Source organism: Vogesella facilis (assembly GCF_042648525.1).
Classification (GTDB): domain Bacteria; phylum Pseudomonadota; class Gammaproteobacteria; order Burkholderiales; family Chromobacteriaceae; genus Vogesella; species Vogesella facilis.
The window spans coordinates 74608-184925 of sequence record NZ_JBHRXN010000030.1; the positions used below are offsets into that span (position 1 = coordinate 74608).

Annotated in this window: 107 protein-coding genes and 6 tRNA genes (1 of these 113 running past the window's edge); 34 read left to right on the top strand and 79 right to left on the bottom strand. The window is 66.6% G+C overall.

All coding sequences use genetic code 11. The annotated features are described in order from the left end of the window. The 6 genes from ACFOLG_RS10100 to rsmD form a co-directional block, all read right to left on the bottom strand. Window positions 1–591, bottom strand: a 591-nt coding sequence (locus ACFOLG_RS10100; RefSeq protein WP_386091337.1) for a GTP-binding protein, incomplete at its 3' end; no start/stop codon positions are given. Between the two features lie 42 nt (window positions 592–633). Beyond that, window positions 634–708 (bottom strand) — tRNA-Thr (locus ACFOLG_RS10105). Window positions 709–720: 12 nt separating this feature from the next. Continuing rightward, window positions 721–794 (bottom strand) — tRNA-Gly (locus ACFOLG_RS10110). Between the two features lie 48 nt (window positions 795–842). After that, a tRNA-Tyr gene (locus ACFOLG_RS10115) sits at window positions 843–927 on the bottom strand. 130 nt (window positions 928–1057) lie between these two features. After that, window positions 1058–1309, bottom strand: a complete 252-nt coding sequence (locus ACFOLG_RS10120) for a YfhL family 4Fe-4S dicluster ferredoxin (protein ID WP_386091359.1) — start codon at window positions 1307–1309, stop codon at window positions 1058–1060. A gap of 77 nt (window positions 1310–1386) precedes the next feature. Beyond that, a complete protein-coding gene (gene rsmD / locus ACFOLG_RS10125) occupies window positions 1387–1938 on the bottom strand; it encodes a 16S rRNA (guanine(966)-N(2))-methyltransferase RsmD (RefSeq protein ID WP_386091361.1) in 552 nt (183 codons plus the stop codon). A gap of 179 nt (window positions 1939–2117) precedes the next feature. Between rsmD and ftsY the strand changes: the two genes are divergently transcribed. The 4 genes from ftsY (at window position 2118) to rpoH (ending at window position 5715) form a co-directional block, all read left to right on the top strand. Next, window positions 2118–3149, top strand: coding sequence for a signal recognition particle-docking protein FtsY (gene ftsY / locus ACFOLG_RS10130; RefSeq protein ID WP_386091363.1), 1032 nt, complete (start codon window positions 2118–2120; stop codon window positions 3147–3149). A gap of 33 nt (window positions 3150–3182) precedes the next feature. After that, window positions 3183–3836, top strand: a complete 654-nt coding sequence (gene ftsE / locus ACFOLG_RS10135) for a cell division ATP-binding protein FtsE (protein WP_386091365.1) — start codon at window positions 3183–3185, stop codon at window positions 3834–3836. Continuing rightward, window positions 3833–4744 (top strand): permease-like cell division protein FtsX, encoded by a 912-nt coding sequence (ftsX, locus tag ACFOLG_RS10140; RefSeq protein ID WP_386091367.1) that lies wholly within the window; start codon window positions 3833–3835, stop codon window positions 4742–4744. Before ftsE ends, ftsX begins: the two co-directional genes overlap by 4 nt. A gap of 110 nt (window positions 4745–4854) precedes the next feature. Continuing rightward, window positions 4855–5715, top strand: coding sequence for an RNA polymerase sigma factor RpoH (rpoH, locus tag ACFOLG_RS10145; RefSeq protein WP_386091369.1), 861 nt, complete (start codon window positions 4855–4857; stop codon window positions 5713–5715). 71 nt (window positions 5716–5786) lie between these two features. On the opposite strand, the gene ACFOLG_RS10150 is transcribed toward rpoH, so the two are convergent. The 5 genes from ACFOLG_RS10150 to cutA form a co-directional block, all read right to left on the bottom strand. Then, window positions 5787–7541, bottom strand: a complete 1755-nt coding sequence (locus ACFOLG_RS10150; RefSeq protein WP_386091371.1) for a PglL family O-oligosaccharyltransferase — start codon at window positions 7539–7541, stop codon at window positions 5787–5789. A gap of 169 nt (window positions 7542–7710) precedes the next feature. Further along, window positions 7711–7786: transfer RNA gene (locus ACFOLG_RS10155), tRNA-Lys, on the bottom strand. A 15-nt stretch (window positions 7787–7801) separates the two neighbouring features. Then, window positions 7802–7877: transfer RNA gene (locus ACFOLG_RS10160), tRNA-Lys, on the bottom strand. Window positions 7878–7893: 16 nt separating this feature from the next. Then, window positions 7894–7969: transfer RNA gene (locus ACFOLG_RS10165), tRNA-Lys, on the bottom strand. Window positions 7970–8080: 111 nt separating this feature from the next. Beyond that, the gene (gene cutA / locus ACFOLG_RS10170) at window positions 8081–8398 is read right to left on the bottom strand and encodes a divalent-cation tolerance protein CutA (protein ID WP_386091373.1); all 318 of its coding nucleotides are present in this window, start codon (window positions 8396–8398) and stop codon (window positions 8081–8083) included. Window positions 8399–8413: 15 nt separating this feature from the next. Between cutA and ACFOLG_RS10175 the strand changes: the two genes are divergently transcribed. Next, on the top strand, window positions 8414–8863 hold the full coding sequence (locus ACFOLG_RS10175; protein WP_386091375.1) for an FxsA family protein: 450 nt from the start codon (window positions 8414–8416) through the stop codon (window positions 8861–8863). Here the strand turns inward: ACFOLG_RS10175 and ACFOLG_RS10180 are convergent. Beyond that, complete coding sequence (locus ACFOLG_RS10180; protein WP_386091377.1) at window positions 8841–9140, bottom strand: DUF167 domain-containing protein; 300 nt, start codon at window positions 9138–9140, stop codon at window positions 8841–8843. The two genes, ACFOLG_RS10175 and ACFOLG_RS10180, sit on opposite strands and share 23 nt — an antisense overlap. A gap of 82 nt (window positions 9141–9222) precedes the next feature. Between ACFOLG_RS10180 and ACFOLG_RS10185 the strand changes: the two genes are divergently transcribed. The 5 genes from ACFOLG_RS10185 (at window position 9223) to ACFOLG_RS10205 (ending at window position 11836) form a co-directional block, all read left to right on the top strand. Beyond that, window positions 9223–9687, top strand: a complete 465-nt coding sequence (locus ACFOLG_RS10185; RefSeq protein ID WP_386091379.1) for a Dps family protein — start codon at window positions 9223–9225, stop codon at window positions 9685–9687. A gap of 99 nt (window positions 9688–9786) precedes the next feature. Continuing rightward, the gene (locus ACFOLG_RS10190; protein ID WP_386091381.1) at window positions 9787–10434 is read left to right on the top strand and encodes an energy transducer TonB; all 648 of its coding nucleotides are present in this window, start codon (window positions 9787–9789) and stop codon (window positions 10432–10434) included. Between the two features lie 13 nt (window positions 10435–10447). Then, a complete protein-coding gene (locus tag ACFOLG_RS10195; RefSeq protein WP_386091383.1) occupies window positions 10448–10816 on the top strand; it encodes a VacJ in 369 nt (122 codons plus the stop codon). An 83-nt stretch (window positions 10817–10899) separates the two neighbouring features. Beyond that, entirely contained in the window at window positions 10900–11310 is a 411-nt protein-coding gene (locus ACFOLG_RS10200; RefSeq protein WP_386091385.1) for an acyl-CoA thioesterase, read from the top strand. A gap of 40 nt (window positions 11311–11350) precedes the next feature. Beyond that, window positions 11351–11836: a TlpA family protein disulfide reductase gene (locus ACFOLG_RS10205; RefSeq protein WP_386091387.1), complete on the top strand. Its 486-nt coding sequence runs from the start codon at window positions 11351–11353 to the stop codon at window positions 11834–11836. Window positions 11837–11894: 58 nt separating this feature from the next. Here ACFOLG_RS10205 and ACFOLG_RS10210 read toward each other — a convergent pair whose 3' ends face one another. The 8 genes from ACFOLG_RS10210 to def form a co-directional block, all read right to left on the bottom strand. Next, window positions 11895–12656, bottom strand: coding sequence for a HesA/MoeB/ThiF family protein (locus ACFOLG_RS10210; protein ID WP_386091389.1), 762 nt, complete (start codon window positions 12654–12656; stop codon window positions 11895–11897). Between the two features lie 209 nt (window positions 12657–12865). Next, on the bottom strand, window positions 12866–14134 hold the full coding sequence (locus tag ACFOLG_RS10215) for a sigma-54-dependent transcriptional regulator (RefSeq protein ID WP_349587330.1): 1269 nt from the start codon (window positions 14132–14134) through the stop codon (window positions 12866–12868). Then, complete coding sequence (locus tag ACFOLG_RS10220) at window positions 14134–16245, bottom strand: sensor histidine kinase (protein ID WP_386091391.1); 2112 nt, start codon at window positions 16243–16245, stop codon at window positions 14134–14136. Before ACFOLG_RS10220 ends, ACFOLG_RS10215 begins: the two co-directional genes overlap by 1 nt. Next, window positions 16245–16847: a DUF4390 domain-containing protein gene (locus ACFOLG_RS10225; protein ID WP_386091393.1), complete on the bottom strand. Its 603-nt coding sequence runs from the start codon at window positions 16845–16847 to the stop codon at window positions 16245–16247. The genes ACFOLG_RS10220 and ACFOLG_RS10225 overlap by 1 nt, the downstream gene beginning before the upstream one ends. Beyond that, on the bottom strand, window positions 16807–18057 hold the full coding sequence (gene rsmB / locus ACFOLG_RS10230) for a 16S rRNA (cytosine(967)-C(5))-methyltransferase RsmB (RefSeq protein WP_386091395.1): 1251 nt from the start codon (window positions 18055–18057) through the stop codon (window positions 16807–16809). Before rsmB ends, ACFOLG_RS10225 begins: the two co-directional genes overlap by 41 nt. Window positions 18058–18139: 82 nt before the next feature. Continuing rightward, on the bottom strand, window positions 18140–18994 hold the full coding sequence (gene htpX / locus ACFOLG_RS10235; protein WP_386091397.1) for a zinc metalloprotease HtpX: 855 nt from the start codon (window positions 18992–18994) through the stop codon (window positions 18140–18142). A 57-nt stretch (window positions 18995–19051) separates the two neighbouring features. Then, window positions 19052–19972, bottom strand: a complete 921-nt coding sequence (gene fmt / locus ACFOLG_RS10240) for a methionyl-tRNA formyltransferase (RefSeq protein ID WP_386091399.1) — start codon at window positions 19970–19972, stop codon at window positions 19052–19054. A 73-nt stretch (window positions 19973–20045) separates the two neighbouring features. Then, entirely contained in the window at window positions 20046–20549 is a 504-nt protein-coding gene (gene def / locus ACFOLG_RS10245; RefSeq protein ID WP_386091401.1) for a peptide deformylase, read from the bottom strand. A 110-nt stretch (window positions 20550–20659) separates the two neighbouring features. On the opposite strand from def, the gene ACFOLG_RS10250 reads away from it, so the two are divergent. The 5 genes from ACFOLG_RS10250 to ACFOLG_RS10270 all read left to right on the top strand — a co-directional run bounded on the left by ACFOLG_RS10250 (window position 20660) and on the right by ACFOLG_RS10270 (window position 26340). Then, window positions 20660–21682 (top strand): LysM peptidoglycan-binding domain-containing protein, encoded by a 1023-nt coding sequence (locus ACFOLG_RS10250; protein ID WP_386091402.1) that lies wholly within the window; start codon window positions 20660–20662, stop codon window positions 21680–21682. Beyond that, window positions 21679–22785, top strand: coding sequence for a DNA-processing protein DprA (dprA, locus tag ACFOLG_RS10255; RefSeq protein WP_386091404.1), 1107 nt, complete (start codon window positions 21679–21681; stop codon window positions 22783–22785). The genes ACFOLG_RS10250 and dprA overlap by 4 nt, the downstream gene beginning before the upstream one ends. 17 nt (window positions 22786–22802) lie before the next feature. Further along, the gene (locus tag ACFOLG_RS10260; RefSeq protein WP_386091406.1) at window positions 22803–23261 is read left to right on the top strand and encodes a DUF494 family protein; all 459 of its coding nucleotides are present in this window, start codon (window positions 22803–22805) and stop codon (window positions 23259–23261) included. 133 nt (window positions 23262–23394) lie between these two features. Beyond that, a complete protein-coding gene (topA, locus tag ACFOLG_RS10265) occupies window positions 23395–25692 on the top strand; it encodes a type I DNA topoisomerase (RefSeq protein ID WP_386091408.1) in 2298 nt (765 codons plus the stop codon). A 267-nt stretch (window positions 25693–25959) separates the two neighbouring features. Then, the gene (locus tag ACFOLG_RS10270; RefSeq protein WP_386091410.1) at window positions 25960–26340 is read left to right on the top strand and encodes a hypothetical protein; all 381 of its coding nucleotides are present in this window, start codon (window positions 25960–25962) and stop codon (window positions 26338–26340) included. Here ACFOLG_RS10270 and ACFOLG_RS10275 read toward each other — a convergent pair. From ACFOLG_RS10275 to ACFOLG_RS10295, 5 genes are all read right to left on the bottom strand, one after another. Continuing rightward, a complete protein-coding gene (locus ACFOLG_RS10275; RefSeq protein ID WP_386091411.1) occupies window positions 26337–26720 on the bottom strand; it encodes a diacylglycerol kinase in 384 nt (127 codons plus the stop codon). The two genes, ACFOLG_RS10270 and ACFOLG_RS10275, sit on opposite strands and share 4 nt — an antisense overlap. Continuing rightward, the gene (locus ACFOLG_RS10280) at window positions 26717–27733 is read right to left on the bottom strand and encodes an FAD:protein FMN transferase (RefSeq protein WP_386091413.1); all 1017 of its coding nucleotides are present in this window, start codon (window positions 27731–27733) and stop codon (window positions 26717–26719) included. Before ACFOLG_RS10280 ends, ACFOLG_RS10275 begins: the two co-directional genes overlap by 4 nt. 173 nt (window positions 27734–27906) lie before the next feature. Continuing rightward, window positions 27907–28863, bottom strand: a complete 957-nt coding sequence (gene gshB / locus ACFOLG_RS10285; protein WP_386091415.1) for a glutathione synthase — start codon at window positions 28861–28863, stop codon at window positions 27907–27909. Window positions 28864–28941: 78 nt separating this feature from the next. Beyond that, complete coding sequence (gshA, locus tag ACFOLG_RS10290) at window positions 28942–30222, bottom strand: glutamate--cysteine ligase (protein ID WP_386091417.1); 1281 nt, start codon at window positions 30220–30222, stop codon at window positions 28942–28944. A 276-nt stretch (window positions 30223–30498) separates the two neighbouring features. Continuing rightward, a complete protein-coding gene (locus ACFOLG_RS10295; protein WP_386091419.1) occupies window positions 30499–31443 on the bottom strand; it encodes a carbohydrate kinase family protein in 945 nt (314 codons plus the stop codon). A gap of 123 nt (window positions 31444–31566) precedes the next feature. Here ACFOLG_RS10295 and ACFOLG_RS10300 point away from each other — a divergent pair, with 123 nt between their 5' ends. Then, on the top strand, window positions 31567–32046 hold the full coding sequence (locus tag ACFOLG_RS10300) for a TlpA disulfide reductase family protein (RefSeq protein WP_386091421.1): 480 nt from the start codon (window positions 31567–31569) through the stop codon (window positions 32044–32046). Window positions 32047–32067: 21 nt separating this feature from the next. Here ACFOLG_RS10300 and ACFOLG_RS10305 read toward each other — a convergent pair whose 3' ends face one another. Next, the gene (locus ACFOLG_RS10305; RefSeq protein WP_386091423.1) at window positions 32068–34857 is read right to left on the bottom strand and encodes a putative bifunctional diguanylate cyclase/phosphodiesterase; all 2790 of its coding nucleotides are present in this window, start codon (window positions 34855–34857) and stop codon (window positions 32068–32070) included. Window positions 34858–35253: 396 nt separating this feature from the next. Beyond that, window positions 35254–37275 (bottom strand): oxidoreductase, encoded by a 2022-nt coding sequence (locus tag ACFOLG_RS10310; protein WP_386091425.1) that lies wholly within the window; start codon window positions 37273–37275, stop codon window positions 35254–35256. A 209-nt stretch (window positions 37276–37484) separates the two neighbouring features. On the opposite strand from ACFOLG_RS10310, the gene ACFOLG_RS10315 reads away from it, so the two are divergent. Further along, a complete protein-coding gene (locus tag ACFOLG_RS10315; RefSeq protein ID WP_386091427.1) occupies window positions 37485–38042 on the top strand; it encodes a carbonic anhydrase in 558 nt (185 codons plus the stop codon). A 64-nt stretch (window positions 38043–38106) separates the two neighbouring features. Here the strand turns inward: ACFOLG_RS10315 and ACFOLG_RS10320 are convergent, their stop codons facing one another. The 19 genes from ACFOLG_RS10320 to ACFOLG_RS10410 all read right to left on the bottom strand — a co-directional run bounded on the left by ACFOLG_RS10320 (window position 38107) and on the right by ACFOLG_RS10410 (window position 56920). Continuing rightward, window positions 38107–39021 carry an alpha/beta hydrolase gene (locus tag ACFOLG_RS10320; protein WP_386091429.1) on the bottom strand — a complete coding sequence of 305 codons (915 nt, stop codon included), beginning with the start codon at window positions 39019–39021 and terminating at the stop codon, window positions 38107–38109. Between the two features lie 124 nt (window positions 39022–39145). Beyond that, complete coding sequence (locus tag ACFOLG_RS10325) at window positions 39146–39727, bottom strand: GNAT family N-acetyltransferase (RefSeq protein ID WP_386091431.1); 582 nt, start codon at window positions 39725–39727, stop codon at window positions 39146–39148. A gap of 162 nt (window positions 39728–39889) precedes the next feature. Next, a complete protein-coding gene (locus tag ACFOLG_RS10330) occupies window positions 39890–40768 on the bottom strand; it encodes a phosphoribosylaminoimidazolesuccinocarboxamide synthase (protein WP_386091433.1) in 879 nt (292 codons plus the stop codon). Beyond that, the gene (locus ACFOLG_RS10335) at window positions 40765–41436 is read right to left on the bottom strand and encodes a hypothetical protein (RefSeq protein ID WP_386091435.1); all 672 of its coding nucleotides are present in this window, start codon (window positions 41434–41436) and stop codon (window positions 40765–40767) included. Before ACFOLG_RS10335 ends, ACFOLG_RS10330 begins: the two co-directional genes overlap by 4 nt. Continuing rightward, window positions 41433–42563, bottom strand: coding sequence for a 5-(carboxyamino)imidazole ribonucleotide synthase (locus ACFOLG_RS10340; protein ID WP_386091436.1), 1131 nt, complete (start codon window positions 42561–42563; stop codon window positions 41433–41435). The genes ACFOLG_RS10335 and ACFOLG_RS10340 overlap by 4 nt, the downstream gene beginning before the upstream one ends. Beyond that, window positions 42563–43051: a 5-(carboxyamino)imidazole ribonucleotide mutase gene (gene purE / locus ACFOLG_RS10345; protein WP_386091438.1), complete on the bottom strand. Its 489-nt coding sequence runs from the start codon at window positions 43049–43051 to the stop codon at window positions 42563–42565. The genes ACFOLG_RS10340 and purE overlap by 1 nt, the downstream gene beginning before the upstream one ends. 138 nt (window positions 43052–43189) lie before the next feature. Beyond that, window positions 43190–43936 (bottom strand): YbgF trimerization domain-containing protein, encoded by a 747-nt coding sequence (locus ACFOLG_RS10350; RefSeq protein WP_386091440.1) that lies wholly within the window; start codon window positions 43934–43936, stop codon window positions 43190–43192. 77 nt (window positions 43937–44013) lie between these two features. Further along, a complete protein-coding gene (locus tag ACFOLG_RS10355; protein WP_386091442.1) occupies window positions 44014–44547 on the bottom strand; it encodes an OmpA family protein in 534 nt (177 codons plus the stop codon). Between the two features lie 102 nt (window positions 44548–44649). Beyond that, window positions 44650–45921, bottom strand: a complete 1272-nt coding sequence (gene tolB, locus ACFOLG_RS10360) for a Tol-Pal system beta propeller repeat protein TolB (protein ID WP_386091444.1) — start codon at window positions 45919–45921, stop codon at window positions 44650–44652. Window positions 45922–45924: 3 nt separating this feature from the next. Then, window positions 45925–46728 (bottom strand): energy transducer TonB, encoded by an 804-nt coding sequence (locus tag ACFOLG_RS10365; RefSeq protein WP_386091446.1) that lies wholly within the window; start codon window positions 46726–46728, stop codon window positions 45925–45927. Beyond that, the gene (locus ACFOLG_RS10370; RefSeq protein WP_386091448.1) at window positions 46728–47135 is read right to left on the bottom strand and encodes an ExbD/TolR family protein; all 408 of its coding nucleotides are present in this window, start codon (window positions 47133–47135) and stop codon (window positions 46728–46730) included. Before ACFOLG_RS10370 ends, ACFOLG_RS10365 begins: the two co-directional genes overlap by 1 nt. A gap of 99 nt (window positions 47136–47234) precedes the next feature. Further along, complete coding sequence (locus ACFOLG_RS10375; protein ID WP_386091450.1) at window positions 47235–47900, bottom strand: class I SAM-dependent methyltransferase; 666 nt, start codon at window positions 47898–47900, stop codon at window positions 47235–47237. A 61-nt stretch (window positions 47901–47961) separates the two neighbouring features. After that, window positions 47962–48141 carry a DUF3460 family protein gene (locus ACFOLG_RS10380; protein ID WP_386091452.1) on the bottom strand — a complete coding sequence of 60 codons (180 nt, stop codon included), beginning with the start codon at window positions 48139–48141 and terminating at the stop codon, window positions 47962–47964. Window positions 48142–48209: 68 nt separating this feature from the next. Further along, the gene (locus tag ACFOLG_RS10385) at window positions 48210–49103 is read right to left on the bottom strand and encodes a hypothetical protein (RefSeq protein WP_386091454.1); all 894 of its coding nucleotides are present in this window, start codon (window positions 49101–49103) and stop codon (window positions 48210–48212) included. Beyond that, on the bottom strand, window positions 49100–50806 hold the full coding sequence (locus ACFOLG_RS10390; RefSeq protein WP_386091455.1) for a response regulator: 1707 nt from the start codon (window positions 50804–50806) through the stop codon (window positions 49100–49102). The genes ACFOLG_RS10385 and ACFOLG_RS10390 overlap by 4 nt, the downstream gene beginning before the upstream one ends. Before the next feature lie 31 nt (window positions 50807–50837). After that, window positions 50838–52991, bottom strand: coding sequence for a UvrD-helicase domain-containing protein (locus tag ACFOLG_RS10395; RefSeq protein WP_386091457.1), 2154 nt, complete (start codon window positions 52989–52991; stop codon window positions 50838–50840). Window positions 52992–53074: 83 nt separating this feature from the next. Beyond that, window positions 53075–53641, bottom strand: a complete 567-nt coding sequence (locus tag ACFOLG_RS10400; protein WP_386091459.1) for a cysteine hydrolase family protein — start codon at window positions 53639–53641, stop codon at window positions 53075–53077. Window positions 53642–53806: 165 nt separating this feature from the next. Beyond that, complete coding sequence (locus ACFOLG_RS10405) at window positions 53807–55885, bottom strand: acyltransferase family protein (protein ID WP_386091460.1); 2079 nt, start codon at window positions 55883–55885, stop codon at window positions 53807–53809. A gap of 192 nt (window positions 55886–56077) precedes the next feature. Next, window positions 56078–56920, bottom strand: a complete 843-nt coding sequence (locus ACFOLG_RS10410; protein ID WP_386091462.1) for an isopenicillin N synthase family dioxygenase — start codon at window positions 56918–56920, stop codon at window positions 56078–56080. Here ACFOLG_RS10410 and ACFOLG_RS10415 point away from each other — a divergent pair. Continuing rightward, a complete protein-coding gene (locus ACFOLG_RS10415; RefSeq protein ID WP_386091464.1) occupies window positions 56919–57263 on the top strand; it encodes a hypothetical protein in 345 nt (114 codons plus the stop codon). The two genes, ACFOLG_RS10410 and ACFOLG_RS10415, sit on opposite strands and share 2 nt — an antisense overlap. Window positions 57264–57277: 14 nt before the next feature. Here the strand turns inward: ACFOLG_RS10415 and cysE are convergent, their stop codons facing one another. From cysE to ACFOLG_RS10435, 4 genes are all read right to left on the bottom strand, one after another. Beyond that, window positions 57278–58060 carry a serine O-acetyltransferase gene (gene cysE, locus ACFOLG_RS10420; protein ID WP_386091466.1) on the bottom strand — a complete coding sequence of 261 codons (783 nt, stop codon included), beginning with the start codon at window positions 58058–58060 and terminating at the stop codon, window positions 57278–57280. Between the two features lie 138 nt (window positions 58061–58198). Beyond that, entirely contained in the window at window positions 58199–59695 is a 1497-nt protein-coding gene (gene rng / locus ACFOLG_RS10425) for a ribonuclease G (protein WP_386091468.1), read from the bottom strand. A gap of 24 nt (window positions 59696–59719) precedes the next feature. Further along, window positions 59720–60316, bottom strand: a complete 597-nt coding sequence (locus tag ACFOLG_RS10430) for a Maf family protein (protein ID WP_386091470.1) — start codon at window positions 60314–60316, stop codon at window positions 59720–59722. Window positions 60317–60443: 127 nt separating this feature from the next. After that, window positions 60444–61226 (bottom strand): 3-hydroxybutyrate dehydrogenase, encoded by a 783-nt coding sequence (locus tag ACFOLG_RS10435; protein WP_386091472.1) that lies wholly within the window; start codon window positions 61224–61226, stop codon window positions 60444–60446. Window positions 61227–61401: 175 nt separating this feature from the next. Here ACFOLG_RS10435 and ACFOLG_RS10440 point away from each other — a divergent pair, with 175 nt between their 5' ends. Both ACFOLG_RS10440 and ACFOLG_RS10445 read left to right on the top strand, forming a co-directional pair. Beyond that, entirely contained in the window at window positions 61402–63036 is a 1635-nt protein-coding gene (locus tag ACFOLG_RS10440; RefSeq protein WP_386091474.1) for a methyl-accepting chemotaxis protein, read from the top strand. Between the two features lie 42 nt (window positions 63037–63078). Beyond that, on the top strand, window positions 63079–63816 hold the full coding sequence (locus ACFOLG_RS10445; protein WP_386091476.1) for a substrate-binding periplasmic protein: 738 nt from the start codon (window positions 63079–63081) through the stop codon (window positions 63814–63816). Between the two features lie 49 nt (window positions 63817–63865). Here the strand turns inward: ACFOLG_RS10445 and ACFOLG_RS10450 are convergent, their stop codons facing one another. Continuing rightward, window positions 63866–64645 carry a tRNA threonylcarbamoyladenosine dehydratase gene (locus ACFOLG_RS10450; RefSeq protein WP_386091478.1) on the bottom strand — a complete coding sequence of 260 codons (780 nt, stop codon included), beginning with the start codon at window positions 64643–64645 and terminating at the stop codon, window positions 63866–63868. 191 nt (window positions 64646–64836) lie between these two features. Here ACFOLG_RS10450 and ACFOLG_RS10455 point away from each other — a divergent pair, with 191 nt between their 5' ends. The 5 genes from ACFOLG_RS10455 to ACFOLG_RS10475 all read left to right on the top strand — a co-directional run bounded on the left by ACFOLG_RS10455 (window position 64837) and on the right by ACFOLG_RS10475 (window position 68582). After that, complete coding sequence (locus tag ACFOLG_RS10455; protein WP_386091480.1) at window positions 64837–65445, top strand: hypothetical protein; 609 nt, start codon at window positions 64837–64839, stop codon at window positions 65443–65445. Next, a complete protein-coding gene (locus ACFOLG_RS10460; RefSeq protein ID WP_386091482.1) occupies window positions 65442–66200 on the top strand; it encodes an MBL fold metallo-hydrolase in 759 nt (252 codons plus the stop codon). Before ACFOLG_RS10455 ends, ACFOLG_RS10460 begins: the two co-directional genes overlap by 4 nt. A 97-nt stretch (window positions 66201–66297) precedes the next feature. Then, on the top strand, window positions 66298–66522 hold the full coding sequence (locus ACFOLG_RS10465; RefSeq protein WP_386091484.1) for a hypothetical protein: 225 nt from the start codon (window positions 66298–66300) through the stop codon (window positions 66520–66522). 276 nt (window positions 66523–66798) lie between these two features. Next, window positions 66799–67827: a low-specificity L-threonine aldolase gene (ltaE, locus tag ACFOLG_RS10470; RefSeq protein WP_386091486.1), complete on the top strand. Its 1029-nt coding sequence runs from the start codon at window positions 66799–66801 to the stop codon at window positions 67825–67827. After that, window positions 67824–68582, top strand: a complete 759-nt coding sequence (locus ACFOLG_RS10475) for a sulfite exporter TauE/SafE family protein (protein WP_386091488.1) — start codon at window positions 67824–67826, stop codon at window positions 68580–68582. The genes ltaE and ACFOLG_RS10475 overlap by 4 nt, the downstream gene beginning before the upstream one ends. Here the strand turns inward: ACFOLG_RS10475 and ACFOLG_RS10480 are convergent. Beyond that, window positions 68579–69010, bottom strand: a complete 432-nt coding sequence (locus tag ACFOLG_RS10480) for a carboxymuconolactone decarboxylase family protein (protein WP_386091490.1) — start codon at window positions 69008–69010, stop codon at window positions 68579–68581. The genes ACFOLG_RS10475 and ACFOLG_RS10480 overlap by 4 nt on opposite strands. A 290-nt stretch (window positions 69011–69300) precedes the next feature. Here ACFOLG_RS10480 and ACFOLG_RS10485 point away from each other — a divergent pair, with 290 nt between their 5' ends. Then, complete coding sequence (locus tag ACFOLG_RS10485) at window positions 69301–70212, top strand: LysR family transcriptional regulator (RefSeq protein ID WP_386091492.1); 912 nt, start codon at window positions 69301–69303, stop codon at window positions 70210–70212. 28 nt (window positions 70213–70240) lie between these two features. Here ACFOLG_RS10485 and ACFOLG_RS10490 read toward each other — a convergent pair whose 3' ends face one another. Then, window positions 70241–70735, bottom strand: a complete 495-nt coding sequence (locus ACFOLG_RS10490) for an Ivy family c-type lysozyme inhibitor (RefSeq protein WP_386091494.1) — start codon at window positions 70733–70735, stop codon at window positions 70241–70243. A 153-nt stretch (window positions 70736–70888) separates the two neighbouring features. Here ACFOLG_RS10490 and ACFOLG_RS10495 point away from each other — a divergent pair, with 153 nt between their 5' ends. The 3 genes from ACFOLG_RS10495 (at window position 70889) to ACFOLG_RS10505 (ending at window position 75584) form a co-directional block, all read left to right on the top strand. Then, entirely contained in the window at window positions 70889–72943 is a 2055-nt protein-coding gene (locus tag ACFOLG_RS10495) for a prolyl oligopeptidase family serine peptidase (protein WP_386091496.1), read from the top strand. Between the two features lie 255 nt (window positions 72944–73198). After that, a complete protein-coding gene (locus ACFOLG_RS10500) occupies window positions 73199–75079 on the top strand; it encodes an MFS transporter (RefSeq protein WP_386091498.1) in 1881 nt (626 codons plus the stop codon). Between the two features lie 124 nt (window positions 75080–75203). Continuing rightward, the gene (locus ACFOLG_RS10505; protein WP_386091499.1) at window positions 75204–75584 is read left to right on the top strand and encodes a cupin domain-containing protein; all 381 of its coding nucleotides are present in this window, start codon (window positions 75204–75206) and stop codon (window positions 75582–75584) included. Between the two features lie 220 nt (window positions 75585–75804). On the opposite strand, the gene ACFOLG_RS10510 is transcribed toward ACFOLG_RS10505, so the two are convergent. Both ACFOLG_RS10510 and ACFOLG_RS10515 read right to left on the bottom strand, forming a co-directional pair. Further along, window positions 75805–76518 (bottom strand): S4 domain-containing protein, encoded by a 714-nt coding sequence (locus tag ACFOLG_RS10510; RefSeq protein ID WP_386091500.1) that lies wholly within the window; start codon window positions 76516–76518, stop codon window positions 75805–75807. A gap of 33 nt (window positions 76519–76551) precedes the next feature. Next, window positions 76552–77181, bottom strand: a complete 630-nt coding sequence (locus ACFOLG_RS10515) for a YceH family protein (protein ID WP_386091501.1) — start codon at window positions 77179–77181, stop codon at window positions 76552–76554. Window positions 77182–77292: 111 nt separating this feature from the next. Here ACFOLG_RS10515 and ACFOLG_RS10520 point away from each other — a divergent pair, with 111 nt between their 5' ends. Beyond that, a complete protein-coding gene (locus ACFOLG_RS10520) occupies window positions 77293–78042 on the top strand; it encodes a TlyA family RNA methyltransferase (protein ID WP_386091502.1) in 750 nt (249 codons plus the stop codon). A 69-nt stretch (window positions 78043–78111) separates the two neighbouring features. On the opposite strand, the gene ACFOLG_RS10525 is transcribed toward ACFOLG_RS10520, so the two are convergent. From ACFOLG_RS10525 to ACFOLG_RS10535, 3 genes are all read right to left on the bottom strand, one after another. Next, a complete protein-coding gene (locus ACFOLG_RS10525; protein WP_386091504.1) occupies window positions 78112–78600 on the bottom strand; it encodes a universal stress protein in 489 nt (162 codons plus the stop codon). 182 nt (window positions 78601–78782) lie between these two features. Continuing rightward, on the bottom strand, window positions 78783–79622 hold the full coding sequence (locus ACFOLG_RS10530) for a class III extradiol dioxygenase family protein (protein WP_386091506.1): 840 nt from the start codon (window positions 79620–79622) through the stop codon (window positions 78783–78785). Between the two features lie 2 nt (window positions 79623–79624). Continuing rightward, window positions 79625–79975, bottom strand: a complete 351-nt coding sequence (locus tag ACFOLG_RS10535; protein WP_386091508.1) for a protocatechuate 4,5-dioxygenase subunit alpha — start codon at window positions 79973–79975, stop codon at window positions 79625–79627. Window positions 79976–80061: 86 nt separating this feature from the next. Here ACFOLG_RS10535 and ACFOLG_RS10540 point away from each other — a divergent pair, with 86 nt between their 5' ends. Then, complete coding sequence (locus ACFOLG_RS10540) at window positions 80062–80979, top strand: LysR family transcriptional regulator (RefSeq protein ID WP_386091510.1); 918 nt, start codon at window positions 80062–80064, stop codon at window positions 80977–80979. Window positions 80980–81426: 447 nt separating this feature from the next. On the opposite strand, the gene ACFOLG_RS10545 is transcribed toward ACFOLG_RS10540, so the two are convergent. The 14 genes from ACFOLG_RS10545 to ACFOLG_RS10610 all read right to left on the bottom strand — a co-directional run bounded on the left by ACFOLG_RS10545 (window position 81427) and on the right by ACFOLG_RS10610 (window position 97108). Then, on the bottom strand, window positions 81427–82764 hold the full coding sequence (locus ACFOLG_RS10545; protein ID WP_386091512.1) for an MFS transporter: 1338 nt from the start codon (window positions 82762–82764) through the stop codon (window positions 81427–81429). A gap of 350 nt (window positions 82765–83114) precedes the next feature. Then, complete coding sequence (locus ACFOLG_RS10550) at window positions 83115–84059, bottom strand: AEC family transporter (RefSeq protein WP_386091513.1); 945 nt, start codon at window positions 84057–84059, stop codon at window positions 83115–83117. A gap of 19 nt (window positions 84060–84078) precedes the next feature. Continuing rightward, window positions 84079–85080 (bottom strand): aldo/keto reductase, encoded by a 1002-nt coding sequence (locus tag ACFOLG_RS10555; protein WP_386091514.1) that lies wholly within the window; start codon window positions 85078–85080, stop codon window positions 84079–84081. Between the two features lie 15 nt (window positions 85081–85095). Then, window positions 85096–86058 (bottom strand): Gfo/Idh/MocA family oxidoreductase, encoded by a 963-nt coding sequence (locus ACFOLG_RS10560; protein ID WP_386091516.1) that lies wholly within the window; start codon window positions 86056–86058, stop codon window positions 85096–85098. A gap of 30 nt (window positions 86059–86088) precedes the next feature. After that, on the bottom strand, window positions 86089–86958 hold the full coding sequence (locus ACFOLG_RS10565; RefSeq protein ID WP_386091517.1) for a class III extradiol dioxygenase subunit beta: 870 nt from the start codon (window positions 86956–86958) through the stop codon (window positions 86089–86091). Beyond that, the gene (gene ligA / locus ACFOLG_RS10570) at window positions 86958–87410 is read right to left on the bottom strand and encodes a protocatechuate 4,5-dioxygenase subunit alpha (RefSeq protein ID WP_386091519.1); all 453 of its coding nucleotides are present in this window, start codon (window positions 87408–87410) and stop codon (window positions 86958–86960) included. The genes ACFOLG_RS10565 and ligA overlap by 1 nt, the downstream gene beginning before the upstream one ends. Before the next feature lie 3 nt (window positions 87411–87413). Continuing rightward, window positions 87414–88334 (bottom strand): amidohydrolase family protein, encoded by a 921-nt coding sequence (locus ACFOLG_RS10575; protein ID WP_386091521.1) that lies wholly within the window; start codon window positions 88332–88334, stop codon window positions 87414–87416. A gap of 60 nt (window positions 88335–88394) precedes the next feature. After that, the gene (gene ligK, locus ACFOLG_RS10580; RefSeq protein WP_386091523.1) at window positions 88395–89078 is read right to left on the bottom strand and encodes a 4-carboxy-4-hydroxy-2-oxoadipate aldolase/oxaloacetate decarboxylase; all 684 of its coding nucleotides are present in this window, start codon (window positions 89076–89078) and stop codon (window positions 88395–88397) included. A gap of 22 nt (window positions 89079–89100) precedes the next feature. Next, complete coding sequence (locus ACFOLG_RS10585; RefSeq protein WP_386091525.1) at window positions 89101–90126, bottom strand: amidohydrolase family protein; 1026 nt, start codon at window positions 90124–90126, stop codon at window positions 89101–89103. An 88-nt stretch (window positions 90127–90214) separates the two neighbouring features. After that, window positions 90215–91570: an MFS transporter gene (locus tag ACFOLG_RS10590; RefSeq protein WP_386091527.1), complete on the bottom strand. Its 1356-nt coding sequence runs from the start codon at window positions 91568–91570 to the stop codon at window positions 90215–90217. Window positions 91571–91720: 150 nt separating this feature from the next. Further along, the gene (locus tag ACFOLG_RS10595) at window positions 91721–92827 is read right to left on the bottom strand and encodes a 4-oxalomesaconate tautomerase (protein ID WP_386091529.1); all 1107 of its coding nucleotides are present in this window, start codon (window positions 92825–92827) and stop codon (window positions 91721–91723) included. A 208-nt stretch (window positions 92828–93035) separates the two neighbouring features. Beyond that, window positions 93036–94391, bottom strand: coding sequence for a glutamine synthetase family protein (locus tag ACFOLG_RS10600; RefSeq protein WP_386091531.1), 1356 nt, complete (start codon window positions 94389–94391; stop codon window positions 93036–93038). A 168-nt stretch (window positions 94392–94559) separates the two neighbouring features. After that, window positions 94560–95771: a GGDEF domain-containing protein gene (locus ACFOLG_RS10605; RefSeq protein WP_386091533.1), complete on the bottom strand. Its 1212-nt coding sequence runs from the start codon at window positions 95769–95771 to the stop codon at window positions 94560–94562. Between the two features lie 77 nt (window positions 95772–95848). Beyond that, entirely contained in the window at window positions 95849–97108 is a 1260-nt protein-coding gene (locus ACFOLG_RS10610; RefSeq protein WP_386091535.1) for a glutamate-5-semialdehyde dehydrogenase, read from the bottom strand. A gap of 213 nt (window positions 97109–97321) precedes the next feature. Between ACFOLG_RS10610 and ACFOLG_RS10615 the strand changes: the two genes are divergently transcribed. Next, window positions 97322–99289, top strand: coding sequence for a propionate--CoA ligase (locus ACFOLG_RS10615; protein ID WP_386091537.1), 1968 nt, complete (start codon window positions 97322–97324; stop codon window positions 99287–99289). A 147-nt stretch (window positions 99290–99436) separates the two neighbouring features. Here ACFOLG_RS10615 and ACFOLG_RS10620 read toward each other — a convergent pair whose 3' ends face one another. Both ACFOLG_RS10620 and ACFOLG_RS10625 read right to left on the bottom strand, forming a co-directional pair. Further along, window positions 99437–100720: a DUF3422 family protein gene (locus ACFOLG_RS10620; protein ID WP_386091539.1), complete on the bottom strand. Its 1284-nt coding sequence runs from the start codon at window positions 100718–100720 to the stop codon at window positions 99437–99439. 182 nt (window positions 100721–100902) lie between these two features. After that, the gene (locus ACFOLG_RS10625) at window positions 100903–101328 is read right to left on the bottom strand and encodes a DciA family protein (protein ID WP_386091541.1); all 426 of its coding nucleotides are present in this window, start codon (window positions 101326–101328) and stop codon (window positions 100903–100905) included. Between the two features lie 207 nt (window positions 101329–101535). Between ACFOLG_RS10625 and secA the strand changes: the two genes are divergently transcribed. Continuing rightward, window positions 101536–104244 (top strand): preprotein translocase subunit SecA, encoded by a 2709-nt coding sequence (secA, locus tag ACFOLG_RS10630; protein WP_386091543.1) that lies wholly within the window; start codon window positions 101536–101538, stop codon window positions 104242–104244. Window positions 104245–104312: 68 nt separating this feature from the next. Further along, window positions 104313–105131 (top strand): CPBP family intramembrane glutamic endopeptidase, encoded by an 819-nt coding sequence (locus ACFOLG_RS10635; RefSeq protein WP_386091545.1) that lies wholly within the window; start codon window positions 104313–104315, stop codon window positions 105129–105131. Window positions 105132–105350: 219 nt separating this feature from the next. On the opposite strand, the gene oppF is transcribed toward ACFOLG_RS10635, so the two are convergent. From oppF to ACFOLG_RS10660, 5 genes are all read right to left on the bottom strand, one after another. Further along, entirely contained in the window at window positions 105351–106337 is a 987-nt protein-coding gene (oppF, locus tag ACFOLG_RS10640; protein ID WP_386091547.1) for a murein tripeptide/oligopeptide ABC transporter ATP binding protein OppF, read from the bottom strand. Continuing rightward, on the bottom strand, window positions 106330–107328 hold the full coding sequence (locus tag ACFOLG_RS10645; protein ID WP_386091549.1) for an oligopeptide/dipeptide ABC transporter ATP-binding protein: 999 nt from the start codon (window positions 107326–107328) through the stop codon (window positions 106330–106332). Before ACFOLG_RS10645 ends, oppF begins: the two co-directional genes overlap by 8 nt. 10 nt (window positions 107329–107338) lie before the next feature. Continuing rightward, window positions 107339–108253, bottom strand: a complete 915-nt coding sequence (locus ACFOLG_RS10650) for an ABC transporter permease subunit (RefSeq protein WP_386091551.1) — start codon at window positions 108251–108253, stop codon at window positions 107339–107341. A 20-nt stretch (window positions 108254–108273) separates the two neighbouring features. Further along, window positions 108274–109194: an oligopeptide ABC transporter permease OppB gene (oppB, locus tag ACFOLG_RS10655; protein WP_386091553.1), complete on the bottom strand. Its 921-nt coding sequence runs from the start codon at window positions 109192–109194 to the stop codon at window positions 108274–108276. Window positions 109195–109396: 202 nt separating this feature from the next. After that, window positions 109397–110318, bottom strand: partial view of a peptide ABC transporter substrate-binding protein gene (locus tag ACFOLG_RS10660; protein WP_386091554.1) — the 3' portion only. The gene runs 683 nt beyond the window's last position; the window shows 922 of its 1605 coding nt (coding positions 684–1605); its start codon lies off the right edge, out of view — the gene reads right to left on this strand; the stop codon is at window positions 109397–109399.

The following is a 110318-nucleotide window of genomic DNA, read 5'->3' on the forward strand; positions in this document are numbered from 1 at the left end:
TGCGTCAGCCAGACGGAAGATCGCCGGCTCGCCGTATTCGGACTGGTCGCCTTCCAGCGCCAGACGGGCGGAACCGGTAACGATCGGGGTGTCGTCGCCCGGGAAATCGTAGGAAGACAGCAGGTCGCGCACTTCCATTTCCACCAGTTCCAGCAGCTCAGCGTCGTCCACCAGGTCGGCCTTATTCAGGAACACGATGATGTACGGAACGCCAACCTGACGGGACAGCAGAATGTGTTCGCGGGTTTGCGGCATCGGACCGTCAGCGGCCGAGCACACCAGAATCGCGCCGTCCATCTGGGCAGCACCGGTAATCATGTTCTTCACGTAGTCAGCGTGACCCGGGCAGTCAACGTGAGCGTAGTGACGAGCCTCGGTTTCGTATTCAACGTGTGCGGTATTAATGGTAATACCACGAGCCTTTTCTTCCGGCGCGCTGTCGATCTGGGAGTAGTCTTTAGCTTCGCCACCGAACTTCTTGGACAGAATGGTGGTGATAGCAGCGGTCAGAGTGGTTTTACCATGGTCAACGTGACCGATGGTGCCGACGTTTACGTGCGGCTTGGTCCGCGCGAACTTTTCTTTTGCCATGGCAAAAATTCCCTGAATGCGAGTTAAAGTCTAAGTAATACTTGGTGCCCATGGGCAGAATTGAACTGCCGACCTCTCCCTTACCAAGGGAGTGCTCTACCCCTGAGCTACATGGGCCAAACTAAATCCTGGAGCGGGTGAAGGGAATCGAACCCTCGTCGTAAGCTTGGAAGGCTTCTGCTCTACCATTGAGCTACACCCGCCTACGATCCGGACGACCATTTCGTTTGCCGCCAAGACTCAATAGCAACTGGTGGGGGGAGAAGGATTCGAACCTTCGAAGGCTGAGCCGTCAGATTTACAGTCTGATCCCTTTGACCGCTCGGGAATCCCCCCGTCGAAGAAGCCCGAATAGTATAGACACCCCACTAGCCCGTCAACACCCAAACAGTCTTTTTTTTGCATTTTGCAAGCAAACGGCCCTGCCAGAGACAGGGCCGTGTTGCAAATCAGGCACTTAAGCGACTCAGGCTTTGCCGCTGATACGCAGATATTTCTGATGCAGCTGATCCTGACTCTCTTCATGCGACGGATCCAGCGGAATGCAATCCACCGGACAGACCTGCTGGCATTGCGGCTCATCGTAGTGGCCCACGCACTGGGTGCACAGATCCGGGTCGATCACATAGATTTCTTCGCCCTGCGAGATCGCATTGTTCGGGCATTCCGGTTCACAGACGTCGCAGTTAATGCACTCGTCGGTAATCATCAAAGCCATAGTAATTTCCTCAAGTATTCCACACAATGAATTCTGTCACCCGGCCCGAACACAAGCAAGTTCCGGCCGTTATATCCTTATATGCTGCTTTCTTGTGCCAGCAGATAGCCGTGCACCAGCCCGGCACGGATCGAGCGCAGCACTTCCCAACCGGCAAACTCTCGCGCCGCCGCCGTTTCGACATAAACGCGGCCGCCTGCGGCCAACCTTGCTGGCAGCAGCGGCAGTACCTGCGCCAAGAGCGCGCTGGCGTAAGGTGGATCGACGAAGATCACGTCGAACTGCCCCTGCCCCGCCGACAGGTAGGCCGACGCATCCTGATTCAGCACCTGGATCTGTGTCGCACCAAGCAGCTGGACATTGCGGTGCAGGGTGTCCGCCACCGCGCGCACCTTCTCCACCAGTACCACCTCCTTGGCGCCACGCGACGCAGCCTCGAAGCCCAGCGCACCACTACCGGCAAACAAGTCCAGACAACGCAGCCCGTCCAGCTCCTGGCCCAGCCAGTTGAACAGTGTCTCCCGCACCCGGTCAGGGGTTGGCCGCAAGCCCTCGACAGCCGGCACCTCCAGCAAGCGGCGACGGTACTGCCCACCGATGATGCGAACCTTGTTGCGCTGCTGCGTCATGTATCCTCCTGAATTTCAAGGGCGGGATTCTACCCCGAGTCTGGCGTCGGCGTCTGTTATTGCACACATGCACGAGCACAACGGCAATTGCCTATATAAGGAATACTGTCGGCCGTCGCTCTTCCGCGCTGATTTGACGTTACAATCGCACTTTCTCTAGCCGCCTTTATTCTCAAAGCATGTTTAGCTTCTTCAAGAAAAAGACCGACACTCCCGTTGCGCCCGCTCCCGAGAGCAGCGAAGCGACATCCGCCAGCCCCGTCAGCGCCGCGCCAATCGAATCCAGCCCCGCCACCGTTGCCAAACCCAGCTGGACCGAGCGCCTGAAGGCCGGCCTGTCCAAAACCCGTGACAAGCTGGGCAAGCAGCTGGCCGGGCTGTTTGGCGGCGGCAAGATCGACGAAGAGTTGTACGAAGAGCTGGAAACCGTGCTGCTAACCGCCGACATGGGGGTGGATGCCACCGTGCACCTGCTGAAGGACGTGCGCGAACGCGTCACCCTGAAAGGCCTCAGCGACGCCAGCGAACTCAAGGGCGCACTGAAGGACTCGCTGTCGGCGCTGATCGGCCCGCTGCAGCAGCCGCTGGACGTGTCCACCAAGAAGCCGTTCGTGATCATGATGGTGGGCGTCAACGGCGCCGGTAAAACCACCTCCATCGGCAAGCTGGCGAAATACTTCCAGAGCCAGGGCAAGAGCGTGCTGCTGGCCGCCGGCGACACCTTCCGCGCCGCCGCCCGCGAGCAGCTGATGGCCTGGGGCGAGCGCAACAACGTGACGGTGATCGCGCAGCAGAGCGGCGATGCCGCCGCGGTGTGCTTCGACGCCATCCAGGCCGCCACCGCGCGCGGCATCGATATCGTGCTGGCTGACACCGCCGGCCGCCTGCCCACCCAGCTGCACCTGATGGAAGAAATCAAGAAGGTGAAGCGGGTGATCCAGAAAGCGATTCCCGACGGTCCGCACGAGGTAATGCTGGTGCTGGACGCCAATATCGGCCAGAACGCCATCAACCAGGTCATCGCCTTCGACGACGCGCTGGGCCTCACCGGCCTGGTGCTCACCAAGCTGGACGGCACAGCCAAGGGCGGCGTGATCGCCGCCATCGCCAAGCAGCGCCCGGTGCCACTGCGCTTCATTGGCGTCGGCGAGAGCATCGACGACCTGCGCCCGTTCGATAGCGACGACTACATCGACGCGCTGTTCGACTGAGCCTGCGGCCAACCTTTCCCCTGAGGATGCGACATGATCCAGTTTGATCAGGTGACCAAGCGCTACCCCGGCGGCCACGACGCGCTGCGCAACCTGTCATTCACCATCGACAGCGGCGAGATGGTGTTTCTCGCCGGCCACTCCGGCGCCGGCAAGAGCACCCTGCTGAAGCTGATCTCCGGCATCGAGCGTGCCACCAGCGGCAGCGTGCTGGTGAACAACCAGAACCTGAGCCGGCTGCGCGCCAGCCAGCTGCCCTACGTGCGCCAGCACATCGGCATCGTATTCCAGGACCACAAGATCCTGTTCGACCGCAATGTGTTCGACAACGTGATGCTGCCGCTGGACATCATCGGCTTCGACCGCCGCGATGCCGCGCGCCGCGTGCGGGCCGCGCTGGACAAGGTCGGCCTGGCCGGCAAGGAGAAGGTGATGCCGGTACGGCTGTCCGGCGGCGAACAGCAGCGGCTGTGCATCGCGCGCGCCGTGGTGCACCGGCCCAGCATCCTGTTGGCCGACGAGCCGTCGGCCAACCTTGACCGCGCCTACGCGCTGGACATCATGGAGCTGTTCAAGTCCTTCCACCAGGTGGGCGTTACCGTGCTGATCTCCGCGCACGACGAGACCCTGATGGAAGACTACGGCCGCCGCATCATCCGCCTGCGGGAAGGACAATTCGCCTCATGAAGCATTTCTTCTACCTGCACTGGCAGGATGCCAGACAAGCGCTGCGCAAGATGCTGCGCCAGCCGGTGGGCAGCCTGCTGAGCCTGCTGATGCTGGCGGTAGCGATGTCGCTACCGGTCAGCCTGTACCTGGGCGCCGGCAGCCTGCAGCACTGGGTGGGCAAACTCACCGCCTCGCCGCAGATCACCCTGTTCATGGAGCTGTCCGCCGAGCAGGCCGATATCGCCGCGGTGCAATCCAGCCTGTCGTCCCATCCCACCGTAGCCAATTTCCGCTACGTTGGCCGCGACCAGGCGCTACGCGAACTGGAGCAGCGCAGTGGCCTTGCCGGCATCAGCGAGGGGCTGGACGGCAACCCGCTGCCGGACGCCTTCATTGTCACCCCCAAGCCGGACACCGCGCCGGACGCGCTGGACATGCTGCAAAAGGAATTGTCCGGCCTGCCGATGGTGGAGCAATCGCAGTTCGATGCCGCCTGGGCGCGCCGCCTGCACGGCCTGCTGGATATCGCGGTGAAGCTGGCCTGGTTCCTCGCCGCCAGCTTCGGCATCGCACTGGTGCTGATCACCCACAACACCATCCGCATGCAGATTCTGGCGCGACAGGAGGAGATCGAAGTGGCCAAGCTGATCGGCGCCACCGACAGCTTCATCCGCCGCCCCTTCCTGTACCACGCGTTCTGGCTGGGCCTGCTCAGCGCGCTGCTGTGCTGGGGGCTGAGCAGCCTGTTCGTGGCGCAGGCAGCGCCGGCGCTGAACGAATTTGCACGGCTGTACGGTGAGAACATCAACCTGGCCGGGCTGAGTGGCGTCGAGTTGGCCGCACTGGCCGGCGGCAGCATCCTGCTGTGCCTGTTCGGTGCGCGACTGGCGGCGGATCATCATCTGCGCAAGGTGCGCGCGCACTGATGCTATCGGCCACATAAAAAAATACCATCAAACGGGAACCGGGCCCGATCTGGCACTCTCATAAGCTGAGTGCTAACATCGGTTCAGGTTTTCTTGAGGACAAGCCATTTATGACTGCAATCGCCTTGCCTGTACTCTCCTCCAACGGCAGCCTGGAGCAGTACATCCAGACCGTTAACAGCATCCCGATGCTGACACCGGAAGAAGAGTTCGAGCTTGCCACCCGCCAGCACCAACAAGGTGACCTGGACGCGGCCAAGCGGCTGGTGCTATCGCATCTGCGCGTGGTGGTTTCCATCGCCCGCGGCTATTCCGGCTACGGCCTGCAGCAGGCCGACCTGATCCAGGAAGGTAATATCGGCCTGATGAAGGCGGTAAAGCGCTTCGAACCCAATCGCGGCGTACGCCTGTTCTCCTTTGCCGTACACTGGATCAAGGCCGAGATTCACGAGTTCATCCTGCGCAACTGGCGCCTGGTGCGCATTGCCACCACCAAGCCGCAGCGCAAGCTGTTCTTCAACCTGCGCAGCATGCGCCAGAGCCTGTCGGCGCTATCGGAACACGAAGCGCATGCCATCGCGCAGGAGCTTGGCGTCAAGCCGGAAGAAGTGCGTGAAATGGAAACGCGCATGAGCGGCCAGGACATCGCGCTGCTGGCCGATGATGGCGATGATGAGGGCTTTGCCCCCATCGACTGGCTGGCCGATTCGCACGACGAGCCAACGCGCGCGCTGGAACGCCGTTCGCTGGATCTGCTGCAAAGCGAGGGCCTGGAGCAGGCGCTCAGCACGCTGGACCCGCGCAGTCGCCGCATCATCGAGGCGCGCTGGCTGGCGGACGACAGCGGCGCCACGCTGCACGAGTTGGCCGCAGAGTTCGGCGTCTCCGCCGAGCGCATCCGCCAGATCGAGGCCAAGGCACTGGGCAAGATGAAAACCGCGCTGAGCAGCGGCCAGGTCATCGACGCCTGAGCGCCCCCTCCTCGAAAAAAAGCCACCGAACGGTGGCTTTTTTCTTGCTGGCACTGCGGCCAAGCGGCGCATTAACGATATTGCGCCGGCAAGGCGGCGACCGCCTGCTGTGCAATCTGCCGCAGCTCGCGCCACGCCGGCTCATCCTCGTCCAGATCATCCAGAAAATCCGGCGCATAGGTGGGAAACGAGGCCAGCGCGGTACGCAGCGTGCTGGCCGCCCTGACTTGCTCGCCCGCCAGCGCCTCCATCTTCGCCTTGCGCAGCAGCACGTCCGGGTAGGGGCGGTAGGCCGCCATCAGGTCCAGCCATTTGCGCTGGTTCGGCGTCGCCGCGGCCGTGGGCTGGATCACGTCATCCAGCAGGCCCAGCGCATGCGCGGCAAACATCGGCTCGCTGCGGATGATCTGCTCCAGCCGCTGCTGCTTTTTCTGACTGGTCGGATAGTACAGCCCCTGCAGCTCGATATAGCGCCAGCTGCCATACAGCGCCAGCGCCAGCATGAGCAGCGCCACGCCGCGCGCCAGCAACGGCAGCAGCGCCGGTGCCGCCCGGCCGGACGCCGGCGCCAGGCTCGCCATCATCACCAGCACCGCCGGGAAGTACAGATACCACAGCGGGTACTCCAGCATGCTGTGGATCAGGGTAACGCTCATTACCGCCACCGGCACCAGCTGCGAGGCGTCGACCCGGCGCGACAGATACGGCCACACCGCCCACGCGAAGCCGAGCAGCGCCGCCGCGGTGCCGAGCAAGCCCATTTCTGCCAGCAGCTGGAACACCAGGTTGTGCGCATTGGCAAACAGGCCGCTGTTCACCCCGGCATTGGCAAACTGCGGCAGCATCTGCAGCCGCACGCTCTGCGCGGCATACTGGCTCCAGCCCACGCCGTAGAGCGGTGCCTCCCGAAACACCAGCCAGGCCTTGCCCCACTCCGCGAGCCGGCGCGCGCCCATGCCATCGACGTTGCTGCTGAGCCGCTCCACCCCGCTGGCCACCACCTGGCCATGCAGCAGCGGCGCCAGCAGGCGCTCGCCCAGCGGCAGCACAAACTGCATCGCGATGATGGCGACCACCGCCAGCCACAGCGCCTGCCACATGCGGCGCGATGTCGCGCTGCGCACGCGCCAGTGCCACCACGGCGCCAGCAGCGCCAGCGCCACGGTATACAGCAGCACCGTGCGCGAGCCGGCAAAGGCAATCGACAGCGCCAGCCACAGCACCGCGGCGGCCAACCAGCGCCGCGACCACTGCTCGCTCGCCGCCAGCCAGCAGGCGGCAATCACGCCCCAGGTCAGGTAATGCGCGTACTGGTTGCGCTGGCCGATGTGGCCGAAAATATTGGTGGTGGGATGGGCGCCGTCATAGAACAACACCCCGCCCATCAGCTGCGCCAGGCCGGTCAGCTGCGCCAGACCGATCAGCGACTGCGCCAGCGCCCCCAGCAGCAGCGATTTGCACAGCAGCGCAATAACCGCATCATTGCCGGCTGCCGCGCGCCACTGTGCCGTCATCCAGCCCAGCAGTGCCAGGGCGACAAACGCCAGCGCCGTCGCCTGGTTGAGCCCCGGAAACAGCACCGGCAGCAGCAATGGCTGCGCCGCCCAGACGCCGGCCAGCAGTAGCATCCACAATGTGGTGCGCGGCAGCTCGGCGCCGCGCTGCCACGGCAGGCAGTAGCAGGCCAGCACCGTCAGGAATACCACACTGATCTCGCCCCACCATTGTGGCAGCGGCAGGAAATGAAAGCGGGACAGGAAGGGCAGCGAGGCAACTGCGGCCAACATCAGGGCCGCCAGCGACTGGCGACGTTGGGCGAACATCATGGATAGCGTGTGGACAGGCAAGGAAAGCGGCAAGTCTAGCCCAGCGCCGAAGCGCTGTAAAAATGCGTTTGTAACGCCGGGTCCGGCCGGCAAGCGGCTGGCCACACGAAAGCCAGCGCTGCAAAACAAACAGCCCGATCGCGATGACCGGGCTGTGTGCAGAATACGGTGGTGGGTCGTGCGGGGCTCGAACCTGCGACAAACGGATTAAAAGTCCGCTGCTCTACCAACTGAGCTAACGACCCTACCTGAGGGCTGCGTGGTGGGTCGTGCGGGATTCGAACCTGCGACCAACGGATTAAAAGTCCGCTGCTCTACCAGCTGAGCTAACGACCCTACGCAATTCTCTGGGTGGTGGGTCGTGCGGGATTCGAACCTGCGACCAACGGATTAAAAGTCCGCTGCTCTACCAGCTGAGCTAACGACCCCCAAGAGAGTTCGCAACTATACGGATGCCGATTTGTTCCGTCAAGCGCTTTTACAAAACAATGCAGAAAAACGCTTATGTGGAACGTTTACCCGAACAGGATGCCCCACACTCAGGGCGTCACCGAAGCCATCACCCATTGCTGGTAAGCCATGGCACCCGCCGCCAGTGGCAGCGCGATAATTTCCGGCACATCATACGGGTGCAGCTCTTGGATTCTTCGCTCCAGGGCTGCATATACTGTGTCGGTAGTCTTGAGCAACAGCGGCACCTCGCGTGCGCGCTCCACCTGCCCCTGCCAACGGTACACCGACTCGCACTCGGGCAGGATGTTGGCACAGGCGGCCAGTCGCTCGGCAACCAGCGTTTCGGCCAGCCGGCTTGCCAGCATGGCATCCGGCACATTGCACACAACCAGTAACACTTTCATGCGGATATCCGTTTCATGCGTGGATTATTGATTTTATTGCTGCTTTACCCGTTTTTCGAAATGTACTCACTGTTTCTGCTGGCCGACAAGATTGGCGGTGGCTGGACCTTGCTGTGGGTCATCGCCAGCTTCTTCCTCGGCAGCCTGTTGATGCGCGGCAGCAAGCTGGGCGGCCTGCTGACGGTCGCCGCCACCCTGCGCGAAGGCAAGGTGGGGCTGTTTTCGCTGCTGTGGCCGCTGCGCATCATGATTGCCGGCCTGCTGCTGGCGATTCCCGGCCTGGTCAGCGACCTGTTCGCCTTGCTGCTGCTGTTGCCCTGGCCCAGCCCCAAGCTGGCCGAGCTCAACTTGGGCGAGCGCTTCCGCCCCGGCCCGGCGGCCGGCGGCGAGCAGGGCGAAGACATCATCGAAGGGGAATACGAACGCGTCGACCCGCGCACGCCTAGCGACCGCCACCTGCACTAGCCGGCAGCAAGCGGGCCAGCACCGCGCCGGCGTCCACGCCGCTGACCGCCACGATCTTGTGGCGGTTGCGCTCGCCGGACAGCAGGCTCACGGCACGGCGCGGCACCGCCAGATAATCGGCCAGCCACTGCAGCAGCGCGGCGTTGGCCTTGCCTTCCACCGGCGGTGCGGCCAACCTGATCTTGAGCGCGTCACCATGCTCTCCCGCCAGCTCGCTCTTGCGTGCCCCGGGCTGCACATGCAGGGTCAGCCGCACGCCGGCGGGGTGTTCCGTCAACCAGGGTTTCATTGGTGCCCTTTTGTCCGCAAAGGGGCAATTGTAGAACGTAACGCAGTCTCGATCAGACAGGAGCAACACTATGGATATCGGCATTTCCGCCCAGGACCGCGCCCGCATCGCAGAAGGCTTGTCCCGCTTGCTGGCCGACAGCTACACCCTCTACCTGAAGACCCACTTCTTCCACTGGAACGTCACCGGGCCGATGTTCCAGACCCTGCACCTGATGTTCGAAACCCAGTACAACGAGCTGGCGCTGGCCGTGGACCAGATCGCCGAGCGCATCCGCGCGCTGGATCACATCGCCCCCGGCAGCTACGGCGACTACGCGCGGCTGACCTCGATCGGCGAGAGCAAGGGCGTGCCCAAGGCACAGGACATGATCCGCGAGCTGGTGCAGGGCCATGAAACCGTGTGCCGCACCGCGCGTTCGCTGTTTCCGCTGGCGGACGCCGCCAGCGACGAGCCGACCGCCGACCTGCTGACCCAGCGTCTGCAAGTGCATGAAAAAACAGCCTGGATGCTGCGCAGCCTGCTGGAAAACTAAGCGCTGTTACGGGCGTGCTACACTGTTGGCATGCCCGCTCCAAACCGTTTCGGCCCGCCGCCCGCCACGGTGGACCCTTCACTCTTCAAGGTCGCGATCATGGTATCGCTGGCCTTGCACCTGCTGTTGCTGCTGGCACTGAGCGGCTGGTTGCCCGGCAGCAGCACGCCGGCGGTCAACCTGCCGATCTCCTCGCTGCAAGTCACCCTGCTGCCCACTCCGCCCGGCCAGACACCGCAACGCGCACAGCTGCTGGCCCAGCACGATAGCCAGGGCAGCCTGCAGGCCACGCAAGCCGCCACGCCCGCAGCCCAGCCCGAACAGCAGCCACCGCTACCGTCACCCATTGCCAACGCCCGGCTGCTGACCGCGCCGCCCGCCAGTGCGCAACGCCCGCAGGCCAGACTGAGCACCGCCGCGGTCGGCGTCAGCTGGGCCAACTACGTGGAGGACTGGCGCCACCGGGTCGAGGACATCGGCAATCGCAATTACCCGGCGGAGGCACGGCAACAGAACCTGTTCGGCAGCCTGGAGCTGCTGGTGACCATCCGCGCCGATGGCGCGCTGCTGGATGTGCGCGTGCTGCGCAGCTCCGGCACCGCAGTGCTGGACCAGGCCGCCCTGCGCATCGTGCGCCAAGCCGCGCCCTACCCGCCGTTCCCGTCCACGTTGGCCGCAGAGTACGGCTCGCTGCAAGTCGTGAGAAAATGGACCTTTACCACCGCCAACCAGCTGGCTGGCAGCTGAACAAGGAATTGCCATGTACGAAGTCAACCGCAGTGTCGCCGTCCTGAAACCACGCCAGGCCTTTCTGGATTGGCTGCTGCAGCTGCCGGGCAATCTGGAGGGCAGCCTGCAGCTGGCGGAACTGCGCCGCGACTGTAACGCACTGCTGATTCCCGCCGCCGACGACTACGCCAGCGCCCAGGACTTCGTCCACCACCACTACCGCACCCTGTTCGGCGCCGAACTGGCCGACTGGTGCGACGATGATGCCTTCTGGCCAGAGCTGTCGCCGCAGCTGTTCCTGCAGTGGTTCGACGTGGAAATCCACTCGGTACTGACCGACCTGGTGGACTTCCCGCTGGAGCGCGAACCGTTCGTGCCGTTCGACCTGGACCAGGACTAAGGCGCCAGCCGCTGTTTTCGCCACCGGCCGCCCGAGCGGCCGGGGCCCGCCGGCAACGCACCGGCCTTTCCACGAGGAGAACCATGCCACACCATACCAAGATCAAGGTCCGCGGCTATCACCTGGACCTGTACAGCCATGTCAACAACGCGCGCTACCTGGAGTTCCTGGAAGAGGCCCGCTGGACCTTTTTCGAGGATTGCGCCGACCTGCCCGCCTTCCTCGCCTCCGGCATCGCACTGATCGTGGTCAACATCAATATTGACTACCGTCATCCGGCGACCATGAACGATGAACTGCTGATCGAAACTTCGGTAAAATCGGTGGGCAATCGCAGCAGCGTGATTCACCAGTGCGTCAAGCTGGCGGCCAGCGGCAAGATCGCGGCGGAAGCCGACGTCACCCTGGTGGCCTACGACGGCCGCCAGCAGAAGGCCATCCCCCTCGACGGCGAACTGCGGGAACTTCTGAACACGCTGCAGCACCAAGCCTGATCGCCGCCGCACGCCGTTGCGGCCAACCCGGATGTGTAACATGAAGCTCAACAAAGCCCTGACCGTTGCCCTGCTTGCCGCCAGCACCCTGCTGAGCGGCTGCTTCACCGACGGCGCACCGGCGGTGCAATACACCAGCCTTTCCGGCCAGCAGGCCAGCACCGACAGCCTGAAAGGCAAGGTGGTACTGGTGAACTTCTGGGCCACCAGCTGCAGCGGCTGCATGGCCGAGATGCCCAAGCTGGTTGCCACCCAGCAGAAATACGCGCCGCAGGGCTTCCAGACCGTGGCGGTGGCGATGAGCTACGATCCGCCCAACTACGTGCAGGCCTACGTCAACGACAAGAAACTGCCGTTCTTCGTGGCGCTGGACAGCCAGGGCAGCATCGCCAAGTCCTTCGGCGACATCCAGCTGACGCCGACCTCCATCCTGATCGACAAGCAGGGCAACATCATCAAGCGCTTCGTCGGCGAGCCGGACTTCGCCGAGCTGCACCAGCTGATCGAACAGAATCTCAAGGCCTGACGCCAGCACACAAAAAAGCCGCTTTCCAAGGAAAGCGGCTTTTTTCATGCTTGCCGACTCATGGGCGACTGGCGCACACCGGACAATCCGGATCGCGCGGTACCGTCAGCTGACGGAAGCTGCCATCCAGCGCGTCATACAGCGTCAGCTGGCCCAAGGTTGGCCGCAAGCCGGCCAGCAACTTGAGCGCCTCCACTGCCTGCAGGCTGCCGATCACCCCCACCAGCGGCGCCAGCACGCCAAAAGTGGCGCACGGGCCGTCGCTGGCCTCGCCCTCGTCTGGGAACAGGCAGTGATAGCACGGCGAGGCGGCATCGCGCGTGTCATACACCGCCAGCTGGCCGGAGAAGCGCACCGCGGCACCGGACACCAGCGGCACGCCGGCGGCGACGCAGGCGCGGTTGATGGCGTGGCGGGTGGCAAAGTTGTCGGAGCAATCCAGCACCAGGTCGTGCGCCGCCACCTCTGCGGCCAACGTGTCGCCCTGCAGCCGCTCGGCCAGCAGCCGCAGCTGCACATCCGGGTTGATCGCCGCCAGCCGCGTCGCCGCCGATGCCACCTTGGGCTGCCCCAGTGTGCTCATGTCGTGGATCACCTGGCGCTGCAGATTGGTCAGCTCCACCGTATCGTCGTCCACCAGCGTCAGCTGGCCGATGCCGGCGCTGGCCAGGTACAGCAAGGCCGGCGCACCCAGGCCGCCGGCGCCCACCACCAGCACGCGCGCCGCCAGCAGGCGCTCCTGGCCGGCAACGTCGATTTCCGGCAGCAGGATGTGCCGGCTGTAGCGCAGCAGCGCCGCGTCGTCGAGTTCTTTGTTCATGATGCCAAACGGCCGCCATGAGCGGCCGGAGAATGTTGACAAAGCCCTTTCGCGCAGCGAAAGGGCTTTGTTTTATAAACAGGAGGGCTGCCGAGGCAAGCGCTTAGCTGGAGCAACCCGGCTTGGCCGGATTCGGTAGCGTGTAAACGAAAAACTCGTCTGCAGCCTGACGGCCGCCAAGGCAGCCGTCCCGTAAGGTGTTGCGCCGCTTATTCCTCGGCGGTCTTGCGACTGAATTTCACGCCCAGCTGCTTGAGCTTGCGGTACAGGTGGGTACGTTCCAGCCCCACTTTCTGCGCCACGCGGCTCATATTGCCGTTTTCCAGCACGATGTGGTACTCGAAGTAACGGCGCTCCAGCTGCTCGCGCAGTTCGCGCAGCGGCAGGTTGAAATCGAAGCCGGTTTCTTCCACTGGTTTTTCGTGGCGGAACTGCGCCAGCACCTTGTTCACTTCCACCACGTCGATTTCTTCCGCCTCGGTGGTCAGCCCCAGGCTCTTGATGATGCTGCGCAGCTGCTCCAGGTTACCCGGCCAGTCGTACTGGCGCATGGCGTTGAGCGCGGCGGTGGTGAGCTTGCGCGTCGGGATCTGCTTGGACTCCACCAGCTCGTGCAGAATCTGCTCGGCGATGAAGATGATGTCCTCGGCGTGCTCGCGCAACGGCGGAATCGGCACGATGACGCTGGACAGCGCGGTGAGCATGCGGTTGTCGCACTCCGGGTCCACCAGCAGCTCCTGCAGCGGGCGGCTGCAGGAACACACCAGCCGCACGTTGAAACGATCAAGCTTGGACAGCAGGAACAGCAGGCCCTGCTGGGTGCGACGGTTGTACTGGCCGATGTCCGGCAGGAACAGCACGCCGTTGTTGGCCTTCTGCAGCAGCTCCAGCGGCGCGTCCGCCAGCTGCTCCAGCTTAGCCGGCATCACCCACGGCATATTGCCGTGGTGGAAGAAGCGCGCCACCAGCTCGAACCCCACACCGGGCTCGCCGGTGAGCAATACCGGCGATTTCACCTTGGAAACGCGGTCCAGCTGCCGCTTCAGCTCCTGAATCGGTGCGCTCTTGCCGAGCTTGTCCAGGTTCAGCGAGGTGTTGGCCTGCATGTCGCCATACTTGAGCGCGCGCTGCACGGTAGTCAGCAGCTTTTGCAGCGCGATCGGCTTTTCCAGGAAATCGAAAGCGCCGATGCGGGTGGCCTCGACTGCGGTGTCGATGCTGGCATGGCCGGACATCATCACCACCGGCATGTTCAGCTGCCCGGACTTGGCCCACTCCTTGAGCAGGGTCACGCCGTCGCAGTCCGGCATCCAGATATCCAGCAACACCAGTGCCGGCCGGGTCTGGCCGCGCAACTGGCGGGCCACTTCGGCATTTTCGGCAAGCGCTACGGTAAAGCCTTCGTCCTGCAGGATCTCCGAGAGCAATTCCCGGATACCGATTTCGTCATCAACAATCAGAATGTCGCTGCTTCGCATTAAGCCTCCAGCATTGGCAGGGTGAGAAGGATCCGCGCGCCGCCGCTGTCTCCATTGGCCAGTTGAACCTGACCGTGGTGCTCCTCCACTATCTTTTTCACCACCGCAAGGCCCAGCCCGGTGCCCTTGGCCTTACTGGTTACGTAAGGCTCAAAGGCGCGGTGCAGTATGTCTGCACTGAACCCTGCGCCGTTGTCCTGTACACAGACGAGCGCGTTCCTTCCTTCTAGTCGGCTGCTAATGTGAATCATCGGGATGTCAGCGTCAAGGACTGCATCTTGTGCATTCTGCAGAAGGTTGTGCAGCACCTGGCGCAGCAGCGCCGCATCGCCCATCAGCGGCAGCGGCTCGGCACACAGTTCCGCCCGCAGCGCCGGATTGCTTTCGTACAGCGTCAATACCTCGCGAATCAAGGTGTTGAGTTCCAGCGGGCCAAGCTTGGTACGTGGTGCGCGCGCATAGTCGCGGAAGGCATCCACCATGCCTTTCAGCGCGGTAACCTGCTTGATGATGGTGTCGGTGGCGCGGCGCAGCATGTCGGCATCGGCGCCTTCCAGCTTGTCCGCCAGCTTCATCGCCAGCCGTTCGGCCGACAGCTGGATCGGCGTCAGCGGGTTGCGGATCTCGTGCGCCAGGCGCTTGGCCACCTCGCCCCAAGCCGCGTCACGCTGCGCGCGCCCCAGCTCGGTGATGTCGTCGAACACCACCACGTAGCCGGTGCCGGAACGCTCCGGCAGCACCGCGCCGCGCACCACCAGCTGGCGCTGACCGTTGCCGCCGCTGTAATCGATCTGCTGCTGCCAGTCGTGCGGGTTAACGTTGGCCGCTTCACGCAGGATGGTATCCACCAGCGGCGTCAGCTCCGGGCGCAGCACCGGCCAGACCTGCAGTTCCTCGCTGGCCAGCGCCTCGAAGTTCACGCCGAGAATGCGGCCGGCACTGGTGTTGGCCGCGCGCAGGTTCCAGTTGCTGTCGAAGGCCACCACCCCGGCCGACAGGTTGGCCAAGATGCTCTCCAGGTACAGCTTGCCCGCTTCCAGCAGGCGGCGGTTCTCGTCGGCGGCGTAGCGCGCCTCCTCCAGCTGCTGCGTCATGCGGTTGAACATGGTGGTAAGAATGCCCAGCTCGTCCTTGCGGTACACCGGGTGACGCTTGGAGTAATCGCCCTGCGCCACGGCGCGCGTGCCGGCGGCCAGCTCGGACAGCGGCGCCGACAGCCGCTCGGAGATGAACAGCGCAAACGCCAGCGCCGCGGTGAGCGCCAGCAGGAACACCAGCGCCAGCGTCAGCATGTAGAAGGTTTTCAGCCCGTCGCGCGCCAGCACCAGCTGGCGGTAGTCGGTGCGCGCCTCCTCGATCAGCTCGGCATCGCGCGCGATCTGCGCCGGCGCCGGCTGGATGATCTGTACCACCAGCGCCTCGTCGGTGACGAAGCTGCGGTACGGCAGCAGCACCTTGAGCAGCAGGCCACTGCGGGCGTCGTTGTCGATGCTCTCATGCAGTTTGCGGCTCTGCAGCGAGCGCAGCAGCTCGTAGTCCGGCGCGCGCGGCAGGTAGCGCAGCTCGTCCGGGCCGGCAAAGCTCACCAGCTTGCCCTGCCGGGTGTAGACGGCGATCTCCTCCACCCCCAGCTGTTCGCGCAGGCGCGCCAGCCGGCTGGTGAGCTCGCGCTCGCTCTGGTCGGCGATGTCGTTGGACACCACCCGCGCCTTGCGCGACAGGTCGGTCAGCACGTAGCCCAGCGCATTGCGTCCCAGCTCCAGGCCGCGGTCGAGCGCGGTCTCCACCTGCACGTTGAACCAGCTCTCGATACTGCGGGTCAGGAACTGCGCCGACACGGTGAACACCAGCATGCCCGGCAGCAGCGCCACCACGGTGAACATCACCACCATCTTCTGCGTCAGCTTGGCGCCGAACTCGCGGCTCTTCACCCGCCGCCGCAGGCGCAGCACCTGCCGCACCACCACGCCGATCAGGCCGGCCAGGCCCAGCGCATTGAGGCCGAACACCCACCAGTAGTATTCGGCCAGCTTGGAAGTGTTGCCGGTGGAGATCGCCAGCAGATACATCAGCACCACGCCCAGCGCGGCGGCTATCGCCGGATAACGCATCAGCTCCCCCCCTCGACCGTCACCGACGTCCACGCCGATTCCAGCGACCAGTCGCTGGCGCCCAGCGCATTGAGCTGGAACGGCCGTGGCAGCTGGCCGATATCCAGTTCCAGTTGCACGCGGCCGCGCAGCAGCCGGCGATCGCTTTCATCCCAGTCCGACACGTCCAGCACCCGCCAGCCGGCGATGCTGCCCACCGCCGCCAGCGCCTCGGCCAGCGAGTTGTAATTATTGGCCAGGCTGCCGATCGCCACCCGGTAGCGGTTGGTCAGCCGGTAATACATCAGCTTGAAGTTGATGCTGGCGGTCGGTTCGAAAAAGTGCTTGAAGCGCAGCCAGTAGGCACTGCTGCGTGGGTGGGTCAGCTCGAAGGTGAGGCGAAAAGTCAGCGGAATGCCCTGCTGCACCGCATCCTGCAGGGCATTGGGCAGCACGATCTGGTAGCGGGTGGAAATGGCCAGCGCGTGCTCCTCCACCTCGGCACGCGCGCGCAGCGCGGTAATGCCCTCCGCCGCCTGCGCCGCAAGCGGCAACAGGCAGGCGGCCAGCACCAGCAGCAGGCTAAGAACGTTTCGCCAACAGCGCGTAATAGAAGCCGTCATGTTCCGGGGTAGGCAGCAATTGTTCGTCTTGTAATAGCTGGGCGTCAGGATGACGCGTCAGGAAGGCATCCACCTGCTGGCGATTTTCCTCCGGCATGATGGAACAGGTTGCATACAGCATTTTGCCACCGGCGGCCAGCAGCGGCCACAGCGCGTCGCTGAGCGCGCCCTGCTGCTGCCCCAGCGCGGCGAAGTCGGTCGGGCGGCGCAGCCACTTGATGTCCGGATGGCGGCGCACCACGCCGCTGGCCGAGCACGGCACGTCGGCGAGGATACGGTCGAACGGCTGTCCGTCCCACCACTTGGCCGGCTGTGCGGCATCGGCGGCGACCACGTTGGCCGCAAGCCCCAGCCGCGCCAGGTTTTCCTCCACCCGCTGCAGGCGGCCGGCGTCGATGTCCAGCGCGGTCAGCGCGATGTCGGCCAGCTCCAGCAGGTGGCCGCTCTTACCGCCCGGCGCGGCGCAGGCATCCAGCACCCGCATGCCCGGCTGCACGTCCAGCCAGCGCGCCGCCTGCTGCGCTCCCCAGTCCTGCACCGACACCCGGCCGTCGGCGAAGCCCGGCAGCTCGCGCACATTGCACGGCGTCTCCAGCAGCACGGCATGGCCGTCCAGCGCACGCGCCGCCATGTCCTTGCCGGCCAGCTCGGCCACATAGCCGGCGGCGTCGCCGTGGCGGGCATTCACCCGCAGCGTCATCGGCGGGTGGCGGTTGCTCTCGTCGAGGATGTCCGCCCACTGCGCCGGGTAGGCGGCGCGCAGGCGCTGCAGCCACCAGCGCGGGTGGTTGTAGCGCGCCTCATTGTCGCGCAGTGCGGCGGCCAGCAGTTCGTCGCGCTGGCGCAGCGCGTTGCGCAGCACGCCGTTGACCAGACCCTTGAACTTGCCGCGCGCCACCGCCGCGGCGGCATTCACCGCCTGGTCCACCACCGCGTAGTCGGCGGCGCGGGTGTGCAGCAGCTGGTACAGCGCCACCAGCAGCAGGCGCTCGATCTCCGCCGCCGGCAGCGGCCGCGGCACCAGCTGGCGCAGCACGAAACGCAGCTGGCCCAGCCGGCGCAGGCTGCCGTAGGCGATGTCCTGCAGCGCGCCGCGCTCGGCGGCGGAGAGTTCCTGGTTGCGCTGGACGGTGGCCAGCGCCTCGGTCAGGGTGCGGCCCTGCTCGACGCGCTCGAGCACGCCGGCGGCCAGTTCCTGGATACGGTGCATATTTAGGTGTTCCAACAAGAAAACCGGCCACCGTCCGCAAACGGGACGGTGGCCGTGATTCGACAGGGCGGATGATACCGGTTCAGCGCATGCCGCGCGCGATCTCCTGCAGCCGCGCGATGCGCTCCTCGGTGTGCGGATGGGTGCGGAACAGGCCGCTGATGCCGCCGCCGGACAGCGGGTTGATGATCATCATCTGCGCGGTTTCCGGGTGCGCCTCGGCGGCGTACATCGGCCGCCCTTGCGCGTAGTACTCGATCTTCTGCAGCGCGGCCGCCAGTGCCAGCGGGTCGCCGCTGATCTCGGCGCCGCCGCGGTCGGCCTCGAACTCGCGAGCGCGCGAGATCGCCATCTGGATCAGGCTGGCGGCCAGCGGCGCCAGGATCGCCACCGCGATGCCGGCGATCGGGTTCACCGGCCGGCCGTCTTCGTCGCGGCCACCGAAGAACATGGCAAAGTTGGCCAGCGCGGAAATGGCGCCGGCCATGGTGGCGCTGATGGTGGAAATCAGCGTGTCGCGGTGCTGCACGTGCGCCAGCTCGTGCGCCATCACCCCGCGCAGCTCCTGGTAGCTGAGCATGCGCATGATGCCGGTGGTGGCGGCCACGGCGGCGTTTTCCGGGTTGCGGCCGGTGGCGAAGGCGTTCGGCTGCTCCTCGTGGATCACGTACACCCGCGGCATCGGCAGGCCGGCGCGCTGCGCCAGCTCGGCCACCATGCCGTACAGCTCCGGTGCGCTGTGGCCATCCACCTCCTGGGCGTTGTACATACGCAACACCATCTTGTCGGAGTTCCAGTAGGCGAACACGTTCATCGCACCGCCGAACAGCAGCGCCAGCAGCATGCCGCTCTTGCCGCCGATCATGCCGCCGATCATGGCGAACAGCGCCACGATGGCCGCCATCAATACCGTGGTCTTCAACCAGTTAAAGCCCATAGCCAGTTTCCCTTTTCAGTCAACGCTACCCAGCAGATGCGGGCAGGTTTTGGAGCCTCAAGCCCCCAGCACGGTTCCCGTCAGGTTGCTGCGGCCGGCGGCGAACTCGCGTGCAGCCAACCTTTTGCCGCCGGCGGCCTGCAACTCGGTAATGCGCACCAGGCCGTGGCCGCTGCCCACCACCACGCCGTCGGCATCGGCACGCAGCACCTCGCCCGGCGCGCCGTGGCCGTCGATGGCCTCGGCCTGCCACAGCTTGAGTGCCTCGCCGGCCAGCAGGGTGTGTGCGCCCGGCGCCGGGTTGTAGGCGCGGATGGCGCGGGCGATGGCGGCGGCCGGCTGCGTCCAGTCGACGCGCGCCTCCTCCTTGCTGAGCTTGGCGGCGTAGGTGACGCCGGCTTCCGGCTGCGGCTCCGGCACACAGGCGTCCAGCCGCGCCAGCGTGGCGACGATGGCCTCGGCGCCCAGCAGCGCCAGCTTGTCGTGCAGCGTGGTGGCGCTATCGTTGGCCGCAATCGGCAGCGCATGGATGGACAGCATGTCGCCGGTGTCGAGGCCGACATCCATCTGCATGATGGTGATGCCGGTTTCGGCGTCGCCGGCCAGGATGGCGCGCTGGATCGGCGCCGCTCCGCGCCAGCGCGGCAGCAGCGAGGCGTGGATGTTGAGACAGCCGCGCGCCGGCATCTCCAGCACCGCCTTGGGCAGCAGCAGGCCGTAGGCGGCCACCACCATCACCTCGGCGCCCACCTCGGCCACCAGCGCCTGCGCCTCCGGCGTCTTCAGCGTCAGCGGCTGCTCCACGCGCAGGCCGTGCTGCAGCGCCAGCTCCTTCACCGGGCTGGGCTTGAGCTTCATGCCGCGCCCGGCCGGGCGGTCCGGCTGGGTCAGCACCAGCGCAATGTCGTGGCCGGCGGCGAGCAGCGCCTGCAGCGCCTGGGCGGCGAATACCGGGGTACCGGCAAAAATCAGCTTCATCGGGAATCCTCAAATGCGGCGGGGCACGACTGGCGTGCCCCGCGTCCAGCTACGGCCAACGTTGGCCGCACGCTTACATGGTGTGCTTTTCGCGCTTTTTCAGCTTGGTCTTGATGCGCGCCTGCTTCAGCTCCGACAGGTATTCCACGAACACCTTGCCGTCGAGGTGATCCACCTCGTGCTGCAGGCAGATCGCCAGCAGGCCGCCGGTATCCAGCTCGAACGGTTTACCGTCGCGCCCCAGCGCGCGCACTTTCACGTGCTCGGCACGGGTCACCTTGTCGTAGATGCCGGGCACCGACAGGCAGCCCTCCTCGTACACCGTCTCGCCGTCCTTCTGCAGGAATTCCGGGTTGATGAACACGTAGGGCGCCGATTTGTCTTCGGAAATGTCGATCACGATCAGCCGCTGGTGAAAGTCCACCTGGGTCGCCGCCAGGCCGATGCCGTGCGCCTCGTACATGGTTTCGAACATGTCGTCGATCTGCTGTTGCAGCGCCGCATCGAAAACTTCCACCGGCTTGGCTACTTTGTGCAAGCGCGGATCGGGATAATGAAGGATATTGAGTAATGCCATAATCAAAGCCGTTTCAGTTGAGGATGCCGACGCGGGTGTCAATAATGTTGGCAGCATCCGGTGAATTGCGTTTTCCGTCCAGTGCCGGCTACAGATGGGGTCACTTTCAGATGTTAAAACCTATTATATCTCTTGTCCTGGCCCTTGGCCTGTCCGCTCCGGCCCTGGCCGATACCCTGCAATTGCGCGAAGACGCCCCGCAGCGCTACGTGGTGAAAAAGGGCGACACGCTGTGGGACATCTCCGGCAAGTACCTGAAATCGCCATGGAAATGGCCGCAGCTGTGGCGCATGAACCGCGAGCAGATCAAGAACCCTCACTGGATCTACCCCGGCGACGTGCTGTACCTGGATTACGAGAACGGCCAGCCGATACTGCGCATCGGCAGCAACCGCACGGTGAAGCTGTCGCCGCAGGTGCGCAGCACGCCGCTGGACGAGGCCATCAGCATGATTCCGGCCAAGGCGATCGAGCCGTTCCTCAAGCGCCCGCTGCTGGTGGATGACACCGCCGACTACGAGCGTGCGCCGCGCCTGGTGGCCACCCAGGAAAACCGCGTGATCCTGTCCACGCTGGACCCGGCCTACGCCACCGGCCTGACTTCCGCCGGCACCTGGCAGGCGTACCGGCTGGGCCGCCCGGTGGTGGACCCGGACAGCAAGGAGCTGCTGGGCCACGAGGTGATCTACGGCGGTGACCTGCTGGTGCGCAAACTCGATGCGGTCAGCAGCCTTCAGGTGGGCAAGGTCAACGAGGAGATCCTGGTCGGCGACCGCCTGGCGAAGAAGGCCGAGCATGAAGACCTGCAGTACATCCCGCACGAACCGCCGGCCGAGCTGCAGGGCAAGATCGTGCAGAGTGTCAGCGGCGTCAACGAGATCGGCCAGCTGTACAGTGTGGTGATCAACCGCGGCCGCCGTGAAGGCGTCGAGATCGGCCACGTGTTTGGCATCTACCGCGCGCCCAAGCTCATCAGCGTGGAAAACAACGGCCAGAAACAGCAGTTGGCCATGCCGTCCGAACAGCTGGGCGACCTGATCGTCTACCGCGTGTTCCAGAAGGCCTCCTACGCGCTGGTGCTGCGCAGCAGCCAGTCGGTGATGGTGGGCGACCGCATCGCCGCGCCGCAATGAGCGACCGCCTGCGCGCCTGGGCCACGCTGGCATTCTCGCCCGGCGTCGGCCCGCAACGCTTCCTGCAGCTGATCCAGCGCTTCGGCAGTGCCGAGGCCGCGCTGGCGGCGCGTCCGGCGCAACTGGAGGGCATCTTGGAGCGCGAGGTCGCCGAGCAGCTGGGCGGCGAGCTGGCGCAGCAAAGTGCCGCAGCGGCGCTGGCCTGGGGCGCCGCCGAGGGCTGCCACCTGCTCACGCTGCAGGATGACGACTACCCGTGCCAGCTGGCCGAGGCCGGCGCCGCGCCGCCGCTGCTGTTTGCCCGCGGCCGGCGCGAACTGTTGGCCGCACCGATGCTGGCCATCGTCGGCAGCCGCAACTCCACGCCGCAGGGCGACGACAACGCCCGCAGCTTCGCCCGCAACCTGGCGGCCAACGGCTACAGCATCGTCAGCGGCCTGGCCGACGGCATCGACGCCGCCGCACACGAGGGCGCGCTGAGCCAGGCCGCCAGCACCGTGGCGGTAATCGGCACCGGCATCGACCGCGTCTACCCGGCGCGCAACCGCGAACTGGCGCACCGCATCGCCGAGCAAGGGCTGATCCTGTCCGAGTTTCCGCTGGGCGCGCCGCCGGCGGCGCAGAACTTCCCGCGCCGCAACCGCATCATCGCCGGCCTGGCGCGCGGCTGCCTGGTCGTGGAAGCCACGCTGCAAAGCGGCTCGCTGATCACCGCGCGGCTGGCACTGGAAGCCGGGCGCGAGGTGATGGCGATTCCCGGCTCCATCCACAATCCGCAGGCGCGCGGCTGCCATCGCCTGCTGAAAGACGGCGCCCGGCTGGTGGAAACCGTGGACGATGTGCTGGATGAAGTCGGCCGTTTGCCGCTGCGCAGCGCCCCGGTCAGCGCCAGCCCGCCCGCCGCTGACGATGCCGCACCGCCGCCGCTGCTGCTGGCGATGGGCTTCGATCCGGTGGATGCCGACACCTTGGCCGCCCGCCTCGGGTTGACGCCGGGGGAGGTTTACGCGATGCTGCTCGAGCTTGAAATACAGGGTCATGTTGACAGCATGCACGGTGGCCGCTACCAGCGCCGCCGCGATGCCGCCAGCACGGCCTGCTAACCGGTTGATTCCCCTGAATGTTTGACGTACTCGCCTACCTGCTTGAAGAATTCAGCGACCCCGATGCCTGCCCCGCGCATGACGATCTGGGCCGCCAGTTGGCGGCTGCCGGTTTCGAAACCGACGAGATCAGCAACGCGCTGGAATGGCTGGATGGCCTGAACAGCCTCAACGACGGCGCCTACCAGGGCGCCAACGACAGCAACGGCCTGCGCGTGTACCACGACGAGGAAATCGCCCGTCTGCCCACCGAGATCCGCGGCCTGATCATGTTCTTGGAAGACAACGGCGCGCTGTCACCGGCGCAACGGGAAATGCTGATCGACCGCCTGCTGGCGATGCCGGATGACGAAATCTCGCTGCCCACCGCCAAACTGGCGGCGCTGATGGTGCTGTGGGCGCAGCGTGCCGAGCTGCCGGTACTGGTGGGCGAGGATCTGCTCACCGCACTGCATGGCGAGCCCACCATGCAGTAAGCGCTACGGCCAGCCGCAGCTTGGCCGCAACGCAGGCACCGACAAGAGCGCCAAACTTGCGCTCTTGTTTTGTTTGATGAATACACAATATTGTCGTCCTGAAACTCAGGATTTCTGCTGAAACGACCCGCCCATGCCCACTAGCCTGCTGATTGTCGAATCGCCGTCAAAAGCGAAAACACTGAAAAAATACCTGGGAGCCGAGTTTGAAGTCCTCGCCTCCTACGGCCACGTGCGCGACCTGGTGCCGAAGAATGGCGCGGTGGACCCGGAAAAAGACTTCGCCATGAAGTACCAGCTGATCGCGCGTAACAGCAAGCACGTCGACGCCATCGTCGACGCGGTGGGCAAGGTAGACCACGTCTACCTGGCAACTGACCCGGACCGCGAAGGCGAGGCGATTTCCTGGCACCTGGTGGAAATCCTCAACAAGAAAAAACTGCTGAAGGACAAAACCGCGCAGCGTGTGGTGTTCCACGAGATCACCAAGAACGCGGTGCTGGACGCCATCGCCCACCCGCGCGACATTTCGCAGGAGCTGGTGGATGCGCAGCAGGCACGCCGCGCGCTGGACTACCTGGTGGGCTTCAACCTGTCGCCGCTGCTGTGGAAGAAGATCCGCCGCGGCCTGTCCGCCGGCCGCGTGCAGAGCCCGGCGCTGCGCCTGATCTGCGAGCGCGAGCACGAGATCAAGGCCTTCGTGTCGCAGGAATACTGGACCGTGCACCTGGACAGCCACAAGAGCCGCACCAAGTTCAGCGCCAAGCTCAACGAGTTCGCCGGCAAGAAGCTGGAGCAGTTCGACATTCCCGATGACGCCGAGCAGGCGCGCCTGCTGGCCGCGCTGCAGGGCCACAGCGCCCAGGTTGGCCGCATCGAGAAGAAAAAGAAGACCCGCAACCCGGCGGCGCCGTTCACCACCTCCACTCTGCAACAGGAGGCGGTGCGCAAGCTGGGCATGACCACCGACCGCACCATGCGTACCGCGCAGCAGCTGTACGAAGGTATCGACATCGGCCAGGGCACCGTCGGCCTGATCACCTATATGCGTACCGACTCGGTGGCGCTGGCCAATGAGGCGGTGGAAGAAATCCGCGGCTACATCACCGAGCGTTTCGACGGCGAGCACCTGCCGAAGAACCCGGTGACCTACAAGAACAAATCCAAGAACGCGCAGGAAGCGCACGAGGCGATCCGCCCGACCTCCATCCTGCGCACGCCGGAATCGGTAAAGGCCTTCCTCACCGCCGACCAGTTCAAGCTGTACGAGATGGTGTGGAAACGCACCCTGGCCTGCCAGATGGCGCCGGCCAAGTTCGACACCACCAGCATCGACATCCACGTCGGCGAAGGCGTGTTCCGCGCCAGCGGCCAGGTACTGGTGTTCGGCGGCTTCCTGTCGGTGTACGAGGAAGACGTCGACGACGCCGAGGACGAGGAGAACGCCAAGCTGCCGTTGCTGGAAGAAGGCGAAACCCTGCCGGTGGACAAGCTGTACAGCGAGCAGCACTTCACCCAGCCGCCGCCGCGCTTCTCCGAAGCCAGCCTGGTAAAAGCGCTGGAAGAGTACGGCATCGGCCGCCCGTCCACCTACGCCAGCATCATCTCCACGCTGAAGGATCGCGAGTACGTGATCCTGGACAAGAAGCGCTTCTTCCCCACCGACACCGGCGACATCGTCAACAAGTTCCTTACCGAACACTTCGCCCAGTACGTGGACTACAACTTCACCGCCAAGCTGGAAAACCAGCTGGACGAGATCGCCAGCGGCCAGCGCCAGTGGGTGCCGGTGATGGACAGCTTCTGGAAGGGCTTCCACAAGCAGATCACCGAGAAGGAAGGCATCAGCCGCGCCGAGGTCACCACCGAGAGCCTGGACGAGGCCTGCCCGAAATGCGGCCAGCCGCTGTCGATCAAGTTCGGCAAGCGCGGCCGCTTCATCGCCTGCACCGGCTACCCGGACTGCGACTACACCCGCAACGTGGGCGAAACCGCCGAGCAGGCGGCGGCGGAAGCCGAGGCGCCGACGGTGATCGAAGGCCGCAGCTGCCCGGATTGCGGCGGCGAACTGCACATCAAGAAGGGCCGCTATGGCAAGTTCATCGGCTGTGCCAACTACCCCAAGTGCAAGCACATCGAGCCGCTGGAAAAGCCGCGCGACACCGGCGTCACCTGCCCGCAGTGCAAGGCCGGCAGCCTGATCGAGCGCAAGAGCCGCTACGGCAAGCTGTTCTACAGCTGCAACACCTACCCCAAGTGCACCTACGCCACCTGGAACCCGCCGATCGCCGAGACCTGCCCGAAATGCCAATGGCCGGTGCTGACCATCAAGGTCACCAAGCGCCGCGGCACCGAGAAGGTGTGCCCGCAGAAGGAATGCGGCTACGCCGAGCAGATCGCGCCGCCGGAGGGCAAGCCGGCCGACGCCTGATGCGGCCAACGTTGGCCGCAAAAAAACCGCCTCCCGGGGCGGTTTTTTCATGCGGAAACGCACGTTTTTTCCGGCTGGCATCCGCCACGACAAGGGCTATGATTCAGCCAAGGGGGTACGTCGGAGATCGCAAGGTTGCACTGCAGACGGAGCGATGATCGCGCTCCATTCCCGACGCGCCCCTGCCTGATTGACAGCACGCCGCCGCCAGGCGGCGTTTCTCATTGCCCCCGTCGATGACGGGATGGGCCAGCGGGACGCGACGCCATGCCTAACAGTCAATTCTTCTTTACCGGAGCCAGCGTTCTCAGCCTGATCTTTGCGCTGGATGGCGCCTGGCCGATGCTGGCGTTCTCGCTGCTGGTGATGTTTACCGGCATCTGGCGCGCCGACCGCGAGCAGATCAACGAGCTGGCCCCCAGCACGCTGGCGATGTTCATCAGCCGCCAGGAGCTGCCGTTGCTGCCGCTGGAGCGCTTTCGCGGCCAGGAGCTGCTGCGCTACGAGGCCGGCTACCCGGTGTACCGCGTGCTGCGTGCCGGCGACGGCGAGTGGGAGCTGGCCGGACACGACGGCGAAATCAGCAGCGAGCGCGACATGATCCGGGTGGTACCCGGCCTGCTGTACCGCCGCCGCAGCAACCACTAGCCGAACAACACCAGCCCCCACATCGCCGCCAGGTTGAGCAGGCCCAGCAGCTGCGCGGCGCTGCCCATGTCCTTGGCGCGCTTGGCCAGCGGGTGGCGCGCCAGCGAGGTGTGGTCCACTGCCGCCTCGATGGCGGAATTCAGCAACTCGATCACCAGCGTGGCCAGCGAGGCCGCCACCAGGATGGCCTTGCCCACGCCGCTGGTCGGCGCCGCGAAGATCGCCAGCGGGATCAGCAGCACTGCCAGCAGGCTGAGCTGGCGGAAAGCGTCTTCGTGCCGCAAGGCGGCGCGCAGGCCGTCCAGCGAGTAGCCGAAGGCGTTGATCAGCCGGGTCAGCCCGGTCTTGCCCTTGAACGGGCTTTCCTGCGAGGGGGTCATGGCGCTCCTGTCACATGTAAGCTATCGGGTGGCTGCTGCCACTGCAGCCGCTGGCGCAGCGCCGGCGTCACCCACACCGCGCCCTGCGCATCCACCAGCAGCCAGCCGGCCAGCGCGAAGCGCCGCGCCAGCTTGGCCGCCTGCTCTGCGCCGGCAAAATACAGCGGCTTGCTGGCCACATCGGATAACAGGCCGGCATCGCGGCCAGGCATCGCCAGCACCGACACGGATTGTACGCGACAGTCGGCATTGCCATCGCGCGGATCGATCAGGTGGCAGTAGCGGCGGCCACCCAGTTCGAAATAGCGCTGGTAGTCGCCGGAGGTGCCCAGCGCCTCGCCGTCGTGTAGCGCCAGGCTGAGCATGGCCGCGGCGTGGCGCGGGTGGCGGATGCCCACCCGCCACGGCGTACCGTCCGGCTTGCGGCCCAGCGCCATGATGTTGCCGCCGATATTCAACAGTGCCGAGCTGATGCCAGCCTTAAGCAGGCTGCGCCGGGCGCGATCCAGCGCCCAGCCCTTGGCCATGCCGCCGAAGTCCAGCTGCAGCGCCGGCTTGCGGCCAAGCGGCTGCCCGTGCTGCCAGCGGATATCCGCCAGCCGCGGCCGCGCCGCCACCAGTGCGGCCAGGGTGCCAGGGACCGGCAGGCGTGCGGCGTAGCTGTCGGCATGAAAGCCCCAGGCCGCCACCAGCGCGCCGATACCCGGCGAAAACAGTCCGTCCGACAGCGCCTCCAGCCGCTGCCCCTGCCGCAGCAGCTCGGCCAGTTCCGGCGATGGTGTAAACGGCTGGCCGCTGGCCAGCGCGCGGTTGGCCGCCGCCACCTCGCTGTCCGGCGCCCAGGCGTGCAGCTGGCGGTGTAGGCGGTCGAGATCGGCCAGTACGCTGCCGGCGGCGCGTGCGGCCAACGTTGGCTCGTCCGCATACAGGGTCAGCTCCACGCGGGTGCCGAACACATAGCTTTCCTGGCGGTAGGGTTCCGCGGCACGGCCGCAGCCGGCCAGCAGCGGCACGCCAACCACCGCCGCCCAGCCCAGCCACCGCGCCGCAGCAACGGGCCACCGCGGCCAACGGCTGGCCGTGGCGGTTGTGTCGCTGTCATGACAAAGCCCTTTCGCATCACGAAAGGGCTTTGTCGACCATCGCCGGGCGGCAGCCGCCGCCCGGTGCCAGCAGGGCAACAACATCACGCCGGCTTGTGCTCCACCGCGCGCTCCAGCGCGTCGACGAACAGGGCGGCGACGTTGATGCCGGTCTGATCCATGATCTCGCGGAAGCAGGTGGGGCTGGTGACGTTGACCTCGGTGAGGTAGTTGCCGATCACGTCCAGCCCGGCCAGCAGGATGCCGCGGCGCTTCAGCTCCGGCGCCAGCGCCTGCGCGATCTCGCGGTCGCGCTCGGACAATGGCCGCGCTTCGCCGCGGCCGCCGGCGGCCAGGTTGCCGCGCGTCTCGCCGCCCTGCGGAATGCGCGCCAGGCAGTATTCCACCGGCTCGCCGTCGATCAGCAGCACGCGCTTGTCGCCGTTGCGGATCTCTGGGATGTAGCGCTGCGCCATCACCGTGCGCGTGCCGTAGTGGCTGACGGTTTCGATGATGACGTTGAGGTTGGGGTCGTCCGGGTTGACGCGGAAAATGCCGCTGCCGCCCATGCCATCCAGCGGCTTGAGGATGGCGTCCTGGTGCTGGCGCACGAAGCGCTTGAGGCGGTCCGGGCGCGAGGTGACCATGGTCGGCGCGATCTGCTCCGGGAAGTTGAGGATCGCCAGCTTCTCGTTGAAGTCGCGCAGCGCCTGGCCGCGGTTGAACACCCGCGCGCCCTGCGCCTCGGCCAGCGTCAGCAGCTGGGTGGCGTACAGGTACTCCAGGTCGAACGGCGGGTCCTTGCGCATCACGATGGCGGAGAAGTTCTGCAGCGCCTGCGCCTGCAGATTGCCCTTGCGGAACCAGTCCTTGCCCTTGCTGCCGGTCAGGTGCACCGGCACCGCCTCGGCCAGGATGCGCTCGCCCTCCACGTACAGGTCGCTGGCCTCGCAGAACCAGATGCCGTGGCTGCGCTTGGCCGCCTCCTCCATCATGGCGTAGGTGGTGTCCTTGTGCAGTTTGAAGTGTTCCAGCGGGTCGGCAATGAACAGGATGTGCATGACGTGTTGTCCTCAGGGTTGGCCGCAGGCTTGGCTCACAATCGGCGGCGCGCGCAGGCGCGCCGATCGTGAACGCGCTCAGGCGTCGGGGTCGGTGGCTTCCAGTTCCAGCGATGCTGCCAGCAACGCCAGGCGCGAGATGACACCATAGGCATAGAAACGGTTCGGCGGCGCGTCCGGGCTGGCCTGGCGGTCCGGCAGGCAGGGTTTCTCGAACGACAGCGGCACGAAGTGCATGCCCGGCGCGTTGAGGTTCTCGTCCACGCCGCGGCCGGTGTGCACGCGGTAGAAGCCGCCGATCACGTAGCGGTCCATCATGTAGATCACCGGCTCGGCCACCGCCTCGTTGATCGATTCGAAGGTGTACACGCCCTCCTGCACGATCACCTCGGACACTTCCAGCCCTTCCTTCACCACCGACATCTTGTTGCGCGCCTTGCGGTTGAGGCCGATCACCTCGTCCGGCGATTTCACGCTCATCACGCCCATGCCATAGGTGCCGGCGTCGGCCTTCACGATCACGTAGGGCTCGTGGTCGATGCCGTACTCGCGGTACTTGGCGCGGGTGCGCGCCAGCACGCTTTCCACCTTGGCGGCCAACTCGTCCTCACCCTGGCGGGAATGGAAATCCAGGCCGGTGGCGGTGCTGTAGTACGGGTTGATCAGCCACGGGTCGATGGAAATCAGCGCGGCAAAATCGGCCGCCACCTTGTCGTAGGCGGCGAAGTGGTTGCTCTTGCGCCGCACCGCCCAGCCACCGTGCAGCGGCGGCATCAGGTTCTGCTCCAGGTTCTGCAGGATGGCCGGGATGCCGGCGGACAGGTCGTTGTTCAGCAGCACGATGCAGGGGCTGAAGCCGTCGGCCAGCACCACGCGGTTGCCGCGGCGCTCCAGCGGCTCCAGGGTGATCACCGCGCCGTTGGCGGCGGTAAGCTGGGTCGGGGCGGTGATTTCCGGGTTCAGCGAGCCCAGCCGCACTTTCAGCCCGGCCTGCTCGAAGATGTGCACCAGCGCCGCCACGTTCTGCAGATAGAAGCTGTTGCGGGTGTGGTTTTCCGGGATCAGCAGAATATTGCGCGCTTCCGGGCACACGCGATCGACCGCACTCTGCGCCGCCTGCACCGCCAGCGGCAGGAACTCCGGGTTCAGGTTGTTGTGGCCGCCCGGAAACAGGTTCATGTCCACCGGCGCCAGCTTGAAGCCGCTGTTGCGCAGATCCACCGAGCCGTAGAACGGCACGGCATGGTTGTGCCACTGGCTGCGGAACCAGTGTTCGATATGCGGCTGCGCGGCCAGGATGCGGCTTTCCAGTTCGCGTAGCGGGCCGGTCAGCGCGGTGGTGAGATGCGGTACGGTCATGTTGCCCTTTCTGCCGAGGGAATGCGGAATCTATCCATGGTGGGGCCGTGCACGGCCAGATTCAAGCCTGCCAACAGCATGGAAATAGAAAAGCGTGTTCAGTAACAGGTTAGCAAACCATGCCGGCGGCCACCGCACTCGCCGTCAGGCGACCGGCAGCCCCACCGCGCCGACCTGAGCGCGGCGCGCGCCCGTAATGCAAACACCCGGCCGTGGCCGGGTGTGGACATCTGCGCACGGCGCGCTGGCGGCAGCCAGGCCGCCCAAGCCGGCGGCTTACAGCGGCCAGGCCTCGCCGTAGGCCTGCTGGTACAGGCTGCGCAGCTTGTCCCAGTCGAAATGGTGGTTCTGGCAGCCGTGGGTGGACACCTTGATGGCGCCGATGACGTTGGCAAGCCGGCCGGTGACCTTCCAGTCCAGCCCGTACTTGATGCCGTACAGCAGGCCGGCGCGGAAGGCGTCGCCGCAGCCCATCGGATCCACCGGCTTGATCGGCATCTGCACGCGCGGGATCAGGTGGATGCTGTCGCCGACGTAGATCTCGGCGCCCTTGGAGCCGCGCGTCACCACCAGCGCCTTCACCAGCTGGCGCAGGTCGTCTATCGACAGCCCGGCGCGTTCGCGCATCAGCTCGCTCTCGTAGTCGTTGATCGCCACGTAGTCGGCCAGCGCCACGATCTCGTGCAGTTCGTCGCGCGACAGCAGCGGCAGCTCCTGGCCCGGATCGAAGATGAACGGGATGCCGGCGGCGTGCAGCTCGCGCGAGTGCTGCAGGAAGGCCTGGTGGCCGCCCGGCGACAGGATCGCCAGCTCGATAGCATCCGGGATATCGGCAATGTGGTTGTCGGTGGCAAAATCCATCGCCCCCGGGTGGAAGGCCATCAGCTGATTGCCGTCCTTGTCGGAGATGCCGAAGCACTGCGAGGTGTACTGGCCACGGATGGTGCGGATGAAGCGGTCGTCCACGCTGTTGCGCTTCAGGTGCTGGCGGTAGGGTTCGAAATCCTCGCCCACCACGCCCATCACCATGGGCTTTTCGCCCAGCAGGCTCAGACTGTAGGCAATATTGCCGGCCATGCCACCAAATTCGCGGCGCATCGACGGCGCCAGGAAGGTGGTGGAAATCTTGTGCAGCTGATCCGGCAGGATCTGGCTGTCAAAACGGCCTTTAAAAGAAAACAGGGTATCGTAGGCAAGCGCCCCGCAAACCAGAATCGACATGACTCGCGCACAAACTAAAAGGCAATCGACAAGTCTATCATGAAGCACGGATGACAGTCAGCCGCGAACGGCGGCTAACTGCTAGATAACTAACGGCTTTATCGGCATTACTTCGGAATAATCATGACCCTCTCTTTTCGCCGCGCCGCCTGCCTGCTGGCGCTGCTGCTGCCGCTGCCGGCCACCGCCGGCAGCACCCTGGCCAGCATCCCGTTGAACACGCCGGACGGCAAGCCGGCGCAGTTCGCCCGCCTGCAAGGCAAGATCACCGTGGTGAATTTCTGGGCCACCTGGTGCGCGCCGTGCCGCATCGAAATGCCGCTGCTGTCGGCTGAGGCGAAAAGGTTGGCCGCACGCGGCGTGCGCTTCGTCGGTATTGCGCTGGACCAGCCGGCACAGGTGCAGGGCTATCTGAAACAGACGCCGGTCAGCTACCCGATCGTGCTGGCCGACGGCGACGGCATCGAGCTGATGCGCACGCTCGGCAACCAGGCCGGCGGCCTGCCGTTTACCGTGATCCTCAACGAGCAGGGCCAGCCGGTGAAACGCATCCTCGGTCTGCTGGACGAGAAGTCGCTGCAGCTGGCGCTGCCGCTGCGCTAGCCGGCGCCGCGCCGGAGAGCGCTACAGGTCGAAATGCTCGTTGTGGCGGCTGGGCACGCTGTGGCCGGGCAGCAGGCTGCGCACGCTGCCGGTCAGCGCGTCGCGCAGCCGCAGCAGCTCCGGCACGTTGGCCGCCACCTCGGCGGCATCGCCCTGCTGCAGCGCCTGCCACAGGGTGAAGCTGTGGCTGCCGATGGCCTGCAGCTGCTCGCCCAGCGCGCGATAGTGTGGATGATGGCCATAGCCGCGCTGGCCTTCTTCCAGATACCAGCAGGCAAAGTCGGCGTAGCTGGCGGCATCCCAGTCGCCCGGGCCGCCGGCGCCGGCGGCCAACTCCAGCAGGCGCCCCAGCGTAGCGCGGTAGGCCAGCTCCAGGCGGAACAGCGCGATGTCCGGCTGCGACCAGCGCTGGCGCCCGGCGTACTCCCATGCCGGATTGCCCTGCCACTTGCGCACCCAGTCAAAGAAGCTGTCCGCCGGCATCGGCCGCGCGATGCCGTAGCCCTGCGCCACCTCGCAGCCCAGATACAGCAGCAGCTTGCCGTGCTCCTCGGTTTCCACCCCCTCGGCCACCAGGTGGCGGTTGAAGGCGCCGGACAGGCCGATGATGCCCTGCACGATGGCCAGGTCGTCGGTGTCCTCGTGCATATTGCGGATGAAGGACTGGTCGATCTTCAGCTTGTCCGCCGGCAGCCGCTTCAGGTACAGCAGCGAGGAGTAGCCGGTGCCGAAGTCGTCCAGCGCGAAACGCACGCCCAGCGCCTGGCATTCGCGCATCAGGCTGATCACCCGCTCCAGGTCGGATAACGCGGTACTTTCCAGCACCTCGATCTCCAGCATGTCGCGCGGTACCTCCGGGTAGTCCTGCAGGATCAGCGCCATGCGGCTGGCAAAGTCCGGCTGCTGCAGATGGAAGGCGGAGATATTGACGCTGACGCTCTGCAACAGGCCGCGCGCGCGCCAGTGCTGCATCTGCGCCAGCGCGGTGTGCAGCACCCATTCGCCCAGCGGGATATCCAGCTCGCTGTCCTCGATGTCGGCCAGGAACGCGCCCGGCGCCAGCACGCCGTGCTGCGGGTGGTGCCAGCGCAGCAAGGCTTCCGCCCCCACCACCTGCCCGCTGCGCATGTTCACCTTGGGCTGGTAGTACAGCTGCAACTCGTTGTGCGCCAGCGCCAGCTGCAGCCGGTCCTGGCTTTCCTTGCGGTTGCGGCGGCGGCGGTCGTGCTCGGCATCGAAGATGCGGTAGCCGTTGCGCCCCTGCTCCTTGGCCTGGTACATCGCCTGATCGGCGTGGCGCAGCAGGGTGTCCGGGTCGTCCTCGTCCTGCGGATACAGCGCCACGCCGATGCTGGCCGAGATGTGCACTTGGATGCCGGACAGGTCGTACGGCTGCGCCACGATGTCCAGCAGCCGCTGCAGGCTGCGGTGGCAGGCGGCCACGTCCGGCAGCTCGGTCAGCACCAGCGTGAACTCGTCGCCGCCCAGCCGCGCCACGGTATCGCTGCCGCGCAGCGCGTCGCGCAGCCGGCCGGCGACCTGGATCAGCAGCTGGTCGCCATGCTCGTGGCCAAAGCGGTCGTTGACGCGCTTGAAGCCATCCAGATCCATGAAGCAGATCGCCTGGTACAGGCCGCTGACCCGCGCCTGGGCAAACGCTTGCTGCATGCGCTCGGCCAGCAACACGCGGTTGGGCAACTGGGTCAGCGGGTCGTGGTGTGCCATGCGGTCCAGCCGCTGCTCCTGCTCCTTCAGCGTACTGATGTCGGTAAAGATGGCGATGTAGTTGCGCAGGCTGCCGTCGGCATCCAGCACGCTGGAGATCGACAACAGCACCGGGTACTGGCTGCCGTTGCTGCGCCGCGTCCACACCTCGCCCTGCCAGTAGCCGTCGTCGCGCAGCGCCAGGCGGATCTGCTCGTAAAACTGCGGCTCGTGGCGGGGGGAATAAAACTGCTGCAGCTTGGCCGCCAGCAGCTCGTCTCGCGCGTAGCCGCTGATCTCGCACAGCGCGCGGTTGGCATCCACGATCACCCCGCGCTGGTCGGTGATGGCGATGCCCTCGCGCGAATGCTTGAACACGCCGGCCAGCAGCCGCAGCCGCTCCTCCGCCCCGCGCAGTTCACTGATATCGTTCCAGGCGCCGATGATACCGGCCACCTGGCCGTCATCGTCGTAAAACACGTTCTTGGAGAAAATCACCTGCCGGCGCTGGCCGTGGCGGTCGCGCAGCTCGCCCGGGTAGTCCTGCCGCGGCTCGCCGCGCAGCAGTGCGGCATCGTGCTGCTGGTGCAGCGCCGCCAGCTGCCGCCCCCACAGCTCCTCGGCGTTGCGGCCGCGGATGGCGCGCGGCGACAGCCCGGTGGCGCGGCCAAACGCCTCGTTGCAGCCCAGATAGCTGCCGTGCACATCCTTGTAGAACACCGGCAGCGGCATGGCCTGCAACAGCATGTCGGCAAAATGCCGCCCCTGATCCAGCCCCAGCCGCGCCGCCTGCAACTGCACTGCCAGCGCGTTGCAACCCGCCGCCAGCTGCGCCAGCGCGTCGTACCCCTGCACCGGCAACCGTTCGGCCAGGCCGCCGTCGGCCAGTGCCTGCGCCCGGCGCGCCAGTGCCCGCAGCCGCCAGTGCTGGCAGCGATACAGGCAGCCCAGCCACAGCGTGGCACCCAGCAGCAGCGGCGACAGCCACACCAGCTGCGCCTGCGGCCAACCTTGCCAGTGCAGCCACAGCAGCGCCAGCAGCTGGCCCCACAACAGCCACGGCGCCAGCTGCCAGGACAACAGGTAGGAACGGAGGGCGGGACTCATGCGCGCGCCCCCCGCTGCCGGTGCGGCGCGCGGCGGTCACCGCCCTTGGCGGCCAATGCCGGCCACGCCGGCAGACGCACGCCGGTCGCCGCCTGTCGCCGGCGGCACGGCGGCCGCTGCTGGTCCTGCCGAGCCGAAATCCTCATCGCATCAAATTTGCCAGTAGGTGCGCCGCACCGGATGGCGCGCACGCGTTGCGCCATCGCTATGGCGGGGTCGCCCGACCCCACGGGCGAAGGCTCCACTGTAGCGTTTCGATAAATCCGCTTTATGATAAAACGCAAACAAAGCAAGGGATTGCCGGCGGCCAGCCCCGGGCTGTGGCAACGCGGCGACAGCGGCGCAACATGAAAAAACGGCCGGGAATCCCGGCCGTTGTCATCTGCAAGTTGATCGTCAGATCGCTGCGGCCAACCTGCTGCCCTGGTCGATGGCGCGCTTGGCGTCCAGCTCGGCCGCCACGTCGGCGCCGCCGATCAGGTGCACCGGCTTGCCGGCGGCCAGCAGCGGCTGCTGCAGCTCGCGCAATGGATCCTGGCCGGCGCACAGGATGATGTGGTCCACTTCCAGCAGCTGCGGCTCACCCTTGACGGTGATGTGCAGGCCGGCATCGTCGATGCGGTCGTAACTGACGCCCGGCAGCATCTTCACGTGCTTCAGCTGCAGGCTGGTGCGGTGGATCCAGCCGGTGGTCTTGCCCAGGCCTTCGCCCACCTTGCTGCTCTTGCGCTGCAGCAGGTAGACCTGGCGCGGGCTGGGCTGCGGCTGCGGGCCGCTGGCGGCCAGGCCGCCGGCGGTGGCGATGTCCATGTCCACGCCCCACTCGCGCATGAAGGCCGCCACGTCCAGCGACGGCGACTTGCCCTCGTGGGTGAGGAATTCGGCGGTGTCGAAGCCGATGCCGCCGGCGCCGATGATCGCGACTCTGCGGCCAACCTGCTTGCCGTGTTTCAGCACGTCCAGGTAGCTGAGCACCTTGGGGTGGTCGATGCCCGGGATGTCCGGCGTGCGCGGCGCGATGCCGGTGGCCAGCACCACTTCGTCGAACGCCGCCAAGTCGGCCACCGCCACCCGGTGGTTCAGCCGCAGCGTCACCCCGGTCTGCTCGATGCGGCGCGCGAAATAGCGCAGCGTCTCGTGGAATTCCTCCTTGCCGGGAATGCGCTTGGCCACGTTGAACTGGCCGCCCACTTCGGCGCCGGCGTCGAACAGGGTGACATCGTGACCGCGCTCGGCGGCGATGGTGGCGAACGCCATGCCGGCCGGGCCGGCGCCGACCACCGCCAGCTTCTTGCGCGTGGCGGCCGGGGTGTAGTTGAGTTCGGTCTCGCGGCAGGCGCGCGGGTTCACCAGGCAGCTGGTGAGCTTGCCCTGGAAGATATGGTCGAGACAGGCCTGGTTGCAGCCGATACAGGTGTTGATCTCGTCGCTGCGGCCGGCGGCGGCCTTGTTGACGAAATCCGGGTCGGCCAGGAACGGGCGCGCCATCGACACCATGTCGGCGCAACCGTCGGCCAGGATCTGCTCGCCCACTTCCGGGGTGTTGATGCGGTTGGTGGTGATCAGCGGAATGCCCACTTTGCCCATCAGCTTTTTGGTCACCCAGGCGAAGCCGCCGCGCGGCACGCTGGTGGCGATGGTGGGTACCCGCGCCTCGTGCCAGCCGATGCCGGTGTTGATGATGCTGGCGCCGGCCTGCTCCACTTCCTTCGCCAGTGCCACCACTTCGTCGAAATTGCTGCCGTCCTGCACCAGATCCAGCATCGACAGGCGGTAGATGATGATGAACTCGCGGCCCACCGCGGCACGCACCGCGCGCAGCACTTCCAGCGCGAAGCGGATGCGGTTGTCGAAGCTGCCACCCCAGCGGTCGCTGCGCTTGTTGGTGTGGCGGGCGATGAACTGGTTGATCAGGTAGCCTTCCGAGCCCATCACTTCCACCCCGTCGTAGCCGGCCTGTTGCGCCAGTTTCGCGCAGCGGGCGAAATCGGCGATGGTGCGCTGGATGTCGTCTTCCGACATCTCGCGCGGGCGGTAGAAGTTGATCGGCGCGCAGATCGGCGACGCCGACACCAGGCTTTCCTGGAAGCTGTAGCGGCCGGTATGCAGAATCTGCATGGCGATCTTGCCGCCGGCGGCATGCACCGCGTCGGTGACGATGCGGTGTTGCGGCACCTCGTGCTCGTCGGCCAACATCGAAGCGCCTTCGGCCACGCGGCCTTCCTCGTTGGGGCCCACGCCGCCGGTGACGATCAGCCCCACCCCGCCACGCGCGCGCTCGGCGTAGAAGGCGGCCATCTTCTCGAAGCCGCCCGGCGCCTCTTCCAGACCGGTGTGCATCGAGCCCATCAGCACGCGGTTTTTCAGGGTGGTGAAGCCCAGGTCCAGTGGCGCCAGCAGGTGCGGGTAAGCCGTCATGATTTTTTCCTCGTGTCGCTTGTGTCGTGTAGCCGCCGCACACGCGCCGTGCGCTGCAAGCCCTTGATTATCGGTATGGCCGTGGCCTTCCGGCGACGATACTTACTGGTTAGTAAGTTGTCAAACGATCGTTTTAAAACGCGCAATTCCATTGCCATTGCCGGCGCTGGCTTACAATTGCTACCACACCATCATCCGGGAGAAGCGCCATGTGCCAGCCGAGCTGTCATGCCGATCACACCACGCCGCAGCTCTTGAGCCGGCGCCAGTTCCTGCGCCTGGCTTCGCTGGGCGGCGGCGCCGTACTGCTGGGCAGTCTGCTGCCGCGCAGCGCACAAGCCGCCGGCGGCACCGAGGCGCTGCTGCTGTCGTGCATGGATTACCGGCTGGTGGACGACACCGAGCGTTTCATGGCCGGCATGGGGCTGCGCAACAAGTACGACCACATCGTGCTGGCCGGCGCCGCGCTGGGGGCGGTCACCGACAAGTTCCCGGCCTGGAACGCCACCTTCTGGGAGCACCTGCAGGTGGCCATCGACCTGCACCACATCCAGCAAGTGATCATCCTCGACCACCGCGACTGCGGCGCCTACAAGGTGGTGCTGGGCGAGGATTTCGGCAAGACGCCGGACGCGGAAACGCGGGTGCATGCCGAAACGCTGATGCGGCTGCGGCAGCAGATCGCCGCCAAATACCCGCAGCTGCAGCTGAGCAGCTATCTGATGGCATTGGACGGCAGCGTGCAGCAGATCGTGCCCAAGCCGTAGACCGCGCCGAATGCAAAAAGCGCCTGACCACGCGAGTGGCAGGCGCTTTTGTTTGTGCGGACGCTCAGCGCGCGGTGACACGGTTGAGCCAGGCCAGCAGGTCGGCCTCGAACTCGCCGCGGTTGGTTTCGTGGTGCATTTCGTGGCGGCCGCCCGGGTACACCGTCACCGTCACGTCGCGCAGACCGGCGCGGCGGTAGCGTGCGGCCAACTGTCCCAACCCGAACTTGCCCAGGCTCACCGGGTCGCGGCTGCCGGCCTGCAGCCACACCGGGCAGTCCTTCGGCAGCGCCTTGCCGTCGGCCTCGCCGGCCTCCATGGCGATGATGCCGCCGAACAGGTCCTGCCACAGCTGCGGGGTGGGAAACTGCCCGCACAGCGGGTCGGCGAGATAGGCATCCACCGCCGCCGCATCGCGGCTCAGCCAGTCCAGCTTGGTACGCGTCGGCATGAAACCGAGGTTGAAGCTGCCGAACACCAGCGCGGTCATGAACGGGCTGGGGCGGGCGGCGCCGTTCAGCGCGCCCACCAGCCGCGCCACCTGGCGCATCAGGCGGGCCAGCCAGCGCTGGCGGTAGCCGGTGGCGGACAGCACCAGCCCGTCCAGCCGCTGGCCGTACTGCAGCAGGAAGCTGCGCGCCACGAAGCTGCCCATGCTGTGGCCGTACAGCACCAGCGGGCAAGCATGTTGGCCGCGGGCGTAATCCACCACGCAGCGCAGGTCGTCCACCACCTGGCCCCAGCCGCCGCGGGCGGCAAACCAGCCGGGCAGCGGCGCATGGCGGCCATGGCCGCGGTGGTCGTGCGCGTACACCGCGTAGCCGGCTGCGGCCAACTTGTCGGCCAGCGGCGCATAGCGCGCCGCGTACTCGCTCATGCCATGGCTGATCACCACCACGCCACGCGGGCTGCCGGGCGGCAGCCAGCACTGGCCATGGATGCTGCTGTCGTCACTGGCTTGCAGGGTAAAGGTTTGCATCGGGGGATGGCGTCCTGTTGGCAAGATGGCGGTCAATCAGCAACGTTGGCCGCATGATGACAACAGTTTGGCAGAATTTGGCCGCGGGCAGAACCCCCGCGGCCCGACACTGACGGCTGGCGGCTCAGCCCTGCAGCGGGCGGGCGTCGTAATCCGGGTTGCAGCGCGCGGTCAGCACGTGGTCGCGCCAGGCGCCGTTCAGGAACAGGTAGTCCTTGGCCTGGCCTTCGATCTGGAAGTTCAGCCGCTTGAGCAGGCCGGCGCTGCGCACATTGTGCGGCTGGTAATTGGCCTGCACCCGGTGCAGGCGCAGATTGCTGAACGCGAACTGCACCACCGCCTCCAGCGCCTCGCGCATCAGGCCCTGGCCTTCGTACTCCTGGTCCAGGCCGTAGCCCAGGTGGCAGGCCTGGAACACGCCGCGCACCACATTGCTGATGGTGATCATGCCGATCACCCGCCCCGGCTCCTTGTCGCGCATCAGCAGAAAGGTGGCGCCGCGGCCCTCGCGCCAGTCTTCCTCGCGCTGGCGCATGCGCATCGACCAGAAGAACTCGGAGTAGTACATGCCGCCCGGCGTCGGCTCCCACGGCGCGAAATGTTCACGGTTGCGCAGCTGGTAGTCCAGCACCGCCTTGGCCCAGGCGGACTCGGCCGGCAGCAGTTGCAAACGTTCGGTAGACAGGGGGGGCTGCGATGTCGCCATCGGGGGAACTCCGGAGTACAGCGGAAAGGCGCAAGTATGCCATCAAGCGTCTGTTCGCGGTTCGATTACGCGAGCGGCGGCCGCGCGCGACGCAGGCCCGGCGGCAAGAAAAAGCCCGCGCGGCGAGCGGCGCGGGCTGACGGGCGGCCTTGCGGCCAACGTTTAGTTGCCGGTCAGGCGCTGCAGCGCTTCACGGTACTTGGCGGCGGTCTTCTCGCGCACCTCCAGCGGCACGGCCGGGGCCGGCGGCTGCTTGTTCCAGCCGGAAGCTTCCAGCCAGTCGCGCACGAACTGCTTGTCGAACGACGGCGGGGTGCTGCCTTCGGCGTAGCTGTCGGCCGGCCAGAAACGGCTGGAGTCCGGGGTCAGCGCCTCGTCCATCAGCACCAGGGTGCCGTCTTCGTCCAGGCCGAATTCGAACTTGGTGTCGCAGATGATGATGCCGCGCTTGGCGGCGAACTCGGCAGCGGTCTGGTACAGCAGGATGGCGGTGTCACGCACCTTGGCCGCCAGTTCGGCGCCAACGATGGCCTCGCACTGCGCGTAGGTGATGTTCTCGTCGTGATCGCCCACCGCCGCCTTGGTGGACGGAGTGAAGATCGGCTGCGGCAGCTTGCTGGATTCCTGCAGCCCGGCCGGCAGCTGGATGCCGCACACGGTGCCGGACTTCTGGTATTCCTTCCAGCCGGAACCGGCCAGGTAGCCGCGCACCACCGCTTCGATCATCACCGGTTTCAGGCGCTTGGCCACCACGCCGCGGCCGGCCACCAGCGGCAGGTCTTCTGCCGATACCACGTCTTCCGGCTGGTCGCCGGTGAGGTGGTTGGGCACCACGTCCTTCAGCGTCTCGAACCAGAAGTTGGAGATGGCGGTCAGGATCTGGCCCTTGCCCGGAATCGGGTCGTCCAGAATCACGTCGAACGCCGACAGGCGGTCGCTGGCGATCATCAGCATGCGCTTGTCGTCGATCTCGTACAGGTCGCGTACCTTGCCGGAGTAGATTTTCTTCAGGCTGGTCAGTTGGGAGGTGTTACCGGTCATGATTGAATGTCCTGCAATAAATAATCTACGAAGAATTTCAAATATTCAGTTCTTTTCAGGTCCAAGCCATCAAACGTGCCATCGCTATTAGAAATGAAACCAAGTTTGATCAGGTCCCTAAAAATTTTTTCGTAGATCACAGGAGTAAATGACTCCTGCAAACTAGTTGGAACAGCCATTACTAAACTATCGGTTGACTGCAGATTGATACTTTTAAGCACAACCAAGTGGTGATTTTCCAGCTCTGACAGGTCTCGTAAAAATTGAGTGGCCATGTCAAAACCAAGATCACACTCTACCAATGTCGAATAACACAATACACGTGCAGCAGCCTTACGCTTATCCCGCGAAGGAGAGTCCACAATCAACTGCTGTACCTGACGAATCAGGAGCAGCTGCTCATCTGTAAGCGAGTCGACTGATAGAGGTATAAAGCTGAGAGTTGATTGCAATTGCTGAACATCTGCACACAGTTCATCTAGCCTCTGTTGCACACCAGCTTGCCAGCGTTGCTGTAGCACTCCTGCTTCGACGCCAAGCGCAATTTCTACAGCTTTTACGATCACACCGACACCGGGAAGCTCTTTTGCCAACTCGGCCGCAAGCCCTGCTGTCGAAAGCACAACAGCAGGCAGCTGCTCTTTAAACTCATCAGCCAAAAGGCTCACAAGGTGTCCTTCAGCGCACGCGCCTGTTCCAGCGCGTCGTCCACGCCGTCGGCCAGCACGCAGTAGTGGCCCATCTTGCGGCCAACCCGTGCCTGCTTCTTGCCGTACAAATGCAGGTGGGCGTTCGGTGCTTCCATCAGCACCGCCCAGTTCGGCTCGCCGCCGTCTTCCGCCCACACATCGCCCAGCAGGTTCACCATCACCACCGGCGACAGCAGCTCGGTCTTGCCCGGCAGCAGGCCGCACATGGCGCGTACCTGCTGCTGGTACTGGTCGGTAGCGCAGGCGTCGATGGTGTAGTGGCCGGAGTTGTGCGGCCGCGGCGCGATCTCGTTCACCACCAGGCTGTCGTCGGCCAGCACGAAGAATTCCACCGCCAGCACGCCGACATAATCCAGCGCCTCGGCCAGCTGCACCGCGTACTGCTGCGCGCGGGCCGCCAGTTCCGGCGCGATGCGCGCCGGCACGATGGATTCGTCGAGGATGCCGTCCGCGTGGATGTTCTCGGCCACCGGGAACACCGCCACCTGGGCGGGGCTGACGCGGGTAACGATGGCGGACACTTCCAGCTTCAGCTCCAGCATCTTTTCCAGCACGCAGGCCTGGCCGCCCAGTTCGGCGAAGACGGCACGCGCCTCGTCGGCGGTTTTCACGCGAGTCTGGCCCTTGCCGTCGTAACCCAGCCGCGCGGTCTTGAGGATGCCCGGCAGGTAGGCGGCGAGATCGCCGGCCAGATCGGCCGCCTGCTCCACCGCCAGATACGGCGCGGTGGGCAGCCCGGCCTTGCGCACCCAGCTCTTCTCGGCGATGCGGTCCTGGGCGATGGCCACGCAGTCGCCGGACGGCGACACGCGGGTGGTCTTGGCCAGCTGGCGCATGGCGTCGGCGTTGACGTTCTCGAATTCGGTGGTCACCGCGGCGCAGCTGGCGGCCAGGGTCTGCAGCGCGGCGGCGTCGTCGAACGGCGCGCACAGGTGCACGTCGGCAAAGTCGGCGGCCGGCGCATTGGCGTCCGGGTCCAGCACGGTGACGCGGTAGCCCATGCGCTTGGCGGCGGTAACGAACATGCGGCCCAGCTGGCCGCCGCCGAGGATGCCCAGCATCGCGGGCGGCAGGATGGCACGCATCAGTTCACCTCCGGCAGCGTCATCGCCAGCACGGTTTCTTCCTGCTGCTTGCGGAAGGCTTTCAGCTGTTCCGCCAGCTGCGGCTTGCCGTTGGCCAGCATCGCCACCGCGAACAGTGCGGCGTTGGCGGCACCGGCTTCGCCGATGGCGAAGGTGGCCACCGGAATGCCCTTCGGCATCTGCACGATGGACAGCAACGAATCTTCGCCGCGCAGGTATTTGGACGGTACCGGCACGCCCAGCACCGGCAGGTGGGTCTTGGCGGCCAGCATGCCCGGCAGGTGGGCGGCACCGCCGGCACCGGCGATGATGGCCTTCAGGCCACGCGCTTCGGCCTGTTCGGCGTACTGGAACAGCAGGTCTGGAGTGCGGTGGGCGGAAACGACGCGGGTTTCGAACGCGATGCCGAAGTCTTTCAGTACGCGCGCGGCATTCTGCATGACTTCCCAGTCGCTGTTGCTACCCATCACGATGCCAACTTCGATCATGGAGGCGAGTCCCGTCAAGGAGAGGAAAAACGGGATTTTACCTGATTCGGCAAGGGCTTGCCCGCCGGATGTGGCACGCCCGGCGGGCGCCGGGCGGCGCAAGGTGGGCCGCAGGCCATGCGGCCAACCTTGTGGTCATTACATGGTCGCCAGGCGCTGCTTGGCCTTTTGCGCGGCGGCGGACGCCGGGTACAGCTTGATCAGCCGCTGCAGGGTGCTGCGCGCCTGATCCTTCTGCTGCAGCGCCAGCTGGTTGTCCGCCATCAGTCGCAGCGCGTCGGCGGCGCGCGGGTGCTTCGGATACTGCTCGGCAAAGCGGCGCTGGATGTCGATGGCGGCGTCGTACTGCTTCAGCGCGGTGTGCGCCACGCCCAGCCAGTAGTTGGCCTCGATGCCCTGCGTGCTGCCCGGATAGCCGTCCATCACCGCCTTGAGCTGGCCGACCGCCGGCGCGAACTCGCGCTTGCGCAGGGTGTCCAGCGCCTTGCCCAGTGCGGTATCGGCGGCCGAGACCGTCGCCACCGGTGCCTCGGCCTGCGCGGCGCTGGCCTCGCCCTGCGGCCGCTCCAGCTTGCCCAGCCGCAGGTCGAGGTCGGCATACAGGTCGTTCTGCCGCTTCTGCGTTTCCGCCAGCTGGTGCTGCAGTACCTCGTTCTGGCCGCGCAGGCTGGCCATCGCCGCCTGCATCTCGCCCACCTGGTTCACCAGCTCCAGCAGGCGCTGGTTGGCCAGCTTGGCCTCCACGTCGGACAGCCGCGCGCTGGCCTGCTGCGCGTTGCTCGACATCTGGCTCTGCAGCTGGCGGCGGGTTTCTTCCAGGTCGGTAGAGGTGGCACAGGCGCCCAGCAGCACGGGCAGCAGGAGCAGCAACAGTCGGTTTTGCATGGTGTGATCGCCCATCGCGTCAAATAAAAATCCGGGACAGCGTGCCGCGATCCCGGAAGGTGGTCAAGCCGCTGCGCTTACTGGTAGAGGAAGTCGGCGCGGCGGTTCTCGGCGTAGTCCTGCTCGCTCGTGCCCTGGGCGCGCGGTTTCTCCTTGCCCAGGCTCACCGCCTCGATCTGCTCCGGCTTCACGCCCAGCACTTCCAGGCCCTGCTTCACGCTTTCGGCACGGCGCTGGCCCAGCGCCAGGTTGTACTCGCGGCTGCCGCGGGCATCGGTATTGCCCTGGATCAGCACGCGGGTCTGGTACTTGTTCAGGTAGCCGGCATGCGCCTGCACGGTGCTCTTGTCGCCGTCGCGCAGGCTGGACTGGTCGAAGTCGAAATACACGCTCTTGCCGTTGATACCGGCAAAGGCGGCGGCCTCGGCGGCGCGGGCGTCCACTTCCGGCAGCGGTTGCGCCGGTTTCAGCGCATTGTCGCCACCGGCCGCGTTGCCGGCGGTTACCGGCGCCTGGCCGGCCATGGTGTCGCTGGGCGCCTTGCTTGAGGTGGAAGCGCAGGCACTCAGCAGCAGCACGCTGGCGGCAACGATAAACGGAACGACTTTCATGCGGATCTCCTTGTTGCGATGTGATTGGGCTCTGACGGGCCGGCAAATAATTTTGCACAAAAACAAAGACCCGTCAGCGGCGCGAGAGTTCAGCCGGCGGGCTTACGGGTTGAACGGCCCCCAGGCGGCATCCTGTACTTCACCTTCGATCACCCCCAGCCGCACCCGGCCCGGGTGCACCACCGAAGCGGCAAACAGCACGCTGCGGCCGCCCTGGTCGCTGGCATACAGCACCATCTTGCCATTGGGCGCGAAGCTCGGTGATTCATCATAGGCGCTGCTGCTCAGCTGGCGGCTGTCGCCGGCGGCCAGATCGTGCAGCATCACCTTGAAACGGCCGGCCTCGCGCTGCACGTACACCAGCTGGCGGCCATCCGGCGAGAACGACGGCGACACGTTGTAGCTGCCCTGGAACGTCAGGCGCCGCACAGTGCGGCTGCCGTCCACCGGCTGCAGATACAGCTGCGGGCTGCCGCTGCGGTCGGAGACGAAGGCGATGCTGCGGCCATCCGGGCTCCACACCGGCTCGGTATCGATGGCGCTGCTGTAGGAGAAACGCTGCAGCCCGCTGCCGTCGGCGTTGATCAGGTAAATCTGCGAATTGCCGGGCGTGGTCAGCACCACCGCCAGCCGGCGGCCGTCCGGGCTCCAGGCCGGCGCGGAATTGCTGCCCTTGAAGTTGGCCAGCACCCGGCGCTGGCCGCTGGACAGGTCCTGCACGTAGATGATCGGCTTCTTGTTCTCGAACGACACATAGGCCAGACGGCCGCCGTCGTAGCTCCATGCCGGCGAGATGATCGGCTCGTTGGAGCGCAGCACCGTCTGTGCGCGGCGGCCGTCGACATCCGCCACCTGCAGCCGCCACTCCTTGCCCACCTGGATCACGAAGGCGATGCGGCTGGCAAACAGGCTTTTCTCGCCCAGCAGCGCCTCGTACACCATGTCCGCCATGCGGTGCGCCACATCGCGCAGCTGCGACGGATGCACGTCGAACTCCATCGCCAGCTTCTGCTCGCGCGGCGCCAGCGTATCGGCCCAGAACGTCACCCGCAGCATGCCGCCATCCAGCCGCGTCACGCGGCCGTACACCATGGCGCGCGCGCCCTGCTGCTGCCAGTAATCGGCCTCCAGCGACGCGCCGCTGGCCGGCACCGGCAACAGGTTGAACATGCCGGTCATCGCCAGATCGCTCTGCACGGTGCTGGTTACCGCATCGGGCAGCCATTCCTCGTTGCTCAGCGGCAGGATCGCCAGCGGGTAGCGGTTGACGCCGCCACCGACGATGTCCACCGTCAGGTCGGCACGGGCCAGCGGTGCGGCCAACAGCAGGCAGCACAGCAACAGGCGACGGACAATTACAAAGCAGGTGTGCAAGGCTTACTCCTTGGGACGGAATTTCAGCGTGATACGGCGAAAATCGGCGAATTCGGCTCCCTTGGGCAAGGGCGGGAAGCGGCGTGCCTCGCGCAGCGCCGCCAGCACCGCCTGGTCGTAGCCGCTGTTGCCGCTGCTGCGCAGCAGGCGGCTGCTGCGAATCTCCAGCGTGGGCAGGATTTCCACTTCCACCACCGCCTCCGGGTTGCCGTTGATGCCATCCGGCAGCATCACGTAGGGGCGGATGCGGTTGCGCACCGCATCCACGTACTGCGCGCGCAGGTCGGCGATCCCGCTGGCGCTGCCGCTCTGCGCCCCAGTTTTGCCCCCGGCCTGCGTCACCTTGCCCTTGCCCGGGCCGGGCGGCAGCTCGTCAAGCTCGGACAGCAGATCGTCGGTGCGCGGCGGCGCCGGCTTGGCGACCTTGGCGGCCGGTTTCGGCTCAGCTGGTTTGACCGCAGGCGCGGCGGCCTTTTGCGCCACCTTCGGCGGCGTTGGCGGTACCGCTGCCGGTTTGACGGGCGCTTTGCCGCCCTTCAGGGTGATGTCGGCATTGTTGAGCAGCGGCGCCGGCGGCGCGGGTAGCGGCTTGGCCGGTACGGCGGGTTGTGGGGGCGGTGTGGCCGGCACGGACCTGGGCACGGCCGTTAGCGTGCTGCCGCCACCGGCCCACAGCTCCACCGCCAGCGGCGGCGGGGTGTGCAGCACCGCCGGCGCCGCCGACCACCACAGCACGGCGGCGAGCGCCGCGTGCAGCAGCAGCGACAGCAGCCAGGCGCCCTTGCCCGGTTGGCGTGCGGCCAACATCAGCTCCCCTGCTGGCGTACGGTCAACGCCACGCGCTGGATGCCGGCTTCGTGCAGGCGGTCGGCCACCGCCACCACCGCGCTGTACTTCAGGTCGCGATGCGCGGTTACCACCACCGGCCGGTTGTCCTGCACCCGCGCCCGCACTTCGGCAATCAGCGCATCCAGATCGGCCACCGGCTGGCGCTTGCCTCCTTCGCCGACAAAATAGTGGCCGTCGGCCTCGATGCTGATCTCCAGCGGTGTGCTGTCCACCTGTGCGGCGCGGGTCACGCTGGGCACGTCAATCACCCCCGGGGTGAACATCGGCGCGGTGACCATGAAGATCACCAGCAGCACCAGCATCACGTCGATGTAGGGCACCACGTTCATCTGGTTCATCATGCGGCGGGGACGGCGTTGCAGCATCGGTACTCTCTCTGGGCGGCGGATGCAGGATGGTAGCACCTGCATCCGGCGAATGGTTTCGGCAATGTAACGACCGGCCGCGGCCGGCAGGGTTCCCGTTTAACGTCGGCGCAACAGCGTCATGCCGTCGCCCATCGGCAGGATGCACAGGTCGACGCGGGGGTCGTGCTTGAGGCCGGCGTTGAACTCGCGCAGCACATCCACGCTGTGCGGCTGCCCCGGCTGCGGCGCCACCACGCGGCCATTGAGCAGGATATTGTCGATGGCGATCACCCCGCCCGGGCGCACCAGCTGCAGACAGGCCTCGTAGTAGCCGGGGTAGTTGCTCTTGTCGGCATCAATGAAGGCCAGGTCGAAGCTGTCGGCGGCGCCGTCGGCCAGCAGCTGGTGCAGCGTCAGCAGCCCCTGCTGCAGGTACAGCTGGATGCGCTCGGCCACCCCGGCCCGCCGCCAGTAGTCCATGGCGATGCTGCTGAACTCCACGCTCATGTCGCAGGCCACGGTGCGGCCGCTCTCGCCCATCGCCAGTGCCACCGTCAGCGCGCTGTAGCCGGTGAAGGAGCCGATCTCCAGGTAGCGGCGCACGCCCAGCAGCTGCACCAGCCAGCCCAGGAACTGGCCCTGCTCCGGCGCGATCTGCATCTTGGCCATGCGGTGGCCGGCGGTGAATTCGCGCAGCTCGCGCTGCACCGGGTGCTCCTGCACGCCGATGTCGAACAGGTATTCGGCCACCTGCGGGCCAAATGTCATGGTGTGTCGTGTCATGGCTCGGCCTCGGAAAAGCAAAACGCCCTTGCGGGCGTCGTGGTGTGTCGCGGTGGCCGGCTTATTCCGGCTGGTACACGTAGGCTTTCTGCGGTACGCGCGATTCTTTCCAGCGCTGCACGTCGTCCAGGTTCTGCGGACGCTCCCACCAGGTCAGGCGCAGTTCGCGGCGTTCGCTGTCGACTTCCGGGTGCTTGTCCAGGTAGTCGTTCATGAATTGGGTGAATTCGGACTGGTACATCTGAGTACTCCCGGTAAAAGATGGCGGCGATTGTACTGCAAAACCCTGCCGCCCGGCAGCAGGCTGCGCTAGCGCCCCGCCGATGACGACGGCAGGTGGCGCTGCAGCCAGGCCTGGCGCTGTTGCAGCAGCAGCGCGCGGCGGCGGCGCAGCACGCCGAACTGCACATAGCTCAGCCAGCACAGCAGCAGGCTGAGCAGCAGCCACACCAGCAGCAGCCACAGCCGCGGCGAGTGGATGTCCTCCCAGCCCAGCTGCTGCGCCAGATCCAGCCGCAGGGCGAACGGGCCGCTGCGCACCTCGACGCTGGCATGCAGGCGGCCGCCCCAGCTGTCCTCCTGCGGCAGCGCGGTCTGCAACGGCAGCAAGGTTGGCCGCAGCCGCTCGTCCGCCAGCTCCGGCAGCAGCGCCGCCGGCTGCAGCCACAGCGCCAGATAGTTACCGGGCATGCCGGGCAGCAGCAGCAATTGCTGCAGGCCGCCGCGGTCGTGCCACGGCACCACCGCCGGCTGGCCCGCCTGCAACACCGGCAACACCTGCGCCACCGCCACCTGACGGCTCAGGTCCTGCGTCGGCAACACCTCGCCGCCCAGCAGGAACGGCGCCACCTGGCGCACCAGCAGCTGCTGGCTGCGCACATCGCCGCCCAGCAGCGCCACGCGCTGCAGCAGCGGAAACGCCTGATGCAGGTTGGCCAGATAACGCCCCGGGTCGCTGCCGGCCTCGGCCAGCTGCAGGCTTTCCAGATCCTGCAGCAGCTGCTCGCCGGCCGCCTGCAGCAGGCTCAGCCGCGTGCGCACCTGCGCCGCCAGCTGCTGCGCCTGCACGTCCAGCTCGCTCTGCGCGCGGGCGCGCTCGTAGGCCAGCAGCCAGCTGCCGCCCAGCAGAGCCAGCGCCAGCCAGCACAGCAGCAGCATGCAGAATAGCAGCAGGTGCGGCCAACGGTAGCTGTGCTGCGTCACAGCTGGAATTCCCGCTTCTGGTGCTGGTCGATCAGCACCCGCCAGGCCTGCAGCAGTTTCTGGAACTTGTTGTTGGCCGGCTCCACTTCCCGCACCTTCTGCAGCAGCTGGTGCGCCAGGTGGATGTGGCTTTCATGCCAGCCGTGGCGGTGGCTCTGCGCGATCACCGCGTTGACCAGGTTGAGCATCAGCTGGATGTTCTGCGGCATTTCCTCCAGCGCCTTGCGGAACAGCTCGATCGCCCGGTCGTGCTCGCCGGTCTGCGCCATGCGCACCGCCTGGTTGTTGAGGTCGATGATGTCCTGCACGCTGCTGGCGATCAGCAGGCGGCCGGCATCGCCCTGCCCGACCTGGTCGAACATCGCCGACAGCTTCTGCAGCAGCTCCTGGTTGTCGTGATGGTTGCGCACCAGGTCGCGCGCCACCGCGTCGCCCAGCTCCTTGTGGCCCTGGGTGTAGCAGGCGCGGGCGAACTCCAGCTTGTCGTCGTCCTTGAGCTTGGACAGCTGGTGCAGCTTGTCGGCCGCCTCGTGCAGCAGGCGTTCGGCCGCCTGCTTGTTGCCGGACTGGTTCTGGATGGTGCTGTCCACCACGTCCGCCATCCACTCGCCTTCCGGGTTGTACTTGTAGTCGCGGCGCAGCGAGGCCAGGGTGCGGCTGGCCTCGGCCTTTTCATTGCAGGCCAGCTGCGCGCGCACCAGCGAGGCGTAATGCGCCGGGCGGCGGTGCCAGCTGGACTTGGCCAGCTCCAGCGTGGTGCTGTAGGCACTGCGCGCCTGCACCAGGTCGCCGTTTTCCTCCGCCACCTGCGCCAGCACCTGGTGGCGCCGCACGGTGGCCGGGGCGATTTCGGTGGCGCGCTTGAGCACGTCCTGCGCCTTCTGCAGCTCGTGGTTGTCCTGGTACAGCTTGGCCAGCCAGTCGTAGGCTTCCATCACGCGGTCGTTTTCCACCACCACCTGCTCGAACAGCGCCAGTGCCGGCTCCACCTGCTTCAGCCCCACCAGCGCCTTGGCCATGCCCAGCTTGGCCCACGGCAGCTCCTTCACCTGCAGCACCTGCTTGAACAGCGTCTGCGCGCTGTCGAAGTCGCCGATCTTCAGCACCAGGCTGCCCTTCAGCTTCATGAAGTCGAGGCTGAACTCGCCGCGCTCGGCGATCTTCTTGTTGCAGGCGTCGATGGCGCCCAGGTAGTCGTGGCCCAGCAGCGCCTCGTCCACCACCTTGAACGCGGCACGGCGGCGCATCGCCACTTCCAGCCGCCGCCCCAGCTCGTCGCCGGTGAACGGCTTCAGCAGGTAGCCGTCCGGCGCCAGCTCGGCGGCCGAGATCACCTTGGCGGCGCGGCGCTCGCCGCTGACGATCATGAACACGCAGGACTGCTTGAGCAGGTTGCGCTCCTTGGCTTCCTCGTACAGGTACAGGCCGTCGTTGCCGGTGCCCAGGTCGTAGTCGCACAGCACCACGTCGAAGTCGTAGCGCATCAGCTTCACCAGCGCGTCGCTGGCCTTGCCCGCGTACTCCACCTTCTCGGCGCCGAACGAGTTCAGCGTCATCGCCATCGCCCGCTGCATCTCCGGCACGCAATCCACCACCAGGAACATCTTCTTGGCAAACGGGTTGCGGTACTCCTGGCGGCTGCCGGGTTCGCGCTGGCCGGTGATGGCATGGAAGGTGGTGGATTCGCGTGGCTGCTGGCTCATGGTGCGTCTCGGTTGGATAAGGTTGGCCGCATCAGGCCGGCGTCAGTTTGTCTGCGGCATAACGCAGATCCAGCCACTTGATGCCGTGCTCGGCAAAGTTGATCTGCAGCCGCACATCGTCGCCGGCGCCTTCGGCGCTGATTACCACGCCACTGCCGAACTTGCTGTGGCTCAGCGCCTGGCCGATGCGCCAGCCGGCCAGCGCGCTGCTGCGCACCATGGCCGGGGCCGGCGCCTCCTGCCAGCTGCTGCGGCGCGGGGCGGCTGTTTTTACCGTAGCAGATAAGTGTTGTAACAGCTCGGCCGGTACTTCGTCGACAAAACGCGAGCGGATCGGGTAGCGGCTCTGGCCGTGCAGCATGCGGCTCTGCGCCGAGGAAAAGTACAACCGCTTGCGCGCGCGGGTGATCGCCACGTACATCAGCCGGCGCTCTTCCTGCAGCCCCTTGCTGTCGCTGAAGCTGTTCTCGTGCGGAAACAGGCCCTCTTCCAGCCCGCCGATGAACACCGCGTCGAACTCCAGGCCCTTGGAGGCATGCACCGTCATCAGCTGCAGCGCGTCCTCGCTGGCATCGGCCTGATGGTCGCCAGCCTCCAGGCTGGCCTGGGTGAGAAACTCCACCAGCGCCAGTTCCGGCTCGTGCGGCAAAAAGCCCAGCGCGGCATTTACCAGTTCGTCCAGGTTGGCCAGCCGCTCCTCGCCCTCCTTGCGGTCGGCCTCGTACATGGCGCGCAGGCCGGAGTCGTCCACGATCAGGCTGATCTTCTCGGCCAGCGACAGCTGTTCGCAGCGCGCGCGCAGCTGCTCCACCAGCAGCACGAATTCCGCCACCTTGCCGCCGGTGCGGCCAGTGCCGGCACCGCAGGCCGCCTGCCACAGGCTGATGCCGCGCTCGCGGCTGGCGGTCTGCAGGTTTTCCACCGTGCGCGCGCCGATGCCGCGCGCCGGCACGTTGATCACCCGCAGCAGCGCGTTGTCGTCGTCCGCGTTCGCCACCAGCCGCAGGTAGGCCAGCGCGTGCTTGATCTCCTGGCGCTCGAAGAAGCGCAGCCCGCCGTAGATGCGGTACGGCAGGCCGGCCTGTACCAGCACGTGTTCCAGGATGCGCGACTGGGCATTGGAGCGGTACAGCACCGCCATGTCGGCCAGGTTCCAGCCATCGCGCGCCAGCGACTTCACCTCGTCGACGATGAACTGCGCCTCCTCGCCGTCGCTGAAACCCTCGAACACGCGGATCGGCTCGCCGGCGCCGGCATCGGTCCACAGCTGCTTGCCGAGGCGGCCGTCGTTGTGCTCGATCAGCGCGTTGGCCGCATCGAGGATGGTGCCGGCGGAGCGGTAGTTCTGCTCCAGGCGGATCGGCGCGCTGATGCCGTAGTCGCGCAGCAGCGCGTGCATATTGCCGACTTCGGCGCCGCGGAAGGCGTAGATGGACTGGTCGTCGTCGCCGACCGCGAACAGCGCGTTGTCGGTGCCGGCCAGCAGCTTGAGCCAGGCGTACTGCAGGCGGTTGGTATCCTGGAACTCGTCCACCAGCACGTGGCGGAAGCGCTCGCGGTAGTGCGTGGCCAGCGCCTCGTTGCGCGACAGCAGCTCGTAGCTGCGCAGCAACAACTCGGCAAAATCCACCACCCCCTCGCGGTTGCACTGCGCGTCGTAGGCGGCGTACAGCTCGATCAGCTTGGCCTCGTACGGGTTCAGCGGCGCCGGGATGGCATGCGCGCGCACGCCGGCTTCCTTGTTGCCGTTGATGTACTGCTGCACGCTCTTGGGCGGGAATTTCTCGTCCGACACGTCCAGCGCCTTCAGCAGCCGCTTGATGGCGGACTGCTGCTCGCCGGCATCCAGGATCTGGAAGGTCTGCGGCAGACCGGCGTCGCGGTAGTGGATGCGCAGCAGGCGGTTGCACAGGCCGTGGAAGGTGCCGATCCACATCGCCTTGACGTTGACCGGAATCATCGCCGCCAACCGGGTCTGCATCTCGCGCGCCGCCTTGTTGGTGAAGGTCACCGCCAGGATGGCGGCCGGGCTGGCCTGCCCGGTGGCCAGCAGCCAGGCGATGCGGGTGGTGAGCACCCGCGTCTTGCCGCTGCCGGCGCCGGCCAGCACCAGCGCGCTCTTGGCGGGCCAGGTGACGGCGGAGAGTTGTTCGGGGTTGAGGCCGGCGAGCAGCTTGTCGTTCATGGGGGCACGGGCAGGTAAACACGGAATCGCCCCATTCTACACCAGCCCCCGTGGCACCCCGCGGCCAACCTTGGCCGCCAGCCTCACGCCAGCAAGGCCAGCGCCGCCTCGCTGTCGATCACCTGCGCATACTCGCCGTGCAGGTTGGCCAGCGCCATGGCGTGCACCTGCTGCGCGCTGCGCGCCACGCCGTCGAAGTCGGTTTTGGCGTAGGCGTAACAGCCGTCCGCCACCACCAGGGTGTCGAAACCGAGATTGCCGGCGCTGCGGGCACAGGCCTCCACCGAGTTGTTGGTGCTGACCCCGGTGATGACCAGGCGCTGAATGCCGCGCACCCGCAGCCAGCGCTCCAGCTGGCTGTGAATGAACACATCCGGCACATTCTTTTCCTGTACGTGCTCGCCCGGCAGCGGCTGCAGTTCCGGCTGGAACTCGGCGCCGTCCTGCCCCGGCCAGAACGGCGAACCGGGCGTCAGCGATATGTGCCGCACATGCACCACCGGCTGCCCGGCCGCGCGCCATGCGCGCAGCAGGCGCAGGATGGTGGCCTCGGCCTGCGGGTTGTTGCGCGATTCGGCCGGCATACGGCGCATGCCCTGCTGCATGTCGATGATGATGAGGGCGAGCGGCGGGGAAACGGGGGCAGTCATGGCGCAGCTCCGTTGGAGAACGAACGCGCATGCTAGCACCCTGTAGTCAAATGCAACTACCCAGCCGGCATGGCTGGCGCATGGTCGTGCCTGCTGACGCAGGTGACAGGATGGCAGTCGCTGCCGCACTCCCTGCGGCCAACCTTTGCCGCTGCAGGCGCCCGCTCAGCGCTGGCTGGCCCAGACAAAGCTGGCGGCGAAGTCGCCGGCCAGGGTGCGCGCCATGCTGGCCGACAGGTGGTTCTGATCCTGGTAGCGCACCAGTTCACCGTCGCTGGCGAAGCAGCTGCCGGCATCGCAGAAGCGGTCGATGGCATCCCACAGCCGCACGTTGCGGTGCGTGGCGGCCACCTGCCGCAGGATGGCCATGATGTCGCGCCGTTGCGCCTCCACCTGCTGGCGGCTGATATTGCAGGCCGCTGCGCCGCGGCGGACGATGCATTCCGGTACCGACAGGCGGAACTCCGGCTCCGGCGCCAGCAGCACCAGTTTGAGGCGCAAGCGGCCCAATTCTCCGGCCAGCTTGTCCAGCGAGGCATGCAGCACCTGCAGCGAGTGCGGCCGGTCCAGCATGCCGCTGCCGGCCAGCAGCGGCCCGGACAGCTGCGGCCGCCCCTGCGCATCCACCGCCGCCAGGCCGGTAATGGCCAGGCTGCCGGGCACCGGCAAGGCGGTGTAGCCGTTCCAGCGCACGTTCATCAGCACGCCGTTCAGCCCCTTGCCGGCCAGCTGTTCCACTTCCTGCCACACCGCACGCGAATGGTTCAGGCACCAGCTGCGCACCTTGCCCTCGCCCACCGGCACTGCGTCCGGCAGCGGCGGGCAGCCGTGGTACACCCGGCGCAGCATGGCGATGCCCTGCGACTGCGCCAGCGCCTGGTACATCGGCAGCGAATGGTCGGAGTGGGAATCGCCCCAGGCCAGCAGCCGCAGCGGCGCCATGGCCGAGCCGATGCGGCAGCTGGCCGCCGATGCCAGCGGCGTGCCGTCCCTGGCCATGCCGCAGCCCGGCGGCGTCTGCGGGCCATCCGCCTTCAGCTGCAGGATGCGCTGCTGCCCCGGCCACGGGTGGCGCGCCGGCAGATACATGTCGACGGTACCGGCCAGCCACACCGCCAGCGACATCGCCAGCCCGGCCCACAGCGTGGATTTGTCCAGCGCGAACGGCGCCGGCCGGCGCTGGCGGATCGGCTGCTCCAGCAGGCAGTAGGTAAGCCAGGCCAGCAGCAGCGACAGCCCGCCGCCCAGCAGCAGGTCGCGCGTCAGCTCGCGCTCGCCCACGCCGTAGCTGCGCCCCAGCGCCAAGAGCGGCTGGTGCCACAGATACCAGCTGTAGGACAGCAGCCCCAGCGCGGTCAGCAGCGGCGAGGCCAGCAGCCGGCTCACCACATTGCGCGGCGACAGCTCGCCGGCGACGATCAGCAGCAACGCGCCCAGCACCGGCAGGCTGGCGATCCAGCCCGGAAACACCATGCGGCGTTCGTCGAACAGCAGGATGCAGCCGAATGTCAGCGCCGCGCCGGCCAGCCCCAGCAGCAGCGCCAGAGCGCCTTCGCTGCGCCAGCGCGTGGCCGGCGCCAGCGCCAGCAGGCCGCCGGCGGCGAATTCCCAGGCGCGGGTCGGCATCAGGTAGAACGCCTGCGGCAGGTTGTGCCACGACAGGTACAGGCACAGCAGGAAGGAGCCAAGCAACACCGCCGCCAGTGTGCCGCGCACCACGCGCAGGCTGCCCTGCCCCCAGCGCCAGGCGGCCATCATCAGCAGCGGCCACACCAGGTAGTACTGTTCCTCCACCGCCAACGACCAGGTATGCAGCAGCGGTTTCAGGTCGGTGGCGGCATTGAAGTAGTCGAAGGCGTGCGACAGGAAGTGATGGTTGGCCGACAGCGTCACCACCGCGCGCGCCTCGCGCCCCAACGAGTTGGCCGCATCCGGCAGCAGCAGCACGTAGCCGGCCAGCAGCGTGCACAGCGTCACCAGCAGCAGCGCCGGCCCCAGCCGGCGGATGCGGCGGGCGAAGAAGGCGGCGAAGCGCACCTTGCCGTGCTGCAGCAGCTCCTGCTGCAGCAGGCCGCTGATCAGGTAGCCGGAAATCACGAAAAAGATGTCCACGCCGACGAAGCCGCCGGCCAGGCCGGGTACGCCGATGTGGTAGGCGATCACCGCCAGCACGGCGACGGCGCGCAGGCCGTCGATATCCGGACGGTAGGAAGAAGCAGGGACAGGTCTTGGCAATGCCAGCATGAGGTCAACCGTTGGTGGGATGCGGCTGGGCCGCATGTGTAGCGCAAAGTGTCGGATTTTACACATTGTGGATACATGCTGCGCCAACCACGTGGCTTGCCGCCCGCGCCTCCCGCGCAAACGACAAGGCCCGGTCATCGACCGGGCCGTGCGCTTCCCTCTCGCTTGCGGCCAACCCTGACCGCCGCCGTACTACATCTTCACGCCCAGTTCACGAAGGCGCTCGTTCAGGTATTCGCCGGCGGTATAGCGCTCGGACAGCACCACCTCGTCGCGCGGGTGCAGGAACAGCGGCAGCGACACGCGGCTCTTGCTGGCGCCTTCGCCGCTCGGGTTCACCACCCGGTGCTGGGTGGACGGGTAGTAGCCGCGCGAGGCCTCGCACAGCATGTCGCCGATGTTGATGATCAGCATGCCGAAGTCGCACGGCACATCCACCCAGTTGCCGTTCATGTCCTGCACCTGCAGGCCCGGCTCGTTGGCCGCCGGCAGGATGGTGAGCAGGTTGATGTCGCCGTGGGCGGCGGCGCGCAGTGAGCCGGCCGGCTCCTGGCCGGTCAGCGGCGGGTAACGCAGCACGCGCAGCAGCGTCTTCTGGCTGCCGGTGATCATGTTCGACAGCGGCTCGCTGTAATGCTGGGCGATGTCGGCCGGGGTGTACTGTTCCACCCACGCCAGCAGCTCGCGCGCCAGCGCGTTGGCGGTATCGTAGTAGCGCATGGCGTCGGCCTGCAGCTGCGCCGGGATACGCCCCCACGGATAGATGTGGAAGTACTCCTTGATGTCCTTCTGGGTGTGGCCCTTGGCGGTCTCGGAGATTTCCGGCGAGAAGTAGCCATCCTGCTTTTCCACCGAGAAGGCGAAGTCGTGCTTCTGCTCGCTGCCGAAGAAGGCCAGCCAGTCGCGGTAGATGTTCTCCACCAGCTGCTGCGGTATCGGGTGGTTCACCAGCACGCCGAAGCCGGTTTCGTGCAGCGAGCGGGTGAACTGTTCGGCCGCGTCGGCGGCACGGTAATCGACTACGCGTACGTTCATGATGCTGCTCCTGTGTCGGGCGGCATGCGGCCAACCTTGGGGCGCATGCAAAGGCGGCGGATTCTACGCGCTGTTGTCGCGCACGCAAAGCATCCGATATGGCTTTCCATTGGCATTTTCGGCATGCGGCGAGTGCGGTCGCGGCACATTTCAGCAATATGGCATAGCCGGCTGTTTTTACAGCGCTTTCTGCCGCGCGTGCCACACGCCTTGTGCTGTCGCTACGCCGCCGACGACGCAGGCCCGCAATACCAAACACAACATCAATGTCATTGTTGTTGGCCGATCCACGCCGGCCGCCGGCAAGAAAAAAGCCGTGCAGCATTGGCCGCACGGCTGGTAGCCCACTGCGTCAGTTTAGACGCGCTGGTCCATGTCTAGTGCCGGGGTGCCCGGACAAAGCTGCGCCACCACCTTGGCCGGTACGCCCGCCACCGTGGTATGTGCCGGCACGTCGTCCAGCACCACGCTGCCGGCACCGACCTTGGCACATTCGCCGACGCGGATATTGCCCAGCACCGAGGCACCGGCGCCCAGCATCACGCCGTCGCCGATCTTGGGATGACGGTCGCCGCGCTCCTTGCCGGAGCCGCCCAGGGTCACGCCGTGCAGCATCGACACGTTGTTGCCGATCACCGCGGTCTCGCCCACCACCACGCCGGTGCCGTGATCCAGCATGACGCCGTGGCCGATTTTGGCAGCCGGGTGAATATCGGCGCTCATTACCTCGGAGATGCGGTTTTGCAAGAAATACGCCAGCGTCTTTCTGCCTTGCTGCCACAGCCAGTGGGTGATGCGCTGGCTCTGGATGGCATGGAAGCCCTTGAAGTACAGCAGCGGCGTGGAGTAGCTGTCGCAGGCCGGGTCGCGCTCGAAGCAGGCGGTGATGTCGGCGCGCGTGGCGACGATGATGCCGCTATCGGCGGCATAGGCCTCGCGGAACAGTTCCAGCAAGGCGCGGGCGTCCATCACCGGACTGGCCAGCTTGCTGGACAGGTGGAAGGCCAGCACGTCTTCCAGCGTGCCGTGACGCAGCACGGTCATGTGCAGGAAGCTGGCCAGCAGCGGCTCGTCGCGCGCCGCCTGTTCGGCTTCCTGCAGGATGGCGAGCCACAGGGGATCGCTGTTTACTTCGGTCATACGGAGGGACTCCTGATACTTGCGGCCAACCTTGGCGCCGCGCGCACTGCGGCGGCGCTGTCACCCTTTAATCTGGTGCCAGCGCCGCGCGACGGCAAGCACGGATCGCGCTTTTCGCGGCGCGGGTGGCCAAAAAACCTACAGCAGCACCACGTCGAACTGTTCCTGGCTGTAGCTGGTTTCCACCGACAGCGAGATCGGCTTGCCAATGAAGTCGATCAGCATCGCCAGGCTCTGCGATTCCTCGTCCAGCAGCATGTCGATCACGTTCTGCGAGCCGAGGATGCGGAAGCCCTTGGCGTCGAAGCGGCGCGTCTCGCGCACGATCTCGCGCTGGATCTCGTAACACACCGTCTGCGCGGTCTTGATCTCGCCGCGGCCCTGGCACATCGGACATGGCTCGCACAGCACGTGCGCCAGGCTTTCGCGGGTGCGCTTGCGGGTGATTTCCACCAGCCCCAGGCTGGTGAAGCCGTTCAGCGTCACGCGGGTGCGGTCGCGCGCCAGCGCCTTGGCCAGCTCGGCCAGCACCGCGCTACGATGCTCCTCGCTGTCCATGTCGATGAAGTCGACGATGATGATGCCACCGAGGTTGCGCAGCCGCAGCTGGCGCGCCAGCGACAGCGTGGCTTCCAGGTTGGTCTTGAAGATGGTTTCGTCGAAATTGCGGTTGCCGACAAAGCCGCCGGTGTTGACGTCGATGGTGGTCATCGCCTCGGTCTGGTCGATGATCAGATAGCCGCCGAACTTCAGGTTGACGCGGCGCGACAGCGCCTTGTCGATCTCGGTCTCGATGCCGTGCAGCTCGAACAGCGGCCGCTCGCCGCTGTAGCGCTCGATCTTGGCCACCGCCGACTGCACGTAAGCCTCGGCGAATTCCACCATCTTGCCGTAGTTCTCGGTGGAGTCGACGATCACCTTCTCGGTGTAGTCGCTCACCATGTCGCGCAGCACGCGCACCGCCAGCGGCAGGTCTTCGTACAGCAGGCTCTGCGCCGGCAGGTGCTGCGACTTGTGGCGGATGTCGGCCCACAGTTTCGACAGGTAGTCGATGTCGGCGGTCAGCTCCTCGTCAGTAGCGGTCTCGGCACTGGTGCGGATGATGTAGCCGCGCGGCGCGCCGTCCGGCAGCAGTTTTTCCAGCCGCGTTTTCAGGCTCAGACGGTCGGCTTCCTGCTCGATCTTCTGCGAGATGCCGATGTGCTCTTCCTGCGGCAGGTGCACCAGGAAACGGCCGGCCAGGCTGATCTGCGTCGACAGCCGCGCGCCCTTGGTGCCGATCGGATCCTTGATCACCTGCACCAGCACGGTCTGGCCTTCGAACAGCATCTTCTCGATGCGCTGCGGCTCGGACGGGTGCTGGCGCTGTTCCAGCACGTCGGCGATGTGCAGGAAGGCGGCGCGCTCCAGGCCGATCTCGATGAAGGCGCTCTGCATGCCCGGCAGCACGCGCTTGACCTGGCCCAGGTAGATGTTGCCGACGATGCCGCGGCTGGCGGAGCGCTCGATGTGCAGCTCCTGCACGATGGCGTCTTCCAGCACCGCCACCCGCGTCTCCTGCGGCGTGATGTTGACGAGAATCTGCTCTTTCGGCCGCGGCATATCGCGCGGCAACGGAATCGGTTGTTGCAGCATGGCAAGCTCCGGTAACTGGTGGAATCAGGGCAGTTGGAAACCGAACTTGCCGAGAAGTTGTGCTGTTTCGTAAACCGGCAGCCCCACCACCCCGGTGTAGCTGCCTTCGATGCCGGCGACGAACACCGCGGCGCGGCCCTGGATGCCGTAGGCACCGGCCTTGTCGAACGGCTCGTTACTGTCGATGTAGCGCTGGATCTCGTCGTCGGCCAGCGGCTTGAAGCTGACATCGGTGACGCTGGTGGCCAGCTGCAATTCATCGCCCAGCCGTACCGCCACGCTGGTCACCACCTGGTGGCTGCGGCCGGAAAACGCCTGCAGCATGCGGCGCGCGTCGGCGGCATCCGCCGGCTTGCCGTAGATCTCGCCGTCCAGCACCACGGTGGTGTCGGCGGCCAGCAGCGGGTGCGGCGGCAGGCCGCAGTTGCTCACCACCTGCCAGCCGGCGGCGGCCTTCTCGCGCGCCAGGCGCTCGGTATAGGCCACGGCCTCCTCGCCGGGCAGCACGGTTTCGTCGATGTCGGCGTGGATGCGTTCCAGGTGCAGGCCGAGGCCTTCGAGGATCTCGCGGCGGCGCGGGCTGCCGGAGGCCAGGTACAAACGGGACGGGATGTCGCTCATGGTTGGACAATCTGCAAGCTTGAATATCGGTCGCCGGCAAGATTACCAGAGCATGGCGGCGGCGGATATGCCGCGGCTTGCGGCAGCACAAGGTTGGCCGCATGGCTGCGGCCAAGCTTTGCCCGCGCTACTGCGCGGTCCAGCCGCCGTCCACCGGCAGCGCCACCCCGGTGAGGTTGTGCGCCCACTGGCCGCACAGCATCAGCACCGCCTCGGCGATGTCCTCCGGCTGGCTCATCTGGCCGGACGGCTGCTTTTCCAGCACCAGGTCGCGCAGGCCGGCGGCGCGGTCGCCATCGAACTGCGCGGCGCGCGCCATGATCTGCGGCTCGATCAGCGCGGTTTCCACCCAGCCCGGGCAGATGGCGTTGACGGTGACGCCCGTGCCGGCGGTCTCCAGCGCGGCCGCCTTGGTCAGGCCGATGATGCCGAACTTGCTGGCCACGTACGGCAGCTTGTTTTTCGACGCCACCAGGCCGTGCACCGAGGCGATGTTGATCACCCGCCCCCAGCCGGCCGCCAGCATGCCCGGCAAGCACAGCTGCAGCAGGTGGAAGGCGGCGGACAGGTTGACGCCGATGATGTCGTCCCATTTCTGCGCCGGCATCTCGGTAAGCGGCGCGGCGAACTGCATGCCGGCGTTGTTGACCAGCACGTCGACACGGCCGAAGCGCGTCAGTGCCGCCGCCGCCAGCGCGCGGCTGGCGTCGCCGTCGCGCAGGTCGGCGCTGAAATAGGCGGCGTCGCCGGCGCCGGCGGCTTTCACCGCGGCCAACACCTCGGCCTGGCCGGCGGCATCCGCCAGACCGTGCAGCGCCAGCTGCCAGCCTTCGCGCGCCAGGCGGCAGGCAATGGCCAGGCCGATGCCGCGGTCGGCGCCGGTAACCAGCGCGGTGCGGGGTGAGTTCATAACCGTTCTCCTTTGCGATTGCCGCCACATGCCGGCGGAGTGAAAGTGTTCTGGCAGCGATTTGGTTTTGTAAATTTCATTTTTAACTGCATTATCCAAACCGCAATGAATTTCCAGGCTGAAGCAGGCGGCGCCACGCCGCCCGCAGCGCCTGCCCACCTAAGGATAACCGTCAATGTCCTGGCTGTACCGACTCAGCATCCGTACCAAGCTTGTCTGCCTGTTCCTGGCCCTGAACCTGCTGACCGTGGCCGCCTTCAGCGTGCACACCTATCTGCGCAGCAGCGAGCAGGCGCTGGCCGTGATCGACACCCGGCTGAACGCCGCCGCGCGCGCCATCCCGGCGCTGCTGGACGAGCGTTTCCTGGCCAGCATGTTCACCGCCGGCAGCGTGCCGCGCCAGCAGATGCTGGACAACGCCCGCAAGCTGGACGGCTACGCCCGCCAGTTCGGGGTGAAATACCTGTACCTGCTGGGCCAGCAGGACGGCAAGGTGGTGTACCTGGCCGACGGCGCCGGCGAGGAAGAGCTGCGCGCCGACAAGTTCGGCCACCACCTGCAGCCGTACGAGGCCAGCGCGGGCCTGCAGGCGGCGTTTGCCGACCGCAACGCGCATTACGATGAATACAGCGACGACTACGGCACCTTCCGCTCCATCTTCCTGCCCACCACGGTGAACGGCCAGGTGGTGGTGCTGGCCGCCGACGTGCCGCTGGCGGAGGCGCAGGCCAGCAAGTTGGCCGCACTGCGCGACACGCTGCTGATCGGCGTGGCCCTGCTGCTGCTGGGCACCGTGGTGGCCTGGCTGCTGGCCAACTGGCTGGCGCGCTCGATTGCGCGCATCGCCAGCCATATCGAGCACCAGGCCAACGCGCACGACCTGAGCAGCACGCTGCACCCGCACGGCGCGGACGAGATCGCCAATATGGCGCGCAGCTTCAACCAGCTGTGCCGCACCTTCAGCGGCACGCTGGGCGAGGTGGCCGACAACGCGCGCCACACCTTCCACAGCGCGGAAAACGTGCGCCAGAGCGCCTTGCAGCTGCAGGGCGCCGCCGGCAAGAGCAGCCAGTTGCTGGAAGGCAGCCGCCAGCGCGCCAGCCATATCCAGCAGCTTAGCCAGCACAGCGGCCAGCTGCTGGGCGAGGTGGCCGGCCAGCTGAGCCAGGTCGGCGGCGAGCTGGGGCAGTCGCGCGAGTCGGTGAACAGCATGGCGCAGGGCATGGGCGAGCACGTGGCGGCCAACCGCCAGCTGGCACAGCGCTTCGAGGCGCTGTCGCTGGACGTGCGCAACATCACCGGCATCCTGCAGCGCATTGCCGGCATCTCCGAGCAGACCAACCTGCTGGCGCTGAACGCCGCCATCGAGGCGGCGCGCGCCGGCGAGGCCGGCCGCGGCTTTGCCGTGGTGGCGGACGAGGTGCGCAAGCTGGCCGGCCAGACGCAGCAGACGCTGGCGGAAACCGACAGCTTCGTCGACAAGCTGCTGGCCACCATCGCCGATACCGCCGACATCATCGGGCAGCACGCCGACGAGGCCGAGCGGCTGTCCGGCGCCTCCAGCGGCGCGCGCAGCGCGCTGGAAACCGTGCGCCAGCTGCTGGACACCCTGCAGCAGCACTTCGGCCAGGTGCTGGCCGCCGGCGACACCATCCGCGACAACATCGCCGGCATGCAGGGCGACATCGGCGCCATCGGCAGCGAGATCCACCGCCAGCGCGACGAAGCCGACAGCCTGACGGCGGAAGCCATCGGCCTGGAAGACAGCTCGCGGCTGATGAACCAGACTCTGACCCGCTTCAAACTATAATCGGCTGACTGCCACCGCCGACCGCCCCGCCGGACCGCCACCATGACGCGTTTGCTTGCCGCCTGCTGTTTGCTGCTGTTGTCCGCCACGCTGCTGGCGGCCAACGTACGGCTGGCGGTGGGGCTGGCCAAGCCGCCGTACGTGGAGGATGGCGGCAAGAGCGGCATGGAGGTGGAGCTGGCGGTGCGCATCCTGCAGCTGGCCGGGCACCAGCCGGTGGTGCTGCAGCTGCCGCAGGCGCGCGGCCTGGCGCAGCTAAAAGAAGGCAGCGTGGATGCGATGATTTCGCTCAGCCCTGCTGCCGGCGATGGGCTGTTCTATTCGCAACCGCTGCTGTACTACCGCAATCGCGCCATCGTGTTGCAGCACAGCGGCATCGTGCTGCGCCAGCAGGACGACCTGGCACGCTACAGCGTGGCCAGTTTCCAGAATGCGCGGCTGCTGTTCGGCAACGACTACAGCAGGGCGGTGATGGCAGCGCCCAGCTACAGCGAGCACGCCGACCAGGACACGCTGAACCGACTGCTGCTGAATCACCGGGTGGATGTGGTGGTGAGCGACGAGATGGTGTTTCACGCCAACCGCACCCAGCAGGATCTGAGCGGGCGCCGGCTGGCGGTCAGCAGCTATGCGCTGTTCGGCAACTCGCCGCGCCATGTCGGCTTTCGCAGCGACCTGCAGCGCCGCGAGTTCGATGCCGCGCTGCTGCGGCTGAAGGCCAGCGGCGAGTACCAGCGCATCGTGCAGCGCTACCGCGACAAATACCACTTGCCGGAGTGAGCCGGCCCGCCCGGCTGTTGCGGCCAACCTTGGCGCGGCCAGCCCGCGCTCAGCCCTTCTTGCGGCGTCGGCCGGCCAGATCGTCCAGCACCCGGCCGGCGGCGAACAGGCCGAAGCTGGCCGTCACCACCATGCTGGCGCCGAAACCGGCACAGGACAGCCCCTGCGGCCCGCGCGCCGCGTCCACCTCGCAGGCCTCCGCCTGCGGGTACACCAGCTGCTCGGTGGAATACACGCACATCACCCCCAGCTTCTTGCCCGGTTCGCGGGCAAAGCCGTGCTGGCGGCGCAGGTTGTAGCGCAGCTTGGACAGCAGCGGGTCGTCGGTCACCGCGCTCAAATCGGCGATGGCGATGCGCGACGGATCCATCTGCCCGCCGGCGCCGCCGGAGACGATCAGCTTCTGGCGGCGGCGCACGCACCAGGCGGCGATCGCCGTCTTCACCCGCAGGCTGTCGATGCAGTCGACGATGTAGTCGTAGCCCTGCAGCATGGCGGCAAGGTTCTCTTCGGTGACGAAATCCTCGACCTCGGTCACCACGCAGGCCGGGTTGATGGCGCGCACGCGCTCGGCCAGCGCGGTGACCTTGGCCATGCCGTAGTACGGGTCCAGCGCCGGCAGCTGACGGTTGGTGTTGGATTCGGCGATGTTGTCGAGGTCGATCAGCGTCAGCCGGCCGATGCCGCTGCGCGCCAGCGCCTCCACCACCCAGCTGCCCACGCCGCCGACACCGATGATGCACACGTTGGCCGCAGCAAAACGCTGCAGGGCCTCCTCCCCGTACAGGCGGGCAATCCCGCCGAAACGGCGCTGCAAATCGGCTTCCATCGCGTGCTCCCACTGCAAAACGCGCAAGCATACCCCACGCGCCGCCACAATCTCCAGCCGCAAGGCCCTCGCCACGCCAGTTGCATGCCGGCTTGACACTGCTCATGCCAGCGGCGCAAGAAGGCAGGCAAGCCGCAGGGTGCTTTGCTAGACTGCCGAACACGGCAGCCGCCCATCAGGAGAGACCCGCAGTGAGCACACAGGCTCTGCAACATTCGTCATCGCAACAGCTGGCCAGCTTCGTGCGCCTGAACGAGGGGATCAAGGGCGTGGTGCTGATCGCCTTCCAGATCAACATCATGGCGCTGAACGCCATCCTGCTGTCGCACCGAGCCGGCGAAGTGGCGCTGGGCTTCGGCGTGATTTCCAAGGAACTGCGCACGCTGTCGGTGGAACTCACCGCGCTGATGCAGGCGCTGTCCAGCGACGCCTATCAGGCGGTGAACCTGATTTCCGACCAGCTGCGCCGCGAACGCCGCCAGCGCCTGCTGCAAGCCACCCATCGGCAGCTGCCCGCCCCGCTGCCGGCGCTGGACGCCATCCTCGCCGAGCGGCTGCAGCTGTTCCACACCCTGGCGCAGCAGGTGCGCGAAGTGCGGCTGCGGCTGCTGGACCGGCTGGAAGAAGCCCGCAAGCTGTGCCAGTTCGGCACCGCCATCTCGCGCTCCGCCAAGATCGAGGCCGCCTACGGCCGCGAATACGGCCGCGCGCTGGCCGAAGTGAGCCAGGACTTCGACCAGAAAATCCAGACCATCCTGCCCTCCATCGAAACGCTGTGCGCCGGAATGCAAAGAATATGAAAACAGCCACCACCATTTACCAGCAAGGCAGCCACCGCTGGGTGGTGATCGCCCGCGACGCCGCCAAACCGGGCTACGTGATCGACACCAACGAGTACCTGATCAGCCGCGACGGTGACAACCTGCTCACCGACCCCGGCGGCAGCGAGATCTTCCCGGCGGTGTTCGCCGCGCTGTCCACCGTGGTCGACCCGATGAGCATCAACCGCCTGTTCGCCTCGCACCAGGACCCGGACATCATCTCCTCGCTGGGGCTGTGGCTGGACTGCAACCCGCAGATCCGCTGCCATGTCAGCCGGCTGTGGGACAGCTTCATCCCGCACTTCGGCGGCGATGACAACTCGCTGCAGGCCATCTCGGACGAAGGCCAGCACATCCCGCTGGGCCTGGGCCAGCTGGAGGCGGTGCCGGCGCACTACCTGCACTCCTCCGGCAACTTCCACCTGTACGATCCGGACGCCCGCATCCTGTTTTCCGGCGACGTCGGCGCCGCGCTGCTGCCGGACGACGACGGCGAGCTGTTCGTGCGCGACTTCGACCAGCACATCCGCCATGCCGAAGGCTTCCACCGCCGCTGGATGGGCTCCACCGAGGCCAAGCTGGACTGGTGCGAGCGCGCCAGCCGGCTGAAAATCGACATGATGTGCCCGCAGCACGGCGCCATTTTCCAGGGCGACGACGTGATGCGTTTCATCAACTGGTTCGCCGAGCTGCCGGTGGGGCTGTCCACCTTCCGCCAGCGCCGTCTGGCGTAAGGCAAGCAGTTGTATTACTTGCAATAAATCGCTCATCTTCTACGCTGAAAACACCTCCCCGTGCGGAGGTGTTTGTTTCTTTACGGGAGATGTTCCGATGATGAAGTCACCGCGTTTCGATATCGACCTGGACAAGCACTACAACGCCACCGTGGTCATCGCCTGCGATTGCGGGCATGAAACCCGCCACCACCTGGCCAGCCTGCACCCCGACAACAAGCTGAGCTGCGCCTGCGGCGCCGACATCAGCCTGCCCGCCACCGCGCTGGACATGGCCCAGCGCCGCACCGATGCCCTGAAGGCCTCCTATCGCGTGCACTAGACCCGCCACCGCCAGCGGTAGAAACTGACTGTTCTGCCGCCCAACTATGCACCTGTCGATACGACAGGCAAAATCGGGCCAACCCGATTACATAAACGCCATCACGGCGACCCCAGGGTCGCCGTTTTTATTGGCCGCTTCGCGAGCCGCCGCACGGCAGCGCCAGCGCGTTTCCTGCGCCGCGGCGCAGGCATATCTGCCAGTGCAGATTCCCGCCAACACCTAGCCGCGCGCGCTGGTGAAGCGCCAGCCGGCCAGCACACACAGAGGACCACCATGCACAGCATCGACGTACGCAGCGACACCGTTACCCAGCCCACCCAGGCCATGCGCCAGGCCATGTTCGACGCCGTGGTCGGCGACGACGTCTACGGCGACGACCCCACCGTGCGCGAGCTGGAAACGTTGGCCGCAGACATCCTCGGCAAGGAGGCCGCGCTGTTCGTGCCCAGCGGCAACTTCGGCAACCAGCTGGCGCTGTACACCCACTGCCAGCGCGGCGACGAGGTGATCCTCGGCGACGACTGCCACATCGTGTGGCACGAAACCGGCGGCGCGGCGGTAATCGCCGGCGTGCAGCTGCGCACCATCGCCAGCAGCGACGGCGTGCTGCGTGCCGACGAAGTGAAGAAACGCATCCGCGACGGCGAGGACATCCACTGGCCGCGCACCGGGCTGATCTGCCTGGAAAACGCCCACAGCAACGGCCGGGTGATTCCGCTGGACGCCATGCAGGCAGTATGGGAAGTGGCGCAGCAACACGGTGTGCCGGTACACCTGGACGGCGCCCGTGTGTTCAACGCCGCCGTACACCTGGGCTGTGACGTGCGCGACATCACCCGCTACAGCGACACCGTGATGTGCTGCCTGTCCAAGGGGCTGGCCGCGCCGGTGGGCTCCATCCTGGCCGGCCCGGCCGCCTTCATCGCCCGTGCCCGCAAGCACCGCAAGCTGCTGGGCGGCGGCCTGCGCCAGGCCGGCGTGCTGGCCGCGCCCGGCATCCTGGCGCTGACCGACATGGTGGCACGCCTGCCGCAGGACCACGCCAACGCCCGCTATATGGCCGAGCAACTGGCCGCCCTGCCCGGCGTGGCGGTGAAGCTGGACGACGTGCACATCAACATGGTGTGGTTCCAGCTGCCGGCCAGCCTCGACAGCGGCCAGCTGATGGCGGCGCTGACGGCGGCCGGCATCAAGGCCAACGGCCCGGAAGGCGGCCTGATGCGCCTGGTGACCCACTGGCAGATCGGCCGTGAGGACATCGACCGCATCGTGGCGGTGTTCGCCGCCCAGCTGGCGGCATGACCCTGCTCGTCGCGCTGGCGCTGTTTGCCGCCGCCTTCGTCGCCGGCGCGCTCAACGCCATGGCCGGCGGTGGCACGCTGGTCACCTTTCCGGCACTGGTGGCGGCCGGGCTGCCGCCCATCATTGCCAACGCCACCAGCGCGGTATCCCAGTGGCCGGGCTACGTGGCCAGCAGCCTGACCTTCCGCCGCGAGCTGGCCGGCGCCCGCGCCCTGCCGTCGATGAGCGTGGCCAGCCTGCTGGGCGGCCTTGTTGGCGGCGGGCTGGTTACCGTGGTTTCGCCACGGCTGTTCGACGCGCTGGTGCCGTGGCTGATCCTGCTGGCCACCGCCATGTTCGCCTTCAGCAGCACCCTCACCCGCTGGATGAGCCAGCACGCGGCCAACGTTGGCCGCAGCACCACGGCCCTGCTGCTGGGGCAGTTCGCCGTCAGCATCTACGGCGGCTTCTTCGGCGGCGGCATGGGCATCATGATGCTGGCGCTGTACAGCCTGTTCGCGCTGGATACGCTGACGCGCATGAATGCGCTGAAAACCTGGCTGTCGGTGCTGATCTCCGGCGTGGCGGTGCTGGCCTTCATCGCCGCCGGCATCGTGAACTGGCCGGCGGCGCTGGTGATGCTGGCCGGCACCATTGCCGGCGGCGTAGCCGGCGCCCGCCTGGCACGCCGCCTGCCGGCGCTCTGGCTCAAACGCGTGGTGGTGGCGCTGGGCAGCCTGCTGACGCTGGCGTTCTTCTGGAAGGCGTATGGCTAGCCGGCATCACGCTCGGCAAATACTTCCTTGGCCGCCAGCACACCGTTGATGGCGGCAGGAAAACCGGCGTACACCGCCATCTGCGTCAGAATGGCGATGACCTCCTCCCGGCTGCAGCCCACGTTCAAGGCGCCGTGCAGATGCACTTTCAGCTGCGGCGTGGCATTGCCCAGAGCGGCCAGCGCTGCCACGGTGGCGATCTCGCGTTCCTTCAGCGTCAGCACCTCATCCTGGTACACCTCGCCAAACGGAAAGGTGATGGTGTAGCGCGCCAGTGCCGGTGCCACTTCCTGCAGGGCGGCAATCACCCTCTCACCAGCCAGCCCATCCACCTGTGCCAGCCGCGCCAGCCCCAGGCGGTAGCGCGTGGCTTCGTCATCAGTTGCTGGTGGTAGCTGCTGCATATGCTGTGCTTCGTTCATCATCATGCTCCTCTCACTGCGGTATAGCCGCCGCCGATGATCAGTAATCAGGTCGTCCCGCTAACAAAACCAGCCACCTCCTGCGGCTGATCATCGCGCCCGGTAGGCATGGCGGCTGTGAATGCCTGCCTCACAGCTGCGTCGCCACCACCTTGCAAAGTCTTACCGGCATGGCCGGCACATGAGGTGTGATGCATGGGGACTCCGGTAACAGTTGCAGAGCCCCCAGCGTACGACGCGGCATTACTCGCTACAATCCAGCCAGTACCTCCTGATTTAATGAATGAAATTCAGTAATGACACCACCGTTGAACGAGCTGTTCGCCTTTGCCTGCGTGGCGCGACACCGCAGTTTCCGTGCCGCGGCACAGGAGCTGGGACTGAGCGCCTCGGCACTCAGCCATAGCCTGCGCCAGCTGGAAGCACGCTTGCAGGTACGGCTATTGCACCGGACTACGCGCAGCGTTACCGCCACCGAAGCCGGCGAGGCACTATTGGCGCAACTGACGCCGGCACTGGCGCAGATCGATGGCGCGCTGGAATCGGTCAACGACTACCGTGCACAACCGCAGGGCCAGCTGCGGCTGAACGTACCGCGCACCGCCGCCTACCTGCTGCTGATGCCGCTGCTGCCCGCCTTTCTGCAGCGTTACCCGCAGATCGGCCTGGAACTGGTCTGCGACGACAGGCTGGTCGATATCGTCGGGGCCGGTTTCGATGCCGGCATGCGCTTTGGCGAAACCCTGGCCGCGGACATGGTTGCTGTACGCGTCGGCCTGCCGATGCGCTTTGCCGTCATTGCCAGCCCCGGCTATCTGGCCCGGCACGGCACACCGCTGCACCCTGGCGAACTGGCACGGCACAACTGCATACGCCACCGTTTTGGCAATGGCGCGCTGTATGCGTGGGAACTGGAAAAGGACGGTGAGGCACTGCAGATACAGCCCGCAGGCCAACTGACGCTGAGCGAACAGCCATTGATGGTGGAAGCCGCCGCCGCAGGCTTGGGTATCGCACTGGTTTTCGAGGGCTATGCCGAACAGGCACTTGCCGCGGGCCGTGTGCAACGCGTACTCGCCGACTGGTGCCCACCCATGCCAGGCTTGTACCTGTACTACCCCAGCGGCCGCCACCTGCCGCTGGCCATGCGGCTATGGATCGATCACCTGAAAGCCAACTTGGCCGCTCTAGAGCAGCCAGCCGGCTGACAGCAGGCCACAAAGTTGGCCGCAAGCCTCACGGCAACACCAGCGGCAGCGGCGTGCTGTCGCCGAGCTTGCCGTTCAGCGGCGAGGCTGCATCGGTTTCATCCTGCAGCAGCGCCTGCTGGCGTGGGGTGGGGCGGCCCAGCCACTGCACGCTGCCATCGGCGCGGGTGTAGCGCGCCACCAGTTGCTGGCGCTTGGGCGCGTACAGCACCAGCAACTGGTGCGGGCAGTTGTGCGGCTCGCACACCCAGCCACGTAGGTAGTCCTCGCGGCCGGCCTTCAGCGGAATCAACGGCGTGCTGACGCCATTGCTCACCCAGGCCGGCGCCTTGCCGCCGCTGCCGCGGAACGCCGACTGCACCGCGTTGCGAAAGCCGCGGTCGGCCGCGTAGACATCGGCAAAGTAGACGCACTGCGCCTGTTGCCGGCACTGCAGCGCCTGCATGGCGTTGTGTTTGTCCGCCGCTGCTGCCGGCCCCGCCAGCAATACCGCCAGCACTGCCAGCATCCATTGTTTCTGCATGATGCACCCCCGCCCTGATGATGCCTGCATCATGCCATGCCGGCCGTGGCCGCGGCGGCCCGGCCGCGCAACACGCCGCCACGCTTTGCAGTAAGCGCCGGCTGCCGCACAATCCGCCCATTCCGCCTTGCGGCCAACCTTTGCGCCTATCCGATGACCGATCACTCCCACGACCCGTTCCAGTGGCTGGAAAGCCTGGACGATGCCGCCGCCCTTGCCTGGGTGGCCGAACAGAACGCCGCCACCCGCGCCCGGCTGGACAGCGACCCGCGCTTTGCCGGGCTGAAGGCATCCATCCTCGCCAATCTGCGCGACACGCGGCAGATTCCGTTCTTTGCCGAGCATGCCGGCTGGCTGTACAACTTCCATCAGGACGAGGCCCATCCGCGCGGCATTTACCGCCGCTGCACGCTGGATGCCTACCGCGCCAATGCGCAGGACTGGCACACGGTGCTGGATATCGACGCGCTGGCCGATGCCGAGCAGGTGGACTGGTACCTGGACGGCGTATCGCACTACACCGAGCAGCCCGAACATGTGCTGCTGAGCCTCACCCCCGGCGGCTCCGACGCCACCATAACCCGCGAATACGATCTGGAGGCGCAGGCCTTTGTCGCCGGCGGCTTCAGCTTTCCCTACGGCAAGAACCACATCGCCTGGCGCGATCTGGACAGCGTGTTCGTGTGCCCGGCCTGGGACGAGGCGCAGCTGACCCGCGCCGGCTACCCGCGCGAAGTGTGGCTGCTGCAGCGCGGCCAGAGCTGGGACCAGGCGCAGCCGCTGCTGCAGTTGGACGAAGACGCGATGATGGTGGCGGCGTGGCGCTTCCTGGATGCGGCCAACCCTGTAGCGCCGGGCACCATCACCGCCTTCGACATCATCGAGGCGTCCGACAGCTTCTACAGCAAAACCTATTACCATCTGGCAGGCGATAGCCTGATCGCGCTACCGCTGCCGGAGCGCGCCGAGATCGAGGCCTACAGCCACGGCGACCTGATCGTGAAGCTGGCCGAGGACTGGGCCTTCGCCGGCCGCAACTACCTTGCCGGTAGTCTGCTGGCGGTGGCCTGTGCCGCCGGCAGCGCCAAGGTTGGCCGCATCGCCGAGCTGTTCGTGCCGAACGAGGCGCAGTCGGTGGAGATGGTGGAGGCCACGCTGAATCTGCTGGCCATCATCGTGATCGACCAGGTGAAAAGCCGCCTGCTCACCCTGCGCTGGGCGGCTGGCGACTGGCAGCCGCACGCCAACCCGCTGCCCACCGGCGGGGTGATCGAGTTCGCCGACCAGCCGTGGCACAGCGACCTGTTGTACTACAGCTACAGCGACTTCCTCACCCCGGCCGGGCTGTACCGGCTGGACCTGCTGGCCGGCGGCGAGCCGGAAGTGCTGCGCCAGCAGCCGGCCGCCTTCGACGCCGCCGGCTATGTGGCCGAGCAGCAGCAGGCGCGCGCACCGGACGGCACCGCGATTCCCTACTTCGTGGTGCATCGCCGCGGCCTGGCGCTGGATGGCAGCGCGCCGGCGCTGCTGTACGGCTACGGCGGTTTCGAAGTGCCGATGATGCCCTACTACATGGACAACTTCGGCCCGCAGTGGCTGGAAAAGGGCGGCGTGTTCGTGGTGGCCAATATCCGCGGCGGCGGCGAGTTCGGCCCGGCCTGGCACCAGGCGGCGCAAGGGCCGCGGCGGCAGGTGAGCTTCGACGACTTCATCGCGGTGGCGGAAGACCTGATCGCGCGCGGCTACAGCAGCCCGCGCCGGCTGGGCATCGAGGGCGGCAGCAACGGCGGCCTGCTGGTGGGCGCCTGCATGGTACAGCGCCCGGAACTGTTCAACGCCGTGGTGTGCGAGGTGCCGCTACTGGACATGCTGCGCTACCCCGAGCTGCTGGCCGGCGCCAGCTGGATCGACGAATACGGCGACCCGGACGAGCCGGACGAGCGCGCCGCGCTGGCGGCCTACTCGCCCTACCACCACGCCAGCGCCGACGCGCGCTACCCGCTGGCGCTGTTCACCACCAGCAGCAAGGACGACCGGGTGCACCCGGCGCACGCGCGCAAGATGGTGGCGCTGCTGCAGGACCAGGGCCACGACGTGCTGCTGTTCGAAACCGAGGGCGGCGGCCACGGCGGCAATACCGGCCAGGAGCAGACCGCCGAGGAACTGGCGCGGGTGCTGGTCTACCTGTATCGCCAGTTGATGGATTGAAACCACGGCTGGCGGCCAACCCTGGCGCGTGGGCGGCTTCGCTAGACAAACGACGCGACGGCAGCGCTGGAGTGCGCCCCGTAGCAAGGCGCCAACTGCAGCAATAGCCGTCGCCATGGCGAGGATGCGCAACGCCGCCATGGGGGGCATGGCGTGCTGTCGTGTTGCGGGATTGGCGAAACAGCCTACTAAGGTTGGCCGCAAGGCGGCGGCTGACATACCATGCCGCCATCGACCTTCCCCCATGGCGGCAGCATGTCCCATCATCCCAACCAGTTCGACCTGTTCAAGACGCGGCGTTTCCTGCCGCTGTTCGTCACCCAGTTCTTTGGCGCCTTCAACGACAACCTGCTGAAAAACGCGGTGGTGGTGCTGATCAACTTCCACGGCATGCAGCTGCTGGGCCTGCCGCCGGAGCTGATGATCCAGCTGGCCGCCGCGCTGTTCATCCTGCCGTTCTTCCTGTTTTCCGCCACTGCCGGCCAGCTGTGCGAGAAGTACGACAAGGCGGCGGTGGCGCGCGTGGTGAAGCAGATGGAGATCGCCATCATGCTGGTGGCGGCGCTGGGCTTCTGGCTGCACAACGGCGCCGTGCTGATGTCCACCATCTTCCTGATGGGGGTGCATTCCACGCTGTTCGGGCCGCTGAAATTCAGCGTGCTGCCGCAGTATCTGCAGCCGCAGGAACTGGTGGGCGGCAACGGCCTGATCGAGATGGGCACCTTCGTCTCCATCATCCTCGGCCAGGTGGCCGGCACCGTGCTGGTGAATGCCGATCCGCAGCGCATCACCATCATCGTGGCACTGCTGGCCTGCGCGCTGGCCGGCCTCGCCGCCGCGCGGCGCATGCCGCCGGCACCGCCGGCCGCCGCGCACCTGCCGGTGGACTGGCACATGCCGCGCCAGACCTGGGCCATCATCCAGCAGGCCAAGCAAAGCCGCCCAGTGTGGCTGTCGCTGCTGGGCATCTCCTGGTTCTGGTTCCTCGGCGCGCTGTATCTGTCCAAGCTGCCGACCTTCGCCTCCGAGGTGCTCGGCGGCGACGCCAGCGTCTACACCCTGCTGATGACGCTGTTTTCGCTGGGCGTGGGGCTGGGGTCGATGCTGTGCGAGAAGCTGTCCGGCAGCAAGGTGGAGCTGGGGCTGGTGCCGTTCGGCTCGCTGGGGCTGTGCCTGTTCGGCATCGACCTGTACTTCGCCACCCCGGCCCACGCCGCCGGCACGCTGAGCTGGCTGGGCGTCATCGGCGGTGCCGGCTACTGGCGGCTGATGGCGGACTTCACCCTGATCGGCGTGTTCGGCGGCTTCTACATCGTGCCGCTGTACGCGCTGGTGCAGTCGCGCGCCGCGCCGGCGTTCCGCTCGCGCGCCATCGCCGCCAACAACATCCTCAACTCGCTGTTCATGGTGGGCTCCGCCGCCTTTGCCGCGGTGCTGGCGGGTGCCGGGGTGAGCATCCCCAATGTGCTGCTGATCGCCGCGCTGCTGAACCTGGTGGTGGCGCTGTACATCTACAGCCTGCTGCCGGAATTCCTGATGCGCTTCCTGGTGTGGATCGCCACCCACACCCTGTACCGCATCCGCCACGAAGGGCTGGAGCATATTCCGGAAGAAGGCCCCTGCGTACTGGTATGCAACCACGTGAGCTTCATGGACGCGCTGATCCTGGCCGGTGCCGTGCGCCGGCCGATCCGCTTCGTGATGGATCACAGCATCTTCAAGGTGCCGCTGCTGAACTTCATCTTCCGCACCGCGCGGGCGATCCCGATCGCGCCGGCCAAGGAAGACCCGCAGGCCAAGGCCCGCGCCTTCGACGCGGTGGCGGCGGCGCTGGCCGACGGCGAGGTGGTGTGCATCTTCCCGGAAGGCAAGATCACCTACGATGGCAATATCAGCCCGTTCAAGAGCGGCATCGAGGAGATCGTGGCGCGCACGCCGGTGCCGGTGGTGCCGCTGGCGTTGTGCGGCATGTGGGGCAGCTTCTTCTCGCGCCGCTACGGCGCCGCCATGCTGTGCTGGCCGCGCCGCGCCTGGAGCAGGATCGCGCTGAAGGCCGCGGCGCCGCTGCCGGCGGCCGGGGTGAGCGCCAGCGCGCTGCAGCTGGAGGTGAGCCGCTTGCGCGGCGAATGGCGCTGAGCCGGGCCGCATGCCCGCCGGCTATTTTGCCGCGCACGGCTTGCCGCCACTGTCCGCTTGTGCCAGAGTGGCGGACACAGATTTGATCAAGTTTTAATAAAGCAGCACTACAAAGGAGCGTTTCGTGTCTAGCGCAAACGATATCGTTCTGTTCCACCAACAGGACATCACCCCCGATACCTTCGCCGCCCCTGCCGAGCGCCAGTTGAGCGGCCCCTGCCAGCAGGCAGTGGAAATGCATTACAGCGATCCGACCGGCCAGTTCCACGCCGGGCTGTGGTCTGGAGGTGTCGGCGCCTGGCGGGTGAAATACACCGAGTGCGAGTTCTGCACCCTGCTGGAAGGCCACGTGCGCATGCATGGCGACGACGGCTCGATGGTGGAGATCGTCGCCGGCCAGCATTTCGTGATTCCCGCCGGCTTCGAAGGGGTGTGGGAAGTGATCGAACCGGCCAAGAAAACCTTCGCCGTGTTCGAGGAAGACCACCTGGCGCGCAAGGACTGAGCCCGCCAGCGACAGAAAGCAAACAGGCCACCGAGATCCGGTGGCCTGTTTTTCTTCCGTCATGGCGCCTCGAAAAACCCCGCTTTCCAATCGGGATAAGCCGCAGCGAGACAAGGCGCGCATGAAAAATCCCGACGCCGCCTAGGGTTGCGATGTAAGGCGGCATTTTTCGTGAGCAACGCCGTATCGCAACGAAAGCGGGAGGTTTACAAGCTGCCCGCTAGAATTTTTCCAGCGCCGTCATATAGCGCCACTGCCCGGCCGGCAGCTTGCCCAGCCGCACGCGGCCGATGCGGATGCAGTGGCAGCCGGCGGCGGCAACGTTGGCCGCAGCCAACATGGCGGCGATCATGCCCGGCGCCGGTTTCTTCAGCACCACGCACAGCTGGCGCTCGCTCTGGCGGCTGACGCGGCCGGCGCGCAGCTGCTTGCCGGCCACCTCCACCCCGCCCTGCAACAGCTTCAGCGCCGCCTCGGACAGCGGTGCCGCCAGGTTCACCAGCCATTCCTGCTCGAAATCGCCGGCCTGCATCTGGCGCGCGGTCTTGCCGTCCTGGGTGGCCACCAGCAGACCACTGTCGCCGGCCTGCAGCGCGCCAAAGAATTGCAACCGCTGCTGGTGCTTGCGCATGTACACCAGGCCGGAGTTGTCGTCGGCGGCGCGCTGCGCCGGCAGCAGCTGCGCCAGCAGTTGTTGCTCGCCCAGCGGCGCCGGCTTGTGCAGCAGCATGCTGATGCGCTCCGGCTGTTCGCGCGGGCCGCCGGCGGCCAGCTCGATGCGCTGCTCCGCAGTGACCCGGCTGCCCAGTACATCCACCACCACCCCGTCCACCCGCACCAGGCCCTGGGCGATGTAATCATCCGCCTCGCCGCGCGAACACAGCCCCAGTTCGGCCATGCGCTTGGAAAGACGGATGCTTTGCTGCTCTGTCATGACTACCTTTCCTGATTCGATAATGCCGGCGGCTTAATGGCCGCCCTGCTCCAGCTGCGCCACCCGCTGCAGCAGCTGTGCCAGTTGCTGTTCCAGCTCGCTCACCCGCGCCGCCAGCGACGGATCGGCCGCCTCGCCCGGCGCGGCGGCCAGGCTGACGTCGTACGGCAACAGGGTATGCACCCAGCGTGCCTCGCGCGCGCCCGGCTGGCGCGCCAGTTTTTCCACCAGCGGCGGGTATTTGTCGGCCAGCGCGTTCAGCGCGGTGTCCACTTCCTCCACGCCGCTGAAGCTGTACATGCGGCCGGCGCGGCTGCGCAGCTCGGCGCTGGTCTGCGCGCCGCGCAGCAGCAGCAGGCCCAGCACCGCCAGGCGCGCGCCGTCGATATTCCACGCGTAGTTGAGGCGATGCTCGTACTTGGCGACGCGGCTGCCGGCCGGCAGGCGTTCGGACACCAGCTTCAGCGCCAGCAGGCTGTCCAGCGCGGCGCTGATCTCGCCTTCGCTCAGGCTCAGCACCGGTTCGCGGCTGGTGAGCTGGTTGCAGGCCGACTGCAGCGCATTCAGCGTCAACGGGTAGTTGTCGGGCGTCAGCGCCTGCTTCTCGATCAGCGCGCCCAGCACGCGCGCGGCGTGCGGTTCCAGTATCAGTCTGTCGTCCATGCTTGTCCCCTGTGGTCGTTCCGGCCGCCATCATCGCACTGCCGCCGGCTTGCGGCCAACCTTGTCTGCGTCTACCCTTGCGCGGTTTTGGCACGCGGATGGATGCAGGATATGAAACGGCTGGATGTTTTGCTGGTGGAACAAGGGCTTGCCGCCTCGCGCACCGCGGCACAGGCGCTGATCGAGGCCGGGCGCGTCAGCCTGGCCGGGCGGCCGCTGGCCAAGGCCAGCCAGAAGCTGGCGGACGACAGCGTGTTCGACATCGTGCCGGACGAGGCCGACCGCTACGTGTCGCGCGGCGGGCTGAAGATGGCCGGCGCGCTGGCGGCAGCCGGGCTGGATGATATCCGCGGCTGGCGCGCGCTGGACGTCGGCCAGTCCACCGGCGGCTTTAGCGACTGCCTGCTGCAGCACGGCGCGGCGCGGGTGGTGGGGGTGGATGTCGGCCACGGCCAGCTGGCGCCGCGCATCGCCGCCGATGAACGGGTACGCTACTTCGAGGGGGTGAACGCGCGTGCGCTGGATCACGCCGCGCTGCTGGCGGCCAACGACGGCCAGCCGTTCGACCTGATGGTGTGCGACGTGTCGTTCATCTCGGTAACGCTGATCTACCCGTCGGCGCTGCCGCTGATCCGCCCCGGCGGCTATCTGCTCAGCCTGGTGAAACCGCAGTTCGAGGTTGGCCGCGACGGTCTGGGCCACGGCGGCATCGTGCGCGATGCCTCGCTATACCGCGGGGTGGAGGACAAGATCAGCCAGGCGATTGCCGAGCAGGGTTTCGAACGGCTGGGCTGGTTCGACAGCCCGATCAAGGGCGGCGACGGCAACCACGAGTTCTTCGTGCTGGCGCGCCGGCGCTGAGCGCGGCGGCCTGCATGACAAACGGGGCGCTGCGTGCGCCCCGTGCTGTTGGCTGACGGCGGGCCGAACTCAGGCGGCGGTGCCGGCGCTAGGGGTGTCGTCGTCTTCCGGGTTGCGCACCACCAGCAGCGGCAGCGTGGCGCGACGCAGTACCGTCTCTGCAAAGCTGCCCAGCAGCAGGTGCTTCCAGCCGCGGTGGCCGTGGGTGCCGATCACCAGCAGGTCGGAGGCGCCGCCGGTGGCAAAATCCACCAGCAGGGCTGCCGCCTCGGCACCGCCCTGCGGCGCTTCCAGCAGGTGGGTGCTGATGTCGCCGACACCATGCTGCGCGGCATAGGCTTTCGCCTCGTCCAGCACGCGCTGGCCCTGGTTGCGCGCCTCTTCCTGCAAGCCCTGCAGATCCAGCATGCCGACACTGTCGACCACGAAGTCGTGCACGCTGATCACGTGTACCAGCGACAGCCGCGCCTTGGCCGCCGCCGCCAGGCGCACCGCTTCGATCAGGGCCGGACGGGCGTTGTGGCTGCCATCGAGTGCCACGGTCAAATGACGATACATGGTGTGTTCCTTGGGTGGGTTAGGAAGTTGTCATTATGAGCCGCCGGCCGGGCAGCGGCGAAGCGGCGATCGGCGCTTGTTTGATCTGCTGCAAAGCGCGGCGGGCCTGCCGCGCGGCCCCTGCTTTCACTGTAGCAAGCGGCGGGCCGCCACGCCGGGCGGCCTGCCGCGCCGCGCTTGCGCTAGCGGTTGTCGAACAGCATCAGCCCGGCGGCGGTGTTGGAGATCGGGATGTGATAGTTGCGGTGCAGCTCGCGCACCTCGCCGGTCAGCGCGGCCCGGGTGGCCAGCCACATCAGCAGCTCCACGCCCTGGGTGCCGGTGTACTCCACCAGCTGTGCGTTGCTGTACTGCGTCGCCCACTGCGGGTTGGCCGCCAGGCTGTCCATGAAGCGCAGGTCGAAGTCCTTGTTGATGAAACCGGCGCGCTCGCCGTCCAGCTGGTGCGACAGGCCGCCGGTGCCGATGATCACCACCTTCAGCTCCTCCGGCCAGCCGGCGATGGCGCGGCCGATGGCCTGGCCCAGCTTGTAGCAGCGGGTGGCGGACGGCAGCGGGTACTGCACGGTGTTGATGCACACCGGGATGGTGCGCACCGGAATGCTGTCGCCCTGCGGCCACAGCAGCTTCATCGGCAGCGAGAAGGCATGGTCGACCAGCATTTCCTGGCAGCTGGTGATATCGAACTCGTCGGCCACCAGGCTGTTGATCAGCTGCCACGACAGCGCGGCATCGCCCGGGAACGGCGGCAGCGTCGGAATGCCCCAGCCCTCGTCGGCATTGCAGTACTGCGCCGCCGCGCCCACGGCGAAGGTCGGCAGCTTGTCGAGGAAGAAATTCAGCCCGTGATCGTTGTAGATCACCACCGCCACGTCGGGCTTCACCTCATCCAGCCATTGCTGCACCGGGGCAAAGCCGTCGAAGAACGGCTTCCAGTACGCGTCCTGCTGCAGATTGTTGGCGATGGCGCGACCGATGGCCGGTACGTGCGAAGTGGTAATGCCGCCTACGATTGTTGCCATGATTATTTCCCCGCCTCTACCAGCATCTGTTTGAACGCTTCCTTGCTCATCCCGGTCTGCAATGCCCCCAGGTCCTGCACGTCCAGCCCGAGGATGCCGGCGAACTTGGCCAGGTAGTACACATTGCCGCCGGCCGCCAGCAGCCCCAGCACATCGCGCTCGCGCACCACGCGGGCCTGCGCCTCGTTCAGGCCGAAGCGCGCACAGTAGCCGGCCTCGTCGGCGGCAAACGCCTGGCGGTTGGCCGCATCGTTGAATGAAAAGCACATCTTGTTGAGGGCGTAGCCCTTCATCGCCATGTCACCGTCGAACAGACTGGTGCCCGGCACATTGAATTTGCTGGTCTCTTGCACGGTGTTTCTCCTTGTTGCCCCGCGGGGTGATGGGTAGTATCCGCAAAGCAATACCCCGGATAAACACAGGGACATTGATAGCATTCATGAGCGATTTCGATTATTCGCACCTCGACGGCAAGCTGCTGCAGCTGCTGCTGGCCATCATCGAGGCGCAGTCGGTGACCGGCGCCGCGCAGCGGCTGGGCGTCACCCAGTCGGCGGTGTCGCACCTGCTGGGCAAGCTGCGGCAGATCACCGGCGATCCGCTGTTCGTGAAAAGCGGCCGCGGCATCGTGGCCACCGCGCGCGCCGAGGCGCTGGCGCTGCACGCACGGCTGCTGCTGGAGGACATGCGCCGCTTCGCCGCCGGCAATGAATTCCACCCCGCCACGCTGCACACCACCATCACCATCGCCGCCAACGACTTCCAGCGCGACCTGCTGCTTCCGGCACTGCTCGCACGGCTGCGGCCGCAGGCACCGGGGCTGCGGCTGCGGGTGATCCCCTCCGACGTGCCGCGCGCCGAAATGCTGCGCGAGGGCGACTGCCAGCTGGTGATCTCGCCGCGGCCGCCGGATGCCAGCGACATCCTGCACAAGCGGCTGTTCGAGGACGACTACCGCGTGTTCTACGACCCGGCGATGCGCGCGGCGCCGCAGCGGCTGGCCGACTACCAGGCCGCCGAGCACATCAGCGTGCTGTACAGCCCGCGACGCATGCTGGACGTGGATCAGCAGCTGGCGGCACGCGGCATCGCGCGGCGTTTTGCCGTCACCGTACCCAGCTTTGCCGGCATTCCGGCCTTCCTGCGCGGCAGCGACATGCTGGCCACCGTGCCCGGCCTGCTGGCGCGCGGCTTGATGCAGGGCTTTGCCAGCTGCCCGCTGCCGGCCAAGGTTGGCCGCATGCCGATGTACCTGATCTGGCACCTGAAATACCGCCACGACCCGGCGCACAGCTGGCTGCGCGCCGAGCTGGAACAGGTGGTGGCGGCGGTGCTGGCGGAGCATGGGCAGGCATGAAGAAGCTGTCGCCAGAGCAGTGACTTGAGTAAGACCACCCTTCCATTCGGGTGTTAGACCGCCAGCGACTTGCCCCAGACCCGTTGGCGCGAGCCGGGCAAAATGGGGCGTCCCAGGTGTTAAGCCGCCGCATGTCTGAGCCGCGCGACGCTAACGCGCGGCGAGTTCGGCGGCGCCTGGGGCGTGCCGTTTGGCACGGGGTTTCGAGCAGCCGCCGGGGAGCCGGGGATTGGAAAGGGGCCGGCGGTCGGCCCCTTCCTCGTTCGCCGGGCGAAACCGGCGCCAAAATCATCATCCGCGCAGCGGACTCCATCCTGCTGGCTGCGCGCCGGGCTGGAACAGGTACTGGCCACGCCGGCCTAGCCGCCGGCCCGGACATGACAACACCCGCCGGCGGCGGGTGTTGCAGGGCGGCGGCCCGGCGTGGCGCCGGGCGCGGATGCGGCCTCAGGCCGGCAGCGCCTCCACCTGGCGCGGCGCCATGAAGTACAGCCAGGTCAGCGCCACGAAGTAGCAGCCCGGAATCAGCATGAACAGCAGCGCGTAGTTGTTATGGCTGACCGTCAGCACGTAGCCGACGATCTGGGTCATGAACATGCCGCCAATGGCGCCGATCATGCTGCCAAAACCGAACACGCTGCCGACCACCTCCTTCGGCGTGAAATCCATCACCAGGCTCCAGATATTGGCGGTCCACGCCTGGTGCGCGCCGATGGCCAGCGAGATGGCGGCCACCGCCAGCCACAGGCTGCTGGCGCCGGCGGCGGCGATGATGGACAGGATGCACAGCGCACAGATCAGCATCGCCAGCAGCCGCGCCGGAATCGGCGCCATGCCGCGCGCGATCAACCACGACGACAGCGCGCCACCACCGATGCTGCCGATATCGGCGGTGAGGTAGATCACGATCAGCGGGATGCCCATCTGCGTCACGCTGATGCCCAGCTGGTACTGCTGGTTGAGGAAGGGCGGCAGCCAGTACAGGTAGAACCAGAACACCGGCGCGGTCATGGTGAAGGCCAGCGCGTAGGCCCAGGTGCCGCGCAGGCGCAGGATGCGGCTGTACGGCACCTTGCCGGCCGGCGCCGCCGCTTCGGCGTTGATGTAGTCCAGCTCGGCGCGGCTCACCGTCGGGTGCTGCGCCGGGTTGTGGTAATGGCGCAGCCAGAACAGCAGCCACACCAGGCCGAAGCAGCCGATGACGAAGAACACCGCCGGCCAGCCCCACAGCATCATGATCAGCGGCAGCAGCACCGGCGTCACCAGCGCGCCAACATTGGTGCCGGCATTGAACAGCCCGGTGGCCATCGCCCGCTCGCCGGCCGGAAACCACAGCCGCGTGGTCTTGACGCAGGCCGGATAGTTGGCCGCCTCCGACAAGCCGAGGAAGAAACGGCAGATCATGAAGCCCGCCGCCGACGCCGCCAGCCCGTGCGCGGCGGCGGCCACGCTCCACAGCAGCACCGCCAGCGCGAAGGCGTGTTTCACGCCGACGCGGTCGATAAAGCGGCCCTGGGCGGCAAAGCCGATGGCGTAGCCGAGCTGGAACCAGAAATTGATATTGGCGTAGTCCTGCGCCGTCCAGCTCATCTCCTTGGCCAGGATAGGCTGCAGCACGCCCAGTGCGGCGCGGTCGATGTAGTTGATGGTGGTGGCAAAGAACACCAGCGCCAGCATCCACCAGCGCGTGCGGCCAACCGCCATGGCGCTGTGCCAGCGCTGGCGCAAGCTGGGCGGTGCGCCGGCAATGGACGTGATGGGGGCGTCGTGTTGCGGGGTGTGCATCTTGTTTGTCTCCTGCGAGGTTGTGGTGGTGCCCGGCAGGCATGGCAAGCGCCGGCGTTGCCAGCTGGCAAACCCCGTCTGCTGCCCTCTCTGCGGGCCACTTCTCGTCGTCGTTTATGTTGGCCGCAACGCCCGCGTGGGGTCGTTGCCGCCGGCCGTCTGTGCGGCCTGTGGCCCGGGTCTTTGCCCGGTGCCTGGGTACAGCGTGTTACCTGCTACTTGCGGCCAGCACGTGCGGTGCCGCACTGGCCTTTATGTTGGTGTCCGCTACGCGGCCGCCATTTCGGGCCGCTTCCGCCCGGCATACGGGCAGGGGCCGGGCGCGCGACTCGCGTGACTGGCGGCCACCACTAACCCAATGGATAGCGCTGCAACAGCCAGATCGCCAGGCTGATGGTCAGGAACGAGCTCATGGTCGCCAGCAGCAGCGTGGCGGCGCAGAAGCCCTGCATCTCGTGCCGCTGCCCGAGAATCGGGAAGATGCTCAGCATCGGCATCGCCGCCAGCAGCACGCCGGCCATCGCCAGCTGCGGCTCCACCGGCGCAAACAGCAGCAGCGCCGCCACCACCAGCAACGGATGCAGCAACAGCTTGCTGCCGGCCACCACGCTGACATCGCGCAGCACGCTGCGCAGCGGCAAGCCCACCAGCGAACCGCCGATCAGGAACAGCGCCACCGGCGCCGAGGCGGCGCCCAGCATCGCCACCGGCTTGGCCAGCACCGCCGGCAGCGGCAGCCCCAGCAGCGCCAGCAGCATGCCGGCGACGATGGCCAGGATGATGGGGTTGCGGCGCAGCCCCAGCAGCGAGCGGCCGAAGGCGCGCCAGACGCTGTCGCGACGACTGCCGTCGCCCTCGGACAAGGCAATGCCCAGCGGCAGCAGCAGCAGGTTTTCCACCACCATCGACAGCGCCAGCGCCAGCGTGGCCACCGGCCCCAGCAGCTGGTGCACGATGGGGTAGCCGACGAAGGCGCTGTTGGAACAGGACATGCCCAGCCCGTACAGCGCGGCGCGCGGCAGCGACTGCCGCCGCGCCAGCATTGCCCAGCCGGTGCCCAGCAGCAGCATGCTCAGCGAGCCGATGGCATAGGCGGCCAGGTAGTGGCCGTTGAGCATTTCCGCCGGCGAGCGGCTGGACAGCGAATGCAGGATCAGCGCCGGCAGCGCGAAGCGCGCCACCAATGTGCCCAGCGCCGGCAGCTTGTCCTGCGGGAAGCTACCGCTACGCACCGCCAGGTAACCCAGGCCGATGAGCAGGAAGATGGGGGCGATCACCGCCAGGATAGCGAGCATGGGAGTAGCGTTCCGGCGCTTAGCGCGCGAATTCCTCGGTGTCGATCTCGGTCTGCGTCGCCGCGTTGTAGCGCGCGCCGGCAATCGGCTGCCGCGCCAGCAGCGCCTCCAGCTGCTGCAGCGTATCCACCCCCAGCGCCACGCGGCTGGCGGCGGCATCCTCGCGCAGGTGCGCCAGGCTGGTGGTGCCCGGAATCGGAATCACGTGCTCACCGCGGGTGAACAGCCAGGCCAGCGCCAGTTGCGCCGGCGTGCAGCCGGCGGCGGCGGCGATGGCACGGTATTCGGCCAGGAAGCCAAGGTTGGCCGCATGGTTGGCCGCGCTGAAGCGCGGCATGCCACGGCGGATGTCCTTGTCGTCCAGTGCGGCCAACGTGGCCAGGTCCGGCAGGCCGTCGGCGAGGAAGCCGCGCCCCAGCGGGCTGAAGGCGACAAAGGACACCCCCAGCTGCTTGCAGGCGTCCAGCACCGCGATGTCCGGGTTGCGCGTCCACAGCGAATACTCGCTCTGCAGCGCAGCAATCGGGTGCACCGCCTGCGCGCGACGCAGGGTGGCGGCGGACACTTCGGACAGGCCAATGCTGCGGATCTTGCCCTCGCGCACCAGCTCGGCCAGCGCGCCGACGCTGTCCTCCACCGGCACCTGCCGGTCCCAGCGGTGCAGGTAGTACAGGTCGATGACCTCGGTACGCAGCCGGCGCAGCGAGTCCTCGCAGGTGCGCTTCAGCGTGGCCGGGCGGCCGTCGATCACCCGTTTGCCGTCTACACCGGTCATGCCGCACTTGCTGGCCAGGGTGAAGCGGCTGCGCTGCGGCGCCAGCACGCGCCCCACCAGCTCCTCGTTGGCGCCGAAGCCGTACAGCGCGGCGGTATCGAACAGGGTGATGCCGGCATCCAGCGCCGCCAGCAACAGCGCCTCGGCCTGCTGCGGCGCCGGCGGCGTGCCGTAGGCGTGGCTGAGGTTCATGCAGCCGAGGCCAATGGCCGAGACGGTGAACGGGCCGAGTTGTCGCTGTTGCATGCGGATCTCCGGGTCTTACAGATGAGCGTTCAGCTGCTGTTCCAGCTTGGCCAGCACCTGGTAGCACGGCAGCACCGAGGCGACCGAGGCGTTCGGCTGGCGGCCTTCGCGGATGGCGGCGAAGAATTCGCGGTCCTGCAGCTCGATGCCGTTCATCGACACCTCCACTTTCGATACGTCGATCTGCTCTTCCTTGCCGTTGTACAGATCGTCGTAGCGGGCGATGTAGGTGGCGGAATCGCCGATGTAGCGGAAGAACGTCCCCAGCGGGCCGTCGTTGTTGAAGCTCAAGCTGAGCGTGCAGATGGCGCCGTTGGCCGCCTTCAGCTGGATCGACATGTCCATGGCGATGCCCAGTTCCGGGTGGATCGGACCCTGGATGGCATTGGCCTGCACGATGGGACTGCCGGCCTGGTAGGCGAACAGGTCCACGGTGTGGGCGGCATGGTGCCACAGCAGGTGGTCGGTCCAGCTGCGCGCCTGGCCCAGCGCGTTCATATTGCTGCGGCGGAAGAAGTAGGTCTGCACATCCATCTGCTGGATGTTGAATTCACCGGCCTGCACCTTGCGGTGCACATACTGGTGGCTGGGATTGAAGCGGCGGGTATGCCCCACCATCGCCACCAGGCCGCTCTGCTGCTGCTGCGCTACCACCGCCTCGGCATCGGCCAGGCTGTCGGCCAGCGGAATCTCCACCTGCACATGCTTGCCGGCCTTGAGGCACTGCAGCGCCTGCGCGGCGTGCACCTGGGTGGGGGTGCACAGGATCACCGCGTCCACTTCCGGCAGCGCCAGTGCGTCGGCCAGATCGGTGGCTACATGGGGGATGCCGTACTTGTCGGCCACTTCCTTGGTGGCATCAAAACGGCGGCCAACCAGCGACACCACTTCCACGCCGGCGATGTTCTTGATGGCGTCCAGATGCTTGATGCCGAAGGCGCCGGCGCCAGCCAGCGCAACCTTGATGGTTTTGCTCATGAATTGTCTCCTGCTGCGCGAGGCCGGGCCTCAGCGCGGGTTTTCCAGAATCAGATGGCCTACGGCGGTGTTGGACGCCGGCACATGGTAGAAGCGCTGCTTTACCTCTGGCGCCGGGCCGCCGGCCACGTCCGCCATCGCGCCGCGCGCGATCAGCCACATCACCAGCTCGATGCCCTCGGAGCCGGCTTCGCGCACGTAATCGATGTGCGGCAGCTGCGCCAGTTCGGCCGGGTCGGCGATCAGCTGGTCGAGGAAGGCGTTGTCCCACTCGCGGTTGATCAGGCCGGCGCGCGGACCCTGCAGCTGGTGGCTCATGCCGCCGGTGCCCCAGATCTGCACGTTCAGGTCACCGCTGAACGATTCCACCGCGCGGCGGATCGCCTGCCCCAGCTGGAAGCAGCGGCGGCCGGACGGCACCGGGTACTGCACCACGTTCACCGCGAACGGGATCACCGCGCACGGCCAGGCGCCCTGCTGCGGGTGCTGCTCGCCGAACATCAGCGACAGCGGCACGGTCAGGCCGTGGTCCACGTCCATCTTGTTGACGATGGTGAGGTCGAAGTCGTCCTGGATCACGCTTTGCGCGATGTGTGCGGCCAACTCCGGGTGGCCTTTCACCACCGGCACCGGGCGCGGGCCCCAGCCTTCATCGGCCGGCTGGAATTCGGCAGCGGTGCCGATGGCGAAGGTGGGAATGCAATCCAGGCTGAAGGCGGTGGCGTGGTCGTTGTAGACCAGGAAGATCACGTCCGGCTTCTGTTCCTTGATCCACTGTTTGCCGTAGTCGTAACCGGCAAACACCGGCTGCCAGTACGGCTCCTGCGCCTTGCCCAGGTCCAGCGCCGCGCCGATGGCCGGCACGTGCGAGGTGTAAACGGATGCGGTAATGCGTGCCATCAGTGCTTGTCTCCAGTGTTTGCCTGCCCGGCCTTGCCCTGCGGCTGGTGCTGCGGCTGTGCATCGCCGTCCTCGCCCGGGTAGCGGTTGCCCTCGGCGGAGCGGCCGCCGGCCAGCATCATGTCGCGGTATTCCTCTTCCGTCATGCCGGTCATGCTGCCGGCCATCTGCTGGAAGCTCTTGCCATCGGTGGCGCCGATCTTGGCCAGGAAGTAGATATTGCCGCCCAGCGCGATGCAGCGGTTCAGATCGCGATCCAGCACCGCCTGCTTCTGCTCCTCGCTCATTGCCCACTCGTCGAGATAGGCGCGCTCGTCGGCCTTGAAGCGGGCGCGGTTGTCGGCCTTCATCAGCGACATGCAGAACTGGTTCAGCCAGTAGCCCAGCCGCGATTGCTCGGCATCGAAAATCACGGTGCCGGGAATGTCCTTGTACGGTTTTTGCAGCGACATCGCTCAGCCTTTCACTTGTTCCGGCCAGTACAGGCGCAGCGGGTTATCCACCAGCAGCTTGTGCTGCAGCTCCGGCGTTGGCGCGATATGGGGGATGAAATCCACCAGCAGGCCATCGTCCGGCATGTGGTCTTTCAGGTTGGGGTGCGGCCAGTCGGTGCCCCACAGCACGCGATCCGGAAACTCCTCCACCACGCGGCGCGCAAACGGCACCACGTCGCGATAGGCTGCCTGTTCGCCAGCCAGCGCCTTGGGGCCGGTCAGCGACAGCCGCTCCGGGCAGCTTACCTTGCTCCACACGTTCGGGTTGTCGCGCATGAACTGCAGGAACAGCGCGAATTCCGGGCCGTCCAGCGGCTTGCTCACATCCGGGCGGCCCATGTGGTCCACCACCACGGTGGTGGGCAGGCCGCTGAAGAAATCCCACAGCTCCGGCAGGTCCACGGCTTCAAAGTAGATCACCACGTGCCAGCCCAGCTTGGCGATGCGGCCGGCGATCTCCATCAGCTCGTCCTTGGGGGTGAAATCCACCAGCCGCTTGACGAAGTTGAAGCGCACGCCGCGCACGCCGGCGTCGTGCATCGCCTGCAGTTGTTCATCACTGATGTCGCGGCGCACGGTGGCCACGCCACGCGCCTTGCCGTCGGAATGCAGCAGCGCGTCCAGCAGCGCGCGGTTGTCGGCGCCGTGGCAGGTGGCCTGCACGATCACGTTGCGCTCAAAGCCCAGCTGGTCGCGCAAGGCAAACAGCTGCTGCTTGCTGGCATCGCACGGGGTGTACTTGCGTTCCGGCGCGTACGGGAACTCCTCGCCGGGGCCGAACACGTGGCAGTGGGCATCCACCGCGCCGGCCGGCAGTTGGAACTTGGGTTGGCTCGGGCCCTGATACCAGTCCAGCCAGCCCGGGGTTTTCTGAAATTGCATGATTCTGTCCTTGAGCTAAAGGTTGGCCGCATGCGGCCAACCTTGCGGCGTGGCGCCGTGTCAGTCGATGTAACGCAGACCGGCTTTTTCCAGCGGCTCGCGCATCTGGTACATGTCGAGGCCCAGCACGCCGGCGGCCAGCTTGGCGCGCTTCTCGCCTTCGAAGCTCTCGCGCTTCTCGGCGGCATCGGCCACCTGCTGCGCAATCGCCGCCGGTACTACCACCACGCCGTCCACGTCGGCAATCACCACGTCGCCCGGGTTCACCAGTGCGCCGGCACAGATCACCGGGATGTTCACCGAACCCAGCGTGGCCTTGATGGTGCCCTTGGCGTTGATGGCGCGGCTGAATACCGGGAAGCCCATCTGTTCCAGTTCTTCCACGTCGCGCACGCCGCCGTCGATGATCAGCCCCTTGGCGCCGCGTGCCTGGAAGCTGGTGGCCAGCAGGTCGCCGAAGAAGCCGTCCTCGTTGTCGGTGGTGCAGGCGGCCACCGCCACATCGCCCGGCTGCAGCTGTTCGGCGGCCACGTGCATCATCCAGTTGTCGCCCGGCTGCAGCAGCACGGTCACGGCGGTGCCGCAGATCTTGGCGCCGCGGTACACCGGGCGCATATACGGTTTCATCAGGCCGACGCGGCCCATGGCTTCGTGAATGGTGGCCACGCCGAAGCAGGACAGCTTGGCGACGGCTTTCGGATCGGCACGCTCGATGTTGCGTTTGACGATACCCAGTTGGTTCATGGCTTGTGTCATCGTGGTGTCCTTACTTGCCCTTGGCCTTCAGTGCTGCGTCCAGACGCGAATACACGCGGCGGGCATTGCCTTCGTAGATCTGCTGGCGCTCGTCGGCGGTCAGCTTGGCCGCCTCGATGTAGCGCTTGGTGTCGTCGTAGTAGTGGCCGGTTTCCGGGTCGATGCCGCGCACGGCGCCGATCATCTCGGAGGCGAACAGCACGTTGTCCACCGGAATCACGCGGGTCAGTAGGTCGATGCCCGGCTGGTGGTAGACGCAGGTGTCGAAGAAGATATTGTTCAGCAGGTGATCCTTGAGCAGCGGCTTTTTCAGCTCCTGCGCCAGGCCGCGGAAACGGCCCCAGTGGTACGGCACTGCGCCGCCACCGTGCGGGATCACGAACTTCAGCGTCGGGAAGTCGCGGAACAGGTCCGAGGTCAGGCACTGCATGAAGGCGGTGGTGTCGGCGTTCAGGTAGTGCGCGCCGGTGGTGTGGAACGCGCAGTTGCAGCTGGTGGAGACGTGGATCATCGCCGGGATGTCGTACTCCACCATCTTTTCGTAGATCGGGTACCACTGCTTGTCGGACAGCGGCGGGCTGGTCCAGTGGCCGCCGGACGGGTCCGGGTTGAGGTTGATGCCGACAAAGCCGTAATCGTTGACGCACTTTTCCAGCTCCGAGATGCAGCTGGCCGGAGCCACGCCCGGGCTTTGCGGCAGCATCGCCGCGCCGATGAAGTGCTCCGGGAACAGCTGCGCCACGCGGTAGCACAGCTCGTTGCAGATCGCCGCCCAGGTGGCCGAGGTGTTGAAGTCGCCGATGTGGTGCGCCATGAAGCTGGCGCGCGGGCTGAAGATGGTCAGGTCGGCGCCGCGCTGCTTCATCAGCCGCAGCTGGTTGCTTTCGATGGTGTCGATCAGCTCGTCGTCGCTGATCTGCAGCTCGGAGACTTTCGGCCCCAGCTCGGGGGTGGCCAGGTTGTCGACCTGGCGTTTGCGCCAGTCTTCCAGCGCCTTGGGCGCGGTGGTGTAGTGGCCGTGGATGTCGATGATCATGCTTTTACTCCTGAAACAGGCGGGACCGCGTGGGTCGGTTACCGCGGGCGGCCACTGGCCGGCCCCGCATCGCAATACAGCTGCTGGCTTAATGCCCCAGCGTGGCAGACACCGCCGGCTTGTCGCCCGTCTCCGGGTGCGCGCGGTGCTTGATGAACAGCGCGGCGGCGGCGATCAGGCCGGGGATGGCCAGCACCAGGAACACCTGGTCGAAACCGAGATGGCGGCGGGTCAGCTCGGCCACCAGGAAGGAGCCGGCGATGCCGCCGAAGCGGCCGATGCCCAGCATCCACGACACGCCGGTGGCGCGGCCCTGGGTGGGGTAGAAACCGGCGGCCAGCGCCGGCAGCGACGATTGCGCGGTGTTCATGATGGTGCCGGCGACGAACACCACCACCATCAGCAGGCCGACATTGCCCACCACCTGGCCGATGGCGTAAATGGACACCGCGGTGAGCACGAAGCCGATGGCGATGATGCGGTCGGCGTTGAAGCGGTCCATCAGCCAGCCGCAGAACACGGCGCCGATGCCGCCCAGCGGGAACAGCGCGGCAATCTGCATCGCCACTTTCGGGTCGATGCCGCCTTCCTTGAACAGCACCGGCATCCAGTTGATGACGCCGTAGAAGATCACCAGGCCCATGAAGTAGGCCAGCCACAGCATCAGCGAACCGGTGCGGTAGGCCGGCGACAGCACCACGCCCAGGCCGCTCTTGCCGGCCACTTCCTGCCGGGTTTCGCGCTGGTGGAAGGCCGGGATGTCACGGGCGGAGGCCGAGATGCGTGCCAGTGCGGCGGCGATGCGTTCGCGCGGCTGGCCCTTGGCCACCATGTAGCGCACCGATTCCGGCAGCACCGCCAGCAGCAGCACCACCAGCAGCAGCGGCACGATGCCGCCGACTTCGAACACGCTGCGCCAGCCCCACTGCGGGATCATCCACGCAGCCAGGAAGCCGCCCAGCGCCGCGCCCAGCGGAAAGCCGCAGAACATGGCATTGGTCAGCAGCGCGCGGCGCGGCGTGGGGCAGAATTCGCTCATCAGCGTCACCGCGTTGGGCATCGCTGCGCCCAGGCCGACGCCGGTGATGAAGCGCAGCACGGTGAGGTGCTGCAGCGTGTCGGCGTGCGACGACAGATAGGTGAACAGGCCGAGCACGAACACCGAGGCCACCAGCACCTTCTTGCGGCCCAGGCGGTCGGCCAGCGGGCCGGCGGACAAGGCGCCGGCGGCGAGGCCGAACAGCGCCGCGCTGAGCACCGGGCCCAGCGCCGGTTTGGCGATGCCCCACTCCTTCAGCAGCGACGGCGCCACATAGCCGATGGCGGCGGTATCGAAACCGTCCAGCAGCACGATGCAGAAGCACAGCGCGAACACGAACCACTGGAACGGGGAAAACGGGTGCCGGTCGATAAACGACTGCACATCAACGGATTGCTGTGACATGAATCTCTCCAACGTTGTGTTGTTTCTAGTAGTAGCGCTCTGTGGCGCCTAGGGAAAACTGCCTTGCCCTGCGGAGCTGCCGGCGCGGGTCGTTGTCGCTCTCTGTTATTCGCAACGACGCCGCGCAGACGATGTGTGTGTGTCCGGGGCTTACTGCTGCCCGTCCCAAACGGCGACGGGCACCATCACTTCACCGCGCATGATCAGCCGCGCGGTGCGCAGCAGGGCGGCGCGGGTAACGTTCTGCGGGTTGGCCGCATCGGTTTCCAGCTCTACCGAGAATTCACCGGTGGGGTGTTCCACCGACACCACCTTGCGCTGGCCGGCGGCGACGCGGGCGATGCCGTCGGTAATCGAGCCTTGCAGCACGCAGGCGGTGGCCACGGTCACCGCCGCCAGCACGCCGATGGCGTCGTGGCACACGTGCGGGATGAAGCTGCGGGTGCTGAGGCTGGCGCCGGGTTCGCGCGGCGGCGCGATCAGCGTCATCTTGGGATAGGTTTTCTTGCTGACGTCGCCCAGGCCCATACGTTGGCCGCATACCAGGCGCAGTGCTTCCAGCTTGCTCTTCAGTTCGTCGTCGGCATTCAGTTCGGCCACGCTCTCGTAGCCAGTGCGGCCAACGTCGCTGGCGCGCAGCATTACCAGCGGCATGCCGTTGTCGATGCAGGTGACGTCGATGTCGCCGATGCCGGCCACACTCACCGTGTCGCGCACCTGGCCGGTGGGCAGCAGGCCGGCGCACACCGAGCCGGCGGTATCGAGGAAATTGATGGTGATCGGCGCCGCGCTGCCCGGCACGCCGTCGATGCGCGCGTCGCCGTCGTAGCGCACCTGGCCGTTCGGGGTCTCCACGGTCACGTCGCAGGCCATGCCGGTGTTCAGCGTCAGCACGCGGAAGGTGCTGGTTGCGCCCTGCGGCTGCAGCAGCCCGGTTTCCAGCGCGAACGGCACCACCGCGGCCAGCATATTGCCGCAGTTGGGGGTGGTGTCGACCGTGTCCTTGTCCGGCGTGACCTGCGCAAACAGGAAGGTCAGGTCGATGCCCGGCTCGCTGCCCAGGTCGACGATGCCCACCTTGCTGGTCAGCGGGTTGGCGCCGCCCAGGCCGTCGATCTGGCGCCGGTCAGGCGAGCCCATCACCGCCAGCAGCACGCGGTTGCGCAGTGCCTCGTCGGCCGGCAGATCGGCTGCCTTGAAGAACGGCCCGCGCGACGTGCCGCCGCGCATGAACAGGGTAGGAATTGGTGTCTGCATGGCGGCAGTATCGGCCGACTGCTCACCCTGCAAAATATGGATAGCTAACTAGTAGATATATCGTTTTGCTATAGCTTGGCATTGCCACGCCAGGCTACGCCAACAGCATGGACAATGCCGGCCCTGCCTGCGTTTGCGCCATGGCCCGGCCGGCGTCTGGCGCATGAAAACAGCCTGCCGGCGGTATGGCCGGCAGGCTGCGCGGCGCTTACGCCAGCGTGGCCAGGTAGCGCCGCTCCCAGGCGCTGATCTCGCCCTGGAAGCTGGCCAGCTCCACTTCCTTCACCGCGGCATAGGCGGCGGCGAATTCGGCGCCGAACAGCCGGCTACAGGCGTCGCCGCCGCGCAGGGCGGCCAGTGCCGCCTCCAGCGTGGCCGGCAGTTCCGGCGCATCCAGCTGCTGGTTGAACACATTGCCCTCGGCGGCGGCGGTGGGCTGCAGCTCTTCCTCCACCCCCAGCAGGCCGGCGCCCAGGCTGGCGGCCAGCGCCAGGTAGGGGTTGGCATCGCAGCCCGGCAGGCGATTTTCCACCCGTCGTGCTTCCGGCCCGGATACCGGCACCCGCAGCCCCACCGAGCGGTTGTCGATGCCCCAGCTGAGGTTGACCGGTGCGGCCAAGCCTTTGACGAAACGGCGGAAGGAGTTGGGGCTGGGGCAATACAGCGGCATCAGCTGCGGCAGGTAGCGCTGCAGGCCGGCGAGGTAGTGCAGGAAGGCATGGCTGCCCTCGCCGTTCGGCTGGCTGAACACATTGCGGCCGTTGCCGTCGACCACGCTCTGGTGGATGTGCATCGAGCTGCCGGGCTGGCCGGCCAGCGGCTTGGCCATGCACACCACGCGCAGGCCGTGGCGCAGGCCGGTTTCCTTCAGCAGGGTCTTGAACAGGAAGGTCTGGTCGGCCAGCGCCAGCGCATCGCCGTGCTTGAGGTTGATCTCGAACTGGCTGGGGCCCATCTCGTGTACCCAGGTATCGGTGTGGATGCCCAGTTGCTCGCAGCCGCGGTAGATGTCGTCGAAGAAGGCTTCGTGGTCGTTGAGGGTGCTGAAGCTGAACGAGTCGAAGCCCTGCTCGCGGCGGCCGCCGCGCAGCGCCGGATTCTGGAACGGCGCATCGGCGTCGGCGTCCGGCGCGAACAGGTAGAACTCCAGCTCCGGCGCCACCACCGGCGTCCAGCCGCGGGCGGCATAGCGCGCCAGCACCGCCTTGAGCGCGCTGCGCGGCGCCAGCGGGCTGAGGCTGCCGTCGTGGTCGACGTTGTCGCACAGCACCAGCGCGCGCGGGGTGTTCGCCCACGGCACCGGGCGCAGGGTGCTCATGTCCGGCAGCAGCAGCACGTCCGGGTCGTTCTCGCCGTAGTAGCGGTAATCCGGAAACTCGCCGATACAGCTCTGGATCGCCACCGCGCGGGCGATGCGCAGCGGCTGGCCCTGGATGAAGGCCTTGCTCGGCAGGGTTTTGCCGCGCGCAAAACCGGTGACATCGGCAAACGCCAGCTCGACGTCACGCACGCCACTGGCGCTGAGCCACTGCGCTTGTTCGGCGCTGGGTACGGGATGCTGCATCAGACGGACTCCTGATCAAATTCACGGTGCGAACTGCGCCGCGCTTGCTGCGATTATGCGCGATACAGTTTCGCAGGCAAGCACAACGTTCCGCCATGCGGAACATTGCTGTTAAATATATTGATCAGGCGGGAAAATGGCCGCGCGCTGTGGCCTGCGGCCAACACCTCACGCCAGTAGCGTCACCCGGTTGCGCCCGGCGTGCTTGGACTGGTACATCGCCTCGTCGGCGCGCGCCAGCCAGCCGTGCAACGCCTCGCCGCCGCGATGCGCGGTGACGCCGAACGAGGCGGTGACCCGCAGGCTGGCGCCCTCCACCGGCAAGGGTTCAGCCGCCAGGGTGTCGCACAGCCGCTGCGCCAGCAGGCAGGCATCGGCCGGCGCGGTGGCGGGCAGGATCAGCACGAATTCCTCGCCGCCGAAGCGCGCCAGCAGGTCGTCCTGGCGCAGACAGGCCAGCAGCCGCTCGGCCAGGCCGCGCAGCACCGCGTCGCCGGCATGGTGGCCGTAGGTGTCGTTTACCTGCTTGAAGTGATCGACATCCAGTAACACCAGCGCCGCCGCCGCATCGGCCTGCACCAGCCGCTTGAGTTCGGCCATCGCCGCGCGGCGGTTGGGCAGCTGGGTCAGCTCGTCGACGTGCGCCATGCGCTCGATGGTCTGCAGCGCCTGCTGCAGCTGCTGGTGCTCACGCTTGAGCGCCTGCAGCGCATTGGCGGCGCGCACGTTGGCCGCCATCAGGTCTTCGTTCAGCAGCACCGCCTGCACGCTGGCACGCACGCCGTGGCGCAGCTGGCGGTGCACCACCCAGCCGTACAGCCACAGCAGGCCGAAGTACAGCAGGCTGGCCACGCCGATGTAGTGCGCCATGCGCTCGCTGCTGCCCAGGCCGTGCAGCATGCCCGGCAGCAGCAGCGCCAGCTCGAAGCTGACCACCGCCAGCATGAATGCCGCCTGCACGATCATCGCCAGCGCGCCCACCGCCGCCAGCACCAGGTACAGCATCATGCTGCACAGCGGCGACGCGGACTGCAGCCACCAGGCGGCGCTGCCCCAGGCCAGGCCGACCAGCGCCAGGCTGGCGGCATTGAGCTGCGGCCAACGTTGCAGCATGCGCGCATCCGGCTTGTGCACCAGCACCCAGGCATCCAGCAGCAGTTGCTGGAACAAGGCCAGGCACAGCACGGCGAACCACGGCCAGAACGGCACCTGCGCCAGCACGCCTTCCGCGTCCAGCACGAAGTGCAGCAGGATGGCGGCGCTGGGCGCCGACAAGCCGGCCACCAGCCCGCGGCGCGCCACCAGCTTGATGCACACCGCCTCCACCTGCTGCGGCAGGCTGAAGCGGGAATCCGGCGAGATGAGCATGCTGTGCGGCATCGGGCGACTCCAGGCGTGGCGGATGTGAAAAACCCCGCCGGCCGGCGGGGTGTGGTGCGCAAGGCAGGCGGCGCGGTTTAGCTGCGGATCTGGCCGTCGCCGAGCACCACCCACTTCTGGCTGGTGAGGCCGAGCAGGCCCACCGGGCCGCGGGCGTGGATCTTGTCGGTGGAGATGCCGATCTCGGCGCCCAGGCCGTACTCGAAGCCGTCGGCGAAGCGGGTGCTGGCATTCACCATCACGCTGGCGGAATCCACCTCGCGCAGGAAGCGGCGCGCGCGGCCGTAGTCGTCGGTGACGATGGCATCGGTGTGGTGGCTGCCGTAGTGGTTGATGTGCTCGATGGCATCGTCGATGCCGCCCACTACCTTGATGGCCAGGATCGGCGCCAGGTATTCGGTTTCCCAGTCCGCCTCGGTCGCCGCGACCACCTGCTCGCCGAGGATGCCGCGGGTGCGCTCGCAGCCGCGCAGCTCGACGCCCTTCTCCCAGTATGCCGCGGCCAACCTGGGCAGGATGAACTCGGCAAACGCGGTGTGCACCAGCAGGGTTTCCATGGTGTTGCAGGTGCCGTAGCGGTGGGTCTTGGCGTTCAGCGCGATGTTGAACGCCTTGTCCGGGTTGGCGGTGTCGTCGATGTAGACGTGGCAGTTGCCGTCTAGGTGCTTGATCACCGGCACCCGCGCCTCCTGGCTGATGCGCGCGATCAGGCCCTTGCCGCCACGCGGCACGATTACGTCGACGTATTCGCTCATGGTGATCAGCTCGCCCACCGCGGCGCGGTCGGTGGTTTCCAGCACCTGTACCGCGTGCGGCGACAGCTCGGCCACGCGCAGACCCTCGTGCACGCAGGCGGCAATCGCCTGGTTGCTGTGGAAGGCCTCGGAACCGCCGCGCAGGATCACCGCGTTGCCGGATTTCAGGCACAGCCCGGCGGCGTCGGCGGTCACATTCGGCCGCGCCTCGTAGATGATGCCCACCACCCCCAGCGGCACGCGCATCTTGCCGAGCTGGATGCCGGACGGGCGGTAGGTGAAGTCGTTCATCTCGCCGACCGGGTCCGGCAGCGCGGCGATCTGGCGCAAGCCCTCGGCCATGCCGCGCGCGGTTTTCTCCGACAGCGTCAGGCGGTCGATCAGCGCCTCGTCCAGGCCGTTCTGGCGCGCGGCGGCCAGGTCCTGCATGTTGGCCGCAATCAGCCGCTCCAGCTCGCGCTCGATGGCGTCGGCGATGGCATGCAGTGCCTTGTTTTTCTGGTTGCTGTCGGCGCGGGCCAGCGCACGGCTGGCCTTGCGGGCGGCCTGGCCGACTACGTTCATGTAATGCTTGATGTCCATGGTCTTGTCCTGCAACGGCGGCGGTTGTTATGCATGGCAGGGTACTGCAAAGCGGGCGCTGCCGGCCAGTGTTTATCGCCGCCCGGCCGCGCGCCGCCCGACCGCCGCCGCGCGGCAAGTGCCTGCTTTATCGGGATTTGTACAACGCTTTGCCGCCCTGCCCGCCGCCTTGCGCCAGCCCGGCATTGACCACGCGCCACCGCTGCCCTTACTTTGTCCGACAAGCAACCGCTTGATAAAAACAGCGTCCCCACCGCGCGGCACAACCAGGAGACTCCCGACATGGCGAATTACCAGGCGTTCCACCGCCATTCCATCGAACAACCCGCAGCGTTCTGGGGCGAACAGGCCAAGCGCATCCACTGGCAGCGGCCATGCGAGCAGGTGCTGGCCTACGAGCAGCCGCCGTTCCGGCAGTGGTTCGCCGGCGGGCTGACCAACCTGTGCTACAACGCGGTGGACCGCCACCTGGCCGAGCGACCGGAGCAGACCGCGCTGGCCTATGTGTCCACCGAAACCGGCATCGAGACCAGCTACAGCTACCGCGAACTGCACGCCGAGGTGGCGCGCTTCGCCGCCATCCTGCAGGCGCAGGGGGTGCAAAAAGGCGACCGGGTGCTGATCTACATGCCGATGATTCCGGAAGCCGTGTTCGCCATGCTGGCCACCGTGCGGCTGGGTGCCATCCACTCGGTGGTGTTCGGCGGCTTCGCCTCCGCCAGCCTGGCCACCCGTATCGAAGACGCCGCGCCGAAGGTGATGGTGACCGCCGACGCCGGCCTGCGCGGTGGCAAGCTGATTCCGTACAAGCCACTGGTGGACGAGGCGCTGGCGCTGGCCGGCAGCGCCGCACCGGACAAGGTGATCCTGGTGAACCGCGGGCTGGCCGAGGCGCCGATGATGAAACCGGGCCGCGACCTGGACTACGACAGCCTGCGCGAGCAGCACCTGAACGACCGCGCCGAGGTGGAATGGGTGGAGTCCAGCCACCCCAGCTACATCCTGTACACTTCCGGCACCACCGGCAAACCCAAGGGCGTGCAGCGCGATACCGGCGGCTATGCGGTGGCGCTGGCGGCCAGCATGGAATACATCTATGGCGGCAAGCCGGGCGAATGCTTCTTCTCCACCTCCGACATCGGCTGGGTGGTGGGCCATTCCTACATCGTGTACGCGCCGCTGCTTACCGGCATGACCACCCTGGTGTACGAAGGGCTGCCGGTGCACCCCGACCCGGGTATCTGGTGGCAGCTGGTGGAGAAATACCGCGTCAGCGTGATGTTCTCCGCCCCCACCGCGGTGCGGGTGCTGAAGAAGCAGGACCCGGCCTGGCTGCACAAATACGACCTGTCCAGCCTGCGCGCGCTGTTCCTGGCCGGCGAGCCGCTGGACGAGCCGACCGCGCGCTGGATCGCCGGCGAGCTGCAGGTGCCGGTGCTGGACAACTACTGGCAGACCGAAACCGGCTGGCCGATGCTGACGCTGTGCAACGGCGTGGAACCGAAGGCGGTGAAATACGGCAGCCCCGGCCTGCCGGTGTACGGCTACGACGTCCGCCTGTTCAACGAGGCCACCGGCGAGGAAGTCGGCCCCGGCGAAAAAGGCGTGATCGGCGTGCTGCCACCGCTGCCGCCGGGCTGCATGAGCACCATCTGGCAGCAGGACCAGCGCTTCGTCGACACCTACTTCAGCCTGTTCCCGGACAAGCTGGTCTATTCCAGCTTCGACTGGGGCATCAAGGACGCCGACGGCTATTTCACCATCCTCGGCCGCACCGACGACGTGATCAACGTCGCCGGCCACCGGCTGGGCACCCGCGAGATCGAGGAAGCGGTCAGCAGCCACAGCGCCATCGCCGAGGTGGCGGTAGTGGGGGTGGAAGACAGCCTCAAGGGCCAGGTGCCGAAGGCGTTCGCGGTGGTGCGCAACCCGGCGCTGCTGGACGACCCGGCCAGCCGCAGCCAGCTGGAGAAAGAGGTGATCGCGCAGGTGGCGGCGCAGCTGGGGGCGATCGCCAACCCGGCACGGGTGTACTTTGTGAACCAGCTGCCCAAGACCCGCTCCGGCAAGGTGCTGCGCCGCTCGATCCAGGCGCTGGCCGAAGGCCGCGACCCGGGCGACCTCACCACGCTGGACGACCCGGCCGGCATCGAGCAGATCCGCCAGGCGATGAAACCGTAGTAACAGCAAGGCGGCCTGGTGCCGCCGGCTCCTTTGGACTGCCATCATCGAGGGATGGCGGTCTTTTTTTATGCGGCCAACGTTGGCCCCAGGCCGGCAAAAAGGCCGGCGCGATGCGCCGGCCCTGTTGTCTACCTCAGCGGTCGCTCAGTGCTGCAGGCCGCGCTTCACCCGCCGCATGCCCAGCCACACCGTGAGCGCCACCAGCGGAATCGCCAGCCCGGTGAGCAGCTCCACGTTCAGGTGCAGGCCGGCGGCCTTGCCGGCCTTGAACAGATAGCCCAGCAGCCCCACCGCGTAGTAGGTGAGCACCCCCACCGACAGCCCTTCCACCGTCTCCTGCAGCCGCAGCTGCAGCGCGGCGCGGCGGTCCATGCTGGCCAGCAGCGCGCGGTTCTGCTCCTCGTGCACCACTTCCACCCGCGTGCGCAGCAACGCGGTGCTGCGCTGCAGCCGGGTCATCAGCCGCTCCTGGCGCCGCACCGCGGTGGCGCAGGTTTCCATCGCCGGCCCCAGCCGCCGCTCCATGAATTCGTGGAACGGCTGCAGCCCGGACAGGCGGCGCTCGCGCAGCTCGTCGATGCGGCGCCCCACCAGCTGGTAGTAGGCGCGCGCGGCGGCGAAGCGGTACTGGCTCTGCGCGATCAGCTGCTCGCCCTGCGCCGACAGGTCGGTGAGCTCGTCCAGCATGCTGGCGTCGTGGCCCTGCTGCTGCGCCATGCGCAGCGTCACCCGCCGCAGCAGGGTGCCGAGGCGATCCAGCTCGCGCATCTGGCGCTTGGCTTCCGGCAAGGCCAGCAGCGCCAGCAGGCGGTAGGTTTCCATCTCGAACAGCCGCTGCACCATGCGCCCGGACTGCGACGGCCCCATGTCGCGGTCGATCAGCACGAAGCGGCTGAAGCCTTCCGCCAGCCGCGGGTCCGGGTGCAGGCGCAGGTCGGTGTAGGCCACGCCGTTGCCGTCGCCGATCTCGGCGCCGATCAGGTCGTGGCCGCCGAACCAGCGCTGGGCGATCTCGGCCGCCGGCGCCTCCTGGTCGGCCGGCAGCAGCACCGCGTGGGTGGCCACCATCAGCTCGCCGGGCAGGCGCCCCAGCCAGTCGCCCGGCAGGCGGTCCAGCGGGGTACGCTCGAACGGCTCGACGAAGTCGCCGCTGAGCACGAAGCTGTAGCGCGCGAACTCGGTATGCAGCGCCCAGCGCACGGTGAGGTCGCCGGCCACGCCGGTGTAGTGCACCTGGCCCGGCTCCGGCTGCGGCAGGCCCAGGCGGCTGGCCAGATCCTGCATCGCGGCGCGTTGCTCCAGCTCGGCATCGTCGAAGAACAGGGTGAGGGTGGTGAGTCTGGCCGGCGACGGTATCGCCACCGGCGGCCGCGCGTGCGCCTCGTCGTTGAGGCTGCGGCGCAGCGGATGGGTATGCAAGCTAATCATTTCGTTCCGGTATCCCTGGTGGCTGGGCCAGTTGACGTCTGGCGTCGTATCTGGCGCAAGGCAGCTCTGCGGCTGCTGGCGGGCAGCTTACCCGTGCCGGCGGTGATGCAACAAGCTTGCCAGCACGCGACATGCTGCCGCGCAGGGATGACAACAAGATGGCCGCAACGGCGGCGCGGGCGTCAGCCCTTGTGGTGCCGCAACAGTCGCTTGAGCGCGTCTTTCACCACCGGGTTGCGCACCTCGTCGGCGGCGCGGGCAAAGGCGTCGATGCCGGCCTCGGACAGGGCGAAGGATTTCTGCCGCGGCTTGCGCGGCGGGGTGGGCAGCACTTTCACCCGCAGGCTGCTCAGCGGGTAGCCCTGGCGCGCCAGCGGCGCCACCACGCTGTTGCCCAGCAGCCGCAGCCGTGCCGCCACGGTGCTGTTGTGGGCGAACACCACCAGCTCGCCGCCGCGCACGCAGGCCACCTGGCACTGCTCGCCCAGGCGGCCGGGCAGCAGGCGCTTGAAGGCGCGGTCCAGCAGCAGAATGGCCTGCGCCGCGGCGGTCAGGTCGGCCAGTTGCTGGTCCTTCTTGCCGAAGTGGCTGAAGAGTTGGCTGCTCATGTGGATACAAGACGAAACAATCGGCCTGCAGTGTAGCCCAAATGCCCGCCAGCCGTGCTCGCCGCCGCGTTGCCGCCGCGCCCGGCGCCCTGCCCGATAGCACAGCTCTTGATTAGCTGCAAAGTCGCCCCCATTAACTGGGGATTCGCCTGTGTTAAACTTTGGCCCATTTTTCGATTCGGCCGCTGGCCGCTGGATGTCCACAAGATGATTTCGTCGCTCCTCAAGAAAGTATTCGGCAGCCGCAACGATCGACTGCTCAAGCAGTACCGCCAGGTTGTCGCCCGCATCAACGGCATGGAAGACGCGATGAAAGCGCTGTCCGACGAGCAGTTGGCCGCCAAGACCGCCGAATTCCGGGAGCGCCACGCCAAGGGCGAGACACTGGACGCCTTGCTGCCGGAAGCGTTTGCCGTCTGCCGCGAGGCCTCGCGCCGCGCACTGGGCATGCGCCACTTCGACGTACAGCTGATCGGCGGCATGGTGCTGCACGAGGGCAAGATCGCCGAGATGCGTACCGGCGAGGGCAAGACCCTGGTCGGCACCCTGCCGGTGTACCTGAACGCGCTGGCCGGCAAGGGCGTGCACGTCATTACCGTCAACGACTACCTGGCCAGCCGCGACGCCGGCATCATGGGCAAGCTGTACAACTTCCTCGGCCTGTCGGTGGGGGTGAACCTGTCGCAGATGCCGCACGACCTGAAACAGCAGGCCTACGCCTGCGACATCACCTACGGCACCAACAACGAGTTCGGCTTCGACTACCTGCGCGACAACATGGTGTTCAGCATCGACGAGAAGGTGCAGCGTCCGCTGGCCTACGCCGTGGTGGATGAAGTGGACTCCATCCTGATCGACGAGGCACGCACGCCGCTGATCATCTCCGGCCCGGCCGAAGACAACGTCGACATGTACCGCGCGATGAACGCGGTGCCGCCGCTGCTGAGCAAGCAGGAAACCGAGGAAGGCGAAGGCGACTACTGGGTGGACGAGAAGGCGCACAGCGTGCTGCTGTCCGAAGCCGGCCACGAACACGCCGAACAGATCCTGGCCAGCATGGGCCTGCTGGGCGACGGCGACAGCCTGTACTCCGCGGCCAACATCACCCTGATGCACCACCTGGGCGCCGCGCTGAAGGCGCACGCGCTGTTCCACCTCGACCAGCACTACGTGGTGCAGGACGGCGAAGTGGTGATCGTCGACGAATTCACCGGCCGCCTGATGGCCGGCCGCCGCTGGTCCGACGGCCTGCACCAGGCAGTGGAAGCCAAGGAAGGCGTGCAGATCAACCGCGAGAACCAGACGCTGGCGTCGATCACCTTCCAGAACTACTTCCGCCTGTACGGCAAGCTGTCCGGCATGACCGGCACCGCCGACACCGAAGCCTACGAATTCCAGAACATCTACGCGCTGGAAACCGTGGTGATTCCGACCAACCGCCCGATGGTGCGCCAGGATCACCAGGACAAGATCTACCGCTCGGCGCGCGAGAAGTACAACGCCATCATCGGCGACATCAAGGACTGCATCGCCCGCGGCCAGCCGGTACTGGTGGGCACCACCAGCATCGAGAACTCCGAGCTGGTATCGCAGCTGCTGACCCAGGCCGACCTGCAGCACAACGTGCTCAACGCCAAGGAACATGCGCGCGAAGCCGACATCGTGGTGCAGGCCGGTCGCCCCGGCGTGATCACCGTGGCCACCAATATGGCCGGCCGCGGTACCGACATCGTGCTGGGCGGCAACCCGGAACCGCAGATCAAGGCGGTGGAAAGCGATGAGTCGCTGTCCGACGCCGACAAGGCCGCCCGCATCGACGCCATCCGCAGCGAATGGAAGCAGCGCCACGAGGCGGTGCTGACCGCCGGCGGCCTGTACATCATCGGCACCGAACGCCACGAATCGCGCCGCATCGACAACCAGCTGCGCGGCCGTGCCGGCCGTCAGGGTGACCCGGGCGCCAGCCGCTTCTACCTGTCGCTGGAAGACCCGCTGCTGCGCATCTTCGCCGGCGAACGCGTGGCGATGATCATGGACAAGCTGAAGATGCCGGACGGCGAGGCCATCGAGCATCCGTGGGTGTCGCGCTCCATCGAGAACGCGCAGCGCAAGGTGGAAGGCCGCAACTTCGACATCCGCAAGCAGCTGCTGGAATACGACGACGTTGCCAACGACCAGCGCAAGGTGATCTACCAGCAGCGCAACGAGATTCTGGAAGACCAGGATGTGTCCGCCATCGTCAGCAATATGCGTGACGGCGTGCTGTCCGACCTGGTGGACCTGCACCTACCGCCGGAGTCGATGGAAGAACAGTGGGATCTGGCCGGGCTGGAGCGCGCGCTGGAAGCCGAATTCCAGCTGCAGGCACCGGTAGCCGCCTGGCTGCAGGCCGAGCAGACGCTGGACATCCCGGACATCAAGCAGCGCATTCTGGAGCAGGCGACCGCCAGCTACGCCGAGAAGGTGGCCGCCGTCGGCGCCGAGCAGATGCAGCAGTTCGAGCATGGCCTGGTGCTGCAGATGCTGGACAACACCTGGCGCGAGCACCTGGCAGCGATGGATCACCTGCGCCAGGGCATCCACCTGCGCGGCTATGCGCAGAAGAACCCGAAGCAGGAATACAAGCGCGAGGCGTTCGAGCTGTTCTCCGCCATGCTCGATCGCATCAAGCACAGCGTGGTCAGCGTGCTGATGACGGTGCAGGTGCGCAGCGATGCCGACCTGGAAGCGGTGGCACCGCACGAAGTGGCCGGCATGGAGCTGCACCACGACGAGCTGCCGTCGGCGGTGGCGGACGAGGGCAACCCGTTCTCGCCGGACGCGCTGGCGGCGCAGGGCCTGCGCGTTGGCCGCAACGACCCCTGCCCGTGCGGCAGCGGCCAACGTTACAAGCAGTGCCACGGCAAGCTGGCCTGAGCTGCCTCGACATGACAAACCGCCAAGCTAGCTTGGCGGTTTTTTCTTGCCTGCCGGAATAAGCCGCCATGCCCGCCCTCAGCCTGCCGCAACAGCTCGCTTTCGCCCTGCTGGCCGCCACTGCGCTGCTGTTGCTGGCCAGCCGCCGCCGTGCGGCCGCCTGGCTGCTGGCGGCCTGCCTGCCGCTCGCCGCCATGGCCAGGCTGCTCGGCGCGGCCGCCATCCCGCCGCTACTGCTGACCACGGCACTGCTGTACTGGCAGCGGCGCCAGCCGGCACTAGCCCGCGGCGGGCTGCTGGCCATCGCGCTGGCACTGGGTCTGCACCTGCTGCCGGGCTTCCCCACCCTGACGCTGTGGCATGGCCAGCTGGCCGCCGACAGCAGCCCCTACCTGCTGCGCTGGGGCCTGGACAAGGCGTTGGCCGGCTGCCTGCTGTTATGGCTGTACCCCGAATGGCGGCCGCAGCCTCGCGGCCAACGTTGGCCGCAGCTTGCCGCCGCGCTGCTGTTGCTCGCCGTAGCCTTGGCCGCTGCGCTACTGCTGGGGCTGGTGCGTGTCGATGTGAAATGGCCGAGCTGGTGGCCGTACTGGCTGGCCGGCAACCTGCTGCTGACCAGCCTGGCGGAGGAGGCGCTGTTCCGCCGCGCGCTGCCGCAGCTGCTGCCGACAAGCTGGCCGCCGCTGGCGCGCCTGCTATTGTGCAGCCTGCTATTCGGCCTGGCCCACGCCGGCGGCGGGCCGGTGTGGCTGCTGTGTGCCAGCCTGGCCGGCCTGGCCTATGCACTGATCTACCGCGCCAGTGGCCAGCTGGGCTGGGCCATCGTCGCGCATAGCGCCTTCAACAGCCTGCATCTGGCGCTGCTGAGCTACCCGCAGCTGCAGTGAACGCGGCGGGATACCGGCCACGTTGGCCACACGTCTTGCGTCCCCCGGGCAAGCGTCGCCGGCACGCTGCAGCCGACTAGCAATGTGGACCTGGCTGCGTAACGTCCGACCACGGTGCACTGGCTTGCTCAGCCCCCTCCCCTTGCCGGTACCATGAAAAAACCCCGCCGTAGCGGGGTTTTGCATGCCGGGCCGGCTGTGCGGCCAACCTTGTAGCGTTTACACCAGCAGGCAGGACGATTGCGACTTGTCGCTCACCGCGTGCAGCACGATCTCTTCCTTGCCGCAACGTTCCTGTGCCAGCGGGCAGCGGGTGCGGAACACGCAGCCGGACGGCGGGTTCATCGGGCTGGGCAGATCGCCCTGCAGGATCTGGATCTGCTTGTTCTTCTCCAGCTTCGGGTCCGGAATCGGAATCGCCGACAGCAGCGCACGGGTGTACGGGTGGCTCGGGGCGTCGTACAGCGCGTGCTTCTCCGCCAGCTCCATCTCACGGCCCAGGTACATCACCAGGATGCGGTCGGAGATGTGCTTCACCACCGCCAGGTCGTGGGCAATGAAGATCAACGCCAGGCCCATCTCGCGCTGCAGCTCTTTCAGCAGGTTGATGATCTGCGCCTGGATCGACACGTCCAGCGCCGATACCGGCTCGTCGCAGATGATCAGCTTCGGTTCCAGGATCAGCGCGCGGGCGATGCCGATACGCTGGCACTGGCCGCCGGAGAACTCGTGCGGGTAGCGGTTGATCATCTGCTCGCGCAGGCCGACCTTGCCCATCATGGCGCGCACGCGCTTGTCCACCTCGGCGGCGGACAGCTCCGGCCGGTGCACGCGCAGCGGCTCGCCGATGATCTGGCCGATGTTCATGCGCGGGTTCAGCGACGCCAGCGGATCCTGGAAGATCATCTGGATGTCCTTGCGCACCGCCAGCCAGTCCTTCTCGCTGCCCTTGGTCAGGTCCTTGCCCATCCACACGATTTCGCCGGACTTGGCCGGGTGCAGGTTGAGGATGGCGCGGGCCAGGGTGGATTTGCCGCAGCCGGATTCGCCGACCACGCCCAGGGTTTCACCGGCGTACAGGTCGAAGCTGACGCCATCGACCGCTTTCAGGGTTTTCTTCGGGGTCCACGGCCAGGCGTTGTTGCTCTTCACCTGGAAGTGCACCTTGACGTCGCGGACCGACAGGATGGGCTGGCGTTCAGACATGCGCCTTCTCCTTGATGATCTGCAGTTCAGCGACCGGCTTGTGACAGGCACGCAGCACGGATGTTTGGTTACCGGCGGCTTCCAGCGTCGGCAGCACCTCCACGCAATGCGCAGTGGCATGGGCGCAGCGTTCGGAGAACGGACAGCCCTTGGGCATGTGCGCCATGTTCGGCGGGTTGCCCGGGATGCTGATCAGGGTGTCGCCGTCGTGGTCCAGGCGCGGCAGCGCGCCCAGCAGGCCGATGGTGTACGGGTGGGTCGGGCGGTAGAAGATGTCGTCGGACTGGCCGTATTCCATCACGCGGCCGCCGTACATCACCATCACTTTTTCGCACAGGCCAGCCACCACGCCCAGGTCATGGGTAATCATCACGATGGCGGTGCCGAAGTCGCGCTGCAGGTCCTTCAGCAGGCTAAGGATCTGCGCCTGCACGGTCACGTCCAGCGCGGTGGTCGGTTCGTCGGCGATCAGCACTTCCGGCTCGCACAGCAGCGCCATGGCGATCATCACGCGCTGGCGCATGCCGCCGGAGAACTCGTGCGGGTACATGTCGATGCGGCGTGCCGCTTCCGGGATGCGCACCGCTTCCAACAGCTCGATGGCGCGCTTCTTGGCTTCGCGGCGAGTCATGTTCTTGTGCAGCTGCAGCACCTCGGTCATCTGGCGCTCTACCGTCAGGTAGGGGTTCAGCGAGGTCATCGGATCCTGGAAGATCATCGACACGCGGTCGCCGCGGATGCCGTTGAGCTGCTTTGGGCTCATGGTCAGCAGGTTCTGGCCGTTGTACAGCGCTTCGCCGGTGGCTTTGCCGTTCTTGGCCAGCAAGCCCATCATCGCCAGCACGCTCTGGCTCTTGCCGGAGCCGGATTCGCCGACGATGCCCAGGGTCTGTCCTTTTTCCAGCTCGAAGTTCACTCCGTTGACGGCATACACGTAGCCATCGGGGGTCTGGAACTGTACCCCCAGGTTTTTCACTTGCAACAGGCTCATGGTGTAGTCCTCAACGATCCTTCGGGTCCAGCGCGTCGCGCATGCCGTCGCCGATATAGTTGGCGCAGTACAGGGTGACCGACAGCAGGGCGGCCGGGAACAGCAGGATCCACGGTGTGGTTTCCATCACCCCGGTGCCGTCTTCGATCAGCACGCCCCAGCTGGTCATCGGCTCCTGTACCCCCAGGCCGAGGAAGGACAGCACCGATTCGGTCAGGATCACGCCCGGCACGGTCACAGTGGTATAGATCACCACAATGCCCAGCAGGTTCGGCACCACGTGACGGAAGATGATGCTGCTGGTGGACACGCCGATGGCGCGCGCCGCCTCGATGTATTCCTTGGACTTGATCGACAGCGTCTGGCCGCGCACCACCCGTGCCATGTCCATCCACGAGAACACGGTGATGGTCAGCACCACCAGGTAGAACTCGCGGCCCAGCAGGGTCACCATCAGGATGGCGATCAGCAGGTAGGGCACCGCGTACATCATGTCGACGATGCGCATCATCACGGTGTCCACCTTGCCGCCGAGGAAGCCGGCGGTGGCGCCCCAGACGATGCCGATGGTCACCGAGGCGATGGTGGCCAGCAGGCCCACCATCAGCGAGATGCGGCCGCCGATCAGGCAGCGCACCAAGAGGTCGCGGCCCAGCTCGTCGGTACCGAAGTAGTGGCCGTTAAGCAGGGTGGGCGCCAGGCTCATCGCCTCCCAGTCGGTGTCTTCATAGCTGTGCTGCAGCAGCATCGGGCCGAAGATACAGGCCAGGGTGATCAGGGTGAGGATCACCAGGCTGAGCACGGCGGCCTTGTTGCGGAAAAAGCGCTCGCGCGCGTCGCGCCACGGGCTGCGGCCGTCGACCGCTACCACGCCAACGTTGGCCGCAATGGCCTCGGCCGCGGCTTTCTGTTTACTTCTCAACATGTTCGGTTTCCTTGCGACGCTCAGTAGCGGATTTTCGGGTCAAGCAGCGCATACGCCAGATCGACCAGCAGGTTGAGTACCACGGCCACCACGGTGACCAGTACCACCAGCCCCAGCACCAGGGTGTAGTCGCGGTTGGAGGCGCCATTGACGATCAGCTTGCCCAGGCCCGGCAGCGAGAACACCGACTCGGTCACCACCGCGGCGGTGATGGAGGAGATCGCCAGCGGCCCCAGTACCGACACCACCGGCATCAGCGCCGGTTTCAGCGAGTGGCGGAACACGATGGTGCGCAGCGGCAGGCCCTTGGCCTTGGCGGTGCGGATGAAGTTGGAGTTCAGCACTTCGATCAGGCTGCCGCGCATCACGCGGCCGATGGTGGACACGTTGATGAAGGTGAGCAGCGCCATCGGCAGCACCATGTAGCTGAGCTGGAAATCGTTCCAGCCGCCGGCCGGCAGCAGCGGGAACCAGATGGCGAAGACCATGATCAGCACCGGGCCGATGATGAAGGACGGGAAGGCGCTGCCCAGGTTGCCGATCAGCATCACCAGGTAGTCGACCATGCTGTTCTGGCGCAGCGCGGCGATGATGCCGAGGCCGACGCCGATGAACACCGACAGCAGCAGCGAGCCGCCGCCGATGGCCAGCGATACCGGCAGCGCATTGGCCACCAGGTCGTTCACGCTCCAGTCGGCGTAGCGGAAAGAGGCGCCCAGGTCACCCTGCAGCAGGCTCTTCAGGTAATAGAGGTATTGTTGCCACAGCGGCAGGTCCAGATGGTATTTGGCCTGCAGGTTGGCCAGCACCGCGGCGGAAATCTTGCGTTCGGTATCGAACGGGCCACCGGGGGTAGCGTGCAGCATCAGGTAACAGACGGTGATGACGAGCAGCAATGTGGGAATCGTCATCAATACGCGGCGAAAAGCGTAAGACCACATAGGGGGAATACTCCAAGTCGGGAGGGTGAGTGCCCGGTCGGGAGAGTGCAGCAGGAAACCCTGCACCCGCCTGCGCCTTGTGGGAGCAGCCGGTACCAGACACGCCGACAGCACTTGTAACAACTATAAGCCGGGCGCCCGCGATACGGGGCCCGGCCTTGGACAACGGGGAGGCGCGGCCTCCCCGCCTACCATCAGGCACTTAGTGCTTGATGATGTACAGGTCCTTGTTGCGGTAGCGGTCCATCGGGTTCTTGGTGGAGTAGCCACCAACGTAGGACTTCACCAGACGCGGTACGGTGTACTGCAACAGCGGGATCATCGGGTAGTCGTCCATGATCATCTTGGTAGCCTGGGTCAGCAGCTGCTTGCGCTTGGCCGCGTCCTTGCTCTGGTTACCCTGCTTGATCAGTTCTTCTGCCTTCGGGTTGCAGTTGCCGTTGTCGTTCTGGTCGTTGCCACACTGCACCAGCGCCAGGAAGGTGGTGGCGTCGTTGTAGTCGGCTACCCAGCCGTTACGGGCAATCTGGTAGTCGCCGTCGTGACGCTTCTTCAGCAGCACCTTGAACTCCATGTTTTCCATGTCGGTGTTCAGGCCGAGCTTGGACTTCCATTCGGAAGCGGCGAAGATCGCCATCTTCTTGTGGTATTCACTGGTGTTGTAGGTGAACTTGATCTTGGCGCCCGGCTGCACGCCAGCAGCGGCCAGCAGCTTCTTGGCTTCGGCCACGCGCTGGGCCATCGGCCATTTCGCCCAGTCGTAGCTGGTCACGTCGGCGCCGGCAGTGCCGCGCACCACCACGCTGTAAGCCGGTACCTGGCCGTCAGCGGTGATCTTGGCGGACAGGATGTCGCGGTCGATGACCATCGACAGTGCCTTGCGCACGCGGATGTCCTTCATCATCGGGTCTTTGGCGTTCAGACCGTAGTAACGCAGGCCCAGCATCGGCGCGTTGCGGATGTCTTTCGGCAGCTCGGCCTTGTACTTCTCATAGGTGCCCGGGGGCAGCTGGTATACCCAGTCGTTTTCGCCGGACTGGAACAGTTTCACGTCGGCAAAACCGTCTTCGATCGGCAGGTAGGTCACCTTGGTCAACTGTACGTTGGCCTTGTCCCAGTAGTTG

What these genes read in the sequence shown, in the direction of transcription:
- ACFOLG_RS10120 (WP_386091359.1), bottom strand. Translation starts at nt 1,309, where the DNA reads ATGGCTTTGATGATTACCGACGAGTGCATTAACTGCGACGTCTGTGAA.
- rsmD (WP_386091361.1), bottom strand. Translation starts at nt 1,938, where the DNA reads ATGACGCAGCAGCGCAACAAGGTTCGCATCATCGGTGGGCAGTACCGT.
- ftsY (WP_386091363.1), top strand. Translation starts at nt 2,118, where the DNA reads ATGTTTAGCTTCTTCAAGAAAAAGACCGACACTCCCGTTGCGCCCGCT.
- ftsE (WP_386091365.1), top strand. Translation starts at nt 3,183, where the DNA reads ATGATCCAGTTTGATCAGGTGACCAAGCGCTACCCCGGCGGCCACGAC.
- ftsX (WP_386091367.1), top strand. Translation starts at nt 3,833, where the DNA reads ATGAAGCATTTCTTCTACCTGCACTGGCAGGATGCCAGACAAGCGCTG.
- rpoH (WP_386091369.1), top strand. Translation starts at nt 4,855, where the DNA reads ATGACTGCAATCGCCTTGCCTGTACTCTCCTCCAACGGCAGCCTGGAG.
- ACFOLG_RS10150 (WP_386091371.1), bottom strand. Translation starts at nt 7,541, where the DNA reads ATGATGTTCGCCCAACGTCGCCAGTCGCTGGCGGCCCTGATGTTGGCC.
- cutA (WP_386091373.1), bottom strand. Translation starts at nt 8,398, where the DNA reads ATGAAAGTGTTACTGGTTGTGTGCAATGTGCCGGATGCCATGCTGGCA.
- ACFOLG_RS10175 (WP_386091375.1), top strand. Translation starts at nt 8,414, where the DNA reads ATGCGTGGATTATTGATTTTATTGCTGCTTTACCCGTTTTTCGAAATG.
- ACFOLG_RS10185 (WP_386091379.1), top strand. Translation starts at nt 9,223, where the DNA reads ATGGATATCGGCATTTCCGCCCAGGACCGCGCCCGCATCGCAGAAGGC.
- ACFOLG_RS10190 (WP_386091381.1), top strand. Translation starts at nt 9,787, where the DNA reads ATGGTATCGCTGGCCTTGCACCTGCTGTTGCTGCTGGCACTGAGCGGC.
- ACFOLG_RS10195 (WP_386091383.1), top strand. Translation starts at nt 10,448, where the DNA reads ATGTACGAAGTCAACCGCAGTGTCGCCGTCCTGAAACCACGCCAGGCC.
- ACFOLG_RS10200 (WP_386091385.1), top strand. Translation starts at nt 10,900, where the DNA reads ATGCCACACCATACCAAGATCAAGGTCCGCGGCTATCACCTGGACCTG.
- ACFOLG_RS10205 (WP_386091387.1), top strand. Translation starts at nt 11,351, where the DNA reads ATGAAGCTCAACAAAGCCCTGACCGTTGCCCTGCTTGCCGCCAGCACC.
- ACFOLG_RS10210 (WP_386091389.1), bottom strand. Translation starts at nt 12,656, where the DNA reads ATGAACAAAGAACTCGACGACGCGGCGCTGCTGCGCTACAGCCGGCAC.
- ACFOLG_RS10215 (WP_349587330.1), bottom strand. Translation starts at nt 14,134, where the DNA reads ATGCGAAGCAGCGACATTCTGATTGTTGATGACGAAATCGGTATCCGG.
- ACFOLG_RS10220 (WP_386091391.1), bottom strand. Translation starts at nt 16,245, where the DNA reads ATGCGTTATCCGGCGATAGCCGCCGCGCTGGGCGTGGTGCTGATGTAT.
- ACFOLG_RS10225 (WP_386091393.1), bottom strand. Translation starts at nt 16,847, where the DNA reads ATGACGGCTTCTATTACGCGCTGTTGGCGAAACGTTCTTAGCCTGCTG.
- rsmB (WP_386091395.1), bottom strand. Translation starts at nt 18,057, where the DNA reads ATGCACCGTATCCAGGAACTGGCCGCCGGCGTGCTCGAGCGCGTCGAG.
- htpX (WP_386091397.1), bottom strand. Translation starts at nt 18,994, where the DNA reads ATGGGCTTTAACTGGTTGAAGACCACGGTATTGATGGCGGCCATCGTG.
- fmt (WP_386091399.1), bottom strand. Translation starts at nt 19,972, where the DNA reads ATGAAGCTGATTTTTGCCGGTACCCCGGTATTCGCCGCCCAGGCGCTG.
- def (WP_386091401.1), bottom strand. Translation starts at nt 20,549, where the DNA reads ATGGCATTACTCAATATCCTTCATTATCCCGATCCGCGCTTGCACAAA.
- ACFOLG_RS10250 (WP_386091402.1), top strand. Translation starts at nt 20,660, where the DNA reads ATGTTAAAACCTATTATATCTCTTGTCCTGGCCCTTGGCCTGTCCGCT.
- dprA (WP_386091404.1), top strand. Translation starts at nt 21,679, where the DNA reads ATGAGCGACCGCCTGCGCGCCTGGGCCACGCTGGCATTCTCGCCCGGC.
- ACFOLG_RS10260 (WP_386091406.1), top strand. Translation starts at nt 22,803, where the DNA reads ATGTTTGACGTACTCGCCTACCTGCTTGAAGAATTCAGCGACCCCGAT.
- topA (WP_386091408.1), top strand. Translation starts at nt 23,395, where the DNA reads ATGCCCACTAGCCTGCTGATTGTCGAATCGCCGTCAAAAGCGAAAACA.
- ACFOLG_RS10270 (WP_386091410.1), top strand. Translation starts at nt 25,960, where the DNA reads ATGCCTAACAGTCAATTCTTCTTTACCGGAGCCAGCGTTCTCAGCCTG.
- ACFOLG_RS10275 (WP_386091411.1), bottom strand. Translation starts at nt 26,720, where the DNA reads ATGACCCCCTCGCAGGAAAGCCCGTTCAAGGGCAAGACCGGGCTGACC.
- gshB (WP_386091415.1), bottom strand. Translation starts at nt 28,863, where the DNA reads ATGCACATCCTGTTCATTGCCGACCCGCTGGAACACTTCAAACTGCAC.
- gshA (WP_386091417.1), bottom strand. Translation starts at nt 30,222, where the DNA reads ATGACCGTACCGCATCTCACCACCGCGCTGACCGGCCCGCTACGCGAA.
- ACFOLG_RS10295 (WP_386091419.1), bottom strand. Translation starts at nt 31,443, where the DNA reads ATGTCGATTCTGGTTTGCGGGGCGCTTGCCTACGATACCCTGTTTTCT.
- ACFOLG_RS10300 (WP_386091421.1), top strand. Translation starts at nt 31,567, where the DNA reads ATGACCCTCTCTTTTCGCCGCGCCGCCTGCCTGCTGGCGCTGCTGCTG.
- ACFOLG_RS10305 (WP_386091423.1), bottom strand. Translation starts at nt 34,857, where the DNA reads ATGAGTCCCGCCCTCCGTTCCTACCTGTTGTCCTGGCAGCTGGCGCCG.
- ACFOLG_RS10310 (WP_386091425.1), bottom strand. Translation starts at nt 37,275, where the DNA reads ATGACGGCTTACCCGCACCTGCTGGCGCCACTGGACCTGGGCTTCACC.
- ACFOLG_RS10315 (WP_386091427.1), top strand. Translation starts at nt 37,485, where the DNA reads ATGTGCCAGCCGAGCTGTCATGCCGATCACACCACGCCGCAGCTCTTG.
- ACFOLG_RS10320 (WP_386091429.1), bottom strand. Translation starts at nt 39,021, where the DNA reads ATGCAAACCTTTACCCTGCAAGCCAGTGACGACAGCAGCATCCATGGC.
- ACFOLG_RS10325 (WP_386091431.1), bottom strand. Translation starts at nt 39,727, where the DNA reads ATGGCGACATCGCAGCCCCCCCTGTCTACCGAACGTTTGCAACTGCTG.
- ACFOLG_RS10330 (WP_386091433.1), bottom strand. Translation starts at nt 40,768, where the DNA reads ATGACCGGTAACACCTCCCAACTGACCAGCCTGAAGAAAATCTACTCC.
- ACFOLG_RS10340 (WP_386091436.1), bottom strand. Translation starts at nt 42,563, where the DNA reads ATGCGTGCCATCCTGCCGCCCGCGATGCTGGGCATCCTCGGCGGCGGC.
- purE (WP_386091438.1), bottom strand. Translation starts at nt 43,051, where the DNA reads ATGATCGAAGTTGGCATCGTGATGGGTAGCAACAGCGACTGGGAAGTC.
- ACFOLG_RS10350 (WP_386091440.1), bottom strand. Translation starts at nt 43,936, where the DNA reads ATGCAAAACCGACTGTTGCTGCTCCTGCTGCCCGTGCTGCTGGGCGCC.
- ACFOLG_RS10355 (WP_386091442.1), bottom strand. Translation starts at nt 44,547, where the DNA reads ATGAAAGTCGTTCCGTTTATCGTTGCCGCCAGCGTGCTGCTGCTGAGT.
- ACFOLG_RS10365 (WP_386091446.1), bottom strand. Translation starts at nt 46,728, where the DNA reads ATGTTGGCCGCACGCCAACCGGGCAAGGGCGCCTGGCTGCTGTCGCTG.
- ACFOLG_RS10370 (WP_386091448.1), bottom strand. Translation starts at nt 47,135, where the DNA reads ATGCTGCAACGCCGTCCCCGCCGCATGATGAACCAGATGAACGTGGTG.
- ACFOLG_RS10375 (WP_386091450.1), bottom strand. Translation starts at nt 47,900, where the DNA reads ATGACACGACACACCATGACATTTGGCCCGCAGGTGGCCGAATACCTG.
- ACFOLG_RS10380 (WP_386091452.1), bottom strand. Translation starts at nt 48,141, where the DNA reads ATGTACCAGTCCGAATTCACCCAATTCATGAACGACTACCTGGACAAG.
- ACFOLG_RS10390 (WP_386091455.1), bottom strand. Translation starts at nt 50,806, where the DNA reads ATGAGCCAGCAGCCACGCGAATCCACCACCTTCCATGCCATCACCGGC.
- ACFOLG_RS10395 (WP_386091457.1), bottom strand. Translation starts at nt 52,991, where the DNA reads ATGAACGACAAGCTGCTCGCCGGCCTCAACCCCGAACAACTCTCCGCC.
- ACFOLG_RS10400 (WP_386091459.1), bottom strand. Translation starts at nt 53,641, where the DNA reads ATGACTGCCCCCGTTTCCCCGCCGCTCGCCCTCATCATCATCGACATG.
- ACFOLG_RS10405 (WP_386091460.1), bottom strand. Translation starts at nt 55,885, where the DNA reads ATGCTGGCATTGCCAAGACCTGTCCCTGCTTCTTCCTACCGTCCGGAT.
- ACFOLG_RS10415 (WP_386091464.1), top strand. Translation starts at nt 56,919, where the DNA reads ATGATGCTGCTCCTGTGTCGGGCGGCATGCGGCCAACCTTGGGGCGCA.
- ACFOLG_RS10410 (WP_386091462.1), bottom strand. Translation starts at nt 56,920, where the DNA reads ATGAACGTACGCGTAGTCGATTACCGTGCCGCCGACGCGGCCGAACAG.
- cysE (WP_386091466.1), bottom strand. Translation starts at nt 58,060, where the DNA reads ATGACCGAAGTAAACAGCGATCCCCTGTGGCTCGCCATCCTGCAGGAA.
- rng (WP_386091468.1), bottom strand. Translation starts at nt 59,695, where the DNA reads ATGCTGCAACAACCGATTCCGTTGCCGCGCGATATGCCGCGGCCGAAA.
- ACFOLG_RS10430 (WP_386091470.1), bottom strand. Translation starts at nt 60,316, where the DNA reads ATGAGCGACATCCCGTCCCGTTTGTACCTGGCCTCCGGCAGCCCGCGC.
- ACFOLG_RS10435 (WP_386091472.1), bottom strand. Translation starts at nt 61,226, where the DNA reads ATGAACTCACCCCGCACCGCGCTGGTTACCGGCGCCGACCGCGGCATC.
- ACFOLG_RS10440 (WP_386091474.1), top strand. Translation starts at nt 61,402, where the DNA reads ATGTCCTGGCTGTACCGACTCAGCATCCGTACCAAGCTTGTCTGCCTG.
- ACFOLG_RS10445 (WP_386091476.1), top strand. Translation starts at nt 63,079, where the DNA reads ATGACGCGTTTGCTTGCCGCCTGCTGTTTGCTGCTGTTGTCCGCCACG.
- ACFOLG_RS10450 (WP_386091478.1), bottom strand. Translation starts at nt 64,645, where the DNA reads ATGGAAGCCGATTTGCAGCGCCGTTTCGGCGGGATTGCCCGCCTGTAC.
- ACFOLG_RS10460 (WP_386091482.1), top strand. Translation starts at nt 65,442, where the DNA reads ATGAAAACAGCCACCACCATTTACCAGCAAGGCAGCCACCGCTGGGTG.
- ACFOLG_RS10465 (WP_386091484.1), top strand. Translation starts at nt 66,298, where the DNA reads ATGATGAAGTCACCGCGTTTCGATATCGACCTGGACAAGCACTACAAC.
- ltaE (WP_386091486.1), top strand. Translation starts at nt 66,799, where the DNA reads ATGCACAGCATCGACGTACGCAGCGACACCGTTACCCAGCCCACCCAG.
- ACFOLG_RS10475 (WP_386091488.1), top strand. Translation starts at nt 67,824, where the DNA reads ATGACCCTGCTCGTCGCGCTGGCGCTGTTTGCCGCCGCCTTCGTCGCC.
- ACFOLG_RS10480 (WP_386091490.1), bottom strand. Translation starts at nt 69,010, where the DNA reads ATGATGATGAACGAAGCACAGCATATGCAGCAGCTACCACCAGCAACT.
- ACFOLG_RS10485 (WP_386091492.1), top strand. Translation starts at nt 69,301, where the DNA reads ATGACACCACCGTTGAACGAGCTGTTCGCCTTTGCCTGCGTGGCGCGA.
- ACFOLG_RS10490 (WP_386091494.1), bottom strand. Translation starts at nt 70,735, where the DNA reads ATGCAGAAACAATGGATGCTGGCAGTGCTGGCGGTATTGCTGGCGGGG.
- ACFOLG_RS10495 (WP_386091496.1), top strand. Translation starts at nt 70,889, where the DNA reads ATGACCGATCACTCCCACGACCCGTTCCAGTGGCTGGAAAGCCTGGAC.
- ACFOLG_RS10500 (WP_386091498.1), top strand. Translation starts at nt 73,199, where the DNA reads ATGTCCCATCATCCCAACCAGTTCGACCTGTTCAAGACGCGGCGTTTC.
- ACFOLG_RS10510 (WP_386091500.1), bottom strand. Translation starts at nt 76,518, where the DNA reads ATGACAGAGCAGCAAAGCATCCGTCTTTCCAAGCGCATGGCCGAACTG.
- ACFOLG_RS10515 (WP_386091501.1), bottom strand. Translation starts at nt 77,181, where the DNA reads ATGGACGACAGACTGATACTGGAACCGCACGCCGCGCGCGTGCTGGGC.
- ACFOLG_RS10520 (WP_386091502.1), top strand. Translation starts at nt 77,293, where the DNA reads ATGAAACGGCTGGATGTTTTGCTGGTGGAACAAGGGCTTGCCGCCTCG.
- ACFOLG_RS10525 (WP_386091504.1), bottom strand. Translation starts at nt 78,600, where the DNA reads ATGTATCGTCATTTGACCGTGGCACTCGATGGCAGCCACAACGCCCGT.
- ACFOLG_RS10530 (WP_386091506.1), bottom strand. Translation starts at nt 79,622, where the DNA reads ATGGCAACAATCGTAGGCGGCATTACCACTTCGCACGTACCGGCCATC.
- ACFOLG_RS10540 (WP_386091510.1), top strand. Translation starts at nt 80,062, where the DNA reads ATGAGCGATTTCGATTATTCGCACCTCGACGGCAAGCTGCTGCAGCTG.
- ACFOLG_RS10545 (WP_386091512.1), bottom strand. Translation starts at nt 82,764, where the DNA reads ATGCACACCCCGCAACACGACGCCCCCATCACGTCCATTGCCGGCGCA.
- ACFOLG_RS10550 (WP_386091513.1), bottom strand. Translation starts at nt 84,059, where the DNA reads ATGCTCGCTATCCTGGCGGTGATCGCCCCCATCTTCCTGCTCATCGGC.
- ACFOLG_RS10555 (WP_386091514.1), bottom strand. Translation starts at nt 85,080, where the DNA reads ATGCAACAGCGACAACTCGGCCCGTTCACCGTCTCGGCCATTGGCCTC.
- ACFOLG_RS10560 (WP_386091516.1), bottom strand. Translation starts at nt 86,058, where the DNA reads ATGAGCAAAACCATCAAGGTTGCGCTGGCTGGCGCCGGCGCCTTCGGC.
- ACFOLG_RS10565 (WP_386091517.1), bottom strand. Translation starts at nt 86,958, where the DNA reads ATGGCACGCATTACCGCATCCGTTTACACCTCGCACGTGCCGGCCATC.
- ligA (WP_386091519.1), bottom strand. Translation starts at nt 87,410, where the DNA reads ATGTCGCTGCAAAAACCGTACAAGGACATTCCCGGCACCGTGATTTTC.
- ACFOLG_RS10575 (WP_386091521.1), bottom strand. Translation starts at nt 88,334, where the DNA reads ATGCAATTTCAGAAAACCCCGGGCTGGCTGGACTGGTATCAGGGCCCG.
- ligK (WP_386091523.1), bottom strand. Translation starts at nt 89,078, where the DNA reads ATGAACCAACTGGGTATCGTCAAACGCAACATCGAGCGTGCCGATCCG.
- ACFOLG_RS10585 (WP_386091525.1), bottom strand. Translation starts at nt 90,126, where the DNA reads ATGATCATCGACATCCACGGCCACTACACCACCGCGCCCAAGGCGCTG.
- ACFOLG_RS10590 (WP_386091527.1), bottom strand. Translation starts at nt 91,570, where the DNA reads ATGTCACAGCAATCCGTTGATGTGCAGTCGTTTATCGACCGGCACCCG.
- ACFOLG_RS10595 (WP_386091529.1), bottom strand. Translation starts at nt 92,827, where the DNA reads ATGCAGACACCAATTCCTACCCTGTTCATGCGCGGCGGCACGTCGCGC.
- ACFOLG_RS10600 (WP_386091531.1), bottom strand. Translation starts at nt 94,391, where the DNA reads ATGCAGCATCCCGTACCCAGCGCCGAACAAGCGCAGTGGCTCAGCGCC.
- ACFOLG_RS10605 (WP_386091533.1), bottom strand. Translation starts at nt 95,771, where the DNA reads ATGCCGCACAGCATGCTCATCTCGCCGGATTCCCGCTTCAGCCTGCCG.
- ACFOLG_RS10610 (WP_386091535.1), bottom strand. Translation starts at nt 97,108, where the DNA reads ATGGACATCAAGCATTACATGAACGTAGTCGGCCAGGCCGCCCGCAAG.
- ACFOLG_RS10620 (WP_386091539.1), bottom strand. Translation starts at nt 100,720, where the DNA reads ATGATTAGCTTGCATACCCATCCGCTGCGCCGCAGCCTCAACGACGAG.
- ACFOLG_RS10625 (WP_386091541.1), bottom strand. Translation starts at nt 101,328, where the DNA reads ATGAGCAGCCAACTCTTCAGCCACTTCGGCAAGAAGGACCAGCAACTG.
- secA (WP_386091543.1), top strand. Translation starts at nt 101,536, where the DNA reads ATGATTTCGTCGCTCCTCAAGAAAGTATTCGGCAGCCGCAACGATCGA.
- ACFOLG_RS10635 (WP_386091545.1), top strand. Translation starts at nt 104,313, where the DNA reads ATGCCCGCCCTCAGCCTGCCGCAACAGCTCGCTTTCGCCCTGCTGGCC.
- oppF (WP_386091547.1), bottom strand. Translation starts at nt 106,337, where the DNA reads ATGTCTGAACGCCAGCCCATCCTGTCGGTCCGCGACGTCAAGGTGCAC.
- ACFOLG_RS10645 (WP_386091549.1), bottom strand. Translation starts at nt 107,328, where the DNA reads ATGAGCCTGTTGCAAGTGAAAAACCTGGGGGTACAGTTCCAGACCCCC.
- ACFOLG_RS10650 (WP_386091551.1), bottom strand. Translation starts at nt 108,253, where the DNA reads ATGTTGAGAAGTAAACAGAAAGCCGCGGCCGAGGCCATTGCGGCCAAC.
- oppB (WP_386091553.1), bottom strand. Translation starts at nt 109,194, where the DNA reads ATGTGGTCTTACGCTTTTCGCCGCGTATTGATGACGATTCCCACATTG.